Genomic DNA, 115343 nt, shown 5'->3' with positions numbered 1-115343 from the left:
CAACCTGGGTGGATTTGCATGGAACGCAGATCAACACGCGAGGGCTAGGCTGCAGGAAGCTGTTTTCGTGAACCTTGTTGATAAAATACTGCAGCATTTTTTCGCACACGCTGAAGTCGGCGATCACGCCGTCCTTCATCGGACGAATGGCAGCGATGTTGCCCGGTGTACGGCCGAGCATGCGCTTGGCTTCGGTGCCGACAGCAACGACACTTTTCTGGTTACCGTGTGTCCGAATGGCCACAACGGAGGGCTCATTCAGGACGATACCGCGCTCGCGCACGTAAATAAGGGTGTTGGCAGTGCCCAGGTCAATGGAAAGATCGCTGGAAAACATGCCACGCAGTTTCTTGAACATGGGAAAGGGACCCTAGGCAACGCGTGGGTAAAAAAGTGCGGCAAACTCTAACAACGACAGGGATTTTGGGCAAGGCGCCAATATGTTAAATTGGCCGCTTTTCTGTGCACCAAGCCCCACAATCGCGGCCTTATGACCGTAGAAGTGCGGTAGTGTTCCGACAATCTAACACACGGACGCCGTCCGTTTTGTTTTCCACTGGAGAATCCCAATGGCGCTAGAACGCTCCGACGTGGAAAAAATCGCTCATCTGGCCTGCCTTGGCCTCAATGATGCCGATCTTCCACACATCACTTCGGCCCTCAACAGCATTCTCGGGCTGGTCGACGAAATGCAGGCGGTCGATACCGACGGTATCGAACCGCTGGCCCACCCGCTGGAAGCCAGCCAGCGCCTGCGCGCAGACGTCGTGACCGAGACCAATAACCGCGAGGCCTACCAGTCCATCGCACCAGCGGTCGAAAACGGCCTGTACCTGGTTCCGAAAGTCATCGACTAAAGGGAAAGAGCCTGCAATGCATCAATTGACTCTGGCCGAGATCGCCCGCGGACTCGCCGAAAAAAAGTTTTCCTCCGAAGAGCTGACCAAAGTCCTGCTGGCGCGCATCGCCCAGCTCGATCCGCAGCTCAACAGTTTCATCAGCCTCACCGAGGACCTGGCGCTCACGCAGGCGAAAGCCGCTGACGCCCGTCGGGCCAATGGTGAGTGCGGCGCCCTGCTCGGCGCGCCGATCGCCCACAAGGACCTGTTCTGCACCCAGGGCATTCGCACCAGCTGCGGCTCGAAGATGCTCGACAACTTCAAGGCCCCGTACGACGCCACCGTCGTCGCCAAGCTGGCCGCTGCCGGTGCCGTGACCCTGGGCAAGACCAACATGGACGAATTCGCCATGGGTTCGGCCAACGAGTCGAGCTACTACGGTGCGGTGAAAAACCCGTGGAACCTGGAACACGTGCCAGGCGGTTCGTCCGGCGGTTCGGCGGCGGCGGTTGCCGCTCGTCTGTTACCTGCGGCTACCGGCACCGACACCGGCGGTTCTATTCGTCAGCCTGCAGCCCTGACCAACCTCACCGGCCTGAAACCGACGTACGGTCGTGTATCGCGCTGGGGCATGATCGCTTACGCATCCAGCCTCGATCAGGGCGGCCCGTTGGCACGCACTGCCGAAGACTGCGCAATTTTGTTGCAAGGTATGGCTGGCTTCGATCCGAACGACTCCACCAGCATCGACGAGCCTGTGCCGGACTACAGCGCCAGCCTCAACGGCTCGCTGCAAGGCCTGCGTATCGGCGTGCCGAAGGAGTACTTCAGCGCCGGTCTCGACCCGCGCATTGCCGACCTGGTCATGGCCAGCGTCGAAGAGCTGAAAAAGCTCGGCGCCGTGGTCAAGGAAATCAGCCTGCCGAACATGCAGCACGCGATTCCTGCGTACTATGTGATTGCCCCGGCCGAAGCCTCCTCCAACCTGTCGCGTTTCGACGGCGTGCGTTTCGGCTACCGTTGCGCAGACCCGAAAAACCTCGAGGACCTGTACAAGCGCTCCCGTGGCGAAGGTTTCGGGACAGAAGTGCAGCGCCGCATCATGGTCGGTGCCTACGCCCTGTCCGCCGGTTACTACGATGCCTACTACCTGAAGGCGCAGAAGATTCGTCGCTTGATCAAGAACGACTTCATGGCTGCCTTCAATGAGGTCGACATCATCCTCGGCCCAACCACACCGAACCCGGCCTGGAGGCTCGGCGCCAAGAACAGCGACCCGGTCGCTGCCTACCTGGAAGACGTCTATACCATCACCGCCAACCTCGCGGGCCTGCCAGGCCTGTCGATGCCGGCCGGTTTCGTCGATGGTCTGCCGGTCGGCGTGCAACTGCTCGCCCCGTATTTCCAGGAAGGCCGCTTGCTCAACGTTGCGCACCAGTACCAGTTGAACACTGACTGGCACACCCGCACCCCAACCGGCTTCTGAGGAGACACACATGCAATGGGAAGTCGTGATCGGGCTGGAGATTCACACCCAGCTCACCACCCGGTCGAAAATCTTTTCCGGTAGTTCCACCACCTTCGGTTCCGAGCCGAACACCCAGGCCAGCCTCGTAGACCTGGGCATGCCCGGCGTGCTGCCGGTGCTGAACCAGGAAGCGGTGCGCATGGCGGTGATGTTCGGCCTGGCGATTGACGCCGAGATCGGCCAGCACAACGTGTTTGCCCGTAAAAACTACTTCTACCCGGACCTGCCCAAGGGCTACCAGATCAGCCAGATGGAATTGCCGATCGTCGGCAAGGGCCACCTGGACATCGCCCTGGAAGACGGCACGGTCAAACGTGTCGGCATCACCCGTGCGCACCTGGAAGAAGACGCCGGCAAGAGCCTGCACGAAGAATTCAGCGGCGCCAGCGGCATCGACCTGAACCGTGCCGGCACGCCGTTGCTGGAAATCGTTTCCGAGCCGGACATGCGCAGCGCCAAGGAAGCCGTGGCTTACGTCAAGGCGATCCACGCGCTGGTGCGTTACTTGGGCATCTGCGACGGCAACATGGCCGAAGGCTCGCTGCGTTGCGACTGCAACGTGTCGATCCGTCCAAAGGGCCAGGCCGAGTTCGGCACCCGCTGCGAGATCAAGAACGTCAACTCGTTCCGCTTCATCGAAAAGGCCATCAACAGCGAAATCCAGCGTCAGATCGAGCTGATCGAAGATGGCGGCAAGGTGATCCAGCAGACTCGCCTGTACGATCCGAACAAGGACGAGACCCGTCCGATGCGTAGCAAAGAGGAAGCCAACGACTACCGTTACTTCCCTGATCCGGACCTGTTGCCAGTGGTCATCGAGAACTCGTTCCTCGACGACGTGCGCGCCACCCTGCCGGAACTGCCACCGCAGAAGCGCGAGCGTTTCCAGGCGCAGTTCGGCCTGTCGGCGTACGACGCCAACGTGCTGGCCACCAGCCGTGAGCAAGCCGACTACTTCGAGCAAGTCGCGAGCATCAGCGGCGATGCCAAACTGGCGGCGAACTGGGTGATGGTCGAGTTGGGCAGCCTGCTCAACAAGCAAGGCCTGGACATTGAGGATTCTCCGGTTTCCGCAGAGCGCCTGGGCGGCATGCTGCTGCGCATCAAGGACAACACCATCTCCGGCAAAATCGCCAAGGTGGTGTTCGAAGCGATGGCCAACGGCGAAGGCAGCGCGGACGAGATCATCGACAAGCGCGGCCTCAAGCAAGTGACCGACACCGGCGCCATCTCGGCGGTGCTGGACGAAATGCTCGCGGCCAACGCCGAGCAGGTCGAACAATACCGCGCGGCAGACGAAGCCAAGCGCGGCAAGATGTTCGGCTTCTTCGTCGGCCAGGCCATGAAAGCCTCCAAAGGCAAGGCCAACCCGCAACAGGTCAACGAACTGCTCAAAAGCAAGCTCGAAGGCTGATCGGAATGGAGCCAGCCCGATTCACTGGCTCCATTCCCCTGTGGGAGCGGGCTTGCTCGCGAATGCGGTTCGGCACTCAATTCAATGTTGACTGTCAGAATGCATTCGCGAGCAAGTCGAATCGTCGCACCGCCGCTCCCACATTTGTTTTTTGGAACACCCAAATGAAGCGTCTACTCAGCGCCTGCGCCCTCCTCTCGCTCCTGGCCGGTTGCGCCAGCACCGACACCGTCGATCCGCATGGTTACGATAAAACCGGCGTGGCTTCGTACTACGGTGCCAAACACCAAGGCAAACGCACCGCCAATGGCGAGCGTTTCGACAAGAATTCCATGACCGCCGCCCATCGCCAGCTACCCTTCGGTACGCGGGTGAAGGTGACCAATCTCAATAACGACAAATCCTGCGTGGTGCGCATCAATGATCGTGGGCCGCACACCCGCGGCCGTCTGATCGACCTGTCCCACACGCCGCCGCACGCCTGGGCATGCTCAAAAGCGGAACGGCCCGGGTGCGTGTCCAGGCCCTCGACGACTGACCGATGGAGCCCCGACCATTTTCGGATTAGCCGATTTACCCCTGATCAGCGTGATCGAATTGCTCAGCGGATTGTTCCTGCTGATCGTCGGCGCCGAATTGATGGTGCGCGCCGCCGTACGCATTGCCGCGCGGTTGCACATACGTCCGCTGATCATCGGCCTGACCATCGTCGCCCTCGGCAGCAGCGCACCGCAAATGGCGGTCAGCCTGCAAGCGACCCTGGCGCATAACGCCGACATTGCCGTCGGCAGCGTGATCGGCAGCAGCATTTTCAACATCCTCGTCACCCTCGGGTTGTCCGCACTGATCATTCCGTTGCGGGTTTCCCGGCAACTGGTACGCCTGGATATTCCGCTGATGATCGGCGCCAGCCTGTTGGTATTCGTACTCGCCTGGAATGAAGAACTGACCCGTACCGACGGCGTGATATTGCTGACGGCACTGGCGATTTACCTGGGCTTGTTGCTGCGCCAGTCACGGCATTCGGCGCGACCTGTATCGAGCCATGACCACCATGCGCAAGCGCCATGGCTGAGCAGCCTGCTGATGATCGTCGCCGGGCTGGCGATGCTGGTGTACGCCGGGCACTTGCTGTTGGGGGCTGCCGTTGCGGTCGCCACCGACCTTGGGTTGTCGGAGCGGATCATCGGCCTGACCATCGTCGCCGTCAGCACATCACTGCCTGAGCTCGCCACATCACTGATCGCCGCGATGCGTGGCGAGCGCGATATTGCCGTGGGCAACGTGATTGGCAGCAACCTGTTCAACCTGTTGGGCGTGCTCGGCTTTACCGCACTGGTGGCGCCGTCGCCGCTGTCGGTGTCGCCCAACGCCCTGGATTTCGACCTGCCGGTGATGCTCGGCGTCGCGGCGCTGTGCCTGCCGGTGTTCTACTCCGGCTACCGGGTGACCCGCGCCGAAGGCCTGCTGTTTCTGGGTTTGTACCTGGCGTATGGGCTGCACGTGGTGTCGTTCACCACTGGCATGCCTCTGGCCGGCAAGCTGGAACACTTGATGCTGTTTTTCGTCCTGCCGGCGCTGGTGGCGTTCTTGCTGTTCACGTCGCTACGCGCCTGGCGTCGCCAACACCATAAGAGGGAAATCCCATGACCGAGAATAAAAACCCGGCGTTGAAGTCCGCCGCCAAGTGATGGGCGACGCCTTCGTCGACCGCGCACTGGGCAACGCCACCGAGTTCACCCAGCCGCTGCAGGATTTCGTCAATGAACACGCCTGGGGCGGAGTATGGAATCGCGACGGTCTGCCGCTGAAAACCCGCAGCCTGATTACCCTCGCCGCGTTGACCGCGCTGAAGTGCCCGCAGGAGTTGAAGGGTCACGTGCGCGGTGCGCTGAACAACGGTTGCACCGTGGAGGAGATTCGCGAAGCGCTGCTGCATTGCGCGGTGTATGCCGGTGTACCGGCGGCGATCGATGCGTTCCGCGCGGCGCAGGAAGTGATCGACACCTACCAGAAGCCGGAGTGAGTCTTTGAAATTCAGGTTGCCTGATCTGGCGCCATCGCGGGCAAGTCGAATCGTCGCACCGCCGCTCCCACAGGGCTCTTCGGTGTGAATAGAATTTGATTAACAACAAAGAAACCTGTGGGAGCGGGCTTGCCCGCGAAGAGGCCTGAAAGAACACAGCAAAACTGCCAGTCAGATCCACCCACCCCACTGCAAAAAGAAGATCCCGACGTTGGTGGTGACCGCGGCCATCAGCGTGGTGATAACGATGATCGCCGCCGCCAACTCGTGATTGCCGTCCGCCGCCCGGGCCATGACGAAACTGGCAGCGGCGGTCGGGCTGCCGAAGTACAGAAACAGAATCCCCAGTTCCGCCCCACGAAAGCCCCACAGCCACGCCCCCAGCGTCGCCAATACCGGCAGGCCGATCATCTTCACCAGGCTTGAACTCAGCGCCATGTTGCCGCTTTTGCGCAGCGCCGCCAGCGACAGCGTGCCGCCGATGCAGATCAGCGCCAAAGGCAAGGTGGTTTGCGCCAGATACTGGCCAGACGTTTCCAGCCACCCCGGCAAGCCGATCTTGAACCAGGCGAACGGCGCGGCCGCAATCACGCTGATGATCAGCGGATTACTGAATACGCTTTTGCAGATGCTCCACGGATCGGACTTGATCACCGGGCTGTACACCGCCAGGACGATGGTCGACAGCGTGTTGTAGAACAGGATCACCAGCGCCGCGAGGATCGCCCCGAGGGAAATCCCGTAGTCGCCGTACATGCTTGCCGCCAGCGCCAGGCCGATGACCCCGTTGTTACCGCGAAAGGCACCCTGGGTGTAGATCCCCCGATCTTCCCGCGGGCACTTCCAGATCGCCCAGCCCCAGGCGATGGCAAAACACGCCAGCGTTGCCAAGGAGAAGTAGATCAACAGCGCCGGTTGTAACGCAGCGTGCAGGTCGGCATGCAGGATGCCCAGAAACAGCAGCGCCGGCATGGTGACGTTGAACACCAATGCCGACGCGGTGTGGATGAAGTTGTCGTTGATCCAGTCGATGCGTTTGAGCAGCACACCCAGAAACAGCATGGCGAACACCGGCGCGGTGATGTTCAGGGTTTCGAGGAAAATTGCCAGCATGCCGGGAGGACCTTGGGGTGCGCGTCGTTAGGGGGCTAATGATAAGCCACTGAGGACGTTGGCGTCTGGTAGATCGCCTTCGCTGGCAAGCCAGCTCCCACAGTAATCTTCGGTGTTCACACCATTTGGGCAACAACGAAGATCCCTGTGGGAGCGGCGGTGCGACGATTCGACTTGCCCGCGATGAACGATGACGCGGTCTCAGGTAATAGGCGCCGGGTTGAACAGGGTGATGTCGTTATGCAGCTTGTGCTTCTCCGCCCACGTCTGCTGCTTGCCGCTGGCCACGTCCAGGTAGTAGTGGAACAGCTCCCAGCCAAGCTCCTCGATGGATGCGCGCCCGGTGGCAATGCGCCCGGCGTCGATGTCGATCAGGTCCGGCCAGCGTTGCGCCAGTTCGGTCCGGGTCGATACCTTCACTACCGGCGCCATGGCCAAACCGTACGGTGTGCCGCGACCGGTGGTGAACACGTGCAGGTTCATCCCCGCCGCCAACTGCAAGGTCCCGCAGACAAAGTCGCTGGCCGGGGTCGCACAGAAGATCAAGCCTTTGCGCTTGAATCGCTCGCCAGGGCCAAGCACGCCATTGATCGCGCTGCTGCCGGACTTGACGATCGAGCCCAATGACTTCTCGACAATGTTCGACAACCCGCCCTTCTTGTTGCCCGGCGTGGTGTTGGCGCTGCGATCGGCTTCGCCCTTGGCCAGGTAGCGGTCGTACCAGTCCATTTCCCGTACCAGTTCCTGGGCGACGTCCTGGTTTTCCGCGCGGGAGGTCAGCAGATAGATGGCATCGCGCACTTCGGTGACTTCGGAAAACATCACCCGTCGCACCGGCCCGTAGCAGCAAGTCCGAGGCATAGCCGAGTGCCGGGTTGGCGGTGATGCCGGAGAACGCATCACTACCGCCGCACTGCATGCCGAGGATCAGCTCGGACGCCGGCACGGTTTCCCGGCGGCGTTGATCAAGCTTCTTCAGACGGACTTCGGCCAGTTCCATGATCTGCTCGATCATCTCGGTGAAACCGTGACTGGAATCCTGCAAGCGGTACAACCACGGCTCGCTGAGATCCACCGAGCTGTCGTTGTCGTGCATCACCTGCCCGGCCTGCAATTTCTCGCAGCCCAGGCTGATCACCAGCGCTTCGCCGCCCAGGTTCGGGTTGCGCGCCAGGTTGCGCACGGTGCGGATCGGGATGTAGGCATCGGTGGCGGTGATCGCCACGCCACAGCCGTAGCTGTGGGTCAGCGCCACCACGTCATCGACGTGCGGATACTTGGGTAGTAACTCGGTCTTGATGCGCTTGACCGCATGATCAAGCACGCCGGTCACGCACTGCACAGTCGTGGTAATGCCCAGGATGTTGCGCGTGCCGACGGTGCCGTCGGCGTTGCGATAACCCTCGAAGGTGAAGCCTTCCAGCGGTGCCTGCGCAGCCGGCACGTCGGTGGACAGCGGCAGGCTGTCCAGCGGCGGCGCGGTCGGCATGCGCAGTTGATCTTCCTTGACCCAACTGCCACGCGGGATCGGCTGCAAGGCGTAGCCGATGGTCTGGCCGTAACGAATCACCCGGCCACCTTCGGGAATGTCTTCCAGGGTGACCTTGTGGCTCTGTGGTACGAAGTCCACGGTGACCAGGCCGTCCGCAAACTCGGTACCGGCCGGTACGCCCTGATCGTTGACCACGATCACTACGTTGTCCCGCTCGTGCAGGCGGATGTAGCGCGGCGAGTCGGAATGTTCAATCAACTGCATGACGCCGCTCCTCAGGAATGCGCTTGAGACAATTTGCCAGGGGCTTGAGAACCGTTCGCGGGTGGCTCTTTGAGCACCACACGCTTGATCGGGCCCACGATGACCAAATAGCTGAACACCGCGACCAGAGCGTTGCAACCGACAAACACCAGCGCCCACTTGAACGAACCGGTGGAGCTGATGATGTAGCCGATGACGATCGGCGTGGTGATGGAGGCCAGGTTGCCGAAGGTATTGAACAGGCCACCGCTCAGGCCTGCGATCTGCTTCGGCGAGGTGTCGGACACCACCGCCCAGCCCAATGCACCAACGCCTTTGCCGAAGAATGCCAGAGCCATGAAACCGACAACCATCCATTCAACATCGACGTAGTTGCACGCCACGATGCTGCTGGAAACCAGCAGGCCGGCGATGATCGGCGCCTTGCGGGCGAAGGTCAGCGAATGGCCCTTGCGCAGCAGGTAATCGGAAATCACCCCGCCGAGCACGCCACCGATGAAGCCGCAGATCGCCGGCAAGGACGCAATGAAGCCGGCCTTGAGAATGGTCATGCCGCGCTCTTGTACCAGGTACACCGGGAACCAGGTCAGGAAGAAGTAAGTGATGCCGTTGATGCAGTACTGGCCCAGGTACACGCCGAGCATCATGCGGTTGGTCAGCAGTTGGCGGATGTAGTCCCACTTCGGGCCGTCGACCTTCTTGCCTTTGCCCTTGTCCTGATCCATGTCGACCATGCCGCCGTTGTCGGCGATGTGTTTGAACTCGGCGTCATTGATCATCGGATGCTGGCGCGGGCTGTGGATAACCTTGAGCCAGATGCCCGAGAAGATGATGCCAATCACGCCCATGACGATGAACACGTGTTGCCAGCCGAAGCTGTAAACGATCCAGCCCATCAGCGGTGCGAACAGCACGGTGGCAAAGTACTGCGCCGAGTTGAAGATCGCCGAGGCGGTGCCGCGTTCAGCGGTCGGGAACCAGGCCGCCACGATGCGCGCGTTGCCGGGGAAGGACGGCGCTTCGGCCAGGCCCACCAGGAAACGCAGCATGAACAGCGCGACCACCGCCGTGGACATGCCGAACTCGCCGACATAACCCTGTAGGACGGTGAACAGCGACCAGGTGAAGATGCTCAATGCGTAGATTTTTTTCGAACCGAAACGGTCCAGCAGCCAGCCACCGGGAATTTGCCCGGCCACGTAGGCCCAACCGAATGCGGAGAAGATGTAGCCGAGGGTAATGGCATCAATGCCCAGGTCTTTCTGCAGGCTGGAGCCGGCGATGGCGATGGTAGCGCGGTCGGCGTAGTTGATCGTGGTCACCAGAAATAGCATGAGCAGGATCAGATAGCGGACGTGAGTCGGCTTGGTCGATTGCATGTAGATGTACTCCCACTGATTATTTTTATGCGGGTAATAACGGTGTTCTGTAGGAGCGAGCCTGCTCGCGATGGTGGTCAACGATGACGCGGGGCATCAGGCTGAACTTCGCGACCTCAAGACCATCGTCGGAACGCCGCCCGGAGCCGAGCTCGCTCCTACAGGGGCGCGGTATCGTTGCCAATACCGCGGTGTTTCTTGTTACGAACCGATGTAACTGGTCTTCACGACCGTGTAGAACTCTTGCGCATAGCGACCTTGCTCACGTGATCCATAGGATGAACCTTTACGCCCACCGAACGGAACGTGGTAATCCACACCGGCGGTCGGCAGGTTGACCATCACCATCCCGGCCTGGGAGTGGCGCTTGAAGTGGTTGGCGTATTTCAACGAGGTGGTGGCAATGCCCGCCGACAGGCCGAACTCGGTGTCGTTGGCCATGGCCAGCGCGGCATCGTAGTCCGCCACGCGCACCACGTTGGCTACCGGGCCGAAGATCTCTTCACGGCTGATGCGCATCGCCGCTTCACTGTCGGCAAACAGGGTTGGCGCGAGGAAGTAACCTTCGGTATCGCAGGTCACCAGACCACCGCCGCTGACCAGGCGCGCACCTTCGGACTGGCCGATGTCGATGTACTTCATGTCCTGTTCAAGTTGCGCTTGCGAGACCACCGGGCCGATGTCGGTGCCAGCTTTCAAGGCGTGGCCGACTTTGATCGACTTCATGCGTTCGGCCATAGCCTCGACAAATTTGTCGTGGATGCCAGCGGTGACGATGAAGCGGCTCGATGCGGTGCAACGCTGGCCGGTGGAGTAGAACGCGCTCTGCACCGACAACTCGACCGCTTGCTTGAGGTCGGCGTCATCGAGAATGATCTGCGGGTTCTTGCCGCCCATTTCCAGCTGGACCTTGGCCTGACGCGATACGCAGTTGACCGCGATCTGGCGACCCACGCCCACAGAACCGGTGAAGCTGATGCCATCGACTTTCGGGCTGTTGACCAGCGCCTCGCCAACCACTCGACCGCTACCCATCACCAGGTTGAACACGCCGGCCGGGAAACCGGCGCGGGAGATAATTTCCGCCAGCGCCCAGGCACAGCCCGGCACCAAGTCCGCAGGTTTGAGCACGACGCAGTTGCCGTAGGCCAGGGCCGGAGCGATTTTCCAGGCAGGGATGGCAATCGGGAAGTTCCACGGGGTGATCAGACCGACCACGCCCAGGGCTTCGCGAGTGACTTCAACATTGACGCTCGGACGCACCGACGGCAGATAGTCGCCGGACAGACGCAGGCACTCGCCAGCGAAGAATTTGAAGATGTTGCCGGCGCGGGTCACTTCGCCGATGGCTTCGGGCAGGGTCTTGCCCTCTTCCCTGGCCAGCAGGGTGCCGAGCTCTTCGCGACGGGCGAGGATCTCGGTACCGACTTTATCCAGGGCATCGTGACGGGCCTGAATGCCCGAAACCGACCACGCCGGGAATGCGGCACGGGCGGCGTCGATGGCGGCGTGGACCTGCGCCAGGTCAGCCTTGGCGTAGTCGCCAATGGTGTCGCTCAATTCGGACGGGTTGATGTTGGCCGAGTAATCGGCACCGGCGACCCATTCACCGTTGATGTAGTTGTCGTAGCGCTTTGTCACGAGTCGTTCTCCTCACGCAAAAAGCCGCTGATCGCTCAGCGGCTCCGGTTTGATCGTTGTTATTGCGCACCCTGCTTGTCGATCAGCGCGGCGAGCATTTCGTACTCTTCGCCAGTCAGATCGGTCAGCGGCGCACGCACGGGACCTGCGTCGTAGCCGGCAATTCTTGCCCCGGCCTTGACGATGCTCACCGCATAACCGGCCTTGCGGTTACGGATGTCCAGGTACGGCAGGAAGAAGTCGTCGATGATCTTGCCGACGGTGGCGTGATCTTCACGAGCAATGGCGTGGTAGAAGTCCATCGCGGTTTTCGGGATAAAGTTGAACACCGCCGAGGAGTAGACCGGTACACCCAGGGCCTTGTAGGCCGCGGCGTAGACTTCGGCGGTCGGCAAACCACCCAGGTAGCTGAAGCGATCACCGAGGCGGCGACGGATCGACACCATCAACTCGATATCACCCAGGCCATCCTTGTAACCGATCAGGTTCGGGCAACGCTCGGCCAGTCGCTCCAGCAGCGGCGCGTTCAGGCGGCAAACGTTACGGTTGTAGACCACGACGCCGATGTTCACCGATTTGCACACGGCTTCAACGTGGGCGGCAACGCCGTCCTGGCTGGCTTCAGTCAGGTAATGCGGCAATAGCAGCAGGCCTTTGGCGCCCAGACGCTCGGCTTCCTGTGCGTATTCGATAGCCTGGCGGGTCGAGCCGCCCACGCCGGCCAGGATTGGCACGCTGGTAGCGCAGGTGTCGACGGCCGTCTTGATGATTTCCGAGTATTCGCTGGCCGCCAGAGAGAAGAACTCACCGGTGCCGCCCGCGGCGAACAGCGCCGAGGCACCGTATGGGGCCAGCCATTCGAGACGCTTGATGTAACCCGCGCGATTGAAGTCGCCCTGAGCATTGAAATCGGTGACAGGGAAAGACAGCAGACCGGCAGAGAGGATGGACTTCAGTTCTTGTGGATTCATTATTCGAACACCCTGGATAGCGACGTTGTGTGAGAAAACCGTTCAGCTTGCGCCGAAGTTGTAGGTCATCGTACAACTTAAAATACAACCGTCAACTGCATTTCATCGCTGCGGGTGAAAATTGTTCGACAAGATTGCGCTTACCACCTGTTTTAGAGGGCTTCATCGGAAAAGAACAGGGATGTTCACACCTCGAAAAACAGGCGATCAGGAGATACGTTGTCGGAAGATTGAGGCGGGAGATAAGTAGAAGAGAGGCTGACTGAAGGTTTTGCAGGATGGCTTTCGGCCCCTTCGCGAGCAAGCCCGCTCCCACATTTAATCTGCGCCGTTCACAAATAGTGAGTTCGCAGAAATTCAAAGGTGGGAGCGGGCTTGCTCGCGAAGACGGCTTATCGGGCGATCCATCACCAAAAGCAGAAAACCTAAACCCGCTGCGCCTCAGCCTCTTCATGGGCATGACGCAACCGCTCGCGGCTGTTGGTCAGGTGCAGGCGCATCGCCGCGCGGGCCGCATCGGAATCCTGGCGGGCAATGGCGTCGTAGATTTCCTCGTGCTCACGGCTCAGGCGACTCATGTAGTGCTGCTGGTCGTCATGGGCCAGGCGCGCGGAATTGAGCCGTGTGCGCGGAATGATGCTGGTGCCCAGGTGGGTCATGATGTCGGTGAAGTAGCGGTTGCCGGTGGACAGCGCGATTTCCAGGTGGAAAGCGAAGTCCGACGCCACGGCATCACTGGCATGGGCGGCGCTTTCATTCAACGCATCGAGGGCAGCGCGCATGTTGGCCAGTTGTTCCGGACTGCGACGTTGCGCCGCCAGCCCGGCAGACTCCACTTCAAGACTGATGCGCAATTCCAGGATCGCCAGCACATCGCGCAAGGTCACCACGGTGGCCGGATCGATACGAAAGCCGCTCGGGCTCGGCGTGTCGAGCACGAAGGTACCGATACCGTGGCGGGTTTCCACCTGGCCGGCCGCCTGCAAACGGGATATCGCTTCACGCACCACCGTGCGGCTGACACCATGGGCATCCATGATGGCCGACTCGGTGGGCAGCTTGTCGCCACGCTTGAGATGACCATCGCGGATCTGCTCGGACAGCACCGTCACCAGTTCCTGAGCGAGGCTGCGGCGCTTGCGTGGGAGGCGTGGTGCGTCGTTCGGGTTTTCCATGGTGAACATCGGTCTCGAAAAGTTCGGCTGCTGTAACGCGCATCATAGCGCAACGCGGTTGTACGATCACCTCACCCCTGTAGGAGCAGCCGGTCGACGCTCGATTGCTCGCGATGGAGGCTAACGATAACGCGTGCTTTCTGAATAAACGCGGCGCGTTCAAGTCCATCGCGAGCAAGCTCGCTCCTACAAGGAATCGGGGTGTTTATGCGGTCACGGCCTGGTCCACCAGATGGCCATTCTCGATACGGATGTGCCGCGGATGGAAGCGCTTCAGGCTGCTGCGATGACCGACGCTGACAATGCTCAGCCCCGGCAACTCATCGATCAGCGCCTGATACAGCGTGGCCTCGTCTTCTTCGTCCATCGCCGAGGTCGCTTCGTCCATATACAACCATTGCGGTGCATAAAGCAGCGCACGGGCAAAGGCCAGGCGCTGCTGCTCACCTGGCGACAGCATGCGCTGCCAGTGGTTGGCTTCGTCGAGACGGGCAATCAGGTGCGGCAGGCGACAGGTTTCCAGCACCTGCACGTAGCGTTCATTCGGATAGGTATCACCGGGCTGTGGATAACTGAGGACATCACGCAGGGTGCCAATCGGCAAATACGGTTTTTGCGGTAGGAACAGGTAGCGCGCCGATGGCAGGCGAATACTGCCGTGGCCGGTCGGCCACAGATGCCCCATCGCCCGCAGCAGGGTCGACTTGCCGCTGCCGGAACGACCGCTGAGCATCACTCGGTCGCCCTCCTCCACGGTCATGTCGGCGTTGGTCAGCAGGTGACGCCCTTCAGCAAGGTCGAGGCCGAGGTTGTGCACCTTCAGAGCGGAGCCCGAATTCTGTACGTCGATGGCCGGCGCACGCCCTTCGTTATCACTCATGGCCTGGTGGAAGCTCAGCAGACGATCGCAGGTAGCGCGCCAGGACGCGAGGCTCTGGTACGCACTGATAAACCAGCTGAAGCTTTCCTGCACATTGCCGAATGCCGAGCTGATCTGCATCAGTTCACCGAGTTCGATCTTGCCGGAGAGATAACGCGGCGCCGCCACCATGAAGGGGAAGATGATGGCGGCCTGACTGTAACCGGCGGTGAAGAACGTCAGGCGTTTGGACACTTTCATGATGTCCCAGAAGTTATGCCAGACCATCCCGAAGCGGCCGCTCAACCGACGATTTTCGTTCGGCTCGCCGTTGTACAACGCAATGCTTTCGGCATTCTCGCGAATCCGCACCATGGAGAAACGCAAGTCGGCTTCGAAGCGTTGTTGCTGGTTGTTCAGGCCGATCAGGCGACGACCGATCAAATGTGTCAGCCAACTGCCCACCACGGCGTAAACCAGTACGCACCAGAACATGTAGCCGGGAATGGTGATGCCGAATACTTCGATACTGCCCGACACGCCCCACAGAATGATCGAGAACGACACCAGGCTGACGATATTGCGCAGCAACCCGATACCCAGCTCAAGGGTGTTCGAGGTGAAGTTGTTGAGGTCTTCGGAAATCCGCTGGTCCGGGTTATCGGTGTAACCGCCCTGCTCCAGCTGGTAGTAGTTCTTGTCACCCAACCAGCGGGTGAAATGCTTTTCGGTGAGCCATGCTCGCCAGCGGATCGTCAACATCTGCGTCAGGTAGAGCCGGTACACCGCGCCGACGATCGCCACCGCCGCAATCGCGCAGAAATACAGGATCAGTTGCCAGAACGCTGCCTCGTCCTTCTTTTGCAGGGCGTTGTAGAAGTCCTTGTACCAGGTGTTGAACCACACCGAGATCCCCACGCTGATCAGCGACAGCGCAATCACCGCGATCAGCAGCGTCCAGGCCTTGACCTTCTCTTCACTGCGCCAGTAAGGCGTGATCATCGCCCATACTTTGCGAAAAAACCGCCCGCGCACGGCATCGTTGACCGCGCAATACTCAGCGTTCTGATTCATGGATAAGGCTCGATAGAGAAAAGAACACGCACGAACCGATCATAGAGGATCGGTTCGGTTGGTTGCGAGATACGGCCCGCATTCGTTCAGCACCGGTTCAGCGGCGAACGGGACGCTTCTGCAGTTTGCGCTGCAGGGTGCGGCGGTGCATGCCCAGGGCGCGGGCCGTGGCGGAGATGTTGCCTTCGTGCTCGGTCAGCACGCGCTGGATGTGTTCCCACTGCAGGCGGTCCACGGACATCGGGTTTTCCGGCACCAGGCTGTCGAGGTCGGCGTGTTCGGACAGCAGGGCCGCCAGCACGTCGTCGGCGTCCGCCGGTTTGCACAGGTAGTTGCAGGCACCGCGCTTGATCGCCTCGACGGCAGTGGCAATGCTCGAATAGCCGGTGAGGATCACCACGCGCATTTCCGGGTCCATTTCCAGCAATTTGGGCAGCAGCACCAGGCCCGAATCACCGTCCATCTTCAGGTCCAGGGCGGCGTAATCCGGCAGATCGGCCTTGGCCAGTTCCAGGCCTTCTTCGGCGGAACTGGCAGTGCTGACGCGAAAACCGCGGCGGGCCATGGCGCGGGCCATGACGCGGGTGAATGTGGCGTCGTCATCGACCAGCAACAAATGCGGCAGTTCTTCGCCTTCGACTTGGATCTCGTCACTCATGTTCGTCTCCTCGGGCGACACGGGGCAGGCGCAGCTCGGTGAGCGTGCCGCCTTCCTCATGACTGTAGAGTTTCACTGAGCCGCCGGCGCGTGTCACGCTGGCCTTGCTCAAAAACAGGCCCAGGCCGAAGCCTTTGCCCTTGGTGGTAAAAAACGGTTTGCCGATTTGCTCGGCGATGGCCAGCGGCACACCGGCACCATGGTCACGAATGCTGATGGTGAGGTTTTCCAAATCCCAGTCCAGCGTCACTTGCAGCCCTTCGGCGCAGGCATCGGCGGCGTTGTTCAACAGATTCAGCAAAGCCTGGGTCAAGTCCGGCGGCGGCGCCATGCGCGGCACTGCGCCCTGGCCGAGGCGCTGGAAGCGATAACTGGCTTCCGGACGCATCAGGTGCCAGCGATTGAGAGCTTCATCAAGCCAATCGGTGACGTCCTGCATCTCCACCGCCAAACGGCGATTGGCCTCCGCTGCGCGCACCAGGTGCTGCAAGGTTTCCTTGCACAGTTTGACCTGATCCTGCAAAACGCTCAGGTCGTCCTGCAACATCGGATCATGGTGGTCCTGACGCATTTCCTTGAGTAGCACACTCATGGTCGCCAGCGGCGTGCCCAGTTCATGGGCCGCACCAGCGGCCTGGGTGGCGACGGCCAGCAGTTGCTGGTCGCGCAGGCCTTCTTCGCGACGAATGGCGCGCAGTTCTTCCTGACGGCGCAGCTCTTCGGCCATGCGCGCAGCGAAGAACGTGATCACGGCGGCGGCGAGGGCGAAGCTCAACCACATCCCGTAAACCTGCAGGTTTTCCCTCGCGATCGGGAAGGTTTGCAGCGGATAGAACTGTGCCAGCAATAGCGTGTACATCGTCAGCGCGATACCCGACAGGATCACCGAATAACGCCATGGCAACGTCACCGCGGCAATGGTCAGCGGCACCAGGTAATAAGAAACGAAGGGGTTGGTCGAGCCACCGGAGAAATACAGCAATGCGCTGTGGATAAACAGGTCGCAGGCCAGTTGCACGGCGTATTCGAGCTCGGTCACCGGCCACGAGGTGCGCAGGCGAATCGCCGTGAACACACACAACAGCATCGAACAACCGAGGGTCGCGGCCAGTTGAAACCAGGGCAGCGGCAGCAATTCGAGCCAGTAGGCCAGGCCCACGGAACCGGCTTGGGCGGCCAGCACCAACGTGCGGATGAACGTCAGCCGCCAGAGGTTCTGGCGAGTGGCGGAAGTGATTTGAACGGGGGCGAGCATGAGCTCTCCTGATGAGCGCTCCAGGCGGATCGCTGGGAGTATAACCAAGCGCGGGGGCCGACAGGCAAAACTGCGGCAAACGGCCACATGGCTGCAGGTTCTGCAGCGCCTGTATCGCTGCCTTCGCGAGCAGGCTCGCTCCCACCTTTGGAATGCGCTCTCCTGTGGGAGCGAGCCTGCTCGCGATTGGCCGCGAAGCGGCCACCCGGGTTCCATCTGTATAGAAGTTGTAACTGTGCGAACCAGTGCATAAAAGCTAGAGTCTCATGGTTTCACGCAGGCCCGGACCGAACCCCTGCGCACCTTTCAAGGAGCCTTCATGCACACATTCCGCCGCAGCGCCGCCCTCCTCGCCCTGAGCGTTGGCACCGTCGCCAGCCTCCCGGCCCTGGCCGCCGACGAGCTTCATTACAACCAGATTTCCCTGCGCGCCGAAGTCAGTCAGGAAGTGGCCCGCGACCTGATGATCGTGACGCTCTACACCGAAGAACAGAACAGCGACCCGGCCAAACTTGCCGCCGACGTCAGCACCACCATGAACAAGGCGCTGGCCAAGGCCAAGCAAGTCAAGGACATCACCCTGCGCCAGGGCAGTCGCAACAGCTACCCGATCTACGACACCAAGGGCCAGAAAATCACCGGCTGGCGCGAGCGCGCCGAACTGCGCTTGGAAAGCTCCGACTTCGCCGCATTGTCGAAGCTGACCGGCGAACTGCTCACCGACCTGAAAATGGGCGGCATGGACTTCGCCATCGCCACCCCGACCCGCAAGGCCAGCGAAGACGCCCTGCTCAAGGACGCTGTCACCGCCTTCAAGGCCCGCGCTCAACTGGCCACCGATGCCCTCGGCGGCAAGAACTACAAGATCGTCAACCTGAACCTCAACAGCAACGGTTATCCACAGCCTTACCTGCGCGCACCGATGATGATGAAAGCCGCCGCCATGGACGCCACACCGGTGACGCCGGATGTCGAAGCTGGCACCAGCCAGGTCAGCATGACCGCCGATGGTTCGATTGAAGTGTTGATGCCCTGAATCGATAGCCCGTAATCAAAAGAACGGCGATCACTCACATGATCGCCGTTTTTTTTGGGCAGTTTTCAGGCATGAGCTATAACTGGATAGTCCACTGAGAAAAGCCGGCAGTTGCACCGGGTGCAACTGAGATTGATTGGCCACTATCGGTGCAACAATAACCACTCTTATTCACGCCATACCCACCGCACAAAACGGGGTATAAATAAGTAACACCCCGCCCTGATCGGGAGCACCCAGCGATCATGACGCACCCTAAAAGTGCGTCGTTTGCACCGTAAAAACGCTGCGTAAACGGTCAAATGCGTCAGGAGTTATACAAATGCGACATTAAGGTACGTTCGTGCCACCGTTTAAGGCTTGTCGTCACTCTGGATCTTGCATTGGGTATGGCCCCTGCATAAGTATCCGCAGGCACGACTCACGAGGTCGTCCTCTAATTCCAAAAATGACAACAAATCATGAGGCCACCATGCTTAAACACGCGGTCATTCCGTTTTTAGTTGGCGCAAGCTTGTTAGCCAGCGCACCGTTCGCCCAAGCGGCGACTAACCTGGTGTTCTGCTCCGAAGGGAGCCCGGCCGGTTTCGATCCAGGTCAATACACCACCGGAACCGACTTCGACGCCTCTGCAGAAACCATGTTCAACCGCCTCACCCAGTTCGAGCGCGGCGGCACCGCCGTAGTTCCTGGTCTGGCGACCAAGTGGGACATCTCCGATGACGGCCTGACCTACACCTTCCACCTGCGTGAAGGCGTCAAGTTCCACACTACTCCGTACTTCAAGCCGACTCGTGAGTTCAACGCCGACGACGTGCTGTTCACCTTCAATCGCATGATTAACAAGGATGACCCGTTCCGTAAGGCGTACCCGACCGAATTCCCGTACTTCACCGACATGGGGATGGACACCAACATCACCAAGATCGATAAAGTCGACGACCACACCGTCAAGTTCACCCTCAAGGAAGTTGACGCCGCGTTCATCCAGAACATGGCCATGAGTTTCGCCTCGGTACAGTCCGCCGAGTACGCTGCCCAGCTGCTCAAGGAAGGCAAAGCCGCCGACATCAACCAGAAGCCGGTCGGCACTGGTCCGTTCGTGTTCAAGAGCTACCAGAAAGACTCCAACATCCGCTACACCGGGAACAAGGACTACTGGAAGCCTGATGACGTGAAGATCGACAACCTGATCTTCGCCATCACCACCGACCCGTCGGTACGTATCCAGAAGCTGAAGAAGAACGAGTGCCAGATCACGCTGTTCCCGCGTCCGGCCGACCTGAAGGCGCTCAAGGAAGACAAAACCCTGAAAGTGCCTGATCAGGCTGGTTTCAACCTGGGTTACATCGCCTACAACGTGATGGACAAGATCAAGGGTGACGACAAGCCGAACCCGATGGCCCAACTGAAAGTGCGTCAGGCACTGGACATGGCCGTCAACAAGCAGCAAATCATCGACTCGGTTTACCAGGGCGCCGGCCAACTGGCCGTCAACGCCATGCCGCCGACCCAGTGGTCCTACGACACCACCATCAAGGATGCACCGTACAACCCTGAGAAAGCCAAAGAGCTGCTCAAGGAAGCCGGTGTGAAGGAAGGCACCGAAATCGTTCTGTGGGCGATGCCGGTACAGCGTCCGTACAACCCGAACGCCAAGCTGATGGCAGAAATGCTGCAGTCCGACTGGGCGAAGATCGGTATCAAGGCCAAAATCCAGAGCTATGAATGGGGCGAGTACATCAAGCGCTCCAAAGGCGGCGAGAACGGCGCGATGCTGATTGGCTGGAGCGGCGACAACGGTGACCCGGACAACTGGCTGAACGTGCTGTTCGGCTGCGACTCCCTGCAAGGCAACAACTTCTCCAAGTGGTGCGACAAGAAGTTCGACGGCATCGTGAAAGAAGCCAAGCGCACAACCGATCAGGCCAAGCGCACCGAACTGTACAAGCAGGCGCAACACGTCCTCAAAGATGCTGTTCCAATGACACCTATCGCTCACTCGACGGTGTTCCAACCCATGCGTGCCGAAGTGCAGGGACTTCAAGATCAGCCCATTTGGCTTGAACTCCTTCTACGGCGTCAGCGTCAGCAAATAAGGTTTTGCAACGGCGGCGTTTCTGACGTCGCCGTTGCTTTATCTACCGAGAAAGCAGGAATTCGTCTACATCCAAATCCGCAGCTGACTACAGCATCGGGTGAGGACGCGTTGCCATTTCCTACGAGTCTTTAGGACTCTACGCAATTACTGCCGGACCCTTGGTTCATACCTTCGGGATCCGACCAGTGCCTGCGTGGGTCATCGGTTACTGCCGCTTGCATGGCTTGAAATCAGTGATGCCTCTACGTCTGCGGACGGGACGGCGGCTCATTGACAACACTTTGAGAGAAAAGGGAGCGTTATGCGCCATACCTTGGTTTTATCCGCATTGCTGGGCACCGGCCTGTTGGCCGCCACTTCCATCAGCCAGGCCGCCAACAACAGCCTGGTGTTCTGTTCCGAAGGCAGCCCCGCCGGTTTCGATACGGCGCAGTACACCACTGCGACCGACAACGACGCCGCCGAGCCGCTGTACAACCGGTTGGCAGAATTTGAGAAAGGCGCGACCAACGTCGTACCGGGCCTGGCCACGAGCTGGGATATTTCCGAGGACGGCCTCAAGTACACCTTCCACCTGCGCGAAGGGGTGAAGTTTCATACCACCAAATATTTCACGCCAACCCGTGATTTCAATGCCGATGACGTGCTGTTCACATTCAATCGCATGCTCGACCCGCAACAACCTTTCCGTAAGGCTTATCCGACAGAGTTTCCGTACTTCAACGGGATGAGCCTGAACAAGAACATCGCCAAGGTCGAAAAGACCGGGCCGCTGACCGTGGTCATGACGCTCAACAGCGTGGACGCCGCGTTCATCCAGAACATCGCCATGAGCTTCGCCGCCATCCTTTCGGCCGAATACGCCGACAAGCTGCTGGCGCAAGGCAAACCGAGCGACATCAACCAGAAACCGATCGGCACCGGGCCGTTCGTGTTCAAGAGCTACCAGAAAGACTCGAACATCCGTTACACCGGCAACAAGCAGTACTGGGACCCGAGCCGGGTCAAGCTCGACAACCTGATTTTCGCCATCAACACCGACGCCTCGGTGCGCGTGCAGAAACTCAAGGCCAACGAGTGCCAGATCACCCTGCATCCGCGCCCTGCCGATGTGACCGCGCTGAAGAACGACCCGGCCCTGCAACTGATCGAGAAGCCTGGTTTCAACCTCGGCTACATCGCCTACAACGTGCGCCATAAGCCATTCGACCAGCTCGAAGTGCGTCAGGCGCTGGACATGGCGGTGAACAAGCAAGGCATTCTCAATGCCGTTTACCAGGGCGCGGGGCAACTGGCGGTCAACGCCATGCCGCCGACCCAATGGTCCTACGACGACACGATCAAGGACGCCGCCTACAACCCGGAAAAAGCCCGGGAATTGCTCAAGGCTGCCGGCGTCAAGGAAGGCACCGAAATCACCCTCTGGGCCATGCCGGTCCAGCGTCCGTACAATCCCAACGCCAAGTTGATGGCCGAGATGCTCCAGGCTGACTGGGCGAAGATCGGCCTCAAGGTCAAGATCGTCAGCTATGAGTGGGGCGAGTACATCAAGCGCACCAAGAATGGCGAGCACGATATCAGCCTGATCGGCTGGACCGGTGACAATGGTGATCCGGACAACTGGCTGGGCACGCTCTACAGCTGCGACGCCATTGGCGGCAACAACTACTCGATGTGGTGTGATCCGGCTTACGACAAGCTGATCAAACAGGCCAAGGTCGTCACCGACCGAGACCAGCGCACCCAGCTCTACAAACAGGCGCAGCAGTTGCTCAAACAGCAAGTGCCGATCACGCCAGTCGCCCACTCAACGGTCAACCAGCCGCTGAGCGCCAAAATCGAAGGGTTCAAAGTGAGCCCGTTCGGCCGCAATGTGTTCTCGGGTGTCAGCATAGAAAAATAACCGATTAGCCAGAAATGCCAGGGGGCGGATTTTCCGCCCTCACGCAGACGCTTTGCCGTCTTTCGCCAATTTGGCTGACAGCAAACGTTTGCGATGCCGTGAATGAGTTCTAAACCAATAGCCGGATCACAAAAAAATAGACCGGTATAAAAAAAGAAAGTAAGGAGCTTTACCCATGAAACTGAGCAGCACCGCGTTATTGGCCTTGGCCATCAGCAGCGTAACCGCTACGGCTTACGCAGAAACCCAAAGCCAGGCTTTCACCCCGGTTACCGTGAACGAAAAAAGCGCCCAGAGCGAAGCCACCGGCTTTGTCGAAGGCCAGTCGATCACCGGCACCACGCGTAACTGGTACGCCAACGAGCAACTGCAACGCGGCGCCAAGTTCGCCTACAAGAAGGACGGCGTTTCGACCCCGACCGATCGCCGGATCAACTGGGTCCAGGGCACCATCCTCAAGTACAACTCGGGCTTCACCGAAGGCACTGTCGGTTTCAGCACTGAAGTGGCGGCCTACAACGCGATCGCCCTGGATCGTGACCGCAAGGACCTGGCATCCAACAACGGTGGCGCACCGGGCACTCGTCCAGGCGCGGGCAACAACCGTACCCTGACCAAGGAAGGCGGCGACGCTCAAGGCCAGTGGAGCAAACTGGGCCTGGCCAACGTCAAGGCCCGTGTCTCCAACACCACCCTGACCGCCGGCCGCATGAACTTCAGCAGCCCGATGGTCGACGTGATCGGCAACCGTGCACTGCCTTCGAGCTTCGAAGGTCTGGCCATCCACAGCGAAGAGCTGAACAACCTGGCCTTCGACCTGGCCACCTTCGACCGCAACTCACCGCGTACCGAAGAAAGTCAGCGTAAATTCCGCACCGAATACGCCAACGGCATCGTCGAAACCGACCACGTCTACACCGGCGGCATCACCTACAACCCGCTCGCCAGCCTGACCACCAGCCTCTGGGCGACCCAGGCTGAAGACATCTGGAACCAGTACTACTTCGGCGCCTCTCATGTACTGGGCGACAGCCAGGTACTGAGCCTGACCACCGGCCTGAACTACTACAAAACCAAGGAAACCGGTAAAGCCCTGATCGGCGATATCGACAACGACACCTACTCGCTGTCGTTCGGCCTGACCCACCAGGCCCACACCCTGACCTTCTCGTACCAGGAAGTGAACGGTAACGAGTACTTCGACTACCTGCACGAAACCAACGGCATCTACCTGGCCAACTCCCTGCTGTCGGACTTCAACGGCCCGAACGAAAAATCGTTCCAGGTTGCCTACGGTCTGAACATGGCCGAATACGGCGTACCAGGCCTGAAGTTCAACATCTACCAGGCTCGCGGCTGGGGCATCGACGGTACTCACTACACCGGCAACGGCGGCGTGGCAGGCAAGGGTTACGACGGCATCCAGGCCCAGGATGGCGAAACCCATTATGAATATGGCATCGGCGCGACCTACGCCGTGCAGAGCGGCCCGCTCAAGGCCACCACGATCCGCGGCACCTACACCGCTCACCGTGCCAGCGAAAACCAGGCTGACGGCAGCATCAACGAGTTCCGTCTCGTGACCACGGTTCCGTTCAACATCCTGTAATACCGCTGCCGAACGGTTGGTTCAGCGATGAATCGGCCGTTCGGCTTTTGTCCTTTAACTGATTGCAGAGGGTTCTTGATGAAAATGCTTCCCCTACGTGCGGCCATCGCGGCTGCTTTGCTCAGTGTCGCTGTCGGCGTCTCGGCCAAACCCCTGGTGGTTTGCACCGAAGCCAGCCCCGAAGGCTTCGACATGGTCCAGTACACGACTGCAGTCACCGCCGATGCCGTGGCCGAAACCATCTTCAATCGCCTGGCGGACTTCAAGCCCGGTACCACCGAAGTGATTCCGGCGCTGGCCGAATCCTGGGACATCAGCGAAGACGGCCTGAGCTACACCTTCCACCTGCGTAAAGGCGTCAAGTTCCACACCACCGAATACTTCAAGCCGACCCGCGACATGAACGCCGACGACGTGGTCTGGAGCTTCCAGCGTCAGCTGGACCCGAATCATCCGTGGCACAAGCTGTCGAGCGTAGGCTTCCCGTACTTTGAAAGCATGGGTTTCAAAGAGCTGCTCAAGAGCGTAGAGAAAGTCGACGACAACACGGTCAAGTTCACCCTGACCCGTCGCGAAGCGCCATTCCTGGCCGACATCGCCATGGCCTTCTCCTCGATCTACCCGGCCGAATACGCCGACCAGCTGCTCAAGGCCAACAAGACTGGCGACCTGAACAGCAAGCCGATCGGCACCGGCCCATTTATCTTCCAGCGTTACAACAAGGATGCCCAGGTTCGTTTCAAGGCCAACCCGGACTACTTCCGCGGCAAGCCACCGGCCGACTCGCTGATCCTGGCCATCGCGACCGACAACAACGTGCGCCTGCAGAAGCTCAAGGCCAACGAATGCCAGGTCGCGCTGTATCCGAAGCCGGATGACATCCCGAGCATCAAGAAAGACCAGAAGCTGAAGGTCGATGAACTCAATGCCATGACCGTTTCGTATATCGCCATGAACACCCAGCACAAGTACATGAGCGACGTGCGCGTGCGCAAAGCCATCGACATCGCCTTCGACAAAGAAGCCTATGTCAACGCGCTGTTCGGTAAGGGCAATGCCACCGTGGGCGTCAACCCGTTCCCGGATACCCTGCTGGGCTTTAACCACAGCCTGAAAAACCCGCCCCGCGACCTGGACAAGGCTCGCGCCCTGCTCAAGGAAGCCGGCGTACCGGAAGGCACCACGTTCACCCTGTTCACCCGCAACGGTGGCGGTCCGACCAACCCGAACCCGATGCTCGGCGCGCAGATGATGCAAGCCGACCTGGCCAAGGTCGGGATCAAGATCGACATCCGCGTGATGGAATGGGGCGAAATGCTCAAACGCGCCAAAAACGGCGAGCACGACATGGTTTCCGCCGGATGGGCGGGCGATAACGGCGACCCGGATAACTTCCTGACGCCTATGCTCAGTTGTGAGGCGGCCAAGAACGGAGAAAACTACGCCCGCTGGTGCAGTGACAAGTTCCAGGCGCTGATCGACCAGGCCCGGGAAAAAACCGATCCGGCCGAGCGTGCAGCGCTCTACGAGCAGGCCCAGGTTGTTTTCAACCAGGACCAGCCATGGATCAGCATGGCGCACACCAGAATGTTCACCGCAATGCGCAACAACGTAGAGGGCTATAACATTAGCCCTCTCACCACGAATAACTTCGCCACCACCCAGGTGAAGTAGATAAGAAAACTCCCGGCATGCCTGACCCAGGCATGCCGGGCACGCCTAATCGGCTGATGAGGTACACCTTACGATGTTTAGTTTTATTGCCCGCCGACTGGGGTTACTGATCCCCACGTTTTTCGGCATCACCTTGCTGACATTCGCGTTGATTCGCATGATCCCTGGCGACCCTGTGGAAGTCATGATGGGCGAACGCAGAGTCGACCCGGAAATGCACGCTCAGGCAATGGAACGCCTAGGTCTGAACAAACCCCTGTATGCCCAGTACCTGGATTACATCGGCAAACTGGCCCATGGCGACCTCGGTGAATCCCTGCGAACCCGTGAAAGCGTCTGGTCCGAGTTCAGCTCTCTCTTCCCCGCGACCCTGGAACTGGCCACGGCCGCCATGTTGTTCGCCGGCATCCTGGGCCTTCTGGCCGGGGTGATCGCGGCACTCAAGCGAGGGTCCCTGTTCGACCATGGGGTAATGGGTGTCTCCCTGGCGGGATACTCGATGCCAATCTTCTGGTGGGGCCTGATCCTGATCATGTTCTTCTCGGTGAGCCTGGGCTGGACCCCGGTGTCCGGGCGGATCGACCTGCTCTACGACATCGAGCCACGCACCGGTTTCATGCTGATCGACACGCTGCTGGCCGATGACGTCAGTGCGTTCCTCGATGCCCTGCACCACCTGATCCTGCCGGCCATCGTGCTGGGTACCATCCCGCTGGCGGTGATTGCGCGGATGACCCGCTCTTCGATGCTCGAAGTGTTGCGTGAAGACTACATTCGCACCGCCAAGGCCAAGGGCCTGTCGCCGTCGCGTGTGGTGTTCGTGCACGGTCTGCGTAATGCGCTGATTCCAGTACTGACGGTAGTCGGCCTGCAAGTCGGCACCCTGCTGGCCGGTGCGGTCCTGACCGAAACCATCTTCTCGTGGCCCGGCATCGGCAAATGGCTGATCGAAGCCATTGGCGCCCGGGACTATCCCGTCGTGCAAAACGGCATCCTGTTAATCGCCTGCCTGGTGATTGTGGTCAACTTCGTAGTGGACATCCTCTACGGCTTTGCCAACCCACGCATCCGTCATCAGCGCTGAGATCATGACCATGACCACTCCAATTCCATCGGTAGCAGTCGATCAAAGCCTGCTGTACCCGTCCCCGTACAAAGAATTCTGGCAAGCGTTCTCCAAAAACAAAGGTGCCGTCGCCGGCCTGATGTTCATGCTGCTGGTGATTTTCTGCGCCATTTTCGCGCCGTGGGTTGTGCCTCACGACCCGAGCGAGCAATTCCGTGACTTCCTGCTGACCCCGCCAGCCTGGCTGGAAGGTGGGCAGATCCAGTTCCTGCTCGGCACTGACGAACTGGGTCGCGACCTGCTGTCACGCCTGATCACTGGCTCGCGCCTGTCCTTGATGATCGGCTTGTCGTCGGTTGTCATGTCGCTGATTCCGGGGATCCTGCTGGGTCTGTTCGCCGGGTTCTTCCCGCGCGTGCTCGGCCCGACCATCATGCGTCTGATGGACATCATGCTGGCCCTGCCGTCCCTGCTGCTGGCCGTGGCGATCGTCGCCATCCTCGGCCCTGGCCTGATCAACACCGTGATCGCCATCGCCGTGGTATCCCTGCCGTCCTACGTTCGCCTGACCCGCGCCGCGGTAATGGGTGAACTGAACCGCGACTACGTGACCGCCGCGCGCCTGGCCGGCGCCGGCCTGCCACGCCTGATGTTCGTCACCGTGCTGCCCAACTGCATGGCGCCGCTGATCGTTCAGGCCACCCTGAGCTTCTCTTCGGCGATCCTCGATGCCGCCGCACTGGGCTTCCTCGGCCTTGGCGTACAACCGCCAACCCCTGAGTGGGGCACCATGCTGGCTTCGGCCCGCGACTACATCGAACGCGCCTGGTGGGTGGTGAGCCTGCCTGGTTTGACCATTTTGCTCAGCGTGCTGGCAATCAACCTGATGGGCGACGGCCTGCGCGATGCGCTGGACCCGAAACTCAAGAACGCCGCCTGAGGAGATTCCCATGTCACTGTTAGAAATCAAGAATCTCAACGTTCGCTTCGGCGACAAAAACGCCACGCCAGTGGTCGATGGCCTCGACCTGAAAGTGGACAAGGGCGAAGTGCTGGCCATCGTTGGTGAGTCCGGTTCCGGCAAATCCGTGACCATGATGGCGCTGATGGGGCTGATCGAGCATCCAGGCATCGTCACCGCCGACTCGCTCAGCTTTGACGGCAAGGACATGCTCAAGCTCAACAATCGCCAGCGTCGGCAGATCGTCGGTAAAGACCTGTCCATGGTCTTCCAGGATCCGATGACCGCGCTGAACCCGAGCTACACCGTCGGTTTCCAGATCGAAGAAGTACTGCGCCTGCACCTGAAAATGTCCGGCAAGGCTGCCCGCAAGCGTGCCATCGAACTGCTGGAAAAAGTTGAAATCCCGGGTGCCGCCAGCCGTATGGACGCCTACCCGCATCAACTGTCCGGTGGTATGAGCCAGCGTGTCGCGATTGCCATGGCGATTGCCGGCGAGCCGAAACTGCTGATCGCCGACGAACCGACCACGGCACTGGACGTGACGATTCAGGCACAGATCATGGACCTGCTGCTGGCGTTGCAGAAAGAGCAGAACATGGGCCTGGTACTGATCACCCACGACCTCGCCGTCGTGGCCGAAACCGCCCAGCGCGTGTGCGTGATGTACGCCGGCCAGGCGGTCGAAGTCGGTCAGGTGCCGCAACTGTTCGACATTCCGGCACACCCGTACAGTGAAGCGCTGCTCAAGGCAATTCCGGAACACAGCCTGGGTGCCTCGCGCCTGTCGACCCTGCCGGGTATCGTTCCCGGGCGCTACGACCGTCCGCAGGGTTGCCTGCTGTCGCCACGCTGCCCTTACGTGAAAGACAACTGCCGTCAACAACGTCCGGCACTTGACCAGAAAAGCAACAGCCTCGCTCGCTGCTTCTACCCGCTGAACCAGGAGGTGGCGTAATGGCCGTCGTTCTTACCGCCCGCGACCTGACCCGTCACTACGAGGTGTCCCGAGGCCTGTTCAAGGGGCACGCCACCGTGCGCGCCCTCAACGGCGTATCGTTCGAACTGGAAGCCGGCAAGACCCTCGCCGTCGTCGGTGAATCGGGCTGCGGCAAATCCACCCTGGCTCGTGCCCTGACCCTGATCGAAGAGCCGTCCTCCGGCTCCTTGAAAATTGCCGGGCAAGAAGTCGCCGGTGCCGACAAGGCCCAGCGCAAACAACTGCGCAAAGACGTGCAGATGGTGTTCCAGAGCCCTTACGCCTCGTTGAACCCACGGCAGAAAGTCGGTGATCAGCTGGCTGAGCCGCTGCTGATCAACACCAACCTGAGCGCAGCGGAACGCCGTGAGAAAGTCCAGGCGATGATGAAGCAGGTGGGCTTGCGTCCCGAGCACTACCAGCGTTATCCGCACATGTTCTCCGGCGGTCAGCGCCAGCGGATCGCCCTGGCCCGCGCAATGATGCTGCAACCGAAAGTGCTGGTGGCGGACGAGCCGACATCGGCACTGGACGTGTCGATCCAGGCACAGGTGCTCAACCTGTTCATGGATTTGCAGCAAGAGTTCAACACCGCCTATGTGTTCATTTCCCACAACCTGGCGGTGGTGCAACACGTTGCCGATGACGTGATGGTGATGTACCTCGGTCGCCCGGTCGAAATAGGTCCGAAGAACGACATCTACGAACGTCCTCTGCACCCTTACACCCAGGCACTGTTGTCGGCCACGCCGACGATTCACCCGGACCCGAACAAGCCTAAAATCAAGATCGTCGGCGAGTTGCCCAACCCGCTGAACCCGCCGTCCGGCTGCGCGTTCCACAAGCGCTGCCCGTACGCCACCGAGCGCTGCAGCACCGAAGAGCCGGCCCTGCGCCTGCTCGACAGACGCCAGGTGGCTTGCCACTACGCCGAGCAATTCCTCGACGGCGCGGCATAAAAAACTGAGGGAGCGAGCTTGCTCGCTCCCTCAGGGATTCACGGATTAACCCAACCCCTTCCACTTCGATTGCGCATCAGTCGAGGCAGAAGGGGTTTTCTTTTGCCTGCCATTGTGCGTTCAGGTCTGGCTGTCGCCTTCTTCTTCATCGGATTCCGGCTCGTCAGTGGTCGAGTCATCGCCGTTGTCAGTACCACCCTGCCCCTGATCGCCCGGCTCGGACTCGGACTTGGCGAGCATCAATCCGCCATGTCCCACCTGTCCGCTGAATGCCTGAATATCGTGATCCTCACATTCGGCCCAGGCCGTTGCGGTGCCGAGGGACAGCATCACCATCACTTTCAACAGCAGTAAAACGCGTAGCAACCTGTTTTTCATGATCGATTCCATCCTCTTCAGGTGAACCCTAGTGCCTGGCTGGCGCTCTGTGAAATCTAGTTCCGATCAGCCGGGTTCACCAGACAGGACGCTGATCAATGCACGGAAATGCCGTCGGGGAACAGACCGCTTTCGAATAAACCCCATAACCGAATCAGCTAAGCGAAGTGGGCTTGCCGGTTTGCAGCAGCTGTTTGTCCAGTGCACGCGAACGGGTGGCCAGATAGATAGGCGGCACAGACATCAGCGCCAGCGCGGCGCTGACCCGCCACACACTATGACCGCCGAACTGCCCGTAGAGCTGACCGCTCATCACCGGCGACAGCAGTGCGCTCGCGCTCCAGGCCATGAAAAACAAACCAAAGTACTGACCGCTCTTGCCGCTTTGCGCATGCTGCATGACCAGCACGTTCAGCGGCGGCATGAACAGCGCTTCGCCCAAAGTCCAGACCACCGTCGACAGGCACGCGTAAAACAGCCCGGAGCCCAACGGCAACATGCCGAGCCCGACTGCCAGCAGCACGCAACCGGCGATCAAAGGCCGACGCGAACCCCAGCGTTCGCCCCAGTGCGACATCGGAATTTGCAGCGCCACCACCAGTATTGCGTTGATTGCGAACTGCCAGCCGATGGCCTCGGTGCTCAAGCGATAGTAATCACGCAGATAATTGCCGAGCGTGCTGTAGACCGTGTCGAACGCCATACCGAGCAGGACGGTCGCACCCAGCAGCCAGAGGAACGGTTGGTCGCGATACGGCAACCCGGAACCCGCCTGGGCGGTAACCGCTTCGTCCGGAATCAGAACCGGTCGCCGCCATGTCGTGCGAACAAACCAGAGCAGTGCCAGCAGTGTCAGCGCCGCACTGATGAAGAACACCCAACGAAAATCCGTCTGCGCCAGCACCCCGCCCGCCACCCCGGCGGCGGCCATCCCGAGGTTACGGGCGATACGACTCAAGGCCTGCGCACGCGGGCGCTGAGCAACCTCGCAATATTCCATGATCAAGCGCTGGTGCAGCGTGCGGATCGCACCATCAACGGTGCCGCTGAGCAGCAACAACCCGGCCAGCAACGGCACCTGCGTGACCAGCCCGAGCAACAGCAGCACCCACACCGAGACGAAGAACAGCGCAGCGGTCAGCCGCCCCGTGGGCACATGGTCGCTGAGCAGTCCGCCCAACATCGAACCGATCAACAAACCACCGCCGTACGCCGCTAACAGCCAGCCAACGGTCTCGATCGCCAATCCCAATTCCTGACGCAGATACAGCGCCATGAACAGCTTGACCATGCTGCTCAGGCGATTGATGAACAGCAACGCCGCCAGCACCCAGGCCATCAGGCTGAAATAGCCGTTCGGGCGAAGCAGATGGGCGAGGTGGCGTGTCATTCCATTGATCCTTCATGCGTGAACTTCGAACACTAGACGCCCAGGCGTCGGTTGTCCCGGGCAAAAACGCTGCAAGCGCAAAACCAGAGCCGAAAGGGAAAAATCCTACAACACCAGACTCCTGTAGGGGGCACGCTGTGGCGGGCAATAAAAAGCCCCCGAGGCTTACGCATCGAGGGCTTTTGGTAGAAAAGTTCAGCGCTTAATGGTGCTCACGGGTCGCGCGGAATTTCACGTCCGGCCAGCGCTCTTCCATCAACGCCAGGTTGACCCGCGTCGGCGCGAGGTAGGTCAGGTGACCGCCGCCGTCCAATGCCAGGTTTTCCACAGCCTTGTTGGAGAACTCCTCAAGCTTCTTCTTGTCGCTGCATTCGATCCAGCGCGCGGAATAAACGGTGATCGGCTCGTAGGAGCACTCGACCTTGTATTCCTCTTTCAGGCGGCTGGCGACCACATCGAACTGCAGCACACCGACGGCGCCGAGGATGATGTCGTTGCTGCGCTCCGGGAAGAACACCTGGGTCGCGCCTTCTTCGGCCAGTTGCTGCAGGCCCTGGCGCAGTTGCTTGGATTTCAGCGGATCACGCAGGCGTACGCGACGGAACAGTTCCGGGGCGAAGTGCGGGATGCCGGTGAAGCCCAGGACTTCGCCTTCGCTGAAGGTGTCGCCGATCTGGATGGTGCCGTGGTTGTGCAAACCGATGATGTCGCCGGCGAAGGCTTCTTCCAGTTGCTCACGCTCGGAGGAGAAGAAGGTCAGGGCGTCGCCGATCCGCACGTCCTTGCCGGTACGCACGTGACGCATCTTCATGCCTTTTTCGTACTTGCCGGAGCAAATGCGCATGAAGGCGATGCGGTCGCGGTGTTTCGGGTCCATGTTCGCCTGGATCTTGAAGATGAAGCCCGAGAACTTCTCTTCCACCGGCTCCACGGTGCGTTCGTTGGCGACCCGCGCCAGCGGGCGCGGCGCCCAATCGACGACAGCATCAAGAACGTGGTCGACACCAAAGTTGCCCAGTGCCGTACCGAAGAACACCGGGGTCAGTTGACCGTCGAGGAACTCCTGCTGGTTGAACTCGTGGCAAGCGCCTTGAACCAGTTCCAACTGTTCGAGGAAACGCTCGTACTCGTCGCCCAGGTGCGCGCGGGCTTCGTCGGAGTCGAGTTTCTCGATGATCCTGGTTTCGGTGCGTTCGTGACCGTGACCGGCGGTGTAGACAATGATGTAGTCGTCGGCCAGGTGGTACACGCCTTTGAAATCGCGGTAGCAACCAATCGGCCAGGTGATCGGCGCCGCCTTGATCTTCAGAACGGCTTCGATCTCGTCGAGCAGTTCGATCGGGTCGCGGATGTCACGGTCGAGTTTGTTGATGAAGCTGACGATCGGCGTGTCACGCAGACGGCAGACGTCCATCAGCGCGATGGTACGAGGCTCAACACCTTTACCGCCGTCGAGAACCATCAAGGCCGAGTCCACCGCGGTCAGGGTGCGGTAGGTATCTTCGGAGAAGTCTTCGTGGCCCGGGGTGTCGAGCAGGTTGATCATGTGTTCGCGATACGGGAACTGCATGACCGACGTGGTAATGGAAATACCCCGTTGTTTCTCCATCTCCATCCAGTCGGATGTCGCATGGCGGTCGGATTTACGGGATTTCACCGTACCGGCCACCGCAATCGCCTTGCCCATCAACAGGAGCTTTTCGGTGATGGTGGTTTTACCGGCATCGGGGTGGGAAATAATGGCGAAAGTGCGGCGTTTCGCGACTTCGGCGGCCTGGTTGGTCATGGGAAATCGCCTGGCAGGTGATTCAAAAAAGGGCGCAGATTATAGCCCAAGTTGATCGAAGAACCGAACCGTTGAGCACATTAGGGGCGGCCTAATGCTCCCCCGGATGGGAACCTTTTAAAGCACGGAGACGTCCACTCCCCCGTAACGACCACTCGTCGGGGGCCTGAAACACCTGCAATTCAGCCTGACGAGGCTGTGCTCATGGCTCGAAAAGCCGTACGGATTCGCCTGTAGGAGCGAGCTCGCTCGCGATGGACGCCAACGATAACGCTGGGTATCTGAATGCAAGCGTTGCCTGGACGTTTTTCGCGAGCAAGCTAGCTCCTACACGGGAACGCGTTCGGCACATGAAGAGCTGCTTCTCGCGAACGTTGCCCGGCAGCCAATGATGGCCTGCCACACGGGACTGCGTTCGCCGACCAAAAAAAGGAGTCCGCCTGTGGCTATCCGCTATGGCAAAGGGCTGATGGGAGGCGCGCTGGTAATCGCCCTCCTGGCCCTGCTGGTCCACTGGATCGGCATCAACACGATCGAACACTACCGCGACGATTTGTTGTTTTACCTGCAAGCTCATCTGATTCTCGTCCTCGCTTCAATGCTGGCCGCCCTTGTCGTGGGCCTCCCCGCCGGCATCCTCCTGAGCCGCCCGACCATGGTCGGCCGCGCCGAACGCTTCATGCAGATCTTTAACATCGGCAACACCGTGCCACCGCTGGCCGTGCTCGCGATTGCCCTGGGCATTCTCGGCATCGGCAGTGGGCCGGCGATCTTCGCTTTATTCCTCGCTTCATTGCTGCCGATTGTGCGCAACACCTATGAAGGCCTGAAAAACGTTCAGGGCTCGCTCAAGGAAGCGGCTGTCGGCATCGGCATGACCCCGCGCCAGGTGTTGTGGAAAGTCGAACTGCCCAATGCCGTGCCGATCATCGTCGGTGGCGTGCGGGTGGCGCTGGCGATCAACGTCGGCACCGCACCACTGGCGTTCCTGATCGGCGCCAACAGCCTCGGCAGCCTGATCTTCCCCGGCATCGCCCTGAACAATCAGCCGCAACTGCTGCTCGGCGCCGCGTGTACCGCGCTGCTGGCCCTGCTGCTCGATGGCGTGGTCACCCTCGCCAGCCTTCTCTGGCTGGAGCGCGGTTTGCGCCCGTATTAACGCCTCGGCAAAGGAATATTCATGAAGACATCAAGCTTTTTACTAGGCTGCGTCCTGCTGTTCGCAGGATTTGCCCAAGCCGCAGACAAACCGCTGATCCGCATCGGCGCCCGGGTGTTCACCGAACAGACCCTGCTGGCGGAAATCACTTCGCAATACCTGGGCAGCAAAGGTTACGACGCCCAGATCACCGGCGGCCTGGGCAGTAATCTCGCCCGCAGCGCCCACGAAAGCGGGCAACTGGACATGCTCTGGGAATACACCGGCGTATCGCTGGTGGCCTACAACCATGTCTCTGAAAAACTCGACAGCGAACAGTCCTACGCCCGGGTCAAAGAACTCGACGCGAAAAAAGGCCTGGTCTGGCTGACTCCGTCGAAATTCAGCAACACCTACGCCCTGGCCCTGCCGAAAAACGTCGTTGACGAATACCCGCAGATCAACAGCATCAGCGATCTGAACAAAGTGCTACGTGACGAAGCCAGGACCAATCACCTGGTGGCGCTGGACACCGAGTTCGCCAACCGCTCCGACGGTCTGGACGGCATGGTCAAGCTGTACGGCATGAACCTGACGCGCAAGAACATCCGGCAGATGGACGCGGGCCTCGTCTATACAGCGCTGCGCAACGGGCAAGTGTTCGCTGGCCTGGTCTACACCACTGACGGTCGTCTCAATGCTTTCGGCCTGAAACTGCTGGAAGACGACATGCATTACTTCCCGGACTACACCGCCGCACCGGTGGTGCGTCAGGCGTACCTGGATACACATCCGAAACTCGCCGAACAACTCCAGCCGCTGGCCGAACTGTTCGACGACGAAACCATGCGCCAGATCAACGCCCGGGTCGATGTCGATCACGAACACCCAGCTGCCGGGGCCGCTTATTTCCTGCGTCAACATCCACTGAACTAAAGGAGGAAAAGTCATGGAATTGCTGAACGCCTTTTCCCACTTCGACTGGCAACAGGTGATGCACCTGACCTGGCAGCACATCACCCTGGTTGGCATTGCCGTCAGCCTGGCGATCCTCACCGGCGTGCCGCTGGGCATATTGATGACGCGTTTCCCGAGTCTCGCCGGTCCATTGCAGGCCTGCGCCACGGTACTGCTGACCGTGCCGTCGATTGCGCTGTTCGGCCTGCTGTTGCCGTTCTATTCGAAATTCGGCCAGGGTCTCGGGCCGATGCCGGCGATCACCGCCGTGTTCCTTTATTCACTGTTGCCGATCATGCGCAACACCTATCTGGCCCTCACCGGCGTCGAGCCGGGCATCCGCGAAGCCGCGCGCGGCATCGGCATGACCTTCGGCCAGCGCCTGCGCATGGTCGAACTGCCCATCGCCGTGCCAGTGATCCTCGCCGGGGTGCGCACCGCCGTGGTGATGAACATCGGCGTAATGACCATCGCCGCGACCATCGGTGCCAGCGGCCTCGGCGTACTCATCCTCGCGTCCATCAGCCGCAGCGACATGTCGATGCTGATCGTCGGTGCGCTGCTGGTCAGTCTCCTGGCGATCTTCGCCGACTTGTTTTTGCAATGGCTGCAACGCTCGTTGACTCCAAAAGGACTCCTGAAATGATCGAACTTCAAAACCTCGGCAAAACCTTCCAAAGCAATGGCAAAGACATTAAGGCCGTGGACTCGGTGAGCCTGACCGTCAATGAAGGCGAAATCTGCGTGTTCCTCGGGCCATCAGGTTGCGGCAAAAGCACCACGCTGAAGATGATCAACCGCCTGATCAAACCCACCTCGGGCAAGATCCTGATCAATGGCGAAGACACCACCGGCCTCGACGAGGTGACGCTGCGGCGCAACATCGGCTACGTGATCCAGCAGATCGGCCTGTTCCCGAACATGACCATCGAAGAGAACATAGTGGTCGTGCCGAAGCTGCTCGGCTGGAACAAACAGAAATGCCACGACCGCGCGCGCGAGTTGATGAGCATGATCAAGCTCGAACCCAAGCAATACCTGCATCGTTATCCACGGGAATTGTCCGGCGGTCAGCAACAGCGGATCGGCGTGATTCGCGCGCTGGCGGCGGATGCGCCGCTGTTGCTGATGGACGAACCGTTCGGTGCGGTCGACCCGATCAACCGCGAATTGATCCAGAACGAGTTCTTCGAAATGCAGCGGGCGCTGAACAAGACCGTGATCATGGTCAGCCATGACATCGACGAGGCGATCAAGCTCGGCGACAAGATCGCGATTTTCCGCGCCGGAAAGCTGTTGCAGATCGACCACCCGGACACGCTGCTCGCGCATCCGATGGATGAGTTTGTCAGCCACTTCGTCGGCCAGGACAGCACCCTCAAGCGCTTGCTGCTGGTAAAAGCCGAAGACGCGGCGGACAACGCGCCCTCCGTCAGCCCGCAGACCACTGTCGCCGAAGCGCTGGAGCTGATGGATGAGCATGACCGGCGTTATGTGGTGGTCACCTGCGCCGAGAACAAAGCCCTGGGTTACGTACGCCGCCGCGACCTGCATCGTCAGACCGGTGCCTGCGCGCAGTACTTGCGCGAGTTCAACGCTACGGCGGCGTACGATGAACATTTGCGCATCCTGTTGTCGCGCATGTACGAGTTCAATCGTGCTTGGTTGCCGGTGATGGATGCCGAGCGGGTATTTTTGGGCGAGGTGACGCAGGAGTCGATAGCGGCTTATTTGAGCTCCGGTCGCTCGCGAGGGATGAAGACCAATATCGTCTCGCCAGCCGAGGCGGTGGTCGCCTGACAGCTAACTTTACCCGGTAAAAATACAAAACCTGTGGGAGCGAGCTTGCTCGCGATGGCGTCATTTCAGGCAACTACGATGCTGGCCGTGAAAATGTCATCGCGAGCAAGCTCGCTCCCACAGGTTCTGTGCGATTTTCCAGTAATTCACAGGCCGGAAAAAAATATCAACAGTAGCGTCTGCAAAAGCTATCCGGAAACACGCTCTGAAATAGTCAAATCCCCTCTCAACAGACCTTTTCGCCGCCAACGTCGCCCATATTGACGCCATCGTACTTATCCACAACTTGGCGCACAAAAGCGTCGAACGTGCAGGTATTTTTAACACTTGAAAATTATCGGGGAACATCTTCCCGTCATCTCGGTCGGCTACAAAGAGTGATGTCCGCAACGCACGTCAGAAGAGTGCGAAAACGCGACATTTTTAGTTGATCTCAGGCCCCTCACGCCCTAAAGTTCGCGCCGAACGTCCATGCTGGAAACGATCCATCCGGCTCAAGTACTGACGACGAGACAGCAAGGCCAAGGGCGCAGCGCTCCCATGGCCTTTTTGCTTTCGGCGACATGCCTTGGGAAGTAGGCGAACCAAAGTGGGGATACGGAGGACGTTCACTAGGGCTGATTGCCCTTACACCCATTGTTACCGATGTTTGCCAGTAGGAGTCCCAACGTATGTCGATCCAGGTCGAAGACTATTTCGCGCGCGAAACCTTTCAGAAAATGAAGGCGTTCGCCGACAAGCAGGAAACCCCGTTCGTGGTGATCGACACCGCGATGATTGCCCAGGCCTATGACGACCTGCGCGCCGGTTTCGAATTCGCCAAGGTCTACTACGCGGTCAAGGCCAACCCGGCCGTCGAGATCATCGACCTGCTCAAGGAAAAAGGCTCCAGCTTCGACATCGCCTCGATCTACGAGCTGGACAAAGTGCTGAGCCGTGGCGTCAGCGCCGACCACATCAGCTACGGCAACACCATCAAGAAATCCAAGGACATCCGTTACTTCTACGACAAGGGCGTGCGCCTGTTCGCCACCGACTCCGAAGCCGACCTGCGCAACATCGCCAAGGCGGCACCGGGTGCAAAAGTCTACGTACGTATCCTGACCGAAGGCTCGACCACTGCCGACTGGCCACTGTCGCGCAAATTCGGCTGCCAGACCGACATGGCCATGGACCTGCTGATCCTCGCCCGTGACCTGGGCCTGGTGCCTTACGGCATTTCGTTCCACGTTGGCTCGCAGCAGCGCGACATCAGCGTCTGGGACGCAGCCATCGCCAAGGTCAAAGTGATCTTCGAACGCCTGAAAGAAGAAGACGGCATTCACCTCAAGCTGATCAACATGGGCGGCGGCTTCCCGGCCAACTACATCACCCGCACCAACAGCCTGGAAACCTACGCCGAGGAAATCATCCGCTTCCTGAAAGAAGACTTCGGTGATGACTTGCCGGAAATCATCCTGGAGCCGGGCCGTTCGTTGATCGCCAACGCCGGCATCCTGGTCAGTGAAGTAGTACTGGTCGCGCGTAAATCCCGTACCGCGGTAGAGCGTTGGGTGTACACGGATGTGGGCAAGTTCTCCGGCCTGATCGAAACCATGGACGAAGCCATCAAGTTCCCGATCTGGACAGAGAAAAAGGGCGAGATGGAAGAAGTGGTCATCGCCGGCCCGACCTGCGACAGCGCCGACATCATGTACGAAAACTACAAGTACGGCCTGCCACTGAACCTGGCCATCGGTGATCGCCTGTACTGGCTGTCGACCGGTGCGTACACCACCAGCTACAGCGCTGTTGAGTTCAATGGCTTTCCGCCGCTAAAGTCCTTCTACGTGTAAACCACACGCACAAATCAAAAAGCCCATGACATGTCATGGGCTTTTTTTTAGAGCACTTCGGCCATTTGCACCAATTGCCTGGACATGGCTTCGACTTCACCGAGCGAGTCCGTGAGCAACGGCAGCGAAGCCTTGGCACGTGCCATCGTCTGATGGCCGTGATGGGTTTGAAGCGTTCGCCTCGCCTCATCCAGCATATACACCCACCGGAAACAGAAGTCGCCGAGATTGCTCGCTGCCACACTGGCGCGCCGGTGAAGATTGAACAACTGCCCGATATGCGCTCGGGCGAACGCCTGTCGTTGTTCTTCCGAGTACCATTGTTCTGGATCATAGCCCATACCCGGTAGACCGACTCGACCCAAAACGTAGTAGGCCTCGATCTTGGGGATTGGACCGTCGCAACTGCACAGAGGCATCGTCAGCGATTCGATAAAGCGAACAAAAATGCCATGGATCGATTCAGCGAGATTTGTCACTTGCGCTTTGAAATCCGACACAGCATGTTGGCAAGAACCCAACCGAGCATCGAGTTCGCGCAGAACATCAATCACATCAGCACAAGGGGCATTTCCCCAACCGACAGATCTCACAACAGTGAACTGTTGCGGATCAATCACGGAAATTGCCAATCGTCGATTCTGAGCGACGGAGACAATGGCCTGAAACTCGCTGATAAAACTGCTCATGTCGTGCAATATCCGAGCGGATGTGTTGCCCAACAAAGGTATGGTGACGCCGATCGCGTGCCAGCATTGTGCGTTGGCGAGCGCGACCTGAATCAATGCCGGAGCATTGGGTGGAGGCAACAGGGTATGCCCGGCTCGAGCCATGCCATCGGAAAATCGTTTGATTTCCTCCAGCGCCTCGGGCAATTCTTTCAAAAAATCAACGTATTGTTTTAAGGCAGTAAAATTCTTTTCTGCCAATAAATAATCAAGCATCTGTGGTTTCCTCAAACATGGCAAACCATCAATGGCCAACAGCCAGATATCGTTTGGCTAACCGTGTTAACCGGTGTGCAATGGCACCTCGATTAACACGGATCGATGGTGTGCTCAGCCCAACCTAGATGTTAGGGACTGAAACAGGAGCAAGGAATGCAATGAACAAATTCGCTTGCGCTTTGAACGTGGCGCTGCGAACGTCATCATCGGTAAAGGTACCCTTGTCGGTAGCGGCCAAGTACTGTTGAAAAGCGCTAATCGCGGGACTGTAATTCGCTACGTAGATTTTGCGATGCTCTTCAATCGAGTGAATGGCTTGCAGGTATTTGATCTTGCCGGCCGAGGCACTGACGACGTCGTTTTGAAGATTGATTTCGCCGTCGAGTGCTGCGATTTTCTCTTTCAGCTTGTCGCTTTCACTAACCATATCCAGGAAACGAATACCTTCGCCAATATCACCGATGGTCTTTTTGAGCTGATCGATAGCGAACATTACCAATGCGACTTGCGTCGGTGTCAGGCCCAGCGCCACCACCTTATCGACAGTCAGTGCGATATTTTTGCCAAGCTCCTCGATGCCGTTCTTATCCAGAGTCTCGATAGCCTCGATAACAGGCTTGCGCTCTTCCTTGACAGCCTCCAATTTCCCCTTCAGAACGACGATTTCCGCTTTTGCTTGCACTTCATCACGTTCAAAGTCGGTGATGTAACCCAGCGTCAAACGCGTGTCGAACGTATCACTGATTTCTTTCAGGCAATTGCGAACCTGAGTGGCTTGCCGGCCAATCGCGTCAGCAACCTGATCCAATAGCTCTTGGCGTTCAGCTTTGAGAGCTTCGATCTCCTGGACGTCGTTTTCCTCTTCGAGCCCTTTTTCGAGCCCGTTCAGACGCCGCAGACTGACTTCCAACTCATTACTGCTATTAAGCGCCGCCGATTGCAGGTCCATGGCGCCCTTACCGACGCCTTGGACGAGTCGATTGAAGCGGTCAAACAGATCGGGCAGGTAATCCAGCTTTACCCGCCATACATGCGCCTGCGTGCGCTGCTCGCTCATCCGTGAATGACTATCCCTCAACGCAGCCAGGTCGAGTGCCGGATAGGTTTGTTCAAGCGATGCGGTGTATGCCATCGCACGCAATGTTTTTCCGTAATTGCGCTCGTATTCTTCGTCCGCCTCTTTGAAAACATCAATCAGCTTGTCCGAATCCAATTTAATCTGTTCCCATGGACCAACCACTTCTTCAAACTCAGTCATGAAAATCCTGAGACTCAATGCGTCATTGATACGACCTACCGCGCTCTGAGAGTTCTTGATGCATAGATACAGAACGCTCCAGACATGCATCAGGTTCTGCGTGGCGATATCGGCGTCGACCGCGACAATCTCCAGACTTTGCAGATCATGCTTGACCCGCGCCAGCGATCCCAGGGTCTGGTTCATGTTTGCAAGAGTCTGAATGTCGTTTTCTTGTTGGGCGTACAGTTCGTTGCGCCGGGCGCGGATGTTTTCCGCTTCCACTCCCATGTAAATGGCCATCGCCAATCCGACAATATTCATTCCGGCAGCCGCTTTCAGGGCTTCTTGAACAGCGGCCTTGTATTCTGTGTTTTTGATGTCGATTTCTTTTGCACGCTCATCGATCACGACTTTCAGCTTCTTAATATCTTCCGCCAATGAGCTATTTCCAATCAGACCGACTCTCAGTTTTATATCTGGTAAGACGTACTCACGCAGATCATAACCAAACAGATCAAGATCTTTCTTGATACCTCCAACCGTTTGCAGGTTGAATTCGATTTTTTCAAAGATCTGCTTCAGGTAATAATCAAGATCACTGATGGTGTCATCTTCCAGTTCAATGCCGGGAAATTTGTCACCCAGTTCAAGCTCAAGTTGCTTCAACTGTTCCAGCGTCTTAATGTTGCGCTCATCCAAAATTCCGGAGGCTTTTAGATCGAGGTAGACCTTTTTCATAGCAGCGCCATAGGTCAACATGCTGCCGGCAAAACCCCTGAGATCAGTCCCGGTCAGCATGATCTGCTCACGCAGTGGCGACCATCGTTTGGCATGTTTTCGGGTATTCAAAAAAGTGGTCAGGAAGTCTTCAGGCTTCAGTCCCGGGCCACCATCCTGACCTGCACCAAAGTGCAAATAGTCCCTGACATCGTCCAGGGTATAGGGCAACGCCAGGCCTGCTGCCTCGTATTTGCGCAAATCGATTATTTGTTTCTTGGTCAGCAATAACCCCGAGTCACGGCTGGATCCATCAAGCTTTCCGGCAGAACCGTCAGAAAACAGTTTTGGTGCGTCAATGGCAAACTTTACCACTTCTTCTGGCGCTGCCTCTTTTAACGCATCTCCCCACAAAACATCACTAGACATAATTACTCCATTAATTAGTCAACAAATAAAACCTCAAAGAGAGCAAAGACCAGAACAGCCTTAAGCCTCGAACATAGACTATTCAAGAAAACAAAAATCTCAAAATGTTAACTTGATTCAAAATGTATTCACTTAATCAAAATAGCGAATCAACATTGCGAGCCGTAAATAACCAGACTTAACGGCATGTCCAACCAAGCTGAAACTATGCAACAGAAACATTTAAAGAGTTTTTAACAACTGCAACACGACCTTTGTTGATATTCTTCGGCCAACGCCTGAACACGTGGGTCTGTCGCACTCATCAATGTCTGGGCCGCCACCTTCAGAAACGCAAGATTTCCGCCCAGCATCGCGCGGCGATACCATGCCAGACACTCCTCGATCCTAGTCTGGTCAGCCAGGATACTGGCGTAACTGAACTGGCCACGAAAATCCCCGGCTTCAGCGGAGCGGCGATACCACTCGTGCGCGGCCACGGTATCGACCGAACAGCCCGAACCCTCCTCCAGGCACCGCCCTAACAGGTTCATCGATTTGGCGTGGCCCAGTTCAGCGGCACGGCGATAGAGATTCAGCGCTTGCACCTGATCCTCGATCACCCCGCGTCCGGTAGCTAACAGATTGGCGTAGTTGTACATCGCCCAATCCAGTCCGGCTTCAGCGGCGACACGGTAATGCCTCGCGGCAATCGTCGCATCGGCGGTACAACCCCAACCATGTTCATGACAACGACCGAGCATGTTGCGCGCCATCAGATGCCCACGCCGGGCGGCAATCTCGAACCAGCGCACGGCCAGCGGCTGATCCTGTTCGATACCCTGCCCGTCCAGCAGGATTTGCCCCAGCATGGCCTGAGCATCGACAGCACCTTCGCGGGCGACCAGCAGAATCGCCTGTGCTGCCCGCGCGGGGCTTTCGAGGAGCATCGATTTGAGGCTATCGCCGTCGAGGACTTCCTCGCGGCGCAAACGAAAGTCCGCCACTTACACCTCGACCCAGCGGCGCAACAGGTTGTGGTAAGTGCCGGTGAGGCGGATCAGCGAAGGATGATCCGGCATGTCGTGGGTCAGTTGCTGGATTGCCCCGTCCATCTCGAACAATAGGGCGCGCTGGCTGTCTTCACGCACCAGGCTTTGGGTCCAGAAAAACGAGGCGAGTCGCGTTCCGCGCGTCACCGCGTTGACCTTGTGCAGGCTGGTGCCTGGGTACAGCACCATGTCGCCGGCCGGCAGCTTCACTCGCTGAGTGCCGAAGGTGTCCTGGATTTCCAACTCGCCGCCGTCGTAATCCTCGGGCTCGCTGAAGAACAGCGTGGCAGACAAATCCGTACGCACCCGCTCGATGCTGCCTTTTGGTTGACGCACCGCGTTGTCGATGTGGAAGTCGAAACTGCCACCGGCGGTGTAACAGTTCACCAACGGAGGAAAGACTTTGTGCGGCAGTGCAGCCGACATGAACAGCGGGTTTTTCCACAGCCGTTCCAGCATCGCTGCGCCGATCTCCTTGGCCAGCGGATGCCCTTCGGGCAGCTGCAAGTTGTGCTTGGCCTTGGCCGACTGGTAGCCGGCAGTGATCTTGCCATCAGCCCAATCGGCTTGTTCCAGAGCTTCGCGGATGCGCTGCACCTCGTCTTTTTCGAACAGGCCGGGAATGTGCAGCAGCATGACAAAGGCACCTGAAAACAAAGGAACGCCAATGGTATTGATTCTTATTGCCCGTGTAAAACACATCTGACGAATGAGTCAGCAAAAACCGTAAGGTTAAATTGTAAAGAATGTAAATTCAGTGCGAATAGTAATGTTTCGCAATTGTTACGAATACCTGTTTACCCTATATTCCGCGGCCTCAAATCCTTGGGGAGGGGAATCCAGATGTCACGTCAACAACCACAAGTACCGGTCAGTTCACCACGTTTGCTCGCATCAGCCATCGGCATGGCGATTACCGCTGGCTCCGCGGGCCACATGGTTTTCGCGGCGGAAAAAACCAACGAAAAAGCACCGGACAATGTGATTTCCCTGGGCGCCACCGCCATCACCGGCGAAGCCCATGACGAGACGACCTACAACGTCGAGAAAGCCTCCTCGCCCAAGTACACCGCGCCGCTGATCGACACGCCGCGCTCGGTGACCGTAGTTCCGCAACAAGTCTTGAAAGACACCGGTTCGCTCAACTTACAGGACGCACTGCGCACTGTTCCGGGCATCACCTTCGGCGCCGGTGAAGGCGGCAACCCGCAGGGCGACCGCCCGTTCATCCGCGGCTTCGACGCCCAGGGCGACACCTACCTGGACGGCGTGCGCGATACCGGTTCCCAGAGCCGCGAGATCTTCGCCGTTGAATCGATCGAAGTCAGCAAAGGCCCGAACTCCGCAATCGGCGGCCGTGGCGCTGCCGGCGGCAGCATCAACCTGGTGAGCAAGAAAGCACACCTGGGCAACTCGCTCGACGGTGGTTTCACCTGGGGCTCCGACCAGACCCAGCGCTACACCTTCGACGGCAACTACCAGTTCACCGACACCGCCGCGGGCCGTCTGAACCTGTTGAGCCACGAGAGCAACGTCGCCGGACGTGACAGCGTCAACTACGACCGTTGGGGTGTTGCGCCGTCCCTGGCCTTCGGCCTGGGCACCGACACCCGCGTCAACCTCGACTACTACCATCTCGAAAGCAACGACCTGCCGGACTCGGGCATTCCGTACAGCATCCCGACCGGAGGCTCGGCGGCGCGTACCAAAGCCAATCCCGACAAGCCGAACGATGGCGGCGACAGCAGCAACTTCTATGGCCTGAACGACCGCGACTTCCGCAAGACCCGCACCGACACGGCGACCGTCGCCATCGAGCACGACCTGAGCGACTCGCTGACCATCAAGAACACCCTGCGTCACGGCACCAGCATGCAGGATTACATCCTGACCCAGCCGGACGACAGCAAAGGCAACGTCAACAATGGCAGCGTCTGGCGCCGTGCGAACACCCGCGTGAGCAATACCGAAACCACCACCAACCAGACCGACCTGTTTGGTGATTTCTACATCGCCGGGTTCAAGAACAGCTTCTCCACCGGTGTCGAATACACCCACGAGGAAAGCGAAAAGTCCTCGTACAACGTCAACACCGACACCACCCCGGGAACGGCAGCCGTGACCACCAACTGCTCGCCGGCACTGATCGGCGCGCCAAGCGGTTATAACTGCACCTCGCTGTCCAACCCGAACCCGAATGATCCGTGGAACGGTGCCATCTCGCGTAACTACGCCGGTACCAACACCAAGGCCGACACCTACGCGCTGTACGTGTTCGACACCCTGGAGTTGTCCGAGCAGTGGCTGGTGAACATGGGCCTGCGTTACGACCATTTCGATACCCAGTACCGCACTTTTGACGGTTCCGGCGCCACCGTCGTGACCAAAGGCACTGCAGCCAAAGGCAAGGACACCAGCGAATTCGTCACCGGTCAGTTCGGCGTGATCTACAAGCCAGCGGAAAACGGCAGCATCTATGCCTCCTACGCAACATCGGCCACCCCACCAGGCAACACCCTCGGTGAAGGCATGGACGGCAACCCGCTGGGCGGCACGACGGATCGCAACGGCAACCTGCTGAGCAGCGACATGGAGCCGGAAACCACCAAGAACTACGAAATCGGTACCAAGTGGGACCTGTTGAACGATCGTCTGTCCCTGACCGCCGATATCTTCCGCACCGAGAAAGAAAACGCTCGTGTGCAAACCAATACCACCACCTATGAAAACGTCGGCAAAACCCGGGTTCAAGGTATCGAACTGTCGGCCAGCGGCAAGCTCACCGACAAATGGCAAGTGTTCGCCGGTTACGCCTACATGGACAGCGAACAAGTCGACGGCGGCCCATTGGGCGCGGTCAACGACGGCAACCAGTTGCCTAACACGCCGGAAAACAGCGCCAGCCTGTGGACGACCTATCAGGTCACGCCGAAGCTGACCATCGGTGGTGGTGCGTTCTATGTCGATGACGTGTTCGGCAGTGTCGCCAACACCACCATGGTTGATTCCTACGTTCGTTACGACGCGATGGCGGCCTACAAGCTGAGCAAGAACGTCGACCTGCAACTGAACGTGCAGAACCTGACCGACGAAACCTACTACGACAAGGCATTCTCGACTCACTTCGCCAACCAGGCGGCCGGTCGTACCGCTTTGCTGAGCACCAACTTCCACTTCTGATGGAAATGTGACCAACAACCTACTGTAGGAGCGAGCCTGCTCGCGATAGACCGGAGAACGACGCGGGGTGTCAGGTTTTACGCGTCATCGTTGACGACCATCGCGAGCGAGTTCGCTCCTACAGGAGGGAGTGAAGGTTGAAATCAGCGGCGGCCCCGTTCATCCAGGTGAACGGGGCTTTCGTGTGTAAAAAAGAATGCTTCTCGACAACCCCACGGCATAATGCGCGCCGTGATGAACCAATTTGAACGAACAAGGCGAGCGACGTGTTGAAGAAAACCCTGTTCCAGTTGCACTGGTTTTTCGGCATCAGCGCCGGGCTCGTCCTGGCCCTGATGGGCATCACCGGGGCGACGGTGTCGTTTCAGGATGAAATCCTGAACGCACTCAACCCTTCTGTGTTGCAGGTCGAAAAACAGCTCGCCGGCGTGCTGCCGCCTGCCGAACTGGTGGAGCGAATCGAAGCCGCGTCGGGCAAAAAAGTCTCGATGCTCACCGTGGAAACCGACAGCGGCAACGCCGCCAAAGTGTGGTTCACCCCGCCGCCGGGTGAACGCCGTGGCGAGATGCGCTACTTCGATCCGTACACAGGAGAGTTCCTGGGCGATGCCACCGGCCAGGACTTCTTCGGCCTGATGCTGCAACTGCACCGCTTCCTCGCCATGGGCGACACGGGTCGGCAGATCACCGGTGCGTGCACGCTGATCCTGGTGTTTTTCTGCCTGTCCGGCCTGTACCTGCGCTGGCCTCGCCAGTGGAAAAGCTGGCGCGCCTGGCTGACTCTGGACTGGAAGAAAAAGGGCCGCAGCTTCAACTGGGACCTGCATTCGGTGGCCGGTACCTGGTGCCTGGTGTTTTACCTCCTGGCGGCGCTGACCGGGTTGTCCTGGTCCTACGAGTGGTACAACAAGGGCCTGACCCGATTGCTTTCCGATGCGCCGCAGAACGAGCGCGTTCGTGGCGGACGTGGCCCGGCGCCAGCAGGTCCGGCACCGACAGCCGATTACGCGGCCATGTGGAGCAGCATCTACAGCGCGGCCGGCCCGCAACTCAGCTCCTATAACGTGCGCATGCCACCAGTGGCCGGCCAACCAGCGACCGTTTACTTCCTGTTGAAAACCTCACCCCACGACCGGGCACTGAACCAGATCACCCTCGACCCGGCCACCGGCGTGGTCAAACGGGTTGACCGCTACAGCGACAAGAGCCTCAAGGCGCAACTGCTGACCAGCATTTATGCGCTGCACGTCGGCAGTTACTTCGGCATCGTCGGGCGCATCATCCTGACCCTCACCGCGCTGAGCATGCCGCTGTTCTTCGTCACCGGCTGGTTGCTGTACCTGGATCGTCGGCGCAAGAAACGCCAGATCTGGGACGCTCGCCAAGGCCTTGTACAACCGGGTAACGATGCATCCGCATGGCTGATCGGTTTCGCCAGCCAGAGCGGGTTTGCCGAGCAACTGGCCTGGCAGACCGCCGGGCAATTGCAGGCTGCTGGGCTACCGGTGAAGGTGCAGCCGCTGGCGGACGTCAGCGAGCAGGACTTACAGGGCTCGAACAACGCACTGTTCGTCGTCAGTACCTTCGGTGACGGCGAAGCGCCGGACAGCGCCAGGGGCTTCGAACGCAAGGTACTGGGCCGCACGCCGAGCCTGGAGCGCCTGAACTACGCCATCCTTGGGCTGGGCGACCGGCAGTATCAACACTTCTGCGGATTCGCCAAGCGCCTGCACACCTGGCTCGGCGAACACGGCGGCAAGACCTTGTTCGCACCGGTGGAAGTCGACAGCGGCGATCCATACGCCTTGCGCCACTGGCAACAGCAACTGGGCTTGCTGACCGGACACGCCCCCGTCGACACCTGGCAAGCACCCGGCTACGACAACTGGACCCTGGCCCGTCGTGAACTGCTGAATCCGGACAGCAGCGGGTCCCCTGTGTACTTGCTGGGCCTCAGTGCGCCAACCACCAGCAGTTGGCTGGCCGGTGATCTGGTGGAAGTGTTGCCGCGCAATTGCCCGTGGGTCATCGAGCACTTCCTCGATGGCCTGGGGATTCACGGTGAGACCAAGGTGCAGCTCAACGGCCTGGAGGAAACCCTCGAACAGGCCCTGGCCAGCCGCCAACTGCCGGAGAACCGCGCCCATCTGGTTGGCCTGCACGCGCAGGCGCTGGCAGAGGCCCTCGTGCCGCTGGCCATGCGCGAGTACTCCATTGCGTCGATCCCGGCCGATGGCATGCTCGAACTGATCGTGCGCCAGGAAGTGCATGCCGATGGCAACCTCGGCGTCGGTTCCGGCTGGTTGACCGAACACGCGCCTGTGGGCAGTTCCATCAGCCTGCGCGTGCGACGCAACAGTGGTTTCCATCTGCCGGCCCGACCGCTGCCGATGATCCTGTTGGGCAATGGCACGGGGTTTGCCGGTTTGCGCAGCCTGCTCAAGGCCCGGATTGCCGAGGGTCAGCAACGTCACTGGCTGCTGTTTGGCGAGCGCAATCGCGAGCACGACTACCTGTGCAGAACGGAGCTGGAGGAGTGGCTGATCAATGGTGATCTTGAGCGCCTCGACCTGGCGTTTTCCCGCGACCAGGCCGAAAAGATTTACGTACAGGACCGCCTGCGCGAGTCGGCAGCCGAGCTCAAGAAATGGCTGGCGGAGGGTGCGGTGATCTACATCTGCGGCAGCCTTCAAGGCATGGCTTCAGGCGTGGACCAGATGCTCCACGAGGTGTTGGGCGCCGCCGAAGTGGAGCGCCTGATCGAACAGGGCCGCTACCGCCGGGACGTTTACTGATTCACCATGAACCAATGTGGGAGCGGGCTTGCTCGCGAAGGCGTCGTGTCAGTCGAAATCATCTTTGCTGACACTCCGCTTTCGCGAGCAAGCCGCCCACATTGGGATGTGGTGAATCAAACCGGCTGCAGTTTTTTCTCAAACACCGACACCCCATCCAGATCCCGCAACACCACGCTCAACTCCCCCGTTTGCCCCTCGATATTCACCTCGCCAAAAAACTGAAACCCGGCAAACGGCGAGACGTTCTGCGCCGGCGGTGCCTTCTCGAACACTGCCTCAGGACCAAAGGTTTTATCCAGTGGATTCGGCCCGAAACTGCCGGCATTCAACGGCCCGGCGACGAACTCCCAGAACGGTTCGAAATCCTGAAACGCCGCCCGATCCGGGTGGTAATGATGGGCCGCGCAGTAATGCACATCCGCGGTCAGGAACAGGAAATTGCGCACCTGCTGCGCCCGCAGAAAACCGAGCAATTCGGCGATTTCCAGTTCGCGCCCCTGGGCCGGGCCGGGGTCACCGTTGGCCATCGCCTCCCACCGCGTGACGCCGGGGCTGACTTCGCCGTCGGGTACGCCGAGGCCGATGGGCATGTCGGCGGCGATCACTTTCCATTGCGCGTTCGAGGCCTGCATTTCGCGCTTGAGCCAGTCCAGTTGCTCACGACCGAGGAACGCTTTGGCCTCGCCCAGATTGTCGTCATTGGCCCCGCGATAACTGCGCATGTCCAGCACGAACACATCGAGCAGCGGCCCGTAACCGAGCTTGCGATAGATCCGCCCGCCGCCATCGGCGCCCTGCCAGCGCATCGGTGCGTATTCAAGCCAGGCCTGGCGTGCGCGGTTCACCAGGCTGTGGATATCCTTGTTCTGGTAACGCGCATCCAGCTGCTTGCCCGGCGACCAGTTGTTGACCACTTCGTGGTCGTCCCACTGCCAGATCTGCGGGACTTCGGCATTGAAGCGACGAATGTTTTCGTCCATCAGGTTGTAGCGGTAATTACCACGGTACTCATCGAGGGTCTCGGCGACTTTGCTCTTGGCCTCGGTGGTGATGTTGCGCCACACCCGGCCACCTTCCGTGGTGAGCTGCGCCGGGATCGGGCTGTCGGCGTAAATGGTGTCGCCGCTGTGGATAAAGAAATCCGGCAAACGTCGACGCATCGCCTCGTAGATGCGCATGCCGCCAATGTCCGGGTTGATGCCGAAGCCCTGGCCAACGGTGTCGCCGCTCCAGACAAAACGGAGATCGCGCCGGGTCTGCGGCACGCTGCGCAAGTGACCGAACCAGGGTTCGCTGGCAACGCTACTCTGGGCGTCTTCAAACTGCACTCGATAGAAAATCGCCTGGTCGGCCGGCAGCCCGGTGAGCTCGACCCGGGCAGTGAAATCGGTGCGCGCATCGGCCAGGGGCGAGACAAATCGCCGAGGGTTGGAAAACAGGCTGCGGGTGTCCCACTCCACCACCATCCGTGCGGGGCGGTCACAGCGGCTCCAGACGATCGCCCGGTCGCCCAGCAGGTCGCCGGACTGCACGCCGTCGGTGAGTTGCGGCCGGTCCTTGACCGAAGCGATCACCGCCGGCGCCAGCCCTGGCAACAGCAATCCGGCGCCAACCGCTTGCACGACACGACGGCGCCCGAGGTTGAAATCGCTCATGGTGTTCTCCCTGAAATGGAAAACTAAAGCATGGCTGGATGAAGCCGGCATGACATCCCCACCCTGTAGGAGCGAGCCCGCTCGCGAAAAACCAACAAGCGCCGCAGGGCATCTGGTTTGACGCGTTATCGTTCGCGACCATCGCGAGCGAGCTCGCTCCTACAGGAATCGGTGTCAGGCGGTGACGGGTTCTACCGTCAACTCCACCACCTCCGGCCGTTTCACCAGCGCATACGCCACCGCCGTCAACAGGCTCCCCGCCACAATCGCCAACAGATAAAGCAGCGCATGGTTGATCGCATTCGGGATCGCCAACACAAACAACCCTCCGTGGGGCGCCATCAATTTGCAGCCGAAATACATCGACAGCGCACCGGTCAGCGCACCGCCGGCGATGCTCGCCGGAATCACCCGCAACGGATCTTTCGCGGCAAACGGAATCGCCCCTTCGGAGATGAAGCACAGCCCCAGCACAAGCGCTGCCTTGCCGGCTTCGCGCTCAGTCTGCGCAAACTTACGCCGCGCAATGAACGTGGCGATACCCAAGCCAATCGGCGGCACCATGCCCGCGGCCATGGTCGCCGCCATCGGCGCGTAACTCTGCGACGCCAGCAACCCGACCGAGAACGCATAGGCCGCCTTGTTGATCGGCCCGCCGAGGTCGACGCACATCATGCCGCCCAGCAACACCCCCAACAGAATCGCGTTGGTGGTGCCCATGCTGTCGAGAAAATGCGTGAGCCCGGCAAGCATCCCGGCCACCGGTTTGCCGACCACGTAGATCATCACCAGACCGGTGAACAGGCTCGCCAGCAGCGGGATGATCAGGATCGGCTTCAGCGCCTCGAGACTTTGCGGCAAACGCGCATAATGGTTGATCGCCCTGGCCGCATAGCCGGCAAGAAAACCGGCAATGATCCCGCCGATGAAACCGGCGCCGAGGGTGCTCGCCAGCAGACCGCCGATCATCCCCGGCGCGAGGCCCGGACGGTCGGCGATGGAATAGGCGATATAGCCTGCCAGCAGCGGCACCATCAGCTTGAATGCGGTGTCGCCACCGATCTGCATTAACGCCGCCGCCAATGTGCCTTCCTCCTTGAAGGCGGTGATGCCGAACACGAACGACAAGGCGATCATCAGGCCGCCGGCCACCACCATCGGCAGCATGAACGACACACCGGTCAGCAGGTGTTTATAGACGCCTGTTTTCTCTGATTTGACCGGGCCCTTGGCACTGCTCTCAGCGCTTTCCTGCTGGCCTTCGGCCAAGGCCTTTTTCAAAGTCGCTTCCGCTTGCTTGAGGGCAATACCGGTGCCACAGCGATAGATTTTCTTGCCGGCGAAACGCTCGGTGGCGACTTCGATATCGGCTGCCAGCAGCACCACATCGGCCTCGGCTATCGCTTGCGCGCTCAATGGATTGCGCGCACCGACCGATCCCTGGGTTTCCACCTGCAGCTCATAGCCCAGGCGTTTGGCCGCTTGCTGCAAGGCCTCGGCGGCCATGAACGTGTGGGCTACGCCCGTCGGGCACGCGGTGACGGCCACCAGTCGCGGCGTGTCCTGGGCAACCACCACAGGTTCGACGCAGGCTTGTTCAGCGACGTAAACCTGAGCGTCCTGCGCACCACACCGCAGCACGGCTTCCACGTCTTGCAGGGCCTGGGCCGGGGTGCTCTGGAACAGCCGCTTACCGACAAACCGCGACATGTCCACGGGTGCGCTGGTCACCAGCAGCACCCACTCGGCCGCATCGAGGGTGGCCGCCGACAGTTGTTTTTCAGGATGCGCGGCATCGGTGATTTCGACACTGGTGCTCCAGCCCTGACGCTGGGCCGCGGCATCGAGCAACCGGGCACACAGCACACTGGTGACCATGCCGTTCGGGCAGGCCGTAACGATGGCTAACTTCATGACAAACCCTCTTATTGTTCTGTCAGGGGACGCACGCGTACACCCTGTTCGAGCTGCGCCAGTTGCGCTGCGTCGCCAATGCCGAAACCGATCTGGGTCACTGCCATTGCGGCAATCGCCGTGGCGGTGCGCAAGGTCTGCTCCGGCGTATCGGCACTGAGCAAACCGTGGAGCATCCCCGCCAGCAACGAATCACCCGCGCCCACCGTGCTGGCGACGCTGACCTTGGGTGGCGTGGCATGCAATGCCGAGCCGACGCTGAACCAGTTCACGCCTTCGGCACCGTGGGAGATCACTACGTGCTCGATGCCCTGGGCGTGCAAACGCTCTGCCGCTATGGCCTGGGCGCTGACCGACACGACCTCGCAATCCAGCGCCTCGGCCAGCTCTTCAGTGTTGGGCTTGATGAGCCATGGCCCCGCTTTGAGCGCCGCACGCAACGCCTCGCCGCTGGTGTCGAGGGCGACCTTCAGCCCCAGGGTCTTCAAGCGCACAATCAACGCCTGCAACCACTGCGCGCTGACACCCAACGGCAAACTGCCGGCGACCACCACCGCATCGTGCCCCGGCGCGATCCGCTCCAGTCGATCCAGCAGGGCCTGCTGCGCCGCTTCGCTGACCTGCGGCCCCGGCCCGTTGATGTCGGTGATGCGGCCGTCGCTTTCCGCCAGTTTGATGTTGCTGCGGGTCTCGCCCGGAACACGAATGAAGGCATCGACAAATCCGCGTCTGGCGAACAGCGTTTCAAACGCTTGCAGGTTGTCCTCGCCGAGAAAGCCACTGACGGTCAACTGATGCCCGAGGTCCGCCAGCACCTGCGCCACGTTGACGCCTTTGCCGGCGGCGTGGGTGTGCATCACATCGCTGCGGTTGACCTGGCCGGCTTCAAGGCGCGGCAACTGGACGGTCAGGTCCAGCGCCGGGTTGAGGGTCAGGGTGAGAATCCGGGCCATTACAGGGCCTCCACTAGTGCGCGCACTTCATTGGCGCTGCCCACGGCCAGGGCCTGTCGGGCAAGGGTTATAGTCTGAGTGAAGCCCAGTTCGCGAATTCGCGCCTTGACCTCGGCAATGCTGCGCGCCCCGACGCTGAGTTCGTCCACGCCCAGGCCGACCAGTACCGGCACCGCCAGCGGGTCGGCCGCCAGCTCGCCGCACACACCGACCCATTTACCGTGAGCATGGGCCGCGCGAACGGTGATGTCGATCAGTTGCAGCACCGCCGGATGCAAGCCATCGGCCTGGGCCGACAGCGTCGGATGGCCACGGTCGATGGCCAGGGTGTATTGCGTCAGGTCGTTGGTACCGACGCTGAAAAAGTCGACCTCCTTGGCCAGCACCGGCGCCAGCAATGCCGCCGACGGCACTTCGATCATGATCCCCAGTTGCAGATCGGCGACCGGAATTTCCTGGCGCAGGCGTTCGGTCATGTCACGGGCCTGGCGCCACTCGTCAACGCTGCCCACCATCGGGAACATGATCCGCAGCGGCCGGTTGTCGGCCGCGCGCAGCAAGGCGCGCAATTGCGCTTCCATGACCTGCGGGCGCTGCAAGGTCAGGCGGATACCGCGCACGCCGAGAAACGGGTTTTCTTCCTTGGCGATCGGCCAGTACGGCAGCGGTTTGTCGCCACCGACATCGAGGGTGCGCACCACCAGCGGCCGTCCGGCCAGACCGTCGAGGACGCGGCGGTACTCGGCTTCCTGGGTTGCCTCGTCGGGTGCTTGCGGGTGGGCCATGAAGATCAGTTCGGTGCGCAACAGGCCAACGCCTTCGGCGCCCTGCTCCACCGCGCCCGCCACGCCGGCGCTTTCACCGAGGTTGGCGAACACTTCGACGGCGTGGCCATCAGTGGTCAATGCCGGTTGGTGACGCTGCTCAGCGGCTGCCTTCAAGCGCTGCTCACGGGTATCGCGTTCGGCCGTGGCGCGCTGCAAGGTCGCTGCGTCAGCGTCCACGTGCAGACGACCACGCTGGCCATCGAGCAGCAACGGCGTACCTGGTGCCAACAGCAACACGCCAGGGCCGGCGCCAACCAGGGCCGGGATGCCCAGCGCCCGGGCAACAATCGCACTGTGCGCCGTAGCGCCGCCCCGGGCGGTGAGAATTCCCGCCACGCGAGCCGGATCGAGACGCGCGACATCAGACGGTCCGACTTCGTCCATCACCAGAATGTACGGTTGATCCGGTTCGCTCGGGGTTTCGATGCCGCTGAGCTGCATCAACACCCGACGCCCGATGTCGCGCAAGTCGGCTGCGCGCTCGGCGAGCAAGGCGTCCTGCAAGGCTTCCTGCTGGCGGGCCGCCGCTTCAATCACAGCCATCCACGCCGCCTCGGCGCTTTCACCCTGCTTGAGGCGCGTATCGACCTCATCGGTCAGCTCCGGGTCGTCGAGCATCTCTTGGTGGGTGATGAAGATTTCGCGAATGGCTTTGCTTTTGCTGCGTTCGATCAAGCCCTGGATGTCACGGCGTACCTGCGCCAGGGCGTGCTGCAGACGTTCACGCTCGATGGCGGCGGACTCACCGCGCAACGGGTAGTCGATGGTTTGCAGCACATGAATATGGGCCGGCCCGATGGCGATCCCCGGCGCGGCGGCAATCGCCTGAACAACGCTGCCTGATACCGGAGCGAGGACCACTTCGGCCATATCGGCAACGACTTCGCGCGCCTGGCTTACCGGTGGCAGCGGTTCGACCTCCTCACCGAGGCCTTCTTCGATGGCGGCCAACAAGGCCGGCAACGCATCGGCGGCAATGCCTGGCTCGGCGATGAATTCCAGGACCTGCCCCCGACGGGCGCCGAGGCTGAGCAATTTGCTCAAACTCTTTACCGACACCGCGCTATCGTGGCCATCGACGATCCGCACGCGGATGTCACCTTCAAAACTCTTTGCCAGTTGCGCGAGGATTTTCGCCGGCCGCGCATGCAAACCGTGGGCGTTGGCCAACGCAATTCGCGCACTGGGCCAGTCGGCGGGCACTTCACCACCGAGCACTTCGAGGACTTTGCGACTGCTGGTGGCGCGCCCCAATTCATGGCCACGCCCTTCGATCAGCAACGCGCACAGGCGTTCGAGCAGGGCTTGATGGGCCTCACCGAGGCTGGCCAGGCAAAACAGGCCATTGAGCGGCTGGCCGAGATAGCGCAGCGGTTTGTCCGGGGTAACGAAGGCCAGGCCGGGGCGCTTCACCGTTTGCTCACTGTGAAGCCACCACAGGCCATCACCCAACGGCAGCGCTTCAACCTGTTGCAGCACGGCGGAGAAACCGTTGCTCACGCAGTCGGCCTGGCGCAACAAACGTGCGCCGCGCCAGACCAGCTCTTCGAAATCTTCGGCCGCTACACCGAGGCCAATCATCTGCGCATCCAACGCCAACTCCTGCGGCGCGCCTTGCAGCAACTTCAACAGTGCTTCGGCCGAACCGGCGCGGCGCAAGGCCTGGCCCAGATCAGTCTCGCCGAGGGCGCGGGTCAGCAATTGCAACAGGCGCAGATGCTCATCGGATTTGGCGGCGATACCGATCACCAGGTAAACGATATGACCGTCGCCCCAGTCCACCCCGTCAGGGAACTGCATCAGGCGCACACCGGTGGTGAACACCAGATCGCGGGTTTCGGGCGTACCGTGGGGAATGGCAATACCTTGACCGAGAAAGGTCGAGCCCTGGGCCTCCCGCGCCTGCAAACCGGCGAGATAACCCTCGGCAACCAGGCCGTCGGCAACCAGATGCCCGGCCAGCAATTGCAGCGCTGCGGACTTGTCCACGGCCGACTGGCCCATGGAAATCTGCTCTACAGTGAGCTCGAGCATGCTTTCTCCTTTTTGGCGCCTTGGGGCGCCAGGTATTGTTTTGATTGAGCCAGCTTAGGCGCCTGGTCGTCACTTTTGGCGGTTTCACGGCAGAACCGGCCAAAGGCGCCTATAACGTAGAAAATACGCTTGCTGAAACGTTTAATCTAGATTGAATGGCACGTTACTCGATAATGTCCCATTCTTGAAGCTCAACTTGTCGGATGCGTTGCGACAATGGTCACCTGCCTTAATCGGTTAGGATTGACGAAAATGTCGAGGCAATCTCGAAAAAACAAGGAAACAGCGGGTTGAAACTCAGTGATATTGCCCAGTTGGCCGGTGTGTCCGTCACCACCGCCAGCTATGTCATCAATGGCAAGGCCGAACAACAGCGCATCAGCAGCGCCACCGTTGAACGCGTGCGCGCGGTCGTTGAACAACATGGCTTCACGCCTAACCCACAGGCCGCCGGTTTGCGCAGCCGACACACGCGCACATTGGGGTTCATTCTGCCGGATCTGGAAAACCCCAGTTACGCGCGAATCGCCAAATTGCTGGAGCAAGGTGCGCGAGCCCGGGGTTATCAGTTGCTGATCGCCAGTTCCGACGATGCACCGGACAGCGAACGGCAATTGCTGCAACTGTTCCGCGCCCGGCGCTGCGACGCGCTGATCGTTGCCAGCTGCCTGCCGGCCGGTGACGACAGCTATCGCCAATTGCAGGCCAAGGGCATCCCGATCATCGCCATCGACCGGGTCATGGAGCCTGAGCACTTCTGTTCGGTGATCAGCGACGACCGCGAGGCCAGCCTGCAACTGACCCGCAGCCTGCTGGAGCCATTGCCCAGGCAGATCGCGCTGATCGGCGCCCGCCCGGAGCTGAGCATCAGCCGGGAACGTACCGCAGGCTTCAAAGAGGCTCTCGCCGGGTTCAATGGCGAGGTGCTGATCGAAGAAGGTGAGTCCTTCAGCCGCGAGTGCGGTAAACAATTGATGGAAGAGTTGCTGCAGCGTCTTGGTCATTTGCCCGATGCCCTGGTGACCACATCCTACGTACTGCTTCAGGGCGTGTTCGATGCGCTGCACGACTTCCCGCTGAAAAACCGTCCGCTGCGCCTCGGCACGTTCGGCGACACCCAGTTGCTGGACTTCCTGCCGCTACCGGTCAACGCCATGGCCCAGCAACATCAGCTGATCGCCGACAAGGCCCTCGCGCTGGCCCTGGCGGCCATCGAGCAGTCGGATTACCGGCCCGGCGTGCAAGCCATCGCGCGGACGTTCAAGCAGCGTATACACCAGGATTGAACCGTGGAGCTGATCGACACCCACACCCATCTGGATTTTCCGGACTTCGACGCCGACCGCCAGGCGCTGCTGGCCGACAGCCGCGCCCTCGGGGTGCGGCGGATTGTGGTGCTGGGGGTTTATCAGGCCAATTGGCAGCGGGTCTGGGAGCTGGTACAGAGTGACCCCGACCTGCACGCCGCGTTCGGTTTACATCCGGTGTACCTGGACGATCATCGACCGCAACACCTGAGCGACCTCGGTGACTGGCTGACACGCCTGGCCGGCCATCGGCAACTGTGTGCGGTGGGCGAGATCGGCCTGGACTACTTCATCGAAACCCTGGACCGCGACCGCCAGCAGGCGTTGTTCGAGGCGCAATTGCAATTGGCGGCGGATTTCGATCTACCGGCATTGATCCACGTGCGGCGTAGCCATGCGGCGGTGATTGCCACGCTCAAACGGTTTCGCCTGAAACGGGCCGGCATCATCCACGCCTTCGCCGGCAGTCAGGAAGAGGCCCGCGAATACATCAAGCTCGGTTTCAAGCTCGGCCTTGGCGGCGCCCCGACCTGGCCCCAGGCGCTGCGCATGCACCGTGTGCTGGCGCAGTTACCACTGGATTCGGTGGTGCTTGAAACCGACTCGCCGGACATGGCGCCCGCCATGTTCCCCGGCCAGCGCAACAGCCCGGCACACTTGCCGGCGATCTGTGCGGTACTGGCGCAATGGATGGCAATCAGCCCGGAACAACTGGCGGCTGCCAGCACCGCCAACAGCTGCGAAGTGTTCGGCTGGTAATCAGTCGGCGTGAGCCCTGGCGGCTTCCAGGATCAGCGTCAGGTGCTGGCGTCGGCGGAAGTAACGGACCGCCGCGAAATACACGAATATCGCAATCAGCGACGCATTCAGCTGTTCGATGACGCTGAGCATCCCCAGCCACTCCATCACCAACGCCACCAGCAAGGCGGTGCAGATCATCACCCGCAGGCTGGCGCGCAACAGCGAAAACGAGTCGAGCGACTTGAAGCGCCTGATCTGGTCAGGGCAACGTAACTGAAGGTGTTTCTGGCAGTGGGCACAGGCAAACGCTTCATTGATCGCAATGGCATTGAGTTGCCAGGGCTGAAGCCGCAACGTGCGCTGACAATGCGCACAGCGCCCCTGGACTCCTGTTGTCGCAACAGACATAACCGGTTTTCCTCCTTGCAGTAAGCCCCGTAAATCTTCCTTGATTGAGATCCAGAAGCTAGCGCACGGAGAGAATCAGGAGGACACCCACTCGACAAGGGAAAAAGTATTACAAAACATACTGACAGTACACAAAACCTGTGGGAGCGGGCTTGGTCCTACAGGGTTTCCGGGCAGTCTTTCAGACCCGGAATGCACTGATCAACTGTTTCAACTCCACGACCTGAGCCGACAACGCCCGGCTGGCATCTTCGGTCTGATGCGCACCTTCAGCGGTGCGCTCGCCGGCGCGATTGATCTCGACGATGTTCTGGTCGATGTCGTGGGCCACGGCAGTTTGCTGCTCCACCGCGGCGGCAATCTGCTGGTTCTGGTCGACGATCATGCCGACCGCTCCCAGAATGTTTTCCAACGCTCGCTGGACCTTCTCCGATTGCCCCACCGTGCCGTTGGCCATTTCATGGCTGGTGCCCATGGCCTTGACCGCCGCGCCGACACCGCCATGGAGCTTGGCGATCATCTGCTCGATTTCTTCGGTCGATTGCTGGGTTCGTTTGGCCAGGGTCCGGACTTCATCGGCCACCACGGCGAAACCACGCCCCTGCTCACCGGCCCGTGCTGCCTCGATGGCGGCATTGAGCGCCAGAAGGTTGGTCTGTTCGGCGATGCTCTTGATCACTTCGAGCACGCGGCTGATGGACTGGCTGTCGCTGGCCAGTTGATTGATCACCAGCACCGATTGATCGATCTCGCTGGCCAGCGCGGCAATGCTGCCTTGCTGCGACTCCACCAGACCGCGACCACTGATGGTCTCATCGTTGACACTGTGGGCACTGCTCACCGCCGCCGCGGCACTGCGTGCCACTTCCTGGGACGTGGCCGACATCTGGTTCATGGCCGTGGCCACCTGTTCGATCTGCGTGCGCTGACCGGCGACGGCCTGGTTGCTTTGCGCGGAAATGTTTTCCACTTGCCCGGCCTGACGCTCGACTTCGCTGACGGTCTGCCCCACCCGCTCGATCAAGTCATGGATTTTTTTCACCGTGCCGTTGAACACCTCGCCCAGTTCCCCCAGCTCATCGCGGCTGTGGGCGCTGAAGGTCACCGTCATATCCCCCGCCGCCACCTTGTCCATCACCGCGCCCAGGCGCTTGAGCGTGGTGCGGGTCGAGGCATAGAAAGCGCCGTAGAGATAGAAGATCAGCACGAACACGACTGACAGCGCCACCGCCTGCAAGACCATGTGCGTGCGGTTCTGTTCCAGGCGTTGCTGCAACTGCGGGCCCAGATACTTCAGGGTTGCTTCGTTGAGTTGGTAAGTCTGATCCATCAGGGCGCTGACTTGATCGTAAAAACCCTGCCACGGCGCATCGAGGGTGTCGGCCATGACCACTTGTTCTTCGAACAGCTCGCTGGCCTTCTTCAAGGATGCCCGGCTGCTATCGGCCTGAGCGGCCAGGGTATCGCGCGCGGCTTTGCTGGAACCCAGGGCATCCTGCAACTTCAGGCCATATTCGGCCTGGAGCTTTTCAATCTGCGCCAGCAATTCATCGAAACGGGTACTCGAAGCCGAGTTGATGAACCCCTGCCCCAACGAGTAAGACCCCATTGCCCGACCCTCGCCCAGGATCTGGGTGACACGCGGCGTGACGAGGGTGACGAGCTCGCTCAACTGGCGCATGTCGCTCTGGTTGTCACGACTGAGGCCGGCCTGGCTGGTGATGAGCTGGCTGAAAATCTGCGCACTACCCACCAGCTTGCCGATCAAGGCGCTTTTGCTTTGCAGGGAAGTTTCCGATTGCTGGGCCTTGAACGCGGCGACCATTTCATCGCGCTTGCCATCAAACACCGCGACCTGCTCCGGATCGCTGGTCATCGCCGTCAGCCCTTGCAAACGAGTCAGAATACTCTGCTCAAGGGCGCTGATTTTCGATTCGACATTGCCGGCCTTGCCGGATTGGCCGAGGCTGACATTGATCTGCACCAGGTTGTTCAGGGTTTCCAGATCGCGCCGTAACGTCAGGCTGCTGCCCAACAGGTCGAGACTTTGCAGTTCGATACGCGTGCCCTGGAATTCGCGGTAGGAGTCACGCACCAGGTAGAAGTTGGTCACCAGCATCGGCACCAGGAACAGAACGCTGATCAGGCTGAACTTCATGCCGAAGCTCAGGCGGTTCATCAGTGCGACAGCGGGATAGAGCAAGCTCTTCACTGGATGTCTCCCTTCAATTTTTTATTTTTTTTATTGGCAGGCGCAGACCGAGAGCAGATAGCCACTATTCGGCGCTATCTCTGTATAACTTAAATCGGCAGGAGGTTTTGTAACTTAAGGTTAACGACAGGGCGATGCACTTCGGACAAGTGATCACCCTGTTTCGAGGGAGCTTGATCTGACTACAGCCCTAAGACAGGACCGTCCACAGCGCAAACCCGGCATACCAGAGCACCGCGGCACGCAGCAGCAGCTCCCAGATGCGGTCCAGGTTGTTGATACCTTCTGCGCCGGCCACCGGCGCCGGAATTTCACCGGCCACCAGCCCGACTTTCTCGATCAATTGCGCGGCGCTGATGTTCCAGTTCAGCAGCTCATGCAACATGACCCGACTGACTGCGACAAAATTGCCGACCAACGCCAGGCTCGCCGCCAGCAGACGCACCGGCACCCAGTCGAAGGCATGACGCAGTTGCCCGGCGCGTTCGACCACCGCCGGGGTTTTCCCGTGCTCTTCGGCCAGCGCCAGCAGCCGATAGCTCAGCGCCGCGACCGGTCCCAGCAGGAAGTACCAGAAAATCACCGCGAAAAAGCTGTGGTAGGCCTCCCACAGTAAATGCCCTTCGACCTGTTCCAGCAGTTGCTCACCACTGTCTGCACAGATATCCAGATCGCGCTTGGCGACATGGGCCGCGGCTTGCAGGTCCTCCCGACGCCAGGCATCGCGGAACGGCCCGAGATCACCGAGCAGATCACCGCGCCCCAGGCTGTAGATCACGACCAGCAAATGGATCGGCAACGCCAGCAACCCGTAGGCCACCGGCTCGATGACGACCAGCAGCAAACCCAGCAACGCCACCGGCAACAAGACCAGTACCGACAACACCAGCCATGGCTGGTCCGAAAGTCGTGGGCTGGCCTCAAGCCTGTTCAGCTCGTGTATCCATCCACTGTCGCGCTGAACGCGATGGCGCAGGGCCGAAAACTTCTCGATCCACACCGCCAACAGCAACACCAGAAAACTCATTGCCCTTCCTCTTGTGCCAGAGCGGCCCGATAGCGTGCCCAGTCGAACGCCGGCCCCGGATCGGTTTTGCGCCCGGGGGCAATGTCGCTATGCCCGCAGATACGCTCTGTGGTGATCGCCTTGAACGCCTGCTGCAACTGGCGGGTCAGGGCCGTCAACGCGCGGTACTGCGCATCGGTGAACGGTAGATCATCCGTGCCTTCCAGTTCGATGCCCACGGAAAAATCGTTACAGGTTTCCCGCCCCTCGAAACACGAGACGCCGGCGTGCCAGGCGCGCTCAAGACAGGAGACAAACTGAGTGACGGTGCCGTCACGCTCAATCAGAAAGTGCGCAGACACCCGCAGATCGGCGATCCCTGCAAAGTAGGGATGTTCCGTGACATCCAGACGATTCTGGAAAAACGCCTGCACCTTGCCAGTCAGAAATTGCGCGGGCGGCAGACTGATATTGTGGATCACCAGCAGGGAAATCTCGCCCTCGGGGCGCGCATTGAAGTTGGGCGAAGGGCATAAACGCACACCCTGACACCAACCGCTCGCGGGGTCCAACTGCATACCGACTCCTTCAACGTCGACTGTGTTGGCACAGTATGCCGCGATAATCCATCGGGGCGCGATCACTTGCCGCGTTTAAGGCGCACAGGCATTTGTTCGGAATCGACGGCCAACGCCGACAACGTCAGGGAATCGACCAAATGCAAGCACCAGCGCCAACGTAACGCGCTGATGCCTCGGGTTGGTCGCTGACATGGCCCTATAATCGAGCCACTTTGTTTGTGGAGTCCGTTATGCCGAATCTACGTCTCGCCGATCTGACCGCCGAAATCGAAGCCAACGTGCGCCGTGCGTTGCGTGAAGACATCGGCAGCGGCGACATCACCGCGCAGTTGATCCCGGCCGAACGCCTGGCCAAAGCCACCATCATCACCCGCGACGCAGCCGTCATCAGCGGCACCGCCTGGGTAGATGCCGTGTTTCGGCAACTGGACCCACGGGTGGCGGTGCACTGGCAAGTTGCCGACGGTGAACGAGTGACACCCAATCAGGCGCTGTTCCACCTCGAAGGCCCTGCGCGCTCACTGCTGACCGGCGAACGCAGCGCCCTGAACTTCCTGCAATTGCTCTCCGGCGTGGCGACCCGCGCGCAATACCTGGCAGATTTCGTGGCCGAGACTCAGGTCAAACTGCTCGATACCCGCAAAACGCTGCCAGGGCTGCGCCTGGCGCAAAAGTACGCAGTGACCTGCGGCGGCTGCCACAACCACCGCATCGGCCTGTATGACGCCTTCCTGATCAAGGAAAACCACATCGCCGCCAGCGGCGGCATCGCACAGGCGATTGCCGCCGCACACAAGATCGCCCCGGGCAAACCGGTCGAGATTGAGGTGGAAAGCCTGGATGAACTGAAAGAAGCGCTGGCAGCCGGTGCCGACATCATCATGCTCGACGAACTGAGCCTGGACGACATGCGCGAAGCCGTGCGCCTGAATGCCGGCAAGGCCAAACTGGAGGCCAGCGGCGGGATCAACGAAAGTACGTTGCTGCCGATTGCACAGACCGGAGTCGATTACATTTCGATCGGTGCAATGACCAAGGATGTGAAGGCGGTCGATCTGTCGATGCGCCTGAGTCTCTGATCACACGTATGTGAGTTGCCAAACTGTAGGAGCGAGCTTGCTCGCGATGGTCGTTAACGATGACGCGTGTTTCCTGGATGCACGCGGCGTTCTTTAGTCCATCGCGAGCAAGCTCGCTCCTACATGAGCGTCAAACCACCAGATTGTTCATCTCGCAGTACTCTTCCCACTCGACGCCCAGCACTTCGGCCGCTTCTTTATGCAGCTTCAGGCGCTCAGCCTCGTACTCTTCCGGGGTGCAGGTGTACTTGAGCGTCAACTCCCACGGCTGCAAGCCCTGGGCTTCCGCCTCATCCTCGAACGCCCACTGGATCTGGTCTTTCTGATCATCGGGACTCAAGTCCTTGATCTCGTCCATCAGTTCGGGAGCATCCAGCACGTACTTCTTCAGCGCTTCTTCGTGTCGGGCTTCCTGGGTCATCTCTTTAACGGTCATGTTGTTCTCGCTGATCTGGGGAATGGAAGATGGATCTGGATCATCAAGGATCTCTCTGACGCAGAAGAACCGCTTGTAGTCAGGTCTGTCTGGCCTTCAGAACCATTCGGGATCATCTGAAAACTGCTGGGCGAAGCTCATGCAGGCTCCGAATATAGGACGTTTGTCGGACGATTTACACGACTCTTTACATCTCCCTGCAAAAAGTTGTTCACACGATGTGCTGATGGCGGCGGGAACATAAATTCAAATCCCCAGTCATAGCGATGTGCCATATCAGCACTTCACAAGGAACCTCAGTGATGCGCAGCTTTTCGAAGTTTTCGTCTGTTCTGTCCGCAACGGTGATGACAGCCTTGCTGGGGGCGCTGGCGCTGCCCGGAACCGCACTGGCCAGTGTTGAATTGAGTAGCGGCTACACCTCCTCTGGCGACAAGTTCACGGTCATTCACAATGAATACGGCAAAGAGGTACTCATCAGAAGCGAATACAGCGTCGACGATCTGAAAGGAATGCAGGAGACGATCAACAATCAGACCCGGCAGATCGAAGAGCTCAAGCGCAGCAGCGGTTCCAGCTCAAGCTCCAGCAGCAAGGAAATCGACGAACTCAGGCGCACGGTGGCCGAACAGGAACGCGACATCAACAACCTCGGCAAGCAGGTTGAAGAACTCAAACGCAACAGCGGCTCCAGTTCCAGTTCAAACAGCAGTGAGATTTCCAGCCTGAAGCGGGAAGTCAGCGATCAGGACCGCGAACTCGATTACCTCAAGCGTACCGTCGAGGACTTGAGCAGAAAGGTGAAATAACCAAGGGGATCTGGTGCCCGAGACAGGAATCGAACCTGCGACCTTCGCGTTACGAGTGCGCTGCTCTACCGGCTGAGCTACACGGGCTGTGGGCTAAACCTAGCACTGAGTTTCGGCTCCGGCAACGTTGCCAATCATCTCTGTGATCGACAGACAAAAAAATGCCCCACCGTTTTCACGGCGGGGCATTTTTACAACGCTGAAGCGGTCAGGCGTGGGACGTGATTAAACGCCCGAAGCCTTGGCCGCTGCCACGTCTTTGATGGACAGTTTGATACGGCCGCGGTTGTCCACGTCCAGTACCAGCACTTCCACTTCCTGGCCTTCTTTCAGGATGTCGGTCACTTTCTCAACGCGAGCATCGCTCAGCATGGAGATGTGAACCAGACCGTCCTTGCCCGGCAGGATGTTGACGAATGCGCCGAAGTCGACGATGCGCTCAACCTTGCCGACGTAGATCTTGCCGATTTCGGCTTCAGCGGTGATGCCCAGAACACGTTGACGTGCTGCTTCAGCCGCTTCCTTGGTTTCGCCGAAGATCTTGATCGAACCGTCGTCTTCGATGTCGATCGAAGCCTTGGTCTCTTCGCAGATCGCACGAATGGTCGCGCCGCCTTTACCGATGACATCACGGATTTTGTCGGTGTCGATTTTCATCGCGATCATGGTCGGAGCGTTGGCCGACAGCTCGGTACGCGACTGGCCAATGATCTGGTTCATCTGGCCGAGGATGTTCAGGCGCGCTTCCAGGGCTTGGCCCAGAGCGATTTCCATGATCTCTTCGGTGATGCCCTTGATCTTGATGTCCATCTGCAGCGCGGTGACGCCTTTGGCGGTACCGGCTACCTTGAAGTCCATGTCGCCCAGGTGGTCTTCGTCACCCAGGATGTCGGTCAGGACGGCGAACTTCTCGCCTTCTTTAACCAGACCCATGGCGATACCGGCAACCGGCGCCTTCATCGGCACACCGGCGTCCATCAGGGCCAGGGAAGCACCGCAAACGGAAGCCATCGAGCTCGATCCGTTGGATTCGGTGATTTCCGACACGACACGGATGGTGTACGGGAACACGTCAGCGGCAGGCAGCATGGCCTGAACCGAACGACGGGCCAGACGACCGTGACCGATTTCGCGACGACCAGCGCCACCCATGCGACCACACTCGCCCACCGAGAACGGAGGGAAGTTGTAGTGCAGCATGAACGGGTCTTTTTTCTCGCCTTCCAGGGTGTCCAGCAGCTGTGCGTCACGGGCGGTGCCCAGCGTCGCGACTACCAGAGCCTGGGTTTCGCCACGGGTGAACAGGGCCGAACCGTGGGTTTTTGGCAGAACGCCGACTTCGATGTTCAGCGGACGCACGGTGCGAGTGTCGCGACCGTCGATACGTGGCTTGCCGTTTACGATGTTTTCGCGAACGGTGCGGTATTCGATTTCGCCGAAAGCCGCTTTGACGTCGGCAGCGGAAGGCTGGCCTTCTTCACCGGACAGCTTGGCAACCACTTGATCCTTCAGCTCGCCCAGACGCGCGTAACGGTCGGCCTTGACGGTGATGGTGTAAGCCTGGGAGATCGCTTCGCCGAACTCGGCACGGATGGCGCCCAGCAGTTCGGTGGCTTCGGCCTGTGGAGCCCAGGTCCAGGTTGGCTTGGCAGCTTCGGCAGCCAGCTCCTTGACGGCCTGGATCACGGCCTGGAACTCGTCGTGGGCGAACAGTACGGCGCCCAGCATCTGGTCTTCGGTCAGCTCTTTGGCTTCCGATTCAACCATCAGAACGGCTTCCGAAGTACCGGCGACGACCATGTCCAGGCTCGATGCAGCCAGTTGCTCGTAAGTCGGGTTCAGCAGGTAGCCGGTGCTTTCGTGGAACGCAACACGGGCAGCGCCGATCGGGCCATCGAAAGGAATGCCGGAGATGGCCAGCGCAGCCGAGGTACCGATCATCGCAGCGATGTCCGGATCGGTCTTCTTGCTGGTGGAAACGACGGTGCAGACAACCTGCACTTCGTTCATGAAGCCTTCCGGGAACAGCGGACGGATCGGACGGTCGATCAGTCGGGAAGTCAGGGTTTCTTGCTCGGAAGGACGGCCTTCGCGCTTGAAGAAACCGCCAGGGATCTTACCGGCAGCGTAAGTCTTTTCCTGGTAGTGAACAGACAGAGGGAAGAAGCCCTTGCCTGGATCGGCTTGCTTGGCACCGACTACGGTCACCAATACGCTGACGTCGTCGTCAACGGTGACCAATACTGCGCCGGAGGCCTGACGGGCGATACGGCCAGTCTCGAGGGTAACGGTCGACTGACCGAACTGGAATTTTTTGATTACCGGGTTCACGGTGTCCTACCTTCTTTGTGGCTCTTGGGGGAACTGGTTTCTTGCGAAATTCTTGGGCAACGCCGGGAATCGGCCCGACCGGTTGTCCGGAGTACACTCACACAGGTAAAGCAGGTATCCAGATAAAACTTGAGGCTGGAAGCCTGCCATGCGCTGGCGGGAAACCCGCTGACGCACGACAGACAACCAACCTCTAGCGCAATCGCTTATTAGCGACGCAGACCCAGGCGAGCGATCAGAGCGCTGTAACGGCTCACGTCCTTGCCTTTCAGGTAGTCCAGCAGCTTACGACGCTGGTTAACCATGCGGATCAGACCACGACGGGAGTGGTGGTCTTTACCGTTGGCCTTGAAGTGACCTTGCAGTTTGTTGATGTTGGCGGTCAGCAGTGCAACTTGCACTTCTGGCGAACCAGTGTCACCAACGGCTTGCTGGTAGTCAGCTACGATTTGAGCTTTTTCTTGAACGTCGAGAGCCATGAGGCAATCCTTTTATCAGGAAACTGTTTCAGAAAAACAGTTTCAACAGGCCAGGGACAAATCCCTGTATCTATAAATGAGTAGTGACCGTGCCTGTTGACAGCCACCCTCGTCCGGTCATTCTGACCGAATCAGTCGACGTGGCGCGATGCGCCCGTCTTCGCTCACTTCACCGATACCGATGAAGCGACCATTGTGATCCTGTACCCGCACCATGCCGAACTTCGGCGCATCCGGGGCACGTACCGGCTGGCCGTTGAGCCAGTAGAACGCGCTCGCTTCCGAGAACTGCAACAGTGGCCAATCCAGCAGGCCGCTGTCCGATGGCATCAGGAAGCGATCGACCGCTTCGTTGCCGCCTTCGGCATGTACCGCTTCCAGCTCTTCCAGGGTAACCGTCTGCGCCAGGGTGAATGGCCCGGCCTGGGTACGTCGCAGTTCTGCAACGTAAGCGCCACAACCGAGTTGCTCACCGATATCCTCCACCAGCGTACGGATATAGGTGCCTTTGCTGCAATCCACCGCCAGCCGCGCAGTATCACCTTCGAAGGCCAGCAATTCCAAGCGCGTAATAGTAACAGAACGCGGTTCGCGCTCCACTACTTCGCCTGCACGAGCCAGCTTGTACAGCGGCTGGCCATCACGCTTGAGTGCCGAGTACATCGGCGGTATCTGACTGATTTGCCCACGAAATTTCGGCAGTACAGCCTCGATGTCGGCGCGACCAACGGTCACCGGACGCTCCTGCAAAACTTCACCTTCGGCATCCGCCGTGGTGGTCGTCTTGCCCAGCTGCGCCAGGGTTTCATAACCCTTGTCGGAGTCGAGCAGGTACTGCGAGAACTTGGTCGCCTCGCCGAAGCACAACGGCAACACGCCGGAAGCCAGGGGATCGAGGCTGCCGGTATGACCTGCCTTTTCGGCGTTCAGCAACCAGCGAACCTTCTGCAAGGCCGCGTTGGAGGTAAACCCCAGCGGTTTGTCGAGCAGGATAATGCCGCTGACGTTACGACGGATACGTTTGACCTGAGCCACCGATTACTCCTTGGTGTCTTCGGCTTCTGCCGCAACCGGATGCTGATTGTCTTCAGCCACTGCGCGCTCGATCAATGCCGACAGATGCGCACCACGCACGACGCTTTCGTCGTAGTGGAAATGCAGCTGTGGAACGCTGCGCAGCTTCATTTCGCGAGCCAGCTGCATGCGCAGGAAACCGGCGGCAGAGTTCAGCACCTTGATGCTTTGTGCGATTTCTTCGGCGCTGTCCTGCCCCATCACGGTGATGAAGATCTTGGCGTGACCGACGTCACGGCTGACTTCCACTGCGGTAATGGTGACCAGGCCGACGCGCGGGTCTTTGACTTCACGACGGATCAGTTGTGCCAGCTCGCGCTGCATCTGATCGCCGATACGTTGGGTACGGCTGTATTCTTTTGCCATGTATTGTTACCTGTTACTGCCCCACGGTGAAACCCGTGAGGTCTGAAAGCGGCAAACGCCCGGCCTGACAAAAGCCAGACCGGGCGTTGCGTTTAGAGTCCTGGTGACGAGCTGCGCACTTGCATGCGGCTACCCGTCACGGCTCTTGAAGTGCGCGAGTCAGAGGCTGCGAGCAACCTGCACCTTCTCGAAGACTTCGATCTTGTCACCGACCTTGACGTCGTTGTAGCTCTTCACGCCGATACCGCATTCCATGCCGGCACGTACTTCGGAAGCGTCATCCTTGAAGCGGCGCAGGGATTCCAGCTCGCCTTCGAAGATAACGATGTCTTCACGCAGTACACGGATTGGACGGTTACGGTGAACGACACCTTCGATAACCATGCAACCGGCGATCGCGCCAAACTTCGGCGAACGGAACACGTCACGCACTTCGGCGATACCCAGGATGTTCTCGCGAACATCGCTGCCGAGCATACCGGTCAGGGCTTTCTTGACGTCTTCGATGATGTCGTAGATCACGTTGTAGTAACGCATGTCCAGACCTTCCTGCTCGACGATCTTGCGCGCGCCGGCATCGGCACGCACGTTGAAGCCGAACAGTACAGCGTTGGAGGCCAGTGCCAGGTTGGCGTCGGATTCGGTGATACCACCGACACCGCCACCGACCACACGCACTTGCACTTCGTCGTTACCCAGGCCGTTCAAGGCACCGTTCAACGCTTCCAGCGAACCACGGACGTCGGATTTGAGGACGATGTTAAGCGTCTTCTTCTCTTCCTGACCCATGCTTTCGAAGATGTTTTCCAGCTTGCCGGCGTGAGCGCGAGCCAGTTTGACTTCGCGGAACTTGCCTTGACGGAACAGAGCCACTTCACGGGCTTTCTTCTCGTCGGCAACCACGCTCATCTCGTCGCCAGCGTCCGGGGTACCGTCCAGGCCGAGGATCTCGACAGGGATGGCCGGACCGGCTTCCTTGATTGGCTTGCCGTTCTCGTCGAGCATGGCGCGAACGCGGCCATAGTTCGAACCGACCAGGACCATGTCACCCTGACGCAGGGTACCGTCCTGAACCAGAACGGTGGCCACCGGGCCGCGACCCTTGTCGAGACGGGATTCAACCACGACACCACGGCCAGGAGCCGACGGAGTTGCAGTCAGTTCCAGGACCTCGGCTTGCAGCAGTACCGCTTCGAGCAATTCGTCGACGCCAGTACCCATTTTCGCCGAAACCGGTACGAATGGCGTGTCACCACCCCACTCTTCCGACGTCACGCCGTGTACCGACAGTTCGCTACGGATGCGATCGAGATCAGCACCTGGCTTGTCGATCTTGTTCACAGCGACAACCAGCGGAACGCCAGCAGCCTGAGCGTGCTGAACGGCTTCGATGGTTTGCGGCATTACGCCGTCGTCCGCTGCAACCACCAGGATCACGATGTCGGTCGCCTTGGCACCACGGGCACGCATCGCGGTAAACGCGGCGTGACCAGGGGTGTCGAGGAACGTCACCATGCCACGGTCGGTTTCAACGTGGTACGCACCGATGTGCTGGGTGATACCACCGGCTTCGCCAGCAGCAACCTTGGCACGACGGATGTAGTCGAGCAGGGAAGTCTTACCGTGGTCAACGTGGCCCATTACGGTCACGACCGGCGCACGGGAAACCGCTTCACCTTCAAACTTCAGGGACTCGGCCAGGGAATCTTCCAGGGCGGTGTCGCTGACCAGGGTCACTTTGTGGCCCAGCTCTTCAGCAACCAACTGGGCAGTTTCCTGATCCAGTACCTGGTTGATGGTCGCAGGGGTACCCAGTTTGAACATGAACTTGATGATTTCAGCAGCCTTGACCGACATCTGCTGAGCGAGATCGCCAACAGTGATGGTCTCGCCGATCTTCACTTCGCGCACGACAGGGCCGGTTGGGCTCTGGAAACCGTGGGCGTTGCGCTTCTTCAGCTTGGCCTTGCCGCGACCACCACGACGGAAGCCATCGCTTTCTTCGTCGGTAGTACGTGGGGCAACGCGTGGAGCAGGCGCCTTTTCCTTGACCGAAGCACGATGCGGAGCGTTTTTGCGCTCGCCATCGCCGCCACCGCGACGACTGTTGTCGTCGGCACGTGGCTTGTCCGGACGACGCTGTTCGTCGCGCTTGCGAGTGTCCGCCGCAGGAGCCGGGGCAGCCGCAACAACCGGAGCGCTTTCGCGCACAGGCTCGGCAACCGCAGCAGGCGCTGCAACAGGTTCGGCAGGAGCGGTCGGCGCAGCAGCAGGCTGGCGACGCGCTTCTTCTTCGGCGCGGCGCTTGGCTTCTTCTTCAGCCTTCTGACGTGCAGCATTTTCTACTGCGCGACGTTCATCCAGTTCACGCTTGCGCTCGGCTTCGATTTCTTCCGGGCTGCGCTGTACGAAGACTTTCTTCTTGCGGACTTCAACGCTGATGCTTTTGCTGCCAGCAACACGCAGGGTGCTGGTGGTTTTACGCTGCAGCGTAATCTTGCGTGGTTCTTCCACTTTCGCCTTGTGGCTGCTTTTCAAGTGAGTCAGCAACGATTGCTTCTCACTGTCAGTCACACTTTCTTCGGCGGCGGTGTGCGGCAGACCTGCCTCACGCATCTGCTGCAACAGGCGCTCTACCGGTGTTTTGACCTCATCGGCCAGTTGTTTCACCGTGACTTGCGTCATGCACTTCTCTCCTCAGGCCGCGCCTAATTACTCGAACCAGTGGGCTCGGGCGGCCATGATCAACTTGCCGGCACGATCATCGTCAATGCCGTCGATGTCGAGCAGGTCGTCAATAGACTGCTCGGCCAGGTCTTCGCGGGTAATTACGCCGCGCACCGCCAGTTCCATCGCCAAATCCTTGTCCATACCCTCAAGCGAGAGCAGGTCTTCGGCCGGATGGGCGTCTGCCAGCTTTTCCTCAGTAGCGATGGCTTTGGTCAACAAGCGATCCTTGGCACGAGCGCGAAGCTCGTTGACGATTTCCTCGTCAAAGCCGTCGATGTTGAGCATTTCTTCCAACGGTACGTAGGCAATCTCTTCCAGGCTGGTGAAGCCTTCATCAACCAGCACCTGAGCCAGCTCTTCGTCGACTTCCAGCTCGTCGATGAAGTTGCGCAGGATGTCGCCGGTTTCTGCTTGCTGCTTAGCCTGGATGTCCGATTCGGTCATCACGTTCAGGGTCCAGCCAGTCAACTGGCTGGCCAGACGCACGTTCTGACCACCGCGACCGATGGCCTGAGCCAGATTGTCTGCGCCAACGGCGATGTCCATTGCGTGGGCATCTTCGTCAACGATAATTGCCGCAACCTCGGCCGGGGACATGGCGTTGATCACGAACTGAGCCGGGTTGTCGTCCCACAGAACGATATCAACACGCTCACCGCCCAACTCACCCGACACTGCCTGGACGCGCGAACCGCGCATACCGATGCAAGCGCCCTGCGGGTCGATGCGTTTGTCCTTGGAGCGAACGGCGATCTTGGCGCGCGAACCCGGATCACGGGACGCAGCCATCACTTCGATCAGGCCTTCGGCAATTTCCGGCACTTCGATGCGGAACAACTCGATCAGCATTTCCGGCGCGGTACGCGACAGGATCAGCTGCGGGCCGCGGTTCTCGGTGCGGATTTCCTTGAGCAGCGCACGCAGGCGCACGCCAACCCGGAAAGTTTCGCGAGAAATGATGTCTTCACGGGCCAGCAACGCTTCAGCGTTGTTGCCCAGATCAACGATCACGTTGTCGCGGGTGACTTTTTTCACGGTGCCGGAGATGATTTCGCCCAGGCGCTCGCGGTAAGCGTCAACAACCTGAGCGCGCTCGGCTTCGCGAACTTTCTGCACGATGACTTGCTTGGCAGTCTGTGCAGCAATGCGGCCGAACTCGATGGATTCGATTTTCTCTTCGACGACGTCACCGACCTTGGCGCCAGGGTGCGTTTCAGCAACCTTGCTCGGCCAGGTTTCGATGGCCGGATCATCCAGGTCTGCTTCCTCGACGACCGTCCAGCGACGGAATGTCTCGTATGCACCCGTGTGGCGATTGATTTCCACACGCAGATCAACTTCGTCTTCGAAACGCTTTTTGGTAGCAGTGGCCAGGGCCAACTCCAGCGCTTCAAAAATAACGTTTGCCGGTACACCTTTTTCGTTGGATACCGACTCAACAACCAGCAGTACTTCTTTGCTCATCGTACGCCTCGCCTTTCGCAAGCCATTGGATCCGCGGGATCCGCAGTATCTGGCACGCCTCAGTCAAAACTGGGAATAATGTTGGCCTTGTCGATCATATCGATCGGCAACAGGAACTCATGGTCTTCTACCTGCACCACGACATCCTGCTCTTCTACGCCGCGCAGAAGGCCCTGAAAGTTGCGTCGTCCTTCAAAAGGCGAGCGCAACTTGATCTTCACTTGTTCACCGGCAAATTTTGCAAACTGCTCAAGAGTGAACAGCGGGCGTTCCATGCCAGGCGAGGAAACTTCAAGGGTGTATTCAACGGAGATTGGATCTTCAACATCCAGAACACCGCTGATCTGACGGCTGACGATGGCGCAATCGTCCACCAGCACGCCGCCTTCTTTATCGATATAAACGCGCAACATTGAGTGGCGACCCTGGGCCGAAAACTCAATACCCCAGCATTCATAGCCTAGGGCCACGACCACCGGGGCCAGCAAGGCCTGCAACTCTTCTAGCTTGCTCGACACCTGAACCCCCTAGTGCATGTATGTGCATGCTATGCAAAATAAAAAAATGGGCTAAACGCCCATCCTTGAAACGCCGCCGAATAGCGGCGTTGAAAGTGTCCAGCTAACAAAAAGCCCCTTAAAAGGGGCTCCTTAAACTGGTTGCGGGGGCCGGATTTGAACCGACGACCTTCGGGTTATGAGCCCGACGAGCTACCAGACTGCTCCACCCCGCGACAAAGCTGGGGCGGAAGTATACGACCGATCCCCTACAGGGTCAATGTAACCTTCCACCTGCAAGAAAGCCCGCAACAGCGGGCTCTCCTGACTAATTGGTACCGAGAAGGGGACTCGAACCCCTACACCCTATGGGCACAACCACCTCAAGGTTGCGTGTCTACCAATTCCACCACCTCGGCAATACTACGTTTGAAACCCTTCTTACTTCTGCTCTTGAGCTGGAGGCACGTCAGTCGCTGGAGTAGCCGACTTTTGCTCTTGAAGCACCGGGACATCATCAGAAGCCGGTTGTTGCTTTGGAACTTCCAGTACCGCTGGATTTGGCAGACCTGCTTGAGTCAGCTGGTGAGCCTTCTCTTTAGCAAAGTAACCTAACCCCAAGCTGGTCATGAAAAAACCTGCGGCAAGTATAGCAGTAAACTTACTAAGAAAGGTAGAGGAACCTTGGCTTCCGAACACAGTATTTGATGCACCTGCTCCGAAAGACGCGCCAGCGTCCGCACCTTTACCCTGCTGCAGCAAAACCAGAGCTACTACGCCCAATGCACCCAGCAGATGAAAAACGACTACGACTGTTTCCAGCATTTTTTCAGTTTCCCGCGGCGCGACAGATCGCACCGAACTCATCTGCATTCAGGGAAGCCCCACCAATGAGACCCCCATCGATATCCGGCATGCCGAACAGTTCGACCGCATTGGCCGCCTTCACGCTGCCGCCGTATAGAAGCCGCACACCTTGCGCGACTTCAGAATTCTCTGCCGCCAACTGGGCGCGAATGGCTGCATGCACATCCTGCGCCTGTTGTGGCGTTGCAGTCAGTCCGGTGCCAATGGCCCAGACCGGCTCGTAAGCGATCACTGCCTTGGCAAAGGCACCGACACCCAGCTCCTCAATGATACTGCCCAGCTGACGCGAGACAACCTCAAGAGTCTTTCCGGCTTCACGCTGCTCAAGGGTTTCCCCTATGCACAACACCGGAATCAAGCCACATGCCTGTGCCGCTGCGAACTTGCGGATCAGCATTCCGTCCTGCTCGCCCATGATCTGGCGGCGTTCGGAGTGCCCGACAAGCACCAGGGAACAACCTGCATCCACCAACTGACTCGGTGCAACTTCACCGGTCAACGCACCTTGCCCGGATTCCACCGCAGAATTCTGCGCGCCGACCGAAATCGACTTTCCTTCCAGGCCATCAATCACTTGATTGATATGCAGGCAAGGCGGGAATACCGCGACATCAACACTGCCCGGCAAGGCCAGGTCACGAAGGCCGTTGATCAGCTCAGCGACGCTGGCGCGGGTACCGTGCATCTTCCAGTTACCAGCTACCATAGGGCGACGCATGCTGTACCTCGTCGGTCAAAGTGGGCGCAGATGTTACCCAACACAATCATGGCTGGCAAGCCGAATTCAGGCAGAAACTTCAGTAACCAGTTTTGCCAGCTCTTCGGCATAGCCACGAACCTGTGCTTCATCTTCGCCCTCGACCATCACGCGCACCAGCGGCTCGGTTCCGGACTTGCGCAACAGCACACGCCCCCGACCGGCCATGGCCTTGGTCACACGCTCGCTGGCTTCCTTGACCGACGGATGATCGAGAGGGCTTGCGCCGCCACCGAAACGCACATTGATCAGCACCTGAGGGCACTTGCGCAGCGCCTGCCGGGTCTGCGCCAGGCCTTCCTCACGCGTGCGCAATGCAATCAACACCTGCAGCGCGGCAATGATTGCATCACCGGTGGTGGTGTGGCTGAAGCACACGATGTGCCCGGAGTTTTCACCACCCACGATCCAGTTGCGCTCCAACAGTTCGGCAATGACATAGCGGTCACCGACATTGGCACGCACGAATGGAATACCCAGATCAGCCAGGGCCAGCTCCAGCCCCAGATTACTCATCAGGGTTCCGACCACGCCGCCCTGCAGCTTGCCGCGCTCATGCAGGTCACGGGCAATGATGAACAGCAATTCGTCGCCATCCACCACTGCGCCTGTGTGATCGACCATCTGAACGCGGTCACCATCGCCATCGAAGGCGATACCCAGATCAGCCTGCTCAGCCACGACGGCAGCCTGCAGCGGACCCATATGGGTCGAACCGCAATTGTCGTTGATGTTCAATCCATTCGGCTGTGCCGACAGCACAACGACTTCGGCGCCCAACTCGCGGAACACACTCGGCGCCACTTTGTAAGTCGCACCGTGAGCGCAATCGAGCACGATTTTCAGGCCGGTGAAACTGGTGCCGGTCGGCACGCTGCTCTTGCAGAATTCGATATAGCGTCCTGATGCGTCGTTGATTCGCGACACCTTGCCGATCTTGCTCGATTCCACCACGGTCATTGGCGTATCGAGCAATTCTTCAATCATCAGCTCGACTTCATCCGGAAGCTTGGTGCCTTTGCCGGAGAAGAACTTGATGCCATTGTCATCATGCGGATTGTGCGACGCACTGATCACGATGCCAGCCTCGGCATGGAAGGTGCGCGTCAGGTAAGCAATCGCCGGGGTCGGCATCGGACCAAGGAGCATTACATCGGCACCAGCGGAGGTAAGCCCCGCCTCAAGCGCAGACTCGAACATGTAGCCGGAGATCCGGGTGTCCTTGCCTACCAGGACCTTGCAGGCGCCCATCTTGCGGAACGCCATACCTGCAGCCCAGCCGAGCTTGAGCATGAAATCAGGAGTAATCGGGTATTCCCCGACACGCCCACGAATACCATCGGTGCCAAAATATTTTTTGCTCATAAGTGCTCCATCATTCTTATTCGGCTGATTCCACTGCGGCAATCATCCGCACCACATCCATTGTTTCGGCTACATCATGGACGCGCAATATACGCGCACCTTTCGCTGTAGCCAGCGCCGCGAGCGCCAAACCACCATACAGCCGGTCTCCCACCTGACGATTCAACGCCTGACCAATCATGCTCTTTCGCGAAACCCCGACCAACAGGGGCCGCCCCAAGGCATGCAGGGCTTCCATATGCTTGAACAAACTCAGATTGTGCTGCAAGGTTTTCGCGAAGCCAAAGCCGGGATCAAGAATGATCCGCTCGGCTGCAATACCCGCCAATGAGCACTGGACCATGCGCTCGGCGAGAAAGTCACCGACCTCCCTTGTAACATCCTGATATTGTGGATTGTCCTGCATATCGCCCGGCTCTCCCAGCATATGCATCAGACAAACCGGGAGCCCGGTGGCCGCTGCAGCATCCAGCGCACCGTCACGACGCAACGAACGCACGTCATTGATCAACCCGGCACCCAGGCGCGCAGTTTCACGCATGACGGCTGGCGTGGAGGTGTCGACCGAGATGATGACGTCAAGCTCGCGACTGATGCGCTCGACAATGGGCGCTACGCGCTCCAGCTCCTCCAGCGGCGATACCGCCCTGGCACCGGGGCGGGTGGACTCGCCGCCGACATCGATCAGCGTCGCGCCGGCCGCCACCATGGCTTCGGCATGGCGCATGGCCGCGTCGAGCTGGCTGTATTGGCCACCATCGGAGAAGGAATCAGGAGTGACATTGAGAATACCCATGACATGCGTCTGGGCCAAATCAAGAACCCGGTTGCCGCAAGGCAACCGGGTCGAGGACTGAACAGAAGTCATTTCAAACCTTATACGTCAGCAGCAGGACCGCCGATCGGTGTTTCCGGACGCTCATCCTGCACCACCTGAGGGGTGCCGGAAGTACCTGTGCCACCCGACCAGTCGCGTGGCTCGCGAGGTGTACGACCCGCCATGATGTCGTCGATCTGCTCGGCATCGATCGTTTCGTACTTCATCAAGGCATCGGCCATCGCATCGAGCTTGTCACGGTTGTCCGTGAGAATCTGCTTCGCCGTGCCATAGCACTGATCGATGATGCTGCGCACTTCGGAGTCGATCAGCTTGGCTGTCTCACCAGAGAAGCTTGCATTCTGACCGCCACCGCCGCGACCGAGGAACACTTCACCCTCTTCTTCGGCGTACATCAGCGGGCCAAGTTTTTCCGAAAGACCCCACTTGGTCACCATGTTCCGCGCAATCTGGCTGGCGCGCATGATGTCGTTGGAAGCACCGGTGGTCACGCCATCGAAGCCCAAGGTCATTTCTTCAGCGATACGACCGCCGTACAGCGAGCAGATCTGGCTGATCAATGCACGCTTGGACAGACTGTAACGATCCTCTTCCGGCAGGAACATGGTTACACCCAACGCACGACCGCGCGGGATGATCGACACCTTGTACACCGGATCATGCTCAGGCACGACACGACCCACAATGGCGTGGCCCGCTTCGTGATAAGCCGTGTTCTGTTTTTCCTTCTCGGACATGACCATGGATTTGCGCTCGGCACCCATCATGATCTTGTCTTTCGCCAGTTCGAATTCCTTCATCTCGACGATGCGCTTGCCGGCACGGGCAGCGAACAACGATGCCTCGTTCACCAGGTTGGCCAGGTCGGCACCGGAGAAGCCTGGAGTACCACGAGCGATCACGGCCGGAGCAACGTCGTCGCCCATCGGCACTTTGCGCATGTGAACCTTGAGAATCTGTTCGCGACCACGGATGTCCGGCAGACCGACCACAACCTGACGGTCGAAACGGCCTGGACGCAGCAAGGCAGGGTCCAGCACATCGGGACGGTTGGTCGCAGCAATCACGATGATGCCGTCATTCATTTCGAAGCCGTCCATCTCGACCAGCAATTGGTTGAGAGTCTGTTCGCGCTCGTCGTGACCACCACCCATGCCGGCACCACGATGGCGACCGACCGCATCGATTTCGTCGATGAAGATGATGCATGGAGCGTGTTTCTTAGCCTGTTCGAACATATCGCGAACACGGCTGGCACCCACACCGACGAACATTTCGACGAAGTCGGAACCGGAAATGGTGAAGAACGGTACTTTGGCTTCGCCTGCAATGGCCTTGGCCAGCAAGGTTTTACCGGTACCCGGAGGACCGACCATCAGCACGCCGCGAGGAATGCGGCCGCCCAGGCGCTGGAATTTGCCCGGATCGCGCAGGAACTCGACCAGCTCACCCACTTCTTCCTTGGCTTCGTCGCAACCGGCAACGTCAGCCAGGGTCGTTTTCACCTGATCTTCGGAAAGCAGGCGCGCCTTGCTTTTACCGAAGCTCATCGGCCCGCCCTTGCCACCCGCACCGCCCTGCATCTGCCGCATGAAGAACATGAACACGGCGATGATCACGAGGATCGGGAAGCTGGCGACCAGAAGCTGGGTCCAGATGCTTTGCTGTTCAGGCTGCTTGCCTTCGACCACGACGTGGTTATCCACCAGGTCGCCGATCAGGCCGTTGTCCTGGATCGCCGGACGGATGGTCTTGAAGCTGTCGCCATCGTTGCGTTTGCCGGTAATCACGTAGCCATCAACCGCCACGCGCTCGACCTTGCCATCCTTGACCTGCTGGATGAAGTCGGAATAGTTGAGGGTCTGCGGCTCGTTAGGGCTGGAGAAGTTGTTCATCACCGTCACCAGGACAGCCGCGATGATCAACCACAGGATCAGATTCTTTGCCATATCGTTCAATTAACTACCCTCTGAAGCAAGCTCCGCTACTGGCGCGCGCTTCGCATGATATTCACCGGCCTAACTTACTACATTACCTACGACTTGGCAGGCGCCGTCTGTAACCCTTTGTGAAACACTTCCTACACAATATTCGCTAATTCTGACAAGGCGTAATACAAAAATCCTATCACCCCGATCGAATATTCACTCAACCCTCACTGCGTCCGCGGAAACCACGGCCCAGCAGGTACTGCTCGCGAGAACGGTCGCGCGACGAGGTCGGCTTGCGCATCTGCACCTTCTCGAACTGCTGGCGAACGCTCTTGTGGAACTCGTCGAAGCCTTCGCCCTGGAAGATCTTGATCAAAAAATCACCACCGGGCTTGAGCACCCGAGTCGAGAGATCCAGTGCCAACTCGCACAGGAACATCGCTCGCGGCATGTCTACGGCTGGTAATCCACTCATATTGGGGGCCATGTCGGAAATCACAAGGTCTACTTCCTTATTTCCGACGGCATCGAGGATCTGAGCCAGCACGGCATCCTCGGTAAAGTCGCCCTGAATGAAGGTCACGTCCGGGATGCTGTCCATTTCCAGAATGTCAGAAGCGATCAGCGTCCCCTGCCCACCAATCAGACGACTGGTCACCTGAGACCACCCACCGGGGGCCGCACCAAGGTCGATTACGCTCATGCCTGGACGAATCAGACGGTCCTTTTCCTGGATCTCCAGCAGTTTGTAGCTGGCACGGGAACGGTACCCGTCTTTTTGTGCCATTTTGACGAATGGGTCGTTGAAATGTTCTTTCAGCCAGTTAAGGCTTGTCTTGGAACGGGCCACGGGATACCTCGGAAATAAAACGGGTCGTGATTAACTGGGCGGTCCCGGACTCGCTCGGGTAAACTGGCCGCCGCTTTTTACAAGATCAGACGCAGGGGTCAGATTATGCCGCTCACTCAAGAGCAGAAGAAACAGTACAAATCCATTGGCCACCATCTGAAACCAGTTTTGATTGTGGCAGACAATGGTTTGACTGAAGGTGTGTTAGCCGAACTCGAACGCGCTTTGGCGGATCACGAGCTGATCAAGATCAAGCTCAATATCCTCGATCGCGAATCGCGCCTGGCGTCCATTGCAGAGCTCTGCAAGGTCGGCAAAGCGGATCTGGTTCAAGTCATCGGCAAGATGGCACTGATCTACCGCAAGAACTTCAGCGTCAACAAGCAGCTGTCGAACGTCCATCGCTTCAAGTGATGGCAAGGGTCAAGGGTGTGCTTCGCGCACCCTGCCACTCCACCCCGGCACCGGCTGCAGCACCAGCACCACTCCGCAAAAGCCCAGAACAAGATAGCTGAATGCCTGCCAACGTACGGCGTCCGGCCAGCCGAAACGCACCGCGAAGTACATCGCGCACGCGCACAGCGCCATCAACAGCAGTTGCCCGCGAATATCGCACCATAGACTGACAAGGCCCTCGGCCTTAATCAGCACCAAAGCCTGAAAAATCAAACACGCCGTAGCGAATCCCACTACCAGCGCATTGAGCGTGCCCGCGATTTCGTCGATCAGTAGCGACGCCAGACCAATTCGCCCCAGCACCGGCAACAGACCGATTTGCAACAGCCACAAGCCGCCGACCCACAGCATCTGGGTCAGCTGCCAAAGCATGGCGCCCGCACGAAGCGGACGCCGGCCTTCAGACGTGGCGAACTTCGACAATCTCGTACTCGATAACGCCGCCAGGCGTCTTGACTGCAACCACATCACCCTCTTCCTTGGCAATCAAGGCGCGGGCAATCGGCGAGCCGACAGAGATCTTGCCGAGCTTGATGTCAGCCTCGTCCTCACCAACGATCTGGTAAGTCACGCTGTCATCGGTATCGACATTGGCGATTTCGACGGTTGTGCCGAAAATCACCTTGCCGGTGTGAGGAATGGTCGTCACATCGATGATCACCGCATTCTGCATGCGGCCTTCGATATCACGGATCCGCGCCTCGACCATACCCTGCTGCTCACGGGCAGCGTGGTATTCGGCGTTTTCCTTCAAGTCACCCAACTCGCGGGCCGTACCGATGTCCTGGCTGAGCTTCGGACGAACGACCTTGGTCAGGTGAATGTGCTCTTCTTCCAGGGCGCGAGCGCCCTGAACGGTCATTGGGTACTTCGTTATGCTCATGCCTTCAATCCTGCGTGTAGATCCTGCAAGCGGCGCACGGTCTTCTCGGGACCGAACTTCAGCGCTTCACAGATAGCTTCGCCAGCAGCAATGGTGGTGGTGCAGTAAATCTTGTGCTGCAGGGCATTACGACGAATGGAGTACGAATCAGCGATCGACTGACGACCTTCGGTGGTGTTGATGATCAGCGTGACTTCGTCATTCTTGATCATGTCGACCACGTGCGGACGACCTTCGGTCACCTTGTTCACACGGCGCACTTTCAGGCCTGCAGCCTCGATCAGCTTGGCAGTACCGGCAGTGGCAACCACTTCGAAGCCCAAGTTGATCAGATCACGGGCCACACCCGCAACCAGCGGCTTGTCGTCGTCACGTACGCTGATGAACGCAGTACCGCCGGTCGGCAACACTTCGCTGGCGCCCATCTGGGCCTTGGCGAACGCCTCGCCGAAGGTGTCGCCAACGCCCATCACTTCACCGGTGGACTTCATCTCAGGGCCGAGGATCGGGTCAACGCCTGGGAATTTGGCGAACGGGAATACCGCCTCTTTCACACTGTAGAAGTTCGGGATGATTTCCTTGGTGAAACCCAGCTCTTTCAGGGTTTTACCGGCCATCACGCGCGCTGCGATCATCGCCAGGGAAACACCGATGCACTTGGACACGAACGGTACGGTACGGGAAGCACGCGGGTTGACTTCGATGACGTAGATGTCTTCGCCTTGCAGCGCCAACTGAACGTTCATCAGGCCGACCACGCCGAGTTCCAGGGCCATTTTCTTGACCTGTTCGCGCATCTCGTCCTGGATGTGGGCCGGCAGCGAGTATGGCGGCAGCGAGCACGCGGAGTCACCGGAGTGAACACCGGCCTGCTCGATGTGCTGCATGATCGCGCCGATCACCACGTCCTTGCCGTCGCAGACCGCATCCACGTCCATTTCGATGGCGCAGTTGAGGAAGTGATCCAGCAGCACCGGGCTGTCGTTGGACACCTGAACCGCTTCACGCAGGTAGCGCTTGAGTTCTTCTTCTTCGTAAACGATTTCCATCGCACGACCGCCCAGTACGTAGGACGGACGCACCACCAGCGGGTAACCGATCTTGCTGGCGGCACGAATGGCTTCGTCTTCGCTGCGCACGGTGGCGTTTGGCGGCTGACGCAGGTTCAGGCGCTGGACCATCTGCTGGAAGCGCTCGCGGTCTTCGGCGCGGTCGATTGCATCAGGGCTGGTGCCAATGATCGGCACGCCAGCAGCTTCCAGGGCACGAGCCAGTTTCAGCGGGGTCTGGCCGCCGTACTGGACGATCACGCCTTTCGGCTTCTCGACGCGGACGATTTCCAGCACGTCTTCCAGGGTCACTGGTTCGAAGTACAGGCGATCGGAGGTGTCGTAGTCGGTGGATACGGTTTCCGGGTTGCAGTTGACCATGATGGTCTCGTACCCGTCATCGCGCAGAGCCAGTGCCGCGTGTACGCAGCAGTAGTCGAACTCGATGCCCTGGCCGATACGGTTCGGACCACCACCCAGGATCATGATCTTGTCGCGACCCGATGGTGCGGCTTCGCACTCTTCTTCGTACGTCGAGTACAGATAGGCGGTGTCGGTGGCGAACTCGGCGGCGCAAGTATCGACGCGCTTGTAGACCGGGAAGATTTCCAGCTTGTGACGGTGAGCGCGCAGGCTCTTCTCGGTCACACCCAGCAGCTTGGCCAGACGCTGATCGGAGAAGCCCTTGCGCTTGAGGCGGAACATCAGATCGCGGTCGATGCTGGTCAGACCCAGAGTCTTGACCTTCGCTTCTTCCTTGATCAGGTCTTCCATCTGCACCAGGAACCAAGGATCGATCATGGTCATGCCGAAGATGTCTTCAACGCTCATGCCGGCGCGCATTGCGTCCGCCACGTACCAGATACGCTCGGCGCCCGGCACGGTCAGCTCGCGCTTGAGTACGCTCATGCTTTCCGGGTTGCTCAGATCAACCTTTTCGTCCAGACCGCAAACGCCTACTTCCAGACCACGCAGGGCTTTCTGCAGGGACTCCTGGAAGGTACGGCCGATGGCCATGACTTCACCGACCGACTTCATCTGAGTGGTCAGGCGCGCGTCGGCTTTGGAGAACTTCTCGAAGGCGAAGCGTGGCAACTTGGTGACGACGTAGTCGATGGACGGCTCGAAGGACGCCGGGGTCTTGCCGCCGGTGATGTCGTTCGACAGTTCGTCCAGGGTGTAGCCCACAGCCAGTTTGGCCGCGACCTTGGCGATCGGGAAGCCGGTGGCTTTCGAGGCCAGTGCCGAGGAACGGGAAACACGCGGGTTCATCTCGATCACGACCATGCGGCCGGTGTTCGGGCAGATACCGAACTGAACGTTGGAACCACCGGTTTCCACGCCGATCTCGCGCAGTACCGCCAGGGAGGCGTTACGCAGGATCTGGTATTCCTTGTCGGTCAGGGTCTGTGCAGGAGCCACGGTGATCGAGTCGCCGGTGTGCACGCCCATCGGGTCGAAGTTTTCGATGGAGCAGACGATGATGCAGTTGTCCTTCTTATCGCGGACAACCTCCATCTCGTACTCTTTCCAGCCGATCAGCGATTCGTCGATCAGCAGTTCCTTGGTCGGCGACAGGTCCAGACCACGGGCGCAGATTTCTTCGAACTCTTCACGGTTGTAAGCGATACCGCCACCGGTGCCGCCCATGGTGAAGGACGGACGAATGATGCACGGGAAGCCGAGCTTCTCGAGGACCGCATTGGCCTCTTCCATGCTGTGGGCGATACCGGAACGCGGGCACGCCAGACCGATGGATTTCATGGCCTTGTCGAAACGCGAGCGGTCTTCAGCCTTGTCGATGGTGTCGGCGTTGGCGCCGATCATTTCTACGCCGAACTTCTCCAGAACGCCTTCGCGCTCCAGGTCCAGGGCACAGTTCAGAGCGGTCTGGCCACCCATGGTCGGCAGCAGTGCGTCCGGACGCTCTTTCTCGATGATCTTGGCAACGGTCTGCCACTTGATCGGTTCGATGTAGGTGGCGTCGGCCATGGCCGGGTCGGTCATGATGGTGGCCGGGTTGGAGTTCACCAGGATGACGCGATAACCCTCTTCGCGCAGGGCCTTGCAGGCCTGGGCGCCGGAGTAGTCGAATTCGCATGCCTGGCCGATCACGATCGGGCCAGCGCCGAGAATCAGGATGCTTTTAATGTCTGTACGTTTTGGCATGGGTTTGTCACTCAAATCCGCAGGTCAGTCGGCAAGCCGTCTTGTTCAATCTCTGACTTGAGGGGGCCACCGGTATCGGGGCCGCCCTCAAGCTGTGCTACATCAGGGCGAGCGATCAGCGTCGCTTGGCCATCTCGTTGATGAAGCGATCGAACAATGGCGCTACGTCGTTCGGGCCAGGGCTGGCTTCCGGGTGACCCTGGAAGCTGAAGGCGCTCTTGTCGGTACGCTCGATACCTTGCAGGGTGCCGTCGAACAGCGATTTGTGGATCGCGCGAACGTTGGCTGGCAGGGTCGCTTCGTCCACGGCAAAACCGTGGTTCTGGCTGGTGATCATCACCACGCCGCTGTCCAGATCCTGGACGGGGTGGTTGGCACCGTGGTGGCCATGACCCATTTTCAGGGTCTTGGCGCCGGAGGCCAGGGCCAGCAGCTGGTGGCCGAGGCAGATACCGAAGACCGGAATTTCGGTTTCCAGCACATCCTTGATCGCCTGGATCGCATAGTCGCAAGGCTCCGGATCACCAGGGCCGTTGGACAGGAACACGCCGTCCGGCTTCAGCGCCAGTACATCGGCAGCAGGCGTTTGCGCAGGCACGACGGTCACGCGGCAACCGCGCTCGACCAGCATGCGCAGGATGTTCACCTTGACGCCGTAGTCGTAGGCGACCACGTGGTACGGCAGCTCGGAGGCTTCGAGGGTCGCGTGGCTGTCGGTTTTCAGATCCCAGACAGTCGAACGCCACTCATACTTCTCTGTGGTGCTGACGACTTTTGCCAGGTCCATGCCCTTGAGGCCAGGGAAACCCTGGGCGGCGGCGATGGCGGCTTCTTCGGAAATGTTGTCACCGGCCATGATGCAGCCGTTCTGCGCGCCTTTTTCACGCAGGATGCGCGTCAGGCGGCGGGTGTCGATACCGGCGATGGCCACAACATTGTTGGCCTTCAGGTAATCCGACAGGGACATCGTGTTACGCCAGTTGCTCGCCACCAGTGGCAGGTCACGGATGACCAGGCCGGCAGACCAGACGCGGTTGGACTCGGCGTCCTCTGGCGTGGTGCCGGTATTGCCGATATGCGGATAAGTCAGGGTAACGATTTGTTGGGCGTAGGAAGGATCGGTAAGGATTTCCTGATAGCCGGTCATTGCGGTGTTGAACACCACCTCACCAACGGTTTGACCGTCGGCTCCAATGGCTTCGCCGCGAAAAATGCTGCCATCAGCAAGGGCGAGTATGGCTGGCTTAGTCAAGAAGACCTCCCGTAAATAAAGCCTGAAAGGGCGATCGCAGGTTGTAAAAAAGCGGAGTGACGTATGGACACGTCACCCCGCTTCTTCACTGAATTATTCTGCGCGCTTTTAGTGGACACACTAAAGCTGTAGCTTACAGAAAAAGGCATTTTTGGTCTACCGCCAATGAGCCTTAAAGGCTGGAGAATGCGACAGGACGTCGCTTGGCGGGGTAAAACCGGGCTCAAACACTGTGCGCGAGCCCGGTTTCGGGTGCATCTTAACGCAGGTCGAGCACGTCTTGCATGTCATAAAGGCCAGGCTCGCGCCCGTCCAGCCACAACGCAGCACGTACCGCGCCCTTGGCGAAGGTCATGCGGCTGGAGGCCTTATGGGTGATTTCCAGACGCTCGCCTTCACAGGCAAACAGCACCGTGTGATCGCCAACCACATCACCACCGCGCACGGTGGCAAAGCCGATGGTTTCACGCTCACGCACACCGGTGTGGCCTTCACGACCATAAACCGCGACCTTCTGCAGATCACGATCCAGCGCACCAGCGATCACTTCACCCATGCGCAGGGCCGTACCGGACGGCGCATCGATCTTGTGACGATGATGCGCTTCGATGATTTCGATATCCGCCTCATCACCCAGCACGCGCGCAGTCATATCGAGCAACTTCAGTGACAGGTTCACACCAACGCTGAAGTTGGCAGCGAACACAATGGAAATATCCTTGCCCGCTTCAGCCAGCAACTGCTTCTGCGCAGCGTCCAGCCCGGTGGTGCCGATCACCATGGCCTTGCCCGCCTTGCGGCAGAAGGCCAGGTTTTTAAGCATGACTTCCGGCAGCGTAAAGTCGATCAACACGTCGAACTCCTCCGCCACGGACTCCAGGCTTCCGGTCAGCGGCACGCCAATGCGCCCCAGTGAAGCCAGCTCACCCGCATCCACGCCAATCAGCGTGCTGCCAGGGCGCACAACGGCTGCCGTCAGACCGGTCAGGGGCGCGCGCTGCTGCACGGCCTCGACCAGGATTTTACCCATGCGCCCGGCAGCGCCCATCACAGCTATACGTCGCATGCCGACTCCTTACAGATCGCCGAAGAAGCGCTTGACGCCTTCGAACCAGCCAGTGGTTTTCGGCGAGTGACTGTTGTCGTCCGCCAGCGAGCTGCGGAACTCCTCGAGCATTTCGCGCTGGCGACGGCTCAGGTTGACCGGAGTCTCGACCGCCACACGGCACATCAGGTCACCGGCACCGCCACCGCGCACGGGCGCAACACCCTTGCCACGAACACGGAACTGCTTGCCGGTCTGAGTCCCCTCAGGGATCTTCAGTTTGACGCGACCATCGAGGGTCGGAATCTCCAGCTCGCCACCCAGTGCAGCGTCGACGAAGCTGATCGGCACTTCGCAGAACAGATGCTTGCCATCGCGCTGGAAAATCGAGTGCTCGCGCACGTTGATCACCACGTACAGGTCGCCCGTCGGGCCACCGTGAGCACCCGCCTCGCCTTCGCCGGACAGACGAATGCGGTCACCGGTATCGACACCGGCCGGCACTTTCACCGACAGGGTCTTGTACTCTTCGACACGACCTTCGCCGTGGCAGGAATCGCACGGATCGGAAATGATCTTGCCCTGGCCATGGCAGCGCGGGCAGGTCTGCTGCACCGAGAAGAAGCCTTGCTGCATGCGCACCTGGCCGATACCGCCGCAAGTCGGGCAGGTCACCGGCGCAGAGCCCCTCTTGGCACCGGAGCCGTCGCAAGGCTTGCAGTTGACCAGCGTCGGAACGCGGATATTCACGGTCGTACCGCGCACCGCCTCCTCGAGGTCCAGTTCCAGGGTGTAGCGCAAGTCACTGCCGCGCTGAGCGCCACCACGGGAACCGCCGCGACCACCACCGAAGAAATCACTGAAGACATCGCCAAAGATATCGGAGAAGTTCTGACCACCGAACCCGGCACCGCCGCCACCCATGCTTGGGTCGACACCGGCATGACCGTACTGGTCGTATGCCGCGCGCTTGCCGGAATCCGACAGCACTTCGTAGGCCTCGTTGGCCTCCTTGAATTTCTCTTCCGACGCTTTGTCATCCGGATTACGGTCCGGGTGGTGCTTCATCGCCAGGCGACGGTAGGCCTTTTTCAGGTCCGCTTCGCTTGAGCCACGCTCAACACCCAACACTTCGTAATAGTCACGCTTTGCCATAAGTCTTTGCACTCTTGAGGACGTCCGACAAAACCCTCCTGAGTCTGCCGAACTCGTTGAGCCCCAATACAGGCCCGGACCCAACTCACGTCAATTCAACGATCCTGGTCTTTGATTCAATGCGGTACTTGCGGCTCGAAAAGCAGGAGCATTCCCGGCCATACCACCAACACCCGAACTTCGTCGCATGCTGTAAAAATTCGCGTATTCCAGACACGCCAACGCGGGAGCAAGCTCCCGCGCGGCGACATCCTACCAGTCACCGCCCAAAGGCAGTCAACCGGCCGACCAACAACTTACTTGTGGTCTTTGACTTCTTCGAACTCGGCGTCGACAACGTCGTCAGCCTTTTCCGCCTTGTCGTCGTGCGGTGCCGCGCCTTCAGCAGGCTGAGCCTGTTCGGCGTACATCTTCTGCGCCACTGGAGCGGAGACTTTCGACAGCTCTTCAACCTTGGCTTCGATAGCGGCCTTGTCGTCGCCTTTAACGGCGGCTTCCAGGGCAACTACTGCCGCTTCGATTGCAGTCTTCTCTTCAGCGGTCACTTTATCGCCAGCATCGGCAACCATTTTGCGCGTCGAGTGAACCAGTGCATCGCCCTGGTTGCGGGCAGTGGCCAGCTCTTCGAACTTGCGGTCTTCCTCGGCGTTCGCCTCGGCATCACGCACCATGCGCTCGATTTCTTCGTCGGACAGACCGGAGTTGGCCTTGATCACGATCGACTGAGTCTTGCCGGTAGCCTTGTCTTTCGCACCTACGTGCAGGATGCCGTTGGCGTCGATGTCGAAGGTCACTTCGATCTGCGGCACACCACGTGGAGCCGGTGGAATGTCGGCCAGGTCGAACTTGCCCAGGGACTTGTTCTGCGCGGCTTGCTTACGCTCGCCCTGCAGCACGTGAATGGTCACGGCGCCCTGGTTGTCGTCGGCAGTCGAGAACACTTGCGATTTCTTGGTAGGAATCGTGGTGTTTTTCTCGATCAGCGCGGTCATCACGCCACCCATGGTTTCGATACCCAGGGTCAGCGGGCTGACGTCGAGCAGCAGAACGTCTTTCACGTCACCGGCCAGTACCGCGCCCTGGATAGCAGCACCCATGGCAACCGCTTCGTCCGGGTTCACGTCTTTACGAGCTTCTTTACCGAAGAACTCGGTGACCAGCTTCTGAACCAGTGGCATACGGGTCTGACCGCCCACCAGGATCACGTCGTTGATCGCGCCAACGTCGATACCGGCATCTTTCATCGCGATGCGGCAAGGTTCGATGGTGCGCTGAACCAGGTCTTCCACCAATGCTTCGAGCTTGGCGCGGGAGATCTTCACGTTCAGGTGCTTTGGACCGGTGGCGTCTGCAGTGATGTACGGCAGGTTCACGTCGGTCGACTGGCTCGAGGACAGTTCGATCTTGGCTTTTTCAGCAGCCTCTTTCAGGCGCTGCATGGCCAGCGGGTCGCCCTTGAGGTTCATGCCGCTTTCTTTCTTGAATTCGTCGACGAGGTAGTCGATCAGACGAATGTCAAAGTCTTCACCGCCCAGGAACGTGTCACCGTTGGTGGCCAGTACTTCGAACTGGTGCTCACCATCGACTTCAGCGATCTCGATCACGGAAACGTCGAAAGTACCGCCACCCAGGTCGTAAACGATCACGGTGTGATCGCCCTTCGCCTTGTCCATACCGTAAGCCAGAGCAGCTGCGGTTGGTTCGTTGATGATACGTTTTACGTCCAGACCGGCGATGCGGCCGGCGTCTTTGGTCGCTTGACGCTGGCTGTCGTTGAAGTAGGCCGGAACGGTGATCACCGCTTCAGTCACGGTCTCGCCGAGGTAGTCTTCGGCGGTCTTCTTCATCTTTTTCAGGATTTCAGCCGAGATTTGTGGCGGCGCCATTTTCTGGCCGTTCACTTCAACCCAGGCGTCGCTGTTGTCAGCCTTGACGATCTTGTAAGGGACCATCTGGATGTCTTTCTGCACGACTTCTTCGTCGAAACGACGACCGATCAGACGCTTCACCGCATACAGGGTGTTGTGCGGATTGGTCACGGCCTGACGCTTGGCCGACTGGCCAACCAGAATTTCGCCATCGTTGGCGTAAGCGATGATCGACGGCGTGGTACGCGCGCCTTCAGCGTTTTCAATAACTTTTGCCTTGCCGTTTTCCAGCACGGAGACGCAGGAGTTGGTAGTCCCCAGGTCGATACCGATAATTTTGCCCATGTTCACTCTCCCGAAACTTTGGATTTGGTTGCCGCAGCAGTGGTGGCTAACTGCGGTAGCACTTAAACGCTTGACTTATAAATGGGGGCCTTGCGGCGGATTTCAAGCCTGCTCGTCAATCGAGGGCGAAACCGGCGCAGGCGCCTTGCTGACCACGACCATGGCCGGGCGCAGCAGGCGACCATTGAGCTGATAGCCCTTCTGGAACACCTTCAGAACGCTGTTCGGCTCGACATCGGCGCTTTCCTGCATGGCCATTGCCTGATGCTGAACGGCATTGAACGGTTCGCCATGCGGATCGATCGCTTCAAGCTGATAACGCTTGAGGGTGTCGTGGAACATTTTCAGGGTCAGCTCGATGCCTTCGCGCATCGGACGGATGCTTTCGTCGTCCGGGCTGGACAGTTCCAGGCCGCGCTCCAGGCTGTCGACGATCGGCAGCAGGTCGCTGGCGAATTTTTCCAGCGCGAACTTGTGAGCCTTCTCCACATCCTGCTCGGCGCGACGGCGGACGTTCTGCAGATCGGCGGCTACACGCAAAGCCTGATCCTGAGCGCCTGCCAGTTGCTCTTCGAGCACTTGTACACGAGCCGCCAGGTCTTCACCCGAAGCCTCGGGCGCCTGGTTGGCGTCTGGGTTTTGCGTATCCACTGTCTGTTCGTCAGCCATAGATTTCTCCTTTCAATATCGTCCGCGAGCTCGACTCGCGCTTCTGCCCAGCTATATGGGGCCGCAAAATCCGGCTTCAAGGGGGCACGATCATTAACCCTACAAAAAACAACTGCATTGTCATTCCCGTCCGCGATAAGGGTTTCGTCGGGCCAAGCCAATCGAGCTAACGAGAGGCATTGTCAGCCAGAAACAAAACACTGTATAAATAACCAGACCTAACACCTGGGAGCGGCCCATATGCTGGTGCACCTGTCCGTACACAACTACGCCATCGTTGAACATCTCGATCTCGAACTCGATCGCGGGATGAGCGTGATCACCGGGGAAACCGGCGCGGGCAAGTCGATCATGCTCGACGCGCTGGGCCTTACCCTGGGTGATCGCGCCGACAGTGGCGTGGTCCGCCCTGGCGCCGACAAGGCCGACATCCTGGCCACCTTTGATCTGGCCGACATTCCGGAAGCCAGCGCCTGGCTGGCCGAACGCGACCTGGAAAACGACGGCCCGTGCATCCTGCGCCGGGTGATCACATCCGAAGGACGCTCGCGTGGCTACATCAACGGCACGCCCTGCCCGCTTGGCGACCTCAAGGCACTGGGCGAGCTGCTGATCGACATTCACAGCCAGCACGAACACCAATCCCTGCTCAAGACCGATACCCACCGTCGCCTGCTCGATGAATATGCCGGCGCGACGGATCTTGCCCGCCAGGTTCAACTCGCCGCCCAACGCTGGCGCCAGACCCGCCAGGAACTGGAGCGACTCTCCAACTCCGGCGACGAGCAACGCGCCCGCCACCAGCTGCTCAGCTATCAACTCGAAGAACTGGAAAACCTCGGCCTTGGCGACAACGAGCTGGAGCAGTTGGAACAGGAACACAAGAACCTGACCAACGCCGAAACCCTGCTGGGAATCTGCCGGCAAGTCGTCGAGCAATGCAGTGAAAGTGATTCCGGGAATGTCCTCAACGCCCTCACCGCCAGCCTCAACCGCCTGTCGAGCGTGAACAGCTCGATCGGGGCTCTGGGCGAAGCCAGCAGCTTGTTGACCAGTGCACAGATCCAGGTTGAAGAGGCCGTAGGTGAACTGAACCGCTTCCTCGACAATTTCGACGCCGACCCGTCGCGCCTTCAATACCTTGAAGAACGCCTCGACGCGATCTACACCCTGGCACGCAAACACCGCATCCAGCCAACTGAAGTTGCCGAGATGCAGCAGAAACTGCTGGATGAAATCGAAACCCTGAACGCCAACGACGAATCCATCGAGCGACTGAGCGATGAGCTGTCGTCCTATGCTCGGCACTATCAGGAAAGGGCCCGGGAACTGAGCGATCTGAGGCACCAGGCGTCGAACAGCCTGGCCAGCGCCGTGGAGCAGGAAATCCAGCGACTGGGCATGCCTGGCGGGCGCTTTACCATTGAATTGCGCCCCAACAGCAGCGATGAGCTACTGCCCAATGGTCTGGAACAGGTAGAACTGCTGGTCAGCGCCAACCCTGGCCAGCCGTTGAAGGCCCTGGCGAAAGTGGCATCCGGCGGCGAACTGTCGCGGATCAGCCTGGCGATCCAGGTCATCACCGCACAGACTTCCCGCGTTCCGACCCTGGTATTCGACGAAGTCGACGTCGGCATTGGCGGCCCGACCGCAGAAATTGTCGGCCAGTTGCTGCGCAGGCTCGGCGAGCGCGGGCAGGTACTGACCGTGACCCACTTGCCGCAAGTGGCAGCGCAGGGTCATCAGCATCTATTTGTGCACAAGGTGCGCGGTGAGGATGCCACCCGCACAGCCGTTTCCAGATTGAGCAAAAACGACCGCGTCGAAGAAGTCGCACGAATGCTGGGCGGTATTGACCTCACCAAGGAGTCCCTGGCTCATGCCAGGAAAATGGTGGTTGCTGCAAAAGCTTGAGTAAAGGCAGAAAGCACGAAGGCGACCCTGGGGTCGCCTTCGCTCGTTTCGCGAACGGATGTTCGCGCGACATGCTTACTTTTTCTTGCGCACGTACAGCACCAGATTGTGATCAACCATCTCGAAGCCATACTTGTCGACGATTGCTTTCTGAAGCCGCTCGATTTCCTCGTCGAAGAATTCGATCACTTCGCTGGTTTCGACGTTGACCATATGGTCGTGATGCTTTCCGTCGTCCAGTTCGAAGACCGCATGGCCTCCGTCGAAGTTGTGCCGCACCACAAGGCCAGCTGCCTCGAACTGGGTCAGAACACGGTAAACCGTGGCCAGACCGACGTCCTCACCAGCCTCCATAAGGGCCTTGTAGACATCCTCGGCACTCATGTGGCGCTGCTCGGCGGAATCGAGCATTTGCAGAATTTTGACCCGTGGAAGGGTCACTTTGAGGCCGGCTTTGCGTAGTTCGCTATTTTCAACCATGGTCAGCTTTCTCGCGATGCTGCTTCGCAGCTTCTCTTAATGCGGGTATGATCGGCGTTTACGTTGTCCCAGCCAAGATAGTGGAAGTCGCCCACCGATGCAAAACACCAAGCTCTTGCTAACCAGTTTCACCTTTGTGGGACTGCTCGCACTCGCCGGTTGTTCATTCCCCGGGGTTTACAAAATCGACATCCAGCAGGGCAATGTCGTCACGCAGGACATGATAGACCAGTTACGCCCGGGAATGACCCGTAAGCAAGTACGGTTTATCATGGGCAACCCTCTGCTGACTGACACGTTCCATGCCGATCGCTGGGATTATCTGTACAGCCTGCAACCCGGTGGCGGTGAACGCCAGCAAGAACGCATCAGCGTTATCTTCAACCCAAATGATCAGCTTGTCAGCCTCTCCGGTGATTTCATGCCCGGCGTGAGCCGCGACGAAGCCATTCTCGGCAAGGACAGCGGCACGACAGTGGCTGCCCCGGCAGAAAACATCGAAAAACCAAAACCGGAAAAACCGGTCAAGCCAGGTTCGTTGCTGGACCAGATCCAGAAGGACGTCGACGGCGTAGAAACCGTTCCGGTCCCGACGCCGCGACCACTGGAAACCTCGCCGCAATAATTTGCGACGCATTAAAAAAGCCCGGCATGCCCGGGCTTTTTATTGCCTGGCGTTCGGCGACTTACAGATTCCGGGCCTTCGCCTCGGCAGCCTTGGCCGCACGCAGCCGGCGAACCTCTTTCGGATCAGCCAGCAACGGCCGATAAATCTCGATGCGGTCCCCCGACTGAACCAAACGGCTGTCGGGATCGGCAACGACCTTACCGAAGATCCCCACAGGACATTCAGCCAGATTCAGCTCAGGAAATGCCTGACCTATACCGGATTTCAGCAAGGCCGCACGAACAGTCGTTCCTGCTGGCACTTTCAGCGGCACAAGCACCTGGCGATCAACGGCGGCATACACCACCTCAACCCCGATATCCGCCTCAACCATGCATTTGCTTGGCCCGCTGGCAGAATGCATCCACCAGCGTATTGGCCGCCTGATTGAACAATGGTCCCAGGGTCGCGCGAACAATCGGCCCCGCGTAATCGAATGAAAGGTCCAGGCTGATCTTGCAAGCCTTATCGGTCAACGCCTTGAACACCCAGATGCCGTGCAACTGAGTGAACGGGCCTTCCTCAAGGTTCATTTCGATCGACTGGCCAGGAACCAGGGTATTGCGCGTCACGAAATGCTGGCTGAGGCCACCCTTGGCCACGCCAACGCTGGCGCGCATATGCTCAGCAGAGCTTTCGAGCACCTCAGCCGATGAGCACCACGGCAGAAACTCCGGATAGCGAGCCACGTCGTTGACCAGGTCATACAGCGCTTGGGCCGGGTACGGCAGCAAGGCCGAACGTGAAATGTGTGTCGTCATGTCAGCGTTATTTCCACAGCTGGGCGGCAAACACTACGAGGATGCCGATGGGCGCCACATAGCGCATCAAGAACAAGGACAGACCAAACAGCGCAGGATTGCGCATCGACAACTCGTCGCGCACCGCTTCACGCCCCATGATCCAGCCCGCAAACACCACGAAACACAAACCGCCAAGCGGCAACATGAGTCGCGAGGTAAAGAAATCAATCACGCCAAAGAAGTCGAGACCACCGGTTGCGCCCCATTGGTAGAGGTGGAACATACCGCCTTCGCTCACGAAGAACTTGGCCTCCTTCCAGATATTGAAGGAAAACACCGTGCCCAGGCCGACAAACCAGCAGCTGAAAGCCAGCCAGAAGGTGACCCATGCTCGCCTGACTTTAGTGCGTTCGACCAGGTAGGCCACCATCGGCTCAAGCAGGGAAATTGCCGAACTCCAGGCAGCGACCGCCACCAGCACGAAGAACACCACCCCCATCAATTGCCCGAACGCCACGTTACCGAAGGCAAACGGCAGGCTGACGAACATCAGCCCCGGCCCTTCGCTCGGATTCAGGCCCGCCGCAAAAACAATCGGAAACAATGCCAGGCCGGCCACCAGGGACACGAAGGTGTCGAGCAGCGCCACGCCAAGGACAGTCCCCGATATCGACGAATCCTTTGGCATGTAGGCGCCGTAGATCATGATCGAGCCGACGCCCACGCTCAGGGAAAAGAATGCATGCCCCATCGCGGGCAACAAACCGTCCAGTACCTTTTCCGGATGAAAGTCGAACATGAAATGCACGCCGTCCATGAAATGGCCGGTGGTCATGCTGTAACCCAGCAGCACGAGGATCATCACGAACAACAACGGCATCATGATGCGCAAGCTGCGCTCAAGCCCGGCAACCACGCCCTTGGCGATCACCACCGCTGACAACAGCATGAAAATCGTGTGCCAAAGTGTCAGGCGCCAGGGATCGGCGATCACATTGCCGAAGTAAGCCCCCACCTGGTCCGGCGTCACGCCCTGGAAGTCGCCACGCCCCATGTCGATGATGTAATCCAGCGACCAGCCGCCAACCACACTATAGAAAGACAGGATCAGCAACGCCGTGATCATTCCGGCAAATGCGCCCCATGACCATTTGGCCGAGTGCCCCGCCTCAATCGCCAGCACCTTCAAGGCATTGGCCGGGCTGTGCCGGGCACGCCGACCGATCAGGGTTTCCGCCAGCATGACCGGCACGCCAATCAGCGCGATGCAAACCAGGAACATCAGCACGAAGGCGCCGCCACCATAGACGCCGACCATGTACGGGAATTTCCAGATACTACCCAACCCCACAGCCGAACCGGTCGCGGCGAGTATGAAGACCCAGCGGCTAGCCCAACTGCCGTGGACTGAAACCTTGTCTGTCGACATCGCTATCACGCCCAAGCGTTCAAAAAAGAGGCCGCATTGTCCGGGATTCAATCAACCTGCTCAAGCACGTAGCAACACCGTAGCCGACTCGCGTGCAACTCCCTATAATGCCGCCCCTATGGCTAAACAGAAGAAACACCCAACAGGGACCATCGCGCAAAATAAAAAGGCGCGACACGATTACTTCATCGAGCATCGGTTCGAGGCTGGTCTGGTCCTGGCCGGCTGGGAAGTAAAAAGTCTGCGGGCAAGCAAGTTGCAGCTGGTCGACAGCTACGTACTGCTCAAGGATGGCGAGGCCTGGCTGCTCGGTAGTCACATCACGCCCCTGACGACCGCCAGCACCCACGTCATCGCTGATCCGGTTCGCACCCGTAAATTGCTGCTCAATCGACGCGAGCTGGAAAAACTCTCCGCTGCCGTGCAGCAAAAGGGTTACGCCTGCGTGTGCCTGTCCTGGTACTGGAGCAAGCACATGGTCAAGTGCGAGATCGCTCTGGGCAAGGGCAAGAAGGAATACGACAAGCGTGATACCGAGCGCGAACGCGACGCCGGTCGTGAATTGCAGCGCGCGGTGCGCAACAAGGGCAAGGAAGAGTAATTTTCCTTGCCGGTCTGATCACTGCTTTGTGGCGAGGGAGCTTGCCGCTCGGCTGCGCAGCAGTCGCCAATGACCTTCGTGACTACGGCGCTTAAAGCCAGGGTCGCTTCGCGCCCCAGCGGGAGCAAGCTCCCTCGCCACATTGAATCCCACTACAGTTACATCCCCTTGCGCCGTTCCGCCCGGGCCATGCGCTGTACCTCCTGACGCACTTCTTCCAGCACTTCCTGCACATACAAAATGTGTCGACTGGAAACTTCCCGCGCCTGCTCCGCCCGCCCTTCGATAATCGCCTGATAGAGCTCCCGGTGCTGCGTGATCAACATGTCGCGGGTTTCGGTACGTTGCTTGTACATGCCACCGATGTTGGTCACCACGTTGCGCTTGAGCAGGTCGAACAGCCCGCGAATAGTGTGCAGCAACACGGCATTGTGGCTGGCCTCGGCAATCGCCAGGTGAAACTTTGCGTCCGCAGCCCCCTCTTCGGCACGACTCACCTCTTCGTGACGCGAATAGCAGTCCTGTAATTCGTTGAATGCCGCGGTCAGTCGCTCGCGATCCACATCAGTGGCACGCAACGCCGCGTAGTAGGCGCAGGACGCTTCCAGCGTATGGCGAAACTCCAGCAGATCGCGTTGCGCCTCGGGGTTGCTTTCCAGCAGATGCAACAAGGGATCACTGAAGGTGCTCCCCAGTGATTCCACCACATAGTTGCCGCCGCCCTGGCGACTGACCAGCAATCCCTTGGCGGTCAGTTTCTGAATGGCTTCGCGCAACGAAGGGCGTGACACGCCAAATTGTTCGGCCAACGCACGCTCGGCCGGCAAGCGCTCACCCGCCTTCAACGTGCCCTCGAGGATCATGCCCTCAAGCTGCTCGACAATATCGTCAGACAAACGGCGCTGACGAATCTGATCAAACCCCATAACTCGATTTCTCCACGATCCGACGGTTCGCCGGGGCTCTATTCTGGCCTATCGGCGCCGCGCCAGCACCTGCCACAGCGCATTTGGTCATACCAGGCAGACGGCCTGTGCACTTTGCATTCGACAAAAGTTTTAGGGCGGCAAATTGACACACCGCCTACAAGGCTTTTACCCTAGCCAACAGCGATTGTAAATTGGTCTTACCAATTATCCAAGAACGCTGATCAGTGCCTGACCAACAACAATTAGGGGCCACCCCATATGCAAACCTGGCAACAGCTCTATACCCCGCTCGGCAGCCTCGGCCTGTCCGCACTCGCCGCCGTTATCCCCATCGTATTTTTCTTCCTGGCTTTGGCCGTGTTCCGCCTCAAAGGGCATGTCGCCGGCAGCATCACCCTGGCCTTATCGATACTGGTGGCGATCTTCGCGTTCCACATGCCGGTCGATATGGCGTTCGCCGCCGCCGGGTATGGCTTCGCCTATGGCCTGTGGCCGATTGCCTGGATCATTGTGGCAGCGGTGTTCCTCTACAAACTGACGGTCAAGAGTGGCCAGTTCGAAGTCATCCGCAGTTCGGTCCTGTCGATCACTGATGACCAGCGCCTGCAGGTCCTGCTGATCGGTTTCTGTTTCGGCGCCTTCCTCGAAGGTGCAGCCGGTTTCGGCGCACCAGTGGCGATTACCGCTGCCCTGCTGGTAGGCCTTGGCTTCAATCCGCTGTACGCCGCCGGCTTGTGCCTGATCGCCAACACCGCGCCGGTAGCCTTCGGCGCCCTGGGTATTCCGATCATTGTTGCCGGGCAAGTGACCGGCATCGACGCGTTCAAGATCGGCGCCATGACCGGTCGCCAACTGCCGCTGCTGTCGCTGTTCGTGCCGTTCTGGCTGGTGTTCATGATGGACGGCCTGCGCGGCGTGCGGGAAACCTGGCCGGCGGCATTGGTGGCCGGCTTGAGCTTTGCCGTGACCCAGTACTTCACCTCGAACTTCATCGGCCCGGAACTGCCGGACATCACCTCGGCCCTGGCCAGCCTGATTGCCCTGACCCTGTTCCTGAAAGTCTGGCAACCGAAACGCGCCGCCGGCCAACACATCGTGGGGGCTGTATCGGCCTCAGTAGTAAGCGCCAGCGTCGGTGGTTTCGGCCAGAAACGCACCACCGTGGCATCGCCCTACAGCCTCGGGGAAATTTTCAAGGCCTGGTCGCCGTTCCTGATTCTCACCGTACTGGTCACCCTCTGGACCCTGAAGCCGTTCAAGGCCATGTTTGCCGCCGGCGGTTCGATGTACAGCTTCGTGTTCAACTTTGCCATTCCACATCTGGATCAACTGGTCATCAAGACCGCGCCGATCGTGGCTACGCCAACCGCCATTCCGGCCGTGTTCAAACTGGACCCGATTTCCGCCACCGGCACGGCGATTTTCTTTTCGGCGCTGATCTCGATGCTGGTGCTGAAGGTCAACTTCAAAACTGGTCTGACCACTTTGAAAGAGACCTTCTACGAACTGCGCTGGCCGATCCTGTCCATCGGCATGGTGCTGGCGTTTGCCTTCGTCACCAACTACTCGGGCATGTCCTCGACCATGGCCCTGGTACTGGCAGCGACGGGCGCGGCATTCCCGTTCTTCTCGCCGTTCCTCGGTTGGCTGGGCGTGTTCCTCACCGGTTCCGATACGTCGTCCAACGCCCTGTTCAGTTCGCTGCAAGCGACCACCGCACACCAGATCGGTGTCAACGACACCTTGCTGGTGGCGGCGAACACCAGCGGCGGCGTGACCGGCAAGATGATCTCGCCACAGTCGATCGCCGTGGCCTGCGCCGCAACCGGTCTGGTAGGCAAAGAATCGGATCTGTTCCGCTTCACCCTCAAGCACAGCCTATTCTTTGCAACGATTGTCGGCTTGATCACCCTGGCCCAGGCCTACTGGTTCACCGGCATGCTGGTGCACTAAGACGACAAGCGACATGGAAATAACCGACGCCGGTTCGTGATTCCGGCGTCAGCAATTCACAACCCGGTCTGTAAGGCTGCTGAAAGCAACTCGCTCTATATTCAGCAGCCTCAGCGGACGGACAACCGGCCGAGAGACACGCCTGATGAGCGAGCTTTTTTACAACGCTGTGCCGAATGCGACCCGTGTCGCCCCGCCACTGCCCGAGCCTCGGCAATACCCCAGCGAGAAACCGTCACGGGTTTACCTGTTCGGGACCTGCGTGGTCGATCTGTTCTACCCCGAGGCCGGGATGGATGCGATCCACCTGCTGGAGCGCGAAGGCATTCGTGTCGAGTACCCGCAAGGGCAAAGCTGCTGCGGCCAACCGGCCTACACCTCGGGTTACACCGAGCAGGCACGGACCGTGGCGCGCTCGCAACTGGCGCTGTTCGCTGGCGACTATCCGGTGGTGGTGCCGTCGGGTTCCTGCGCGGGCATGCTCCGCGAACATTACGCCGACTTGTTCAAGGACGAGCCGCAGACGTTGAAACAGGTTCAGGCGCTGGCTGCCAGAACCTTTGAGCTGGCCGAGTTCCTGTTGTTTGTCTGCAAGGTGCAGCTCAAGGACAGCGGTGAACCGGTAAAAGTGGCGCTGCACACCTCGTGCTCGGCACGCCGTGAAATGAACACCCACCTGCACGGCCGCGAATTGTTGTCGCAGTTGAGCAATGTGGAGCGGGTCAATCACGATCACGAAAGTGAGTGTTGTGGCTTCGGCGGGACATTCAGCGTCCGTATGCCAGACATTTCCGGCGCGATGGTGGCTGACAAGACCCGGGCGTTGAAGGAGTCCGGCGCGCACAAGGTGTTGAGTGCCGATTGCGGTTGTTTGATGAACATCAACGGCTCGCTGGAAAAACAGCAGGAAGCGTTGCGCGGCCAGCACCTGGCCAGTTTCCTCTGGCAGCGTACCGGAGGTGCCCGATGAGCACTTCCACGATTATTCCTACGGTCGCCGTAGAAGAAGATTTCCGTACCCGCGCCCACAAGGCGTTGGGTGACGCGCAATTGCGAGGCAACTTTCGCAAGGCGATGGATTCACTGATGAGCAAACGGGCAGCGGCTTTCAGCGATGCCCATGAAAGAGAACATTTGCGCGCACTGGGCAACGCGATCCGCGCCCGTGCACTCTCCAAGTTGCCTGACTTGCTCGAGCAACTGGAACAGAACCTGACCCGCAACGGTGTGACAGTGCACTGGGCGGAAACGGTGGACGAAGCCAATGGCATCGTCCTCTCGATCATCCGCGCTCACGAGGGGCGGCAAGTGATCAAGGGCAAATCGATGGTCAGCGAAGAAATGGAGATGAACCATTTCCTTGCTGATCGTGGCATTGAATGCCTGGAATCGGACATGGGCGAGTACATCGTCCAGCTCGACCACGAGAAGCCTTCACACATAATCATGCCGGCGATCCACAAGAACGCCGGTCAGGTCGCGTCCTTGTTCCACGACAAACTTGGGGTGGAATACACCAAGGACGTTGACCAACTCATTCAGATCGGTCGCAAGGTCTTGCGGCAGAAATTCTTCGAAGCGGACATCGGCGTCTCCGGTGTCAACTTCGCCGTGGCCGAAACCGGCACCCTGCTGCTGGTGGAAAACGAAGGCAACGGCCGCATGACTACCACTGTGCCGCCGGTACACATCGCTGTCACCGGTATCGAAAAAGTCGTGGAAAACCTGCGCGATGTGGTGCCGCTGCTGTCGCTGCTGACCCGCTCGGCCCTGGGCATCCCGATCACCACTTACGTCAACATGATCTCCGGCCCGCGCAAAGCCCATGAGCTCGACGGTCCGCAGGAAGTGCATCTCGTACTGCTCGACAATGGTCGCAGCCAGGCCTTTGCCGACAGCGAATTGCGCCAGACCCTGAACTGCATCCGCTGTGGCGCCTGTATGAATCATTGCCCGGTGTATACCCGAATCGGCGGCCATGCCTATGGAGAGGTTTACCCCGGCCCTATCGGAAAAATCGTCACCCCGCACATGGTCGGCCTGGCGAAAGTCCCGGATCACCCGAGCGCTTCTTCGCTGTGCGGTGCCTGCGGCGAAGTCTGCCCGGTAAAAATCCCGATCCCTTCGCTGCTGCGACGCCTGCGGGAAGAAAACGTCAAGGCCCCGGACAGCCCCCATCAAGTGATGCGAGGTCAAGGCAGCAAGTACTCGCGCAAGGAGCGGTTCCTCTGGAACGCCTGGGCGAAGCTCAACAGTTCGCCGACGCTGTATCGCCTGTTCGGGTTCTTCGCCACTCGCTTGCGCGCCCTCACGCCGAGCAATGTCGGCCCGTGGACGCAAAACCACAGCGCACCAAAACCCGCCGCCCGCTCACTGCATGACATGGCCCGCGAGCACCTGGCCAAACAGGGAGACCGCTGATGAGCGCCAAGCAAAATATCCTCGCCAAACTGCGTAAAAGTCTGACAGACACCACGCCGGTGGCTGACAACTTTGATGTCGATCTGGTGACTCAGCCTTACACCTACGCGCCTGAGCAACGCATTGCGCAATTGCGCAAACTGATGGAAGCGGTGCACACGGAAATCCATCTGACGTCCGGCGAGAAGTGGCCAACGCTACTCGCGCAATTGCTGCGGGACCGCCAGTTGCCGAGCCTGCTGATCGCACCGACCACGCCCCACGGTCAACGGATCACACAGCACTGGGCGAAAAATCCGGGCCTGCCAACGCTCAAGGCCTACGACCGCCCGGTTGAGGAATGGAAGGCCGAGCTGTTCAACGACACTCCGGCGAGCCTGACCGGCACCCTCGGCGCCATCGCGGCAACCGGCAGCCTGATTCTCTGGCCGACCCGGGAAGAACCGCGCTTGATGAGCCTCGCGCCACCGGTGCATTTCGCCCTGCTCAAGGCCAGCGAAATCCGCGACAACTTCTATCAGGTGCAGCAGGAGTTCGAATGGGCACAGGGCATGCCGACCAATGCGCTGCTGGTGTCCGGCCCGTCGAAAACCGCCGACATCGAGCAAGTGCTGGCGTACGGCGCCCACGGTCCGAAAGACCTGGTGGTGTTGATCCTGGAGGACCAATGAGTCTACCGGCCGCTTTCCTGCGTGATGTACAGCAACTGATTCCTCAAGAGCGACGTTTCGACGACCCGCTGTCGACCTTGGCCTTCGGCACCGATGCCAGTTTCTATCGTTTGATTCCGCAGCTGGTGATCCGCGTCGAGTCCGAAGACGAAGTGGTGGCGCTGCTGCAACTGGCTCAACGCGACCGGGTGCCGGTGACCTTCCGCGCCGCCGGTACCAGCTTGTCCGGTCAGGCGATCAGCGATTCGGTGCTGATCATGCTGGGGGATAACTGGAACAGTCGCGAGATCCGCGGCCAAGGCGCGCAAATTCGCCTGCAACCCGGCGTGATCGGTGCCCAGGCCAACGCCTGGCTGGCGCCATTCGGACGCAAGATCGGCCCGGACCCGGCCTCGATCAATGCCTGCAAAATCGGCGGCATCGTCGCCAACAATGCCAGCGGCATGTGCTGCGGCACGGCGCAAAACACCTATCACACCCTGGCCGGCATTCGTCTGGTGCTGGCCGATGGCAGCCGTCTCGATACTGAAGATGCCGCCAGCGTCGCGGCGTTTCGTCAAAGCCATGCCGCCCTGCTGGAGCGCCTGGCGACGCTGGGGCGCGAGACCCGCGCCAACGCTGGGTTGGCTGCGAGAATCCGCCATAAATACCGTCTGAAAAATACCACCGGCCTGTCGCTCAATGCCCTGGTGGATTTCGACGAGCCTGTGGATATCTTGAGCCACTTGCTGGTGGGCTCCGAGGGCACGCTCGGGTTCATCAGTGCGGTGACCTACGACACGGTGATCGACCACCCGAACAAGGCCTCGGCCCTGATTGTGTTCCCCGATGTCGAGACCTGCTGCAACGCAGTCACCGTATTGAAAAGCCAACCGGTATCGGCCGTGGAACTGCTGGACCGACGCAGCCTGCGTTCAGTGCAGGACAAACCCGGCATGCCGCCTTTCGTACAGCATCTGTCGAACAATGCCTGCGCCTTGCTGATCGAGTCCCGCGCCGCTTCGACCACCTTGCTGCACGAACAACTGGCGCAGATCATGGCGTCGCTGCAGGCGTTCCCGGTGGAAAAGCAGGTCGACTTCACTGAAGACCCGCAGGAAAACGCCCGCCTCTGGGCCATCCGCAAAGACACCTTCCCTGCCGTCGGCGCCGTGCGCAAGACCGGCACCACGGTGATCATCGAAGACGTCACCTTCCCGGTCGAACAACTGGCCATCGGCGTAAACCGCCTGATCGAGCTGTTCGACAAACATCACTACGACGAAGCGATCCTTTTCGGACACGCACTGGAAGGCAATCTGCACTTCGTCTTCACCCAAGGCTTCAACAACGCACAAGAAGTCGCACGCTATCAGGCGTTCATGGACGACGTGGCACAACTGGTGGCAGTGGAGTTCGGCGGCTCGCTGAAAGCCGAACACGGCACCGGGCGCAACATGGCGCCGTTCGTCGAGCTGGAATGGGGCAGCGATGCCTACCAGTTGATGTGGCAACTCAAGCGTCTGCTCGACCCCAACGGCATTCTCAATCCGGACGTGGTGCTCAGCGAAGACCCACAGATCCACCTCAAGCACCTCAAGCCATTGCCGGCCGCCGACGAGATTGTGGACAAGTGCATCGAATGCGGCTTCTGCGAACCGGTCTGCCCGTCGAAAGGCCTGACCTTGAGCCCGCGCCAACGCATCGTGATCTGGCGTGACATTCAGGCGAGAAAACGCGCCGGCATCGATACCGCCGAACTCGAAGCTGCGTACGAATACCAGGGCATCGACACCTGCGCCGCCACCGGCCTCTGCGCGCAACGCTGCCCGGTCGGCATCAATACCGGCGAACTGGTGAAAAAGCTGCGCAGCCGTAAGGCAACGCATACGAAAACCGCCAACTGGCTTGAAGGGCATTTCGCCACGGCACTGCAAGGGGCGCGTTTCACCCTGCACGTCGCCAATGGTGCGCGCCTGTTGCTGGGAGCGCCGCGACTGGCAAAGCTTTCCGCAACCCTGAGCAAACTGTCCAAAGGGCAAATCCCGCAGTGGACCAATGCCATGCCCCAGCCTGAACGGCCGATTCGCTTCAGCCCGGCGGTCACCGATGAGCGTCCGCGGGTGGTGTACCTGGCCGCGTGCGTATCAAGGGCTATGGGGCCGGCGGCGGGCGACAAGGAACAAATGTCGCTGTACGACAAGACCCGCGGCCTGCTGGAAAAGGCCGGTTATCAAGTGGTTTTCCCGGACAACCTGGACAGCCTGTGCTGCGGCCAGCCGTTCGCGTCCAAAGGCTACGCCGAGCAAGCCGAACACAAACGCCAGGAACTGATTGGCGCTTTGCTTCACGCCAGCCGCGGCGGGCTCGACCCGATCTACTGCGACACCAGCCCGTGCACCCTGCGCCTGGTTCAGGACCTGGGCGAAGCCCGCCTGGACTTGTACGACCCGGTGCGCTTCATCCGCACGCACCTGATGGATCGCCTGGAGTTCACGCCTCAGGAGGCACCGATCGCTGTGCACGTGACCTGCAGCACCCAACACCTGGGGGAAAGCCAGGCGCTGATCGACCTGGCGCGCAAGTGCAGCAAAAACGTGGTCATTCCCGAAGGTATTCACTGCTGTGGCTTCGCTGGCGACAAGGGCTTCACCACGCCGCAGTTGAACGCCCATGCGCTGCGCACGCTCAAGGACGCGGGACAGCAATGCAGCGAGGGGATTTCCACCAGTCGCACTTGCGAGATTGGCCTGACGCAACATGGCGGCATTGATTACCACGGTCTAGTCTATCTGGTGGACCGCGTTACCCTGGCTAGGGCGACCTGAGCAGAACCTCACAGAAGGCGCATTCATGCGCCTTTTTTAGTGCTTGCTGCCAGAACCGACAGCATTACAGCAAAAAAATAGGACCCTGACGTGCCGCCGCAGTCCACAGATCAAGTCCTGCAAACGTGGGACCTTTCCTACACTCGGCAGCCCGTCCTGATGGTCAGCGATGCCTGGCCACTCAGTTCAAGGAGATACTCATGAAACGTTCTGTACTGTTTGGTCTGTTCGTTACTGCCTCAATGCTGGCCTCCCCCTCGTTTGCCGCCGAAAAAGATCAATGCGCGGTCAATCTGCAAACCATCGAAAACGCAAAGGCACAGATTCCTCCCGAAATGGCTGAGCAAGTAGCGGACTCTGTCGAGAAAGCCAAAGCCGACCATGCAAAAGGCACCAAACAAGGTACTGATGATTGCGTCGCCGAGACCAACCAAACCATCCAGGACCTCAAGAACGCGAGCAAAGGCGGGAAGTAACGCTCAGCTCGGGGCCAGCCTTCGGGCTGGCCTTCCGGGCCTTGTTGGCGTACATCAACAACGGAGTACTGGCAGCCGGGAGTTCAAAGCCCGGTTGCGTCCGATACGAAGCAAACCAAAACCCGCCAGTTGCGGGTTTTGTGCATCTGGAGTCCGGAAATATGTGACCGTGCGCATCCCTGGAAAAAGCTCGACACGTTTTCTGAAAAAACCGAATTCTTGCGTTGCTTCGTAGTCTTTTAGGTAGACCCCATCAATCGTGGCTGTTTTTCGGGCTCGGCCTGACCGCCCGCTCACACGTCAGCACCGAGACCATCCCTTCCAGGAGATATCCATGAAACGTACCGCACTCGCTTGTCTGTTCATTTCCGCTGCAATGTTGGCCTCTCCCGTATTTGCTGCGGACAACAACCTTTGCAGGAGCAAGCTGCAAGAGCTCAAAGGCAAAGTGAATGCGCTGCCGGCGACCTCCGCAAACACCACAATGGAGATCAAAAGACTGATGTCCAGCGCCGAAGCCTCACAAGCCTCCGGAGACGACAAAAAATGTGTCACCGAGGCCACCCAGGCATTGGCACTCGCAGACAAACAGAGCAACGAGCCCAACCCATAATTTGTGGTGGTCAACCTTCGGGTTGGCCTTCCGGGTCGCATTGACGTACACTGTGCGTGCCTGCTGCTCACTTGATTCAAAGAGCATCAGGCTCGGGGCCGTTTTGGATTCGACGCCGGTTGCGAAACTTTAGGTGCATGCCGAGTTGGTAACAGAACTCGTAAATCCACTGTTGCAACTTCCTATAGTTGCCAATGACGAAACCTACGGGGAATACGCTCTCGCTGCGTAAGCAGCCTTAGCCCTTCCCTCCTGGTACCTTCGGGTCCAGCAATCATCAGGGGATGTCTGTAAACCCAAAGTGATTGTCATATAGAACAGAATCGCCGTGCAGTACGTTGTGGACGAAGCGGCTAAAACTTACACAACTCGCCCAAAGCACCCTGCCCGTCGGGTCGCTGAGGGTTAACTTAATAGACACGGCTACGCATGTAGTACCGACAGCGGAGTACTGGCGGACGGGGGTTCAAATCCCCCCGGCTCCACCAAATGATCAATCAAAGACGTCCACGGACGTCTTTTTTTGTGCCTGCGATCCAGTAAATACGCGGCCTCCAGCGCTTTTGCGATCTTCTGAGATTTTTTGAGTTCCAGCTCTTCGGGTATTCCAAACGGTATTCCAGTCCATCCGGTGCTAATCTTTGGAATACCGAATCAGCGCCTGAGGACAATCTCATGCCTGCTCAAAACCTCCGCCTCTCCGATCGACAGCTCAAGGGAGTCAAACCCGCGTCCAAGGATTACGTCCTCACTGACGGTGACGGTTTGCAGCTCCGCGTACGCAGCAATGGCTCTCTGCTGTGGAATTTCAATTACCGTGAACCGGTGACCAAGAACCGCATCAACATGGGCTTGGGCACCTACCCCGAACTGTCACTGGCGAACGCCCGAAAGATGGCGGTCGAAGCACGCGAGCTGCTCGCCCAAGGCATCGATCCGAAGGTGCAGCGCGATGCGCTGAGTGAGGCCAAGCGCGCAGAAACGGAACACACCTTCGAGAACGTGGCCACCGCCTGGTTCGAGCTTAAGAAAGACTCGGTCACCCCGGCCTACGCCGAGGACATCTGGCGGTCGCTCACGCTGCATGTGCTCCCGGACTTGAAGACGACACCACTCGTGAAAATCACCGCGCCGATGGTGATCGGATTGCTTCGTCCAATCGAAGCGAAAGGTAGCCTGGAGACGGTCAAGCGACTTAGCCAGCGGCTGAACGAGATCATGACCTACGGCGTCAACTCCGGCCTGATCTTCGCCAACCCTCTCAGCGGCATCAGGGCAGTCTTCAAGAAGCCCAAGAAAGAAAACATGGCCGCGCTTCCGCCCGAAGAGCTACCCGAGCTCATGCTGGAGATCGCGAACGCCAGTATCAAACGCACGACCCGTTGCCTGATCGAATGGCAGTTGCACACCATGACTCGTCCTGCAGAGGCGGCGACTACTCGCTGGGCAGACATCGACTTTGAAAGGCGTGTCTGGACTATCCCACCGGAGCGGATGAAAAAGCGCCGCCCTCACAGCATCCCGTTGAGTGATCACGCTGTAGCACTGTTGGAGTCACTGAAGACCCACAGCGGCCATCGCGAATACGTCTTCCCGGCAGACAGAAATCCACGTACCCACGCCAATAGCCAAACCGCCAACATGGCGTTGAAACGCATGGGGTTCCAGGATCGGTTGGTCAGCCACGGCATGCGCTCGATGGCCAGCACCATCTTAAATGAGCATGGCTGGGACCCGGAGCTGATTGAGGTTGCACTGGCGCATGTCGACAAGGATGAGGTGCGGAGCGCCTACAACCGAGCCGACTACATTGAGCGCCGACGCCCGATGATGGCCTGGTGGAGCGAGTACATCCAAAAGGCCGCCACCGGCAGCCTGCTTGCCTCAGCATACGGCCAAGTCAGAGACAAGAACGTGGTACCGATCCGCTAGCGCTGTACAGGCGCAATAACGGCAGCAACAACAACTGAACGTTCAAGATTCGCGGCAAGCAGCCTCGCTTACCCGCTTGTCAGCGCGGGTCCATCCAAACAGGGCTGCAAAGCCGCCCTGTTTGGATGGACCTTACTTTGAAAAGCTAAAAGCCACGACGTTGTCCGGGGTTTACCACGGAATTCCACCGGTGGATAACCGCATGTCACGTCCTCAATAGCGCTGGATCTCGACCCTTGACCGGGTTTATCCACAAGCGTAGAACTGGCCGTGCAAGCGCTGTCGATGACAGCACCCCAGGTGGCCCGAACCTTCAAGGTCACGCCGCTCCCGCGGTGGTTCTCCCCAAGGGCGATTTGCATCCGGCAGCTCGCCCGGTCACCTCCCCGGTGATGGATGCTCTCTAATCTCATGGCCCTCGTGCGCCAGCTACACCGTACTGTGCTGCCCTGCAGCAACCTATCCGCTTGGCCGAATTTTGCGCCAACCTGTGCCCGTCTCTTTCTTCTGGAAAGAGACGGGCACTTCTACCACTGCTGTAGCCCTCATCGCACATGGCTTTGCGGCAGTTCCCCTCGTGACAATCGGCGTGACAAATGCCGATGTCACCAGCAACAGCGCTGTAGATGATGGTGCCGCAGACCACGGAATGGACTGCACCTGACTGACAGTCAGGCATGCCCCAGTCATCGCATCGCTGTGTTCACCCGGCTCAGGATCTCGCGGCACTGGTCTCGTCAGCCAATGCAGCCTCCACCCGCCCACCGGTAACGGTGCTCAGGAGGCCAGATCATGAGATGCCCTTGCTCCCGGTCGTAAGGAGCCGCCAGTCCCGCGTCAGTGGACACCCTCACAGGTCGCAGGGGCCTTGATCCCTGATAACACTCAGCATTCTTGGCGGGATGACGTGGGGCGAGGACTGGAGAGCAGAAGATGAGGTGACCAATATGGCATTGGTGGGTAGACGCGAAGGTCGTAATTTTGGGTACGGCAGGCAACTGAGCTACGCAGGGCCGCAGGCGCTGAAGGACATGTTCGGCGGCGGCCATTACAGCACGGTCAAAGCGCACTGTGATCGTTGGCATGTTGCCGCTGACCGAAAACTGACCCAGTAGAGGCTGTTCTGCCGACTGAAAACTGACCCAGGTGTTCAACTGCTTCTGCTCACTTTTCGAGCAGGAGAACACAGGGTGATCAGCATGGAAATGTTGGGAAAAATCCGGCGGATGTACTTCCGCGACAAGCTCTCGCTGCATCAGATAGCCAAGCGTACCGGGCTGTCGAGAAACACCATCCGAAAATGGGTCAGAGCACCCGAAGCCACTCAACCGGCGTACCAGCGGTGCGCAATCTTCAACAAACTCAGCCCATTCCACGACACGCTAGAACAGGCGCTGAAAGCCGATTCGTTCCGGGCAAAGCACAACCGCAGAAGCGCCAAAGCACTTTTCGAACAGATCAAGGCCGAGGGTTATGACGGCGGCTACAGCCAGCTCACGGCGTTCGTGCGCTCTTGGCGAGGCGAGCAAGGCAAGTCTTTACGCGCTTTTGTACCGCTGACTTTTGCCTTGGGTGAGGCTTTTCAATTTGACTGGAGCGAAGAAGGTCTGCTGATCGGCGGCCTGTTTCGACGCATCCAGGTCTCTCACATGAAGCTCTGCGCCAGTCGCGCATTCTGGTTGGTTGCCTATCCCAGCCAAGGGCACGAGATGCTGTTTGATGCCCATACCCGTTCGTTTGGAGCGTTGGGTGGCGTGCCACGTCGCGGCATCTACGACAACATGAAAACGGCTGTCGACAAGGTCAACAAAGGCAAAGGCCGTACGGTCAATGCCAGGTTTTCCGTAATGTGCGCGCACTACCTGTTCGATCCGGACTTCTGCAACGTCGCCTCGGGTTGGGAAAAAGGCATCGTCGAAAAGAACGTCCAAGACAGCCGACGGCGCATCTGGATCGACGCTCAAGATTGCATGTTTCACACCTTCGAAGAGCTGAATATCTGGCTCGGTCAACGCTGCCGGTCGCTCTGGAGCGAGCTGGTGCATCCGCAGTACAGCGGGCTGACGGTGGCCGAGGTCTTGGAGCTGGAGCGGGTTGAAATGATGCCGATGCCGACAGCGTTTGATGGCTACGTCGAACGTACCGTGCGGGTCTCCAGCACCTGCCTGATCAGCGTGGCGCGAAATCGCTATTCAGTGCCATGTGAGCGAGTCGGCCAGTGGGTCAGCAGCCGTCTGTATCCTTCGCGAATCGTGGTCATCGCCGATGAAACGGTGATCGCTAGTCACGAGCGCCTCTTTGATCGAGATCAGGTCAGTTTTGACTGGCAGCATTACATCCCGCTTATCGAACGCAAGCCTGGTGCACTGCGTAATGGCGCGCCATTTGCCGATCTACCGAAGCCGTTACTGCTTCTCAAACGGGCACTGAGGCGTCACGCCAACGGTGATCGAATCATGATGCAGGTACTGGCTGCTGTGCCTATCGCCGGTCTAGAACCGGTGCTGGTGGCGGTGGAGCTGGTACTTGAGTCGGGCAGTCTGAGCGCCGATCACATCCTCAATGTCCTCGCCCGGCTGACCTCCACTGCACCACCTCCCTGCGTAGAAACCAGCCTGCAACTCAAGGTGGCACCTGTTGCCAATACGGCTCGCTACGACCGGCTCCGTACGACCGATGAGGAGAACCGCAATGCGTGACTTAATGACAGAACTCAAAGAGCTGCGCTTGCACGGTATGGCCAGTGCTTGGGAAGAACTGGTCTCTCAAGGAACAGCCTCAACGGCTTCATCGAAATGGCTGCTGGAGCATCTGCTTCAACAGGAACAGGCGGATCGCGCGGTGCGCTCGGTGAACCACCAGATGAACATGGCAAAACTCCCCATGCACCGTGATTTGGCGGGCTTTGACTTCAGCGTTTCCAGCGCTGATGCCCGGCTGGTCAGCGATCTATCTAGCTTGGCGTTCACTGAAACCGCGCAGAATGTTGTGTTCATCGGTGGGCCGGGAACCGGAAAAACACACCTGGCCAGTGCCCTGGCTGTATCCGGAATCACGGCCCATAACAAACGAGTGCGCTTCTTTTCTACGGTGGATCTGGTGAACCTGCTGGAGCGTGAAAAGTACGATGGCAAGGCAGGGCGAATCGCCCAGGGACTGCTTCGCACAGATCTGGTGATACTTGATGAGCTGGGATATTTGCCCTTTAGCCAAAGCGGTGGAGCCCTGTTATTTCACCTGCTGTCCAAGCTGTACGAGCACACCAGCGTGGTCATCACTACCAACCTCAGCTTCTCGGAATGGTCGAGTGTGTTTGGCGACGCCAAGATGACTACAGCGTTGCTGGATCGGCTGACACACCACTGCCACATCGTCGAAACGGGCAACGAGTCTTACCGCCTTCAACACAGCACCTTGGCAGACCAGACAAAGATCAAATCACGAGAACGAAAGCGCAAGGATGAAGAGAGTATCGAGGACGATGAGCCGTTTTGATCCGCTTCATAAACGCCCTGCTGCATGCCTACATGCGGTGGGGCTGGATGCATCGTCAACCAGAACACTACTGCTAAGCTTATCCACAATTGCTGGGGCAAAAATCAGCAATCCGTCCTGGGTCATTTTTCAATCGGCAGGGTGGGTCAGTTTTCAATCAGCGCCGACAAACTGCTCCCAGAAAGAGCAAGCAACAACATTGGATCGACGTTTACGGTTTTCGCCAGGCGATTACGCAACTGCTCCAACATATAGCCTTCGGGAAGATTCATCTGGAATACAGGATGCAGATCCCGTCGACGAAACTCGTCAGCACGCACTGGCATCGACAGACTGATGGCCGCGTTGGGCAATGCGTCTTCTTGATAGCGGAAAATATAATCATCGCCGCTGGTGATGACTCGACCGCTATGGCCCTCTGGGGTACTGACTTTAAGGGAGGTCATTTTCATTCGAACAACTCCCCGAGCTCTTCAAGGATCGGCATGGCCGCCGGTATAACGGTGAGCTCGCAGTCCAAAGCGCTCAGGACTCTTGCATATGCGTTCATGGCAACAGTATCGGCACCCTTCTCGACAGCAATGACTTTCTGCCGCGTCAAACCGGCAAGCTCAGCAAGTCGAGCTTGTGTCAGACCGCGCCTGATACGCGTTTCACGTATTTGGCTACCGAGTCGAGATATCAGCAGGGCGTATTCCATGTTCAGCTACCGTGACATTTATTATTAAATGTATCGTATACAGAACATTATTGCGAATATGCCTTAATCACCCGCCTCACCCCAACCCCCACCAGGATCCCCAACACAATCGACACCAACGGCACCGCCCCCACCCAGGTCAGCGTCGGAAACACCAACAGAATCTGCGAGTCATTGCCGCCCAACATCATCGATGCACCGGTCCCCATCAACACGCCCGCGAGCAGATGCCTGCCCGCGGTCATCATTGCGAGCCGCTGATAGTTGAGCGTGCGGCGATGCAAGGTGTAACAGAGCATGCCCAGCATCAGCATGGCGAACACCGCCACACGCGGGGTGGTCAATGATGTGTCGCCCGGGCCCCGGAACATTTGCGAAAGATCGTAGAAGAACACGCTGGGCGTCCACAGCGGTTCGAAGGTGTAGAGGGCACTGGTCAGGGCGCCCAGCAACAGGCTCGACAGCACCAGGTGTTTGTCGCCGTGAATCCGGATCAGGAACAGCAGAATCAGCAGCACGATGCCGATGACCAGCCAGTAATGACGGCCAGTGATCATCGGCATTTGCAGTGCCCGGTGTTCGGTCAGCATGTTCAGGTGATGCCACAGCACGATCCCCAGCACCCAGCCGAGGATGGTGAAGGCCTTGTTGAGGTTGCCGCTGGCGAGCTTGGTGAGAGTACCGACGCTGCATCCGTCGTTGAGCACCGAGGCAAGGCCGAACAGCACTCCGCCACCGACCAGTGACAGATAGCCAACCTCGGGGATGAACAGCGGCTGACTGACGCCAGACAAGGCATAGACCGGCGCGAGTAAAAGACCGAACAAACCGCAACTGACCAGCGACACGAACAGGGTTGGCCGGCGTTTGAGCAGCAGCCCCATGGCATTGACCAGGCACATGCCCATGCGCTGAGACACCCAGCCGATGAGGAACGCCAGCAACAGCGAAATGAGCAGTGAATACACAGGCCTCCTTGTTTCCGGGTGGTCGCATCGGGTCGATGCCTGACAGACAGATTAGTCGCTGGGCAAACACTTCGGATGAACCCGCAAAGCCCTTCTACACTCCATTCGCAAACGCCCTACAACACCTGTCGAATAGGCCCCCATGACCACCCTCACCGACCGTTTGAAGCAAGGCAAGGATGCGCGCAAGAAGTGCTCGCGCAGTTCGCAAGCCTCCCTGGGCAATGTCGCCCGCGACCCGATACCGCTGATCAAGGCGTCGAGTGAAGGACGCGTCAAATCGCTGGTGGAATTGCGCTACGGGCGCATGCTGGTGTCACCGTTCACCTTCTATCGCGGCAATGCGCTGCTGCAGGCCCACGACCTGGCGGGCACCTCGAACATGGGGCTGGTTTCGCCGATTTGCGGCGATTGCCACCTGATGAATTTCGGGGGGTTCGCAACGCCTGAACGCAACCTGTTGTTCAGCGTCAACGACTTCGACGAAGCCCATCCCGGACCGTGGGAGTGGGACTTGAAACGTCTGGTGGCGAGTTTCCT

The 115343-nt window shown here is 59.3% G+C and carries 91 protein-coding genes, 3 tRNA genes, 1 other RNA gene and 6 pseudogenes (2 of these 101 only partly in view); 43 read left to right on the top strand and 58 right to left on the bottom strand.

The window, feature by feature from the left end; all coding sequences use genetic code 11:
• On the bottom strand, window positions 1-358 hold the 5' end (the start) of the coding sequence (gene mreB / locus RS887_RS13845; RefSeq protein ID WP_002555108.1) for a rod shape-determining protein MreB. Its footprint begins 680 nt before the window's first position; only the first 358 of its 1038 coding nucleotides appear in the window; its start codon is at window positions 356-358; the stop codon falls past the left edge of the window.
• A gap of 211 nt (window positions 359-569) precedes the next feature.
• Here mreB and gatC point away from each other — a divergent pair, with 211 nt between their 5' ends.
• The 6 genes and pseudogenes from gatC (at window position 570) to RS887_RS13815 (ending at window position 5807) form a co-directional block, all read left to right on the top strand.
• A complete protein-coding gene (gene gatC / locus RS887_RS13840; protein ID WP_024011606.1) occupies window positions 570-857 on the top strand; it encodes an Asp-tRNA(Asn)/Glu-tRNA(Gln) amidotransferase subunit GatC in 288 nt (95 codons plus the stop codon).
• A 16-nt stretch (window positions 858-873) separates the two neighbouring features.
• The gene (gene gatA / locus RS887_RS13835; RefSeq protein WP_322615806.1) at window positions 874-2325 is read left to right on the top strand and encodes an Asp-tRNA(Asn)/Glu-tRNA(Gln) amidotransferase subunit GatA; all 1452 of its coding nucleotides are present in this window, start codon (window positions 874-876) and stop codon (window positions 2323-2325) included.
• A gap of 10 nt (window positions 2326-2335) precedes the next feature.
• Window positions 2336-3781: an Asp-tRNA(Asn)/Glu-tRNA(Gln) amidotransferase subunit GatB gene (gene gatB, locus RS887_RS13830; RefSeq protein WP_322615805.1), complete on the top strand. Its 1446-nt coding sequence runs from the start codon at window positions 2336-2338 to the stop codon at window positions 3779-3781.
• Window positions 3782-3945: 164 nt separating this feature from the next.
• Window positions 3946-4319 (top strand): annotated as a pseudogene (locus RS887_RS13825) (septal ring lytic transglycosylase RlpA family protein).
• Window positions 4320-4369: 50 nt separating this feature from the next.
• Window positions 4370-5431: a calcium/sodium antiporter gene (locus RS887_RS13820; protein ID WP_322615804.1), complete on the top strand. Its 1062-nt coding sequence runs from the start codon at window positions 4370-4372 to the stop codon at window positions 5429-5431.
• 40 nt (window positions 5432-5471) lie between these two features.
• Entirely contained in the window at window positions 5472-5807 is a 336-nt protein-coding gene (locus RS887_RS13815; protein ID WP_322615803.1) for a carboxymuconolactone decarboxylase family protein, read from the top strand.
• Between the two features lie 171 nt (window positions 5808-5978).
• Here the strand turns inward: RS887_RS13815 and RS887_RS13810 are convergent, their stop codons facing one another.
• From RS887_RS13810 to RS887_RS13770, 9 genes and pseudogenes are all read right to left on the bottom strand, one after another.
• Window positions 5979-6920, bottom strand: coding sequence for an AEC family transporter (locus tag RS887_RS13810; protein ID WP_322615802.1), 942 nt, complete (start codon window positions 6918-6920; stop codon window positions 5979-5981).
• Window positions 6921-7121: 201 nt separating this feature from the next.
• A pseudogene (garD, locus tag RS887_RS13805) lies at window positions 7122-8676 on the bottom strand (galactarate dehydratase).
• Window positions 8677-8687: 11 nt separating this feature from the next.
• Complete coding sequence (locus RS887_RS13800; RefSeq protein ID WP_322615801.1) at window positions 8688-10055, bottom strand: MFS transporter; 1368 nt, start codon at window positions 10053-10055, stop codon at window positions 8688-8690.
• Between the two features lie 201 nt (window positions 10056-10256).
• Window positions 10257-11696: an aldehyde dehydrogenase family protein gene (locus tag RS887_RS13795; protein ID WP_322615800.1), complete on the bottom strand. Its 1440-nt coding sequence runs from the start codon at window positions 11694-11696 to the stop codon at window positions 10257-10259.
• 59 nt (window positions 11697-11755) lie between these two features.
• Window positions 11756-12667, bottom strand: coding sequence for a 5-dehydro-4-deoxyglucarate dehydratase (gene kdgD, locus RS887_RS13790; protein WP_322615799.1), 912 nt, complete (start codon window positions 12665-12667; stop codon window positions 11756-11758).
• Window positions 12668-13092: 425 nt separating this feature from the next.
• On the bottom strand, window positions 13093-13842 hold the full coding sequence (locus RS887_RS13785; RefSeq protein WP_322615798.1) for a FadR/GntR family transcriptional regulator: 750 nt from the start codon (window positions 13840-13842) through the stop codon (window positions 13093-13095).
• A gap of 205 nt (window positions 13843-14047) precedes the next feature.
• Complete coding sequence (locus RS887_RS13780; RefSeq protein WP_322615797.1) at window positions 14048-15775, bottom strand: ABC transporter ATP-binding protein/permease; 1728 nt, start codon at window positions 15773-15775, stop codon at window positions 14048-14050.
• A 97-nt stretch (window positions 15776-15872) separates the two neighbouring features.
• On the bottom strand, window positions 15873-16433 hold the full coding sequence (locus tag RS887_RS13775) for a response regulator transcription factor (protein ID WP_008000948.1): 561 nt from the start codon (window positions 16431-16433) through the stop codon (window positions 15873-15875).
• Window positions 16426-17688 carry an ATP-binding protein gene (locus tag RS887_RS13770; RefSeq protein ID WP_322615796.1) on the bottom strand — a complete coding sequence of 421 codons (1263 nt, stop codon included), beginning with the start codon at window positions 17686-17688 and terminating at the stop codon, window positions 16426-16428. Before RS887_RS13770 ends, RS887_RS13775 begins: the two co-directional genes overlap by 8 nt.
• Window positions 17689-18007: 319 nt before the next feature.
• Here RS887_RS13770 and RS887_RS13765 point away from each other — a divergent pair, with 319 nt between their 5' ends.
• The 9 genes and pseudogenes from RS887_RS13765 to RS887_RS13725 all read left to right on the top strand — a co-directional run bounded on the left by RS887_RS13765 (window position 18008) and on the right by RS887_RS13725 (window position 29976).
• On the top strand, window positions 18008-18724 hold the full coding sequence (locus RS887_RS13765) for an SIMPL domain-containing protein (protein ID WP_322615795.1): 717 nt from the start codon (window positions 18008-18010) through the stop codon (window positions 18722-18724).
• 472 nt (window positions 18725-19196) lie between these two features.
• Window positions 19197-20823: pseudogene (locus tag RS887_RS13760) on the top strand (ABC transporter substrate-binding protein).
• A 303-nt stretch (window positions 20824-21126) separates the two neighbouring features.
• The gene (locus tag RS887_RS13755; protein ID WP_322615794.1) at window positions 21127-22728 is read left to right on the top strand and encodes an ABC transporter substrate-binding protein; all 1602 of its coding nucleotides are present in this window, start codon (window positions 21127-21129) and stop codon (window positions 22726-22728) included.
• A gap of 175 nt (window positions 22729-22903) precedes the next feature.
• Window positions 22904-24337, top strand: coding sequence for an OprD family porin (locus tag RS887_RS13750; RefSeq protein ID WP_008018746.1), 1434 nt, complete (start codon window positions 22904-22906; stop codon window positions 24335-24337).
• A gap of 78 nt (window positions 24338-24415) precedes the next feature.
• Window positions 24416-26011, top strand: a complete 1596-nt coding sequence (locus RS887_RS13745; protein ID WP_322615793.1) for an ABC transporter substrate-binding protein — start codon at window positions 24416-24418, stop codon at window positions 26009-26011.
• Window positions 26012-26084: 73 nt separating this feature from the next.
• Window positions 26085-27095, top strand: a complete 1011-nt coding sequence (locus RS887_RS13740; RefSeq protein ID WP_111280863.1) for an ABC transporter permease subunit — start codon at window positions 26085-26087, stop codon at window positions 27093-27095.
• Between the two features lie 10 nt (window positions 27096-27105).
• On the top strand, window positions 27106-28017 hold the full coding sequence (locus RS887_RS13735; protein WP_322615792.1) for an ABC transporter permease subunit: 912 nt from the start codon (window positions 27106-27108) through the stop codon (window positions 28015-28017).
• A gap of 10 nt (window positions 28018-28027) precedes the next feature.
• Window positions 28028-28996, top strand: a complete 969-nt coding sequence (locus RS887_RS13730) for an ABC transporter ATP-binding protein (protein ID WP_007973051.1) — start codon at window positions 28028-28030, stop codon at window positions 28994-28996.
• The gene (locus RS887_RS13725) at window positions 28996-29976 is read left to right on the top strand and encodes a peptide ABC transporter ATP-binding protein (RefSeq protein ID WP_322615791.1); all 981 of its coding nucleotides are present in this window, start codon (window positions 28996-28998) and stop codon (window positions 29974-29976) included. Before RS887_RS13730 ends, RS887_RS13725 begins: the two co-directional genes overlap by 1 nt.
• A 120-nt stretch (window positions 29977-30096) precedes the next feature.
• Here the strand turns inward: RS887_RS13725 and RS887_RS13720 are convergent, their stop codons facing one another.
• From RS887_RS13720 to RS887_RS13710, 3 genes are all read right to left on the bottom strand, one after another.
• The gene (locus tag RS887_RS13720; protein ID WP_322615790.1) at window positions 30097-30354 is read right to left on the bottom strand and encodes a hypothetical protein; all 258 of its coding nucleotides are present in this window, start codon (window positions 30352-30354) and stop codon (window positions 30097-30099) included.
• A 154-nt stretch (window positions 30355-30508) separates the two neighbouring features.
• Window positions 30509-31744: an MFS transporter gene (locus RS887_RS13715; RefSeq protein WP_322615789.1), complete on the bottom strand. Its 1236-nt coding sequence runs from the start codon at window positions 31742-31744 to the stop codon at window positions 30509-30511.
• Window positions 31745-31946: 202 nt separating this feature from the next.
• Window positions 31947-33530 carry a peptide chain release factor 3 gene (locus RS887_RS13710; protein ID WP_322615788.1) on the bottom strand — a complete coding sequence of 528 codons (1584 nt, stop codon included), beginning with the start codon at window positions 33528-33530 and terminating at the stop codon, window positions 31947-31949.
• 469 nt (window positions 33531-33999) lie between these two features.
• Here RS887_RS13710 and RS887_RS13705 point away from each other — a divergent pair, with 469 nt between their 5' ends.
• The 5 genes from RS887_RS13705 (at window position 34000) to RS887_RS13685 (ending at window position 39260) form a co-directional block, all read left to right on the top strand.
• Window positions 34000-34689, top strand: a complete 690-nt coding sequence (locus tag RS887_RS13705; protein ID WP_322615925.1) for an ABC transporter permease — start codon at window positions 34000-34002, stop codon at window positions 34687-34689.
• 21 nt (window positions 34690-34710) lie between these two features.
• The gene (locus RS887_RS13700) at window positions 34711-35604 is read left to right on the top strand and encodes a glycine betaine ABC transporter substrate-binding protein (RefSeq protein ID WP_322615787.1); all 894 of its coding nucleotides are present in this window, start codon (window positions 34711-34713) and stop codon (window positions 35602-35604) included.
• A gap of 13 nt (window positions 35605-35617) precedes the next feature.
• Window positions 35618-36271: an ABC transporter permease gene (locus RS887_RS13695; protein ID WP_322615786.1), complete on the top strand. Its 654-nt coding sequence runs from the start codon at window positions 35618-35620 to the stop codon at window positions 36269-36271.
• Entirely contained in the window at window positions 36268-37425 is a 1158-nt protein-coding gene (locus tag RS887_RS13690) for an ABC transporter ATP-binding protein (protein ID WP_322615785.1), read from the top strand. The genes RS887_RS13695 and RS887_RS13690 overlap by 4 nt, the downstream gene beginning before the upstream one ends.
• Before the next feature lie 671 nt (window positions 37426-38096).
• Window positions 38097-39260, top strand: coding sequence for a type III PLP-dependent enzyme (locus RS887_RS13685; RefSeq protein ID WP_085718663.1), 1164 nt, complete (start codon window positions 38097-38099; stop codon window positions 39258-39260).
• A gap of 47 nt (window positions 39261-39307) precedes the next feature.
• On the opposite strand, the gene RS887_RS13680 is transcribed toward RS887_RS13685, so the two are convergent.
• The 4 genes from RS887_RS13680 to RS887_RS13665 all read right to left on the bottom strand — a co-directional run bounded on the left by RS887_RS13680 (window position 39308) and on the right by RS887_RS13665 (window position 44260).
• Window positions 39308-40204, bottom strand: a complete 897-nt coding sequence (locus RS887_RS13680; protein ID WP_322615784.1) for a hypothetical protein — start codon at window positions 40202-40204, stop codon at window positions 39308-39310.
• 124 nt (window positions 40205-40328) lie between these two features.
• Window positions 40329-42593, bottom strand: a complete 2265-nt coding sequence (locus RS887_RS13675; protein WP_322615783.1) for an alpha-xenorhabdolysin family binary toxin subunit A — start codon at window positions 42591-42593, stop codon at window positions 40329-40331.
• Window positions 42594-42826: 233 nt separating this feature from the next.
• Window positions 42827-43579 carry a tetratricopeptide repeat protein gene (locus RS887_RS13670; protein ID WP_416339960.1) on the bottom strand — a complete coding sequence of 251 codons (753 nt, stop codon included), beginning with the start codon at window positions 43577-43579 and terminating at the stop codon, window positions 42827-42829.
• Window positions 43580-44260, bottom strand: a complete 681-nt coding sequence (locus RS887_RS13665; protein ID WP_085718660.1) for a Fe2+-dependent dioxygenase — start codon at window positions 44258-44260, stop codon at window positions 43580-43582. It abuts the gene before it with no gap.
• Between the two features lie 207 nt (window positions 44261-44467).
• Here RS887_RS13665 and RS887_RS13660 point away from each other — a divergent pair, with 207 nt between their 5' ends.
• Together RS887_RS13660 and RS887_RS13655 are read left to right on the top strand one after the other, a co-directional pair.
• Entirely contained in the window at window positions 44468-46804 is a 2337-nt protein-coding gene (locus tag RS887_RS13660; protein ID WP_322615782.1) for a TonB-dependent siderophore receptor, read from the top strand.
• A gap of 266 nt (window positions 46805-47070) precedes the next feature.
• Window positions 47071-49599 (top strand): sulfite reductase flavoprotein subunit alpha, encoded by a 2529-nt coding sequence (locus tag RS887_RS13655; protein WP_322615781.1) that lies wholly within the window; start codon window positions 47071-47073, stop codon window positions 49597-49599.
• A gap of 116 nt (window positions 49600-49715) precedes the next feature.
• Here the strand turns inward: RS887_RS13655 and RS887_RS13650 are convergent, their stop codons facing one another.
• The 4 genes from RS887_RS13650 to ptsP form a co-directional block, all read right to left on the bottom strand.
• Window positions 49716-51257: an alkaline phosphatase D family protein gene (locus RS887_RS13650; RefSeq protein WP_322615780.1), complete on the bottom strand. Its 1542-nt coding sequence runs from the start codon at window positions 51255-51257 to the stop codon at window positions 49716-49718.
• A gap of 174 nt (window positions 51258-51431) precedes the next feature.
• Window positions 51432-53171, bottom strand: a complete 1740-nt coding sequence (locus RS887_RS13645; RefSeq protein ID WP_322615779.1) for a PTS fructose-like transporter subunit IIB — start codon at window positions 53169-53171, stop codon at window positions 51432-51434.
• A gap of 11 nt (window positions 53172-53182) precedes the next feature.
• A complete protein-coding gene (pfkB, locus tag RS887_RS13640; RefSeq protein ID WP_322615778.1) occupies window positions 53183-54124 on the bottom strand; it encodes a 1-phosphofructokinase in 942 nt (313 codons plus the stop codon).
• Window positions 54124-56985, bottom strand: coding sequence for a phosphoenolpyruvate--protein phosphotransferase (gene ptsP / locus RS887_RS13635; protein WP_322615777.1), 2862 nt, complete (start codon window positions 56983-56985; stop codon window positions 54124-54126). The genes pfkB and ptsP overlap by 1 nt, the downstream gene beginning before the upstream one ends.
• 290 nt (window positions 56986-57275) lie before the next feature.
• Here ptsP and cra point away from each other — a divergent pair, with 290 nt between their 5' ends.
• Together cra and RS887_RS13625 are read left to right on the top strand one after the other, a co-directional pair.
• Complete coding sequence (gene cra / locus RS887_RS13630; RefSeq protein WP_322615776.1) at window positions 57276-58271, top strand: catabolite repressor/activator; 996 nt, start codon at window positions 57276-57278, stop codon at window positions 58269-58271.
• 3 nt (window positions 58272-58274) lie between these two features.
• Window positions 58275-59051, top strand: coding sequence for a TatD family hydrolase (locus tag RS887_RS13625; protein WP_322615775.1), 777 nt, complete (start codon window positions 58275-58277; stop codon window positions 59049-59051).
• On the opposite strand, the gene RS887_RS13620 is transcribed toward RS887_RS13625, so the two are convergent.
• From RS887_RS13620 to ampD, 4 genes are all read right to left on the bottom strand, one after another.
• Complete coding sequence (locus RS887_RS13620) at window positions 59052-59441, bottom strand: hypothetical protein (RefSeq protein WP_322615774.1); 390 nt, start codon at window positions 59439-59441, stop codon at window positions 59052-59054.
• A gap of 181 nt (window positions 59442-59622) precedes the next feature.
• The gene (locus tag RS887_RS13615; RefSeq protein ID WP_322615773.1) at window positions 59623-61653 is read right to left on the bottom strand and encodes a methyl-accepting chemotaxis protein; all 2031 of its coding nucleotides are present in this window, start codon (window positions 61651-61653) and stop codon (window positions 59623-59625) included.
• A gap of 190 nt (window positions 61654-61843) precedes the next feature.
• Window positions 61844-62680, bottom strand: coding sequence for a regulatory signaling modulator protein AmpE (gene ampE / locus RS887_RS13610; protein ID WP_322615772.1), 837 nt, complete (start codon window positions 62678-62680; stop codon window positions 61844-61846).
• Entirely contained in the window at window positions 62677-63237 is a 561-nt protein-coding gene (ampD, locus tag RS887_RS13605; RefSeq protein ID WP_322615771.1) for a 1,6-anhydro-N-acetylmuramyl-L-alanine amidase AmpD, read from the bottom strand. Before ampD ends, ampE begins: the two co-directional genes overlap by 4 nt.
• Before the next feature lie 233 nt (window positions 63238-63470).
• On the opposite strand from ampD, the gene nadC reads away from it, so the two are divergent.
• Window positions 63471-64319 carry a carboxylating nicotinate-nucleotide diphosphorylase gene (gene nadC, locus RS887_RS13600; protein WP_322615770.1) on the top strand — a complete coding sequence of 283 codons (849 nt, stop codon included), beginning with the start codon at window positions 63471-63473 and terminating at the stop codon, window positions 64317-64319.
• A 130-nt stretch (window positions 64320-64449) separates the two neighbouring features.
• On the opposite strand, the gene RS887_RS13595 is transcribed toward nadC, so the two are convergent.
• Entirely contained in the window at window positions 64450-64755 is a 306-nt protein-coding gene (locus RS887_RS13595) for a DUF6388 family protein (protein WP_085718645.1), read from the bottom strand.
• Window positions 64756-65057: 302 nt separating this feature from the next.
• Between RS887_RS13595 and RS887_RS13590 the strand changes: the two genes are divergently transcribed.
• Window positions 65058-65564 carry a hypothetical protein gene (locus tag RS887_RS13590; protein WP_322615769.1) on the top strand — a complete coding sequence of 169 codons (507 nt, stop codon included), beginning with the start codon at window positions 65058-65060 and terminating at the stop codon, window positions 65562-65564.
• An 11-nt stretch (window positions 65565-65575) separates the two neighbouring features.
• Here RS887_RS13590 and RS887_RS13585 read toward each other — a convergent pair.
• The 16 genes from RS887_RS13585 to rlmE form a co-directional block, all read right to left on the bottom strand.
• Window positions 65576-65651 (bottom strand) — tRNA-Thr (locus RS887_RS13585).
• A 138-nt stretch (window positions 65652-65789) separates the two neighbouring features.
• Entirely contained in the window at window positions 65790-67895 is a 2106-nt protein-coding gene (gene pnp, locus RS887_RS13580; protein ID WP_322615768.1) for a polyribonucleotide nucleotidyltransferase, read from the bottom strand.
• A 209-nt stretch (window positions 67896-68104) separates the two neighbouring features.
• On the bottom strand, window positions 68105-68374 hold the full coding sequence (rpsO, locus tag RS887_RS13575; protein ID WP_011332409.1) for a 30S ribosomal protein S15: 270 nt from the start codon (window positions 68372-68374) through the stop codon (window positions 68105-68107).
• A gap of 117 nt (window positions 68375-68491) precedes the next feature.
• Window positions 68492-69409, bottom strand: a complete 918-nt coding sequence (gene truB, locus RS887_RS13570) for a tRNA pseudouridine(55) synthase TruB (RefSeq protein WP_008018780.1) — start codon at window positions 69407-69409, stop codon at window positions 68492-68494.
• Between the two features lie 3 nt (window positions 69410-69412).
• The gene (gene rbfA / locus RS887_RS13565; RefSeq protein ID WP_007973108.1) at window positions 69413-69814 is read right to left on the bottom strand and encodes a 30S ribosome-binding factor RbfA; all 402 of its coding nucleotides are present in this window, start codon (window positions 69812-69814) and stop codon (window positions 69413-69415) included.
• 159 nt (window positions 69815-69973) lie between these two features.
• On the bottom strand, window positions 69974-72499 hold the full coding sequence (gene infB / locus RS887_RS13560; protein ID WP_322615767.1) for a translation initiation factor IF-2: 2526 nt from the start codon (window positions 72497-72499) through the stop codon (window positions 69974-69976).
• Window positions 72500-72526: 27 nt separating this feature from the next.
• Window positions 72527-74008: a transcription termination factor NusA gene (gene nusA, locus RS887_RS13555; RefSeq protein ID WP_007988680.1), complete on the bottom strand. Its 1482-nt coding sequence runs from the start codon at window positions 74006-74008 to the stop codon at window positions 72527-72529.
• 59 nt (window positions 74009-74067) lie between these two features.
• Window positions 74068-74526 (bottom strand): ribosome maturation factor RimP, encoded by a 459-nt coding sequence (gene rimP, locus RS887_RS13550; protein WP_007973115.1) that lies wholly within the window; start codon window positions 74524-74526, stop codon window positions 74068-74070.
• 138 nt (window positions 74527-74664) lie between these two features.
• Window positions 74665-74741 (bottom strand) — tRNA-Met (locus tag RS887_RS13545).
• 97 nt (window positions 74742-74838) lie between these two features.
• Window positions 74839-74924: transfer RNA gene (locus RS887_RS13540), tRNA-Leu, on the bottom strand.
• Window positions 74925-74946: 22 nt separating this feature from the next.
• The gene (secG, locus tag RS887_RS13535; protein ID WP_057398830.1) at window positions 74947-75330 is read right to left on the bottom strand and encodes a preprotein translocase subunit SecG; all 384 of its coding nucleotides are present in this window, start codon (window positions 75328-75330) and stop codon (window positions 74947-74949) included.
• A 4-nt stretch (window positions 75331-75334) separates the two neighbouring features.
• Window positions 75335-76090: a triose-phosphate isomerase gene (tpiA, locus tag RS887_RS13530; protein ID WP_008018782.1), complete on the bottom strand. Its 756-nt coding sequence runs from the start codon at window positions 76088-76090 to the stop codon at window positions 75335-75337.
• A 66-nt stretch (window positions 76091-76156) separates the two neighbouring features.
• Window positions 76157-77494 carry a phosphoglucosamine mutase gene (glmM, locus tag RS887_RS13525; protein WP_322615766.1) on the bottom strand — a complete coding sequence of 446 codons (1338 nt, stop codon included), beginning with the start codon at window positions 77492-77494 and terminating at the stop codon, window positions 76157-76159.
• Between the two features lie 16 nt (window positions 77495-77510).
• A complete protein-coding gene (gene folP, locus RS887_RS13520) occupies window positions 77511-78362 on the bottom strand; it encodes a dihydropteroate synthase (protein ID WP_322615765.1) in 852 nt (283 codons plus the stop codon).
• A gap of 8 nt (window positions 78363-78370) precedes the next feature.
• A complete protein-coding gene (ftsH, locus tag RS887_RS13515) occupies window positions 78371-80281 on the bottom strand; it encodes an ATP-dependent zinc metalloprotease FtsH (RefSeq protein ID WP_322615764.1) in 1911 nt (636 codons plus the stop codon).
• A gap of 199 nt (window positions 80282-80480) precedes the next feature.
• A complete protein-coding gene (rlmE, locus tag RS887_RS13510) occupies window positions 80481-81113 on the bottom strand; it encodes a 23S rRNA (uridine(2552)-2'-O)-methyltransferase RlmE (RefSeq protein WP_095942403.1) in 633 nt (210 codons plus the stop codon).
• 105 nt (window positions 81114-81218) lie between these two features.
• Here rlmE and RS887_RS13505 point away from each other — a divergent pair, with 105 nt between their 5' ends.
• Window positions 81219-81527: a YhbY family RNA-binding protein gene (locus RS887_RS13505; RefSeq protein WP_007942889.1), complete on the top strand. Its 309-nt coding sequence runs from the start codon at window positions 81219-81221 to the stop codon at window positions 81525-81527.
• Between the two features lie 9 nt (window positions 81528-81536).
• Here RS887_RS13505 and RS887_RS13500 read toward each other — a convergent pair whose 3' ends face one another.
• The 8 genes from RS887_RS13500 to grpE all read right to left on the bottom strand — a co-directional run bounded on the left by RS887_RS13500 (window position 81537) and on the right by grpE (window position 92004).
• The gene (locus RS887_RS13500) at window positions 81537-81941 is read right to left on the bottom strand and encodes an MFS transporter (RefSeq protein WP_322615923.1); all 405 of its coding nucleotides are present in this window, start codon (window positions 81939-81941) and stop codon (window positions 81537-81539) included.
• 28 nt (window positions 81942-81969) lie between these two features.
• Complete coding sequence (greA, locus tag RS887_RS13495; protein ID WP_322615922.1) at window positions 81970-82446, bottom strand: transcription elongation factor GreA; 477 nt, start codon at window positions 82444-82446, stop codon at window positions 81970-81972.
• A gap of 2 nt (window positions 82447-82448) precedes the next feature.
• On the bottom strand, window positions 82449-85670 hold the full coding sequence (carB, locus tag RS887_RS13490) for a carbamoyl-phosphate synthase large subunit (RefSeq protein WP_322615763.1): 3222 nt from the start codon (window positions 85668-85670) through the stop codon (window positions 82449-82451).
• 115 nt (window positions 85671-85785) lie between these two features.
• Window positions 85786-86922, bottom strand: a complete 1137-nt coding sequence (gene carA / locus RS887_RS13485) for a glutamine-hydrolyzing carbamoyl-phosphate synthase small subunit (RefSeq protein WP_322615762.1) — start codon at window positions 86920-86922, stop codon at window positions 85786-85788.
• A 259-nt stretch (window positions 86923-87181) separates the two neighbouring features.
• Window positions 87182-87988 (bottom strand): 4-hydroxy-tetrahydrodipicolinate reductase, encoded by an 807-nt coding sequence (gene dapB, locus RS887_RS13480; RefSeq protein ID WP_322615761.1) that lies wholly within the window; start codon window positions 87986-87988, stop codon window positions 87182-87184.
• Between the two features lie 9 nt (window positions 87989-87997).
• A complete protein-coding gene (dnaJ, locus tag RS887_RS13475) occupies window positions 87998-89122 on the bottom strand; it encodes a molecular chaperone DnaJ (protein WP_322615760.1) in 1125 nt (374 codons plus the stop codon).
• Window positions 89123-89418: 296 nt separating this feature from the next.
• On the bottom strand, window positions 89419-91335 hold the full coding sequence (gene dnaK / locus RS887_RS13470; protein ID WP_111280792.1) for a molecular chaperone DnaK: 1917 nt from the start codon (window positions 91333-91335) through the stop codon (window positions 89419-89421).
• Between the two features lie 102 nt (window positions 91336-91437).
• Window positions 91438-92004 (bottom strand): nucleotide exchange factor GrpE, encoded by a 567-nt coding sequence (gene grpE / locus RS887_RS13465; protein ID WP_108229189.1) that lies wholly within the window; start codon window positions 92002-92004, stop codon window positions 91438-91440.
• A gap of 240 nt (window positions 92005-92244) precedes the next feature.
• Between grpE and recN the strand changes: the two genes are divergently transcribed.
• Entirely contained in the window at window positions 92245-93918 is a 1674-nt protein-coding gene (recN, locus tag RS887_RS13460; protein ID WP_111280790.1) for a DNA repair protein RecN, read from the top strand.
• A gap of 75 nt (window positions 93919-93993) precedes the next feature.
• Here the strand turns inward: recN and fur are convergent, their stop codons facing one another.
• Window positions 93994-94398, bottom strand: a complete 405-nt coding sequence (gene fur, locus RS887_RS13455; RefSeq protein ID WP_003197684.1) for a ferric iron uptake transcriptional regulator — start codon at window positions 94396-94398, stop codon at window positions 93994-93996.
• 97 nt (window positions 94399-94495) lie between these two features.
• Here fur and RS887_RS13450 point away from each other — a divergent pair, with 97 nt between their 5' ends.
• Entirely contained in the window at window positions 94496-95023 is a 528-nt protein-coding gene (locus RS887_RS13450; RefSeq protein WP_322615759.1) for an outer membrane protein assembly factor BamE, read from the top strand.
• 61 nt (window positions 95024-95084) lie between these two features.
• On the opposite strand, the gene RS887_RS13445 is transcribed toward RS887_RS13450, so the two are convergent.
• The 3 genes from RS887_RS13445 to RS887_RS13435 are packed head-to-tail and all read right to left on the bottom strand — an operon-like array spanning window position 95085 to window position 97237.
• Window positions 95085-95399 carry an RnfH family protein gene (locus tag RS887_RS13445; protein WP_322615758.1) on the bottom strand — a complete coding sequence of 105 codons (315 nt, stop codon included), beginning with the start codon at window positions 95397-95399 and terminating at the stop codon, window positions 95085-95087.
• Window positions 95392-95826: a type II toxin-antitoxin system RatA family toxin gene (locus tag RS887_RS13440; protein WP_322615757.1), complete on the bottom strand. Its 435-nt coding sequence runs from the start codon at window positions 95824-95826 to the stop codon at window positions 95392-95394. Before RS887_RS13440 ends, RS887_RS13445 begins: the two co-directional genes overlap by 8 nt.
• A 7-nt stretch (window positions 95827-95833) precedes the next feature.
• Window positions 95834-97237: a sodium-dependent transporter gene (locus tag RS887_RS13435; RefSeq protein WP_322615756.1), complete on the bottom strand. Its 1404-nt coding sequence runs from the start codon at window positions 97235-97237 to the stop codon at window positions 95834-95836.
• A 118-nt stretch (window positions 97238-97355) separates the two neighbouring features.
• Here RS887_RS13435 and smpB point away from each other — a divergent pair, with 118 nt between their 5' ends.
• Complete coding sequence (gene smpB / locus RS887_RS13430) at window positions 97356-97838, top strand: SsrA-binding protein SmpB (RefSeq protein WP_007988707.1); 483 nt, start codon at window positions 97356-97358, stop codon at window positions 97836-97838.
• Window positions 97839-97996: 158 nt separating this feature from the next.
• On the opposite strand, the gene RS887_RS13425 is transcribed toward smpB, so the two are convergent.
• Window positions 97997-98764 (bottom strand): FCD domain-containing protein, encoded by a 768-nt coding sequence (locus RS887_RS13425; RefSeq protein ID WP_008018798.1) that lies wholly within the window; start codon window positions 98762-98764, stop codon window positions 97997-97999.
• 261 nt (window positions 98765-99025) lie between these two features.
• On the opposite strand from RS887_RS13425, the gene RS887_RS13420 reads away from it, so the two are divergent.
• The 12 genes and pseudogenes from RS887_RS13420 (at window position 99026) to istB (ending at window position 113135) form a co-directional block, all read left to right on the top strand.
• Window positions 99026-100720 carry a lactate permease LctP family transporter gene (locus RS887_RS13420; RefSeq protein ID WP_322615755.1) on the top strand — a complete coding sequence of 565 codons (1695 nt, stop codon included), beginning with the start codon at window positions 99026-99028 and terminating at the stop codon, window positions 100718-100720.
• 145 nt (window positions 100721-100865) lie between these two features.
• On the top strand, window positions 100866-101690 hold the full coding sequence (locus tag RS887_RS13415) for a (Fe-S)-binding protein (RefSeq protein ID WP_085718623.1): 825 nt from the start codon (window positions 100866-100868) through the stop codon (window positions 101688-101690).
• Window positions 101687-103141 carry a LutB/LldF family L-lactate oxidation iron-sulfur protein gene (locus RS887_RS13410; RefSeq protein WP_322615754.1) on the top strand — a complete coding sequence of 485 codons (1455 nt, stop codon included), beginning with the start codon at window positions 101687-101689 and terminating at the stop codon, window positions 103139-103141. The genes RS887_RS13415 and RS887_RS13410 overlap by 4 nt, the downstream gene beginning before the upstream one ends.
• Complete coding sequence (locus RS887_RS13405) at window positions 103141-103812, top strand: lactate utilization protein (protein ID WP_322615753.1); 672 nt, start codon at window positions 103141-103143, stop codon at window positions 103810-103812. The genes RS887_RS13410 and RS887_RS13405 overlap by 1 nt, the downstream gene beginning before the upstream one ends.
• Window positions 103809-106619, top strand: coding sequence for an FAD-binding and (Fe-S)-binding domain-containing protein (locus RS887_RS13400; protein WP_322615752.1), 2811 nt, complete (start codon window positions 103809-103811; stop codon window positions 106617-106619). The genes RS887_RS13405 and RS887_RS13400 overlap by 4 nt, the downstream gene beginning before the upstream one ends.
• A 200-nt stretch (window positions 106620-106819) precedes the next feature.
• Entirely contained in the window at window positions 106820-107095 is a 276-nt protein-coding gene (locus RS887_RS13395; protein ID WP_322615751.1) for a hypothetical protein, read from the top strand.
• 334 nt (window positions 107096-107429) lie between these two features.
• On the top strand, window positions 107430-107708 hold the full coding sequence (locus RS887_RS13390) for a hypothetical protein (protein WP_322615750.1): 279 nt from the start codon (window positions 107430-107432) through the stop codon (window positions 107706-107708).
• A gap of 94 nt (window positions 107709-107802) precedes the next feature.
• Window positions 107803-108196, top strand: a transfer-messenger RNA (tmRNA) gene (gene ssrA, locus RS887_RS13385).
• A gap of 187 nt (window positions 108197-108383) precedes the next feature.
• Complete coding sequence (locus tag RS887_RS13380) at window positions 108384-109640, top strand: integrase domain-containing protein (RefSeq protein ID WP_322615749.1); 1257 nt, start codon at window positions 108384-108386, stop codon at window positions 109638-109640.
• 947 nt (window positions 109641-110587) lie between these two features.
• Window positions 110588-110722, top strand: a pseudogene (locus RS887_RS13375) (integrase); the annotation flags it as partial.
• A 117-nt stretch (window positions 110723-110839) separates the two neighbouring features.
• Window positions 110840-112339: an IS21 family transposase gene (gene istA, locus RS887_RS13370; protein ID WP_322615748.1), complete on the top strand. Its 1500-nt coding sequence runs from the start codon at window positions 110840-110842 to the stop codon at window positions 112337-112339.
• The gene (gene istB / locus RS887_RS13365; protein WP_322615747.1) at window positions 112332-113135 is read left to right on the top strand and encodes an IS21-like element ISPsy20 family helper ATPase IstB; all 804 of its coding nucleotides are present in this window, start codon (window positions 112332-112334) and stop codon (window positions 113133-113135) included. The genes istA and istB overlap by 8 nt, the downstream gene beginning before the upstream one ends.
• Window positions 113136-113305: 170 nt before the next feature.
• Here istB and RS887_RS13360 read toward each other — a convergent pair.
• The 3 genes and pseudogenes from RS887_RS13360 to RS887_RS13350 form a co-directional block, all read right to left on the bottom strand.
• Window positions 113306-113587, bottom strand: a pseudogene (locus RS887_RS13360) (HipA N-terminal domain-containing protein); the annotation flags it as partial.
• Window positions 113584-113835: a helix-turn-helix domain-containing protein gene (locus tag RS887_RS13355; protein WP_322615746.1), complete on the bottom strand. Its 252-nt coding sequence runs from the start codon at window positions 113833-113835 to the stop codon at window positions 113584-113586. The gene RS887_RS13355 and the pseudogene RS887_RS13360, both read right to left, overlap by 4 nt.
• 47 nt (window positions 113836-113882) lie before the next feature.
• On the bottom strand, window positions 113883-114803 hold the full coding sequence (locus tag RS887_RS13350) for a YeeE/YedE thiosulfate transporter family protein (RefSeq protein ID WP_322615745.1): 921 nt from the start codon (window positions 114801-114803) through the stop codon (window positions 113883-113885).
• A 142-nt stretch (window positions 114804-114945) separates the two neighbouring features.
• Here RS887_RS13350 and RS887_RS13345 point away from each other — a divergent pair.
• Window positions 114946-115343 (top strand): annotated as a pseudogene (locus RS887_RS13345) (DUF2252 domain-containing protein); it runs 1008 nt beyond the window's last position.

Origin of the sequence: Pseudomonas sp. BIC9C, from assembly GCF_034541995.1 — a bacterium.
Classification (GTDB): domain Bacteria; phylum Pseudomonadota; class Gammaproteobacteria; order Pseudomonadales; family Pseudomonadaceae; genus Aquipseudomonas; species Aquipseudomonas fluorescens_CC.
Note: the sequence above shows the minus strand (reverse complement) of the source record. Positions and strands in the feature narration are given on the sequence as shown.

Bases quoted from the DNA above. Each gene is read 5' to 3' on its own strand.
- RS887_RS13390 (WP_322615750.1), top strand. From the start codon at position 107,430: ATGAAACGTACCGCACTCGCTTGTCTGTTCATTTCCGCTGCAATGTTG.
- smpB (WP_007988707.1), top strand. From the start codon at position 97,356: ATGGCTAAACAGAAGAAACACCCAACAGGGACCATCGCGCAAAATAAA.
- RS887_RS13665 (WP_085718660.1), bottom strand. From the start codon at position 44,260: ATGCTGCTGCACATTCCCGGCCTGTTCGAAAAAGACGAGGTGCAGCGC.
- RS887_RS13775 (WP_008000948.1), bottom strand. From the start codon at position 16,433: ATGAGTGACGAGATCCAAGTCGAAGGCGAAGAACTGCCGCATTTGTTG.
- RS887_RS13740 (WP_111280863.1), top strand. From the start codon at position 26,085: ATGTTTAGTTTTATTGCCCGCCGACTGGGGTTACTGATCCCCACGTTT.
- RS887_RS13620 (WP_322615774.1), bottom strand. From the start codon at position 59,441: ATGTCTGTTGCGACAACAGGAGTCCAGGGGCGCTGTGCGCATTGTCAG.
- RS887_RS13400 (WP_322615752.1), top strand. From the start codon at position 103,809: ATGAGTCTACCGGCCGCTTTCCTGCGTGATGTACAGCAACTGATTCCT.
- RS887_RS13750 (WP_008018746.1), top strand. From the start codon at position 22,904: ATGAAACTGAGCAGCACCGCGTTATTGGCCTTGGCCATCAGCAGCGTA.
- rbfA (WP_007973108.1), bottom strand. From the start codon at position 69,814: ATGGCAAAAGAATACAGCCGTACCCAACGTATCGGCGATCAGATGCAG.
- RS887_RS13735 (WP_322615792.1), top strand. From the start codon at position 27,106: ATGACCACTCCAATTCCATCGGTAGCAGTCGATCAAAGCCTGCTGTAC.
- RS887_RS13725 (WP_322615791.1), top strand. From the start codon at position 28,996: ATGGCCGTCGTTCTTACCGCCCGCGACCTGACCCGTCACTACGAGGTG.
- ampE (WP_322615772.1), bottom strand. From the start codon at position 62,680: ATGAGTTTTCTGGTGTTGCTGTTGGCGGTGTGGATCGAGAAGTTTTCG.
- secG (WP_057398830.1), bottom strand. From the start codon at position 75,330: ATGCTGGAAACAGTCGTAGTCGTTTTTCATCTGCTGGGTGCATTGGGC.
- RS887_RS13420 (WP_322615755.1), top strand. From the start codon at position 99,026: ATGCAAACCTGGCAACAGCTCTATACCCCGCTCGGCAGCCTCGGCCTG.
- istB (WP_322615747.1), top strand. From the start codon at position 112,332: ATGCGTGACTTAATGACAGAACTCAAAGAGCTGCGCTTGCACGGTATG.
- RS887_RS13745 (WP_322615793.1), top strand. From the start codon at position 24,416: ATGAAAATGCTTCCCCTACGTGCGGCCATCGCGGCTGCTTTGCTCAGT.
- RS887_RS13685 (WP_085718663.1), top strand. From the start codon at position 38,097: ATGTCGATCCAGGTCGAAGACTATTTCGCGCGCGAAACCTTTCAGAAA.
- gatA (WP_322615806.1), top strand. From the start codon at position 874: ATGCATCAATTGACTCTGGCCGAGATCGCCCGCGGACTCGCCGAAAAA.
- RS887_RS13445 (WP_322615758.1), bottom strand. From the start codon at position 95,399: ATGGTTGAGGCGGATATCGGGGTTGAGGTGGTGTATGCCGCCGTTGAT.
- RS887_RS13730 (WP_007973051.1), top strand. From the start codon at position 28,028: ATGTCACTGTTAGAAATCAAGAATCTCAACGTTCGCTTCGGCGACAAA.
- folP (WP_322615765.1), bottom strand. From the start codon at position 78,362: ATGACTTCTGTTCAGTCCTCGACCCGGTTGCCTTGCGGCAACCGGGTT.
- dapB (WP_322615761.1), bottom strand. From the start codon at position 87,988: ATGCGACGTATAGCTGTGATGGGCGCTGCCGGGCGCATGGGTAAAATC.
- gatC (WP_024011606.1), top strand. From the start codon at position 570: ATGGCGCTAGAACGCTCCGACGTGGAAAAAATCGCTCATCTGGCCTGC.
- RS887_RS13700 (WP_322615787.1), top strand. From the start codon at position 34,711: ATGAAGACATCAAGCTTTTTACTAGGCTGCGTCCTGCTGTTCGCAGGA.
- rpsO (WP_011332409.1), bottom strand. From the start codon at position 68,374: ATGGCTCTCGACGTTCAAGAAAAAGCTCAAATCGTAGCTGACTACCAG.
- RS887_RS13695 (WP_322615786.1), top strand. From the start codon at position 35,618: ATGGAATTGCTGAACGCCTTTTCCCACTTCGACTGGCAACAGGTGATG.
- RS887_RS13720 (WP_322615790.1), bottom strand. From the start codon at position 30,354: ATGAAAAACAGGTTGCTACGCGTTTTACTGCTGTTGAAAGTGATGGTG.
- infB (WP_322615767.1), bottom strand. From the start codon at position 72,499: ATGACGCAAGTCACGGTGAAACAACTGGCCGATGAGGTCAAAACACCG.
- RS887_RS13595 (WP_085718645.1), bottom strand. From the start codon at position 64,755: ATGACCGTTAAAGAGATGACCCAGGAAGCCCGACACGAAGAAGCGCTG.
- fur (WP_003197684.1), bottom strand. From the start codon at position 94,398: ATGGTTGAAAATAGCGAACTACGCAAAGCCGGCCTCAAAGTGACCCTT.
- glmM (WP_322615766.1), bottom strand. From the start codon at position 77,494: ATGAGCAAAAAATATTTTGGCACCGATGGTATTCGTGGGCGTGTCGGG.
- RS887_RS13680 (WP_322615784.1), bottom strand. From the start codon at position 40,204: ATGCTTGATTATTTATTGGCAGAAAAGAATTTTACTGCCTTAAAACAA.
- RS887_RS13765 (WP_322615795.1), top strand. From the start codon at position 18,008: ATGCACACATTCCGCCGCAGCGCCGCCCTCCTCGCCCTGAGCGTTGGC.
- RS887_RS13800 (WP_322615801.1), bottom strand. From the start codon at position 10,055: ATGCAATCGACCAAGCCGACTCACGTCCGCTATCTGATCCTGCTCATG.
- RS887_RS13710 (WP_322615788.1), bottom strand. From the start codon at position 33,530: ATGACCAACCAGGCCGCCGAAGTCGCGAAACGCCGCACTTTCGCCATT.
- nusA (WP_007988680.1), bottom strand. From the start codon at position 74,008: ATGAGCAAAGAAGTACTGCTGGTTGTTGAGTCGGTATCCAACGAAAAA.
- RS887_RS13425 (WP_008018798.1), bottom strand. From the start codon at position 98,764: ATGGGGTTTGATCAGATTCGTCAGCGCCGTTTGTCTGACGATATTGTC.
- RS887_RS13590 (WP_322615769.1), top strand. From the start codon at position 65,058: ATGCGCAGCTTTTCGAAGTTTTCGTCTGTTCTGTCCGCAACGGTGATG.
- RS887_RS13500 (WP_322615923.1), bottom strand. From the start codon at position 81,941: ATGCTTTGGCAGCTGACCCAGATGCTGTGGGTCGGCGGCTTGTGGCTG.
- RS887_RS13780 (WP_322615797.1), bottom strand. From the start codon at position 15,775: ATGAATCAGAACGCTGAGTATTGCGCGGTCAACGATGCCGTGCGCGGG.
- ptsP (WP_322615777.1), bottom strand. From the start codon at position 56,985: ATGCTCGAGCTCACTGTAGAGCAGATTTCCATGGGCCAGTCGGCCGTG.
- RS887_RS13705 (WP_322615925.1), top strand. From the start codon at position 34,000: ATGGGAGGCGCGCTGGTAATCGCCCTCCTGGCCCTGCTGGTCCACTGG.
- RS887_RS13355 (WP_322615746.1), bottom strand. From the start codon at position 113,835: ATGGAATACGCCCTGCTGATATCTCGACTCGGTAGCCAAATACGTGAA.
- RS887_RS13645 (WP_322615779.1), bottom strand. From the start codon at position 53,171: ATGAAGTTAGCCATCGTTACGGCCTGCCCGAACGGCATGGTCACCAGT.
- carB (WP_322615763.1), bottom strand. From the start codon at position 85,670: ATGCCAAAACGTACAGACATTAAAAGCATCCTGATTCTCGGCGCTGGC.
- RS887_RS13415 (WP_085718623.1), top strand. From the start codon at position 100,866: ATGAGCGAGCTTTTTTACAACGCTGTGCCGAATGCGACCCGTGTCGCC.
- RS887_RS13405 (WP_322615753.1), top strand. From the start codon at position 103,141: ATGAGCGCCAAGCAAAATATCCTCGCCAAACTGCGTAAAAGTCTGACA.
- RS887_RS13650 (WP_322615780.1), bottom strand. From the start codon at position 51,257: ATGAGCGATTTCAACCTCGGGCGCCGTCGTGTCGTGCAAGCGGTTGGC.
- recN (WP_111280790.1), top strand. From the start codon at position 92,245: ATGCTGGTGCACCTGTCCGTACACAACTACGCCATCGTTGAACATCTC.
- ampD (WP_322615771.1), bottom strand. From the start codon at position 63,237: ATGCAGTTGGACCCCGCGAGCGGTTGGTGTCAGGGTGTGCGTTTATGC.
- ftsH (WP_322615764.1), bottom strand. From the start codon at position 80,281: ATGGCAAAGAATCTGATCCTGTGGTTGATCATCGCGGCTGTCCTGGTG.
- tpiA (WP_008018782.1), bottom strand. From the start codon at position 76,090: ATGCGTCGCCCTATGGTAGCTGGTAACTGGAAGATGCACGGTACCCGC.
- RS887_RS13660 (WP_322615782.1), top strand. From the start codon at position 44,468: ATGTCACGTCAACAACCACAAGTACCGGTCAGTTCACCACGTTTGCTC.
- RS887_RS13450 (WP_322615759.1), top strand. From the start codon at position 94,496: ATGCAAAACACCAAGCTCTTGCTAACCAGTTTCACCTTTGTGGGACTG.
- dnaK (WP_111280792.1), bottom strand. From the start codon at position 91,335: ATGGGCAAAATTATCGGTATCGACCTGGGGACTACCAACTCCTGCGTC.
- RS887_RS13395 (WP_322615751.1), top strand. From the start codon at position 106,820: ATGAAACGTTCTGTACTGTTTGGTCTGTTCGTTACTGCCTCAATGCTG.
- RS887_RS13755 (WP_322615794.1), top strand. From the start codon at position 21,127: ATGCGCCATACCTTGGTTTTATCCGCATTGCTGGGCACCGGCCTGTTG.
- pfkB (WP_322615778.1), bottom strand. From the start codon at position 54,124: ATGGCCCGGATTCTCACCCTGACCCTCAACCCGGCGCTGGACCTGACC.
- RS887_RS13505 (WP_007942889.1), top strand. From the start codon at position 81,219: ATGCCGCTCACTCAAGAGCAGAAGAAACAGTACAAATCCATTGGCCAC.
- RS887_RS13785 (WP_322615798.1), bottom strand. From the start codon at position 13,842: ATGGAAAACCCGAACGACGCACCACGCCTCCCACGCAAGCGCCGCAGC.
- RS887_RS13440 (WP_322615757.1), bottom strand. From the start codon at position 95,826: ATGACGACACACATTTCACGTTCGGCCTTGCTGCCGTACCCGGCCCAA.
- RS887_RS13810 (WP_322615802.1), bottom strand. From the start codon at position 6,920: ATGCTGGCAATTTTCCTCGAAACCCTGAACATCACCGCGCCGGTGTTC.
- dnaJ (WP_322615760.1), bottom strand. From the start codon at position 89,122: ATGGCAAAGCGTGACTATTACGAAGTGTTGGGTGTTGAGCGTGGCTCA.
- RS887_RS13815 (WP_322615803.1), top strand. From the start codon at position 5,472: ATGGGCGACGCCTTCGTCGACCGCGCACTGGGCAACGCCACCGAGTTC.
- RS887_RS13715 (WP_322615789.1), bottom strand. From the start codon at position 31,744: ATGACACGCCACCTCGCCCATCTGCTTCGCCCGAACGGCTATTTCAGC.
- RS887_RS13435 (WP_322615756.1), bottom strand. From the start codon at position 97,237: ATGTCGACAGACAAGGTTTCAGTCCACGGCAGTTGGGCTAGCCGCTGG.
- RS887_RS13690 (WP_322615785.1), top strand. From the start codon at position 36,268: ATGATCGAACTTCAAAACCTCGGCAAAACCTTCCAAAGCAATGGCAAA.
- nadC (WP_322615770.1), top strand. From the start codon at position 63,471: ATGCCGAATCTACGTCTCGCCGATCTGACCGCCGAAATCGAAGCCAAC.
- grpE (WP_108229189.1), bottom strand. From the start codon at position 92,004: ATGGCTGACGAACAGACAGTGGATACGCAAAACCCAGACGCCAACCAG.
- RS887_RS13380 (WP_322615749.1), top strand. From the start codon at position 108,384: ATGCCTGCTCAAAACCTCCGCCTCTCCGATCGACAGCTCAAGGGAGTC.
- istA (WP_322615748.1), top strand. From the start codon at position 110,840: ATGGAAATGTTGGGAAAAATCCGGCGGATGTACTTCCGCGACAAGCTC.
- RS887_RS13770 (WP_322615796.1), bottom strand. From the start codon at position 17,688: ATGCTCGCCCCCGTTCAAATCACTTCCGCCACTCGCCAGAACCTCTGG.
- RS887_RS13675 (WP_322615783.1), bottom strand. From the start codon at position 42,593: ATGTCTAGTGATGTTTTGTGGGGAGATGCGTTAAAAGAGGCAGCGCCA.
- RS887_RS13410 (WP_322615754.1), top strand. From the start codon at position 101,687: ATGAGCACTTCCACGATTATTCCTACGGTCGCCGTAGAAGAAGATTTC.
- gatB (WP_322615805.1), top strand. From the start codon at position 2,336: ATGCAATGGGAAGTCGTGATCGGGCTGGAGATTCACACCCAGCTCACC.
- kdgD (WP_322615799.1), bottom strand. From the start codon at position 12,667: ATGAATCCACAAGAACTGAAGTCCATCCTCTCTGCCGGTCTGCTGTCT.